A 115,343-nucleotide genomic window follows, 5' to 3' on the forward strand; every position below is an offset into this window, starting at 1 on the left:
CGACCTGCTCGACCTTGAGCACCTCGCCCCAAATCTGCGCCAGGGTGGTTTCCACCGGCCCCTGGGGCGCTTCGAAACCGTGGCTGATAAACGCCTCCAGCCCCGGCGCCGGCAGCGCCTTGCGGTCCAGCTTGCCGTTAGCGGTCAGCGGCCATTGGCTGAGCGCCACATAGGCCACCGGCAGCATGTATTCCGGCAGTTGGCTGTGCAGCCAGTTGCGCAGCCCTTCGTTGTCCAGGCTCTGGCCCGCGGCCTGGGGCCGGTAGTAAGCCACCAGGCGCTTGACCCCCGGGCCATCTTCGCGGGCCAGGACCACCGCGCTCTCGACCTCGGGGTGCAAGACCAGCCGTGCTTCGATCTCGGCCAGTTCGATGCGCATGCCGCGGATTTTCACCTGGTCGTCATTGCGCCCCAGGTACTCCAGGTTGCCGTCCGCCAGCCAGCGCACCAGGTCGCCACTGCGGTACATGCGTGCGTCGGGCTGGTGGCTGAAAGGGTCGTCGAGAAAGCGTTCGGCGCTCATCTTCAGGCGGTTCAGGTAGCCGCGAGCAACACCGGCGCCACCGATGTACAGCTCCCCAGTTACCCCCAGCGGCACCGGGCGCAATTGCTCATCCAGCACATAGACCCGGGCATTGGCGATCGGCGTGCCGATGTGCAGCACCTGCCCCACCTGCACCACACCCGAGGTCGCGACCACTGTGGCTTCGGTCGGACCGTAGTTGTTGACCACGGCAAAAGTCTGGGCCTGGCTGAACTGGCGCAGGCGGTCGCCGCCGATCAGCAGGGTTTTCAGGGTCGGGTGCTGCAACTGCTGGCTGAAGGCGTATTCGGCCACTGGGGTCGGCAAAAAGCTCACATCCAGCGGTTGCGCCTGCCACCAGGCCAGCAGTTGTTCGATGTTTTCATTGCTGATGTCCTTGGGCGGCAGGTGCAGGGTCGCCCCCGCGCACAAGGTCGGCCAGACCTCCCAGGCCATGGCATCAAAGCCGAAACCGGCGACGCTGGAGACCTGGCTGCCCGGTTGCTGGGCAAAGGCCCGGTTGTGCCAATGCACCAGGTTTTCCAGGGTCCGGTGCTCGACCATCACCCCCTTGGGCTGGCCGGTGGAACCCGAGGTGTAGATCACATAGGCCAGGTGCGCCGAGGTCAGGTTGGGCAGCGCCAGGTCAGTGGCCGGGTGCTCACGCCAGTGCGGCTGGTCGAGGTCGATGACCGGCACCGACAGCGCCGGCAATTGCCCCAGCAGCGCGGCCTGGGTCAGCAACGCCCGGGGCGTACTGTCTTCCAGCAGGTAGGCCCGACGTTCGGCCGGCAGCGCCGGGTCCACCGGCACATAGCCGGCACCGGCCTTGAGAATCCCCAGCAGGCCCACCAGCATCGCCGGCCCGCGTTGTACGCAGATCGCCACCCGATCATCCGGCTGCACCCCCAACTCCAGCAGGTGCTGCGCCAGTTGATTGGCCTGGGCATTGAGTTCGCCATAGCTCAGCGCCAACTCGCCCTGACGCAGCGCCACGGCCGCAGGCCGCTGTGCCACCTGTGCTTCGAACAAGCGGTGCACGGCCTGGCCCTGGGGGAATTCAACCTGGTGGGCATTGAAACCCTGCAACAGGGTTTGCCGCTCGGCCGCCGGCAAAATCGACAGCTCGCGCAAGGCCATGGTGGGGCTCTGCTCCAGGGCATCCACCAGGCTGTACAGGGCGCATTGCAGGTAGTCGGCAATGCGTTGCACGCCAATCGAGCGGTCGATCATCAGGGTCAGGGTAAAGCCCTCGCCCAGGTCATCGACGTTGAAGGTGAAGGGGTAGTTGGTGCGCTCATCGGCGCCCAGCACCTGCACGCCTTCGGCCAACTCGATGATTTCGGCCAGGTCGGCGGCGGCACTGTGGCGGTAGTTGAGGATCGCACTGAACAACGGCGTCGAGGCGTTGACCCCGCTGCACCGCTGGGCCAGCGCCAGGGATGCATGTTCATGGCCGAGCAACGCGCTCAGGCGTGTGTGGGTGGCGCGCACCCCGCTGCGCACGTCCAGCGAACCCAGGTCGACCCGCAACGGCAGGGTATTGATAAACATGCCCAGGGCCCGGTCGGCGCCCTCGCCGGCCTGCATGCGGCCGAGCAGCACGGTGCCGAAAACCACGGCGTCACGCCCGCAGACCTGGCCCAGCACCATGGCCCATGCCAGGTGCATCAGGCTCGCCGCGCTGACCCCGAGCTGCCGCGCCTGATTGCGCAGGCGCAGGCTCAGGGCGCTGTCCAGGGGCGCCCGCAATTGCTCGATGACCAGGCTGTCGCCCTGCACGTCCTGCACGCCGAAGGGCAAGGTCGGCGCGTCGATGTCGCCAAGCATGTCGCGGAAGAACGTCTCGTGCACCTGGTCGCTCTGGCCCATGCGCGCCTTGGCCAGGTAGTTGCGGAAAGGAATCGCGGCCGGCACTTGCCCGGCCAGGCCTTGCATGTGGGCGAGGATCTCTTCGCGCACCACGTCCAGGGCGCTGTGGTCGAGGATGGTGTGGTGCGACAGCAGCAGCGCTACCACCCGCTGTTGAGCTTCATCGACGGCAAACACCAGGCGCAGCAGAGGCGCCTGTTGCAGGTCGAGGCGGTAATGCCGGGTGTCATAGCGCGCCTGCAGTTGGCTCAGCACATCACCGTTGCGAGGGTCGCAAGGCACCTCTTCGCAAACCAGCGGCGCCTGGCGCCAGACCACCTGCAGCGGCGTGTCCAGGCTCTGCCAGACCAGGGAGGTGCGCAGAATGTCGTGGCGGTCGATGGTCCATTGCAGGGCCTGGGCAAAGGCCTCGAAGCGCGCTCGGCTATCAAAGGCGAAGCGGGTCTGCAGCACGTAGGGGTCGCCCTGCTGTGCCGACAGGTGGTGGTAGAGCATGCCTTCTTGCAGGGGCGCCAACGGGTAGATGTCCTGCACGTTGGCCGCGCCGCCCGGAATGCCGGCGACGATGCGATCGATGCCGGCCTGGTCCAGGCTGACCAGGGGCAGCATGTCGGGGGTGATGCGCAAGGCCGGGCTCGACCAGTCGCCGTCATGGCCCGCCACCAGTTCGAGCAGTTGCGCCTTGTGCTGGATCAGGTTGTCCCACAGCTCATCGTCCAGGGCCTGGTCATCGCCGAGGATGACCAGGTCGCCCTCCTCCATTTGAAGACGGATCGCCAGGGTGGAAAGAACTGCCATCAATTCGCTGAAGTGCATTGGGTAACCTGCTTGTGAATTCGAAAATCGGTTGTCGAGAAAATCCATGTTCAGCTGCAACCTTGTGCCCCCACGGCATTCACCGTGCCGGGGCACCCAGCGCTCAATGCTGGTGTGCGGACCGTGTGCGCCGTGGCCTGTAAAAGTGACAGGGACATAGGGCCCGACGGGGTTCCCCGCAGGCTGGAAAAACTAAACCATCGACGCCCGTGGGCATGACATGGGAAGCCGGGACAAGGCCCGGGCCGGCCAGGACGGCCGGGCCCGGGTACACACCGATCAGAGACGGCGCTTGCGGGTGAGCTGCGGGATGGTGGTCTGCGGCACGTCGATCTGCTGCACCGGGGCCAGGGCCTTGGCAGCGAGCGCCGCCAGGGTCGGCTGGCTGAACAGCAGCCGCGCATCGGCGTTGAGTCCCGCCTGGCGCATGCGCGCCACCAGGCTCACGGCCAGCAGCGAGTGGCCGCCCAGTTCGAAGAAGTGGTCATGGCGCCCCACCCGCTCGATCTTCAGCACCTCGGCCCAGATCTGCGACAGGGCGATTTCCACCTCGCCCTGGGGCGCCTCGTACCCCCGGCTGAGCACCGCGTCCTGGCCCGGCGCCGGCAGCGCCTGGCGATCCAGCTTGCCATTGGGGCTCAGGGGCCAGACCGGCAACTGAACGAACGCCGAGGGCACCATGTACTCCGGCAATTGCGCCAGCACATGGTCACGCAACGCCTCAATGGCCGGGACCGGCTCCCCCTGGCGCACGGTGAAGTAACTCACCAGGCGCCCGTCGCGCATCAGCACCACCACTTCCCGCAGCGCCGGGTGGCTGGCCAGCCGCGCCTCGATTTCCCCCAGCTCGACCCGCAGCCCGTGGAGCTTGACCTGGAAGTCGTTGCGCCCGAGGAACTCCAGGTTACCGTCAGCGCGGTAACGCACCAGGTCACCGGTGCGGTACAGGCGATCGCCCGCCACGAACGGGCTGTCGATAAAGCGCTCGGCCATCAGCCCGGGCAGCCCCAGGTAACCCCGGGCCACGCCGACCCCGCCAATGTGCAATTGGCCGCTGACGCCCATGGGCACCGGCGCGTCATGGGCATCCAGCACATACAGGCGGGTGTTGCTGATGGGCCTACCGATGGGCAACTGGATCGACGGCACCTCGGCCCCCGGTTCCAGGGTCCAGGCGCTGCTGTCCACCGTGGTTTCAGTGGGGCCATAGACGTTGTGCAAGCGGGCCTGGGGCAACTGCTGCTGGAAGCGCCGGGCCATGACCTCGGTCAGCTCGCCGCCGCCGGCAAACACGTCGGTCAGGCTGTGGCACTGGCGAACCTCTTCCAGCTCCAGGAACTGCTGGAGCATGGCCGGCACAAACTTGACCACGGTGATCTGCTGCTCGCGGATCAACTGCGCCAGGTAGGCCGGGTCGCGATGGCCGTCGGGGCGCGCCAGAACCATGCGCATGCCGATGCTCAGCGGCCAGAACAGCTCCCACACCGAGCCGTCGAAACTGAACGGGGCCTTCTGCAACAGGCTGCCGCTGGCGGCCGCCGGGCACAGCCCCGAACTCCAGTGCATCAGGTTGCCCAGGCCACGGTGTTCCACCATCACCCCCTTGGGCGTGCCGGTGGAGCCCGAGGTGTAGATCACATAGGCCAGGTTCGACACCCCGAGGCCCGGCACCTGGGGATCGCTCAGGGGCTGGTGCTGCCAGGTGCTGGCATCGAAGTCGATCAGCGGCACCCCAGCCTGCTGCATCAGCTCGCGGGTCGGGCCGTGCACCAGCACCGCCACCGGCGCGCTGTCCTGCACCATGTAGGCGAGGCGCTCCGGCGGGTAACTCGGGTCCAGAGGCACATAGGCACCGCCGGCCTTGAGGATGCCCAGCAGGCCGACCAGCAACTCCAGGCCGCGCTCGACGCAGATCGCCACCCGGGAATCGGGTTGCACACCCTGTTCGCGCAGGTGATGGGCCAGTTGGTTGGCCCGCGCATTGAGTTCGCCGTAGCTCAGTTGCTGCTCACCGGCCACCAGGGCCACGGCGTCCGGGGTGCGCCGCACCTGAGCCTCGATCAGGGCATGCAGGGTCTGGTCATGGGCGTAAATTTCAGCCGTGGCGTTGAGGTCGATCAGCAGGTGCTGACGCTCGGCCGGCGGCAAGATCGACAGCTGTGCCAGGGGCCTGTGCGGTGCCTGCTCCAACGCCTGGACCAGAGCGCCCAGGGCCGTTTGCAGGTAATCCAGCAGCCGCTGCGCGCCGACCTTGCCCGGGGCCCGGGCCGACAGGCGGAACCCGGATTGCAGGTCATCCACGGCAATGCTCAGCGGGTAGCTGACGATCTCTTCGCTGCTCACCAGCTCGATGCCCGGCAGTTGCACCTGGTCCTCGGGCGGCGCCGCGTGCCGGTAGTTGAGCAAGGTATTGAACAGCGGCGTCGGTGCAGCCACCGCGCTGCAACGTTGGGCCAGGGCCAGCGCGGCATGCTCGTGGGCCAGCAAATCGCTCAAACCGGCATGGGTATCGCGAATCGCCTGGGCGACACTGCAACCGGCCAGGCGCACCCGTAACGGCAAGGTATTGATAAACATGCCCAGGGCTCGATCGGCCCCCTCGCCGGCTTGCAGACGCCCCAGCAACACGGTGCCGAACACCACATCGTCGCGCCCCGCCAGGCTGCCCAACACCTGGGCCCAGGCCAGGTGATAAAGGCTGGCGGCACTCACCCCCAGCTGCCGTGCCTGCGCCCGCAGGCGCTGGCCGAGCCCGGCGTCGAGCAGGCCATGGGCCTGCTGCTGGTCGTCACGATCGACCTGGTACGCCTGCAAACCGAAGGCCAGGGTCGGCTCATCGACGTCACCGAGCATCTGCCTGAAAAACCCTTGGTGCTCGGTCTGCCGATGGGCCTGGCGGGCTTGCGCCACCACGTTGCGGTAGGCGACGGCCGGCGGCAATTGGGCTTGCTGGCCATTCAGGTGGGCCTGGATTTCGCCGATCAGCACCGCCGTGGACGTGGCGTCGTTGACCAGATGATGGAAGCGCAACATACCGACCCAGCGCTGCTGCAAGGGGTCTTCGGCCCAGGCCAGGGCCATCATCGGCGCCTGGCGGATATCCAGCGGGCGCAGGCCGGGGTCGAAGCGCGCGGCCAACTGGCCGAGGATGTCCCCTGACTGCGGCTCCAGTTGCACTTGCTCAAGCCCCAGTCGTGCCTGACGCCAGACCACTTGCATGGGTTGCTCCAACCCGTCCCAGGCCAGGCTGGTGCGCAGGATGTCATGGCGCTCGATCACCTGTTGCAAGGCCCGGGCAAAGGCGTCCAGGCGTTCACGACTGCTGAAGGCAAACATCGCGTGTTGCTGGTAGGGGTCGCCGCGTTCGGCACTAATGTGGTGATACAGCAGGCCCTCTTGCAAGGGCGCCAGGGGGTAGATGTCCTGGACATTGGCCGCGCCGCCGGGGATGCCGGCGACGATGCGGTCGATGGTCGGCTGGTCCAGGCTGGCCAGGGGCAGCAGTTGCGGGGTGATGTGGGTGCAGCCCGGGGCAATGCGGTTGGCCGGCACCTGGACTTCCTGGCTGTTGCCCACCGCCGCGGCCAGCGCCGCCAGGGTCGGCTGGCTGAACAGCACCCGCACATCGGCGCCGAACCCGAGCTGGCGCATTCGCTCGATCAAGCCCACCGCCAGCAGCGAATGGCCACCCAGCTCGAAGAAGTGATCCTGGCGCCCGACCTGCTCGACCTGCAGCAGCTCGGCCCAGATCTGCGCCAGGGCCACTTCGACCTCGCCCTGGGGCGCTTCATAGTCACGACGCAGCAGCGCCGAAGCGTTCGGCGCCGGCAGGGCCTTGCGGTCGAGCTTGCCATTGGCGGTCAGCGGCAACGCCGGCAACTGCACATAAGCGGCCGGCAGCATGTAGTCCGGCAACTGGCCTTGCAGGGCCTCGTGCAAGTGCTTGATGTCGATATGCGCAGCCGCGTCCTGGGGCGTGAAATAGGCCACCAGGCGCTTGTCCCCCGGGCTGTCTTCACGCAGCAGCAGTGCACTGTCCTTGACCCCGGCGCAGTGGGCCAGGCGGGTTTCGATTTCCCCCAGCTCGATGCGAAAGCCCCGCAGCTTGACTTGCTGATCGTTGCGTCCCTGGTACAGCAGCACGCCATCTTCGCGCCAGCAGGCCAGGTCGCCGGTGCGGTACATCAGGCCGGGCGACGGTTCGCCCGGCAGGCTGCCCATAAACGGATCGGCGATAAACTTTTCCGCGGTCAGTTGCGGCTGGTTGAGGTAACCCAGGGCCACCCCGGCGCCGCCGATGTACAACTCGCCGACCACCCCCACCGCGACCTGGCGCTGCCGGGCATCCAGCACGTAGGCGCGGCTGTTGCCGATGGGGCGGCCGATGGGAATGCTCCCCGGGCTGACAGAGTGGATTTCAAAGGTGGTGGAAAAGGTCGTGGCCTCGGTCGGGCCGTAGCCATTGAGCAAGTGCTGCGGTGCGCCCTGCTCCAGCACCCGGGCGATCACCGCCGGGTCCAGCACATCACCGCCCACGATCAGGTAACGCAAGCTCCGGAACGCCGCCAGCAGGCCATCGGCGTGCTGGTGGAACAGCCCGGCGGTCATCCACAACACGCTGACCCGCTGCTCCAGCAGCAGCGCGCCCAGGGCTGCACTGGACAGCACCACGTCCTGATCGACCACCACCACGCAGCCGCCATTGAGCAGCGGCGCCCAGACTTCCAGGGTGCTGGCGTCGAACGCCGGGTTGGAGGCGAAGGCCACCCGGTCATGGCGATTGAACTCGGCATAGCCGTTGTTCAACACCAGGCGGCTCACAGCCCGGTGAGGCACCAGCACGCCTTTCGGGCTGCCGGTGGAACCGGAGGTGAACATGATGTAGGCCACGCTTTCGGACGACTGCGCCAGGTCCGGGTTGTGCGCGGGCTGGTGGTCCAGCGCCAGGCGATCCAGCTCGATGCGCTGCGCCGGGCACGCCAGGGTTTCGCGGCTAAGGGTCAGCAGCACCCGGGCCTGACTGTCGCTGACCATAAACAGCTGACGCTCGGCCGGGGCATTGATGTCCAGGGGCACATAGACCGCTGCACATTTACTGATGGCCAGTTGGCTGACCAGCAGGGCCTCGGAGCGCGGCAGCAGGATCGCCACGTTGTCGCCCGGCTTGACCCCGAGTTGCATCAGGTGCCGGGCCAGTTGGTTGGCCCGGCGGTTGAGTGCGCCGTAGCTCAGGGACTGCGCGCCATGCACGGCCGCAGGTGCCTCCGGGGCCAGCAGCACCTGTTGCTCGAACAGGCTGTGCAGGGTCTGGGCCTGCGGATAGCGGCGCGTCGTGGCGTTCCACGCGTGTATCCGCGCCGCTTCGCGGGCGGTCATCAGGGAGAAATCGCCGATCGCCCGTTCGCCTTGCGCCAGCCCTTGCTCAAGCACATGGGTCAAGCGCTCGGCCAGGGCCTCGACCTCGTCCGGCTGGAAATAGGCCTGGTTGTAGACGTAGTGAATCCAGGCCTGATCGTTGTGACAGTTGCTGCGCAGGTGGATCACCAGCGGCATCGGCTCGTGGTTGTTCGGCACCTTGATGGTCTGGGCCTGCGCCTCGCCGTAACAGTAGTCGTGGTCGTCCTGCTCGTAGGACAGCGACAGGTCGAACAGCTGGCCACGGCCTTCGCGCCACAAGCCAAGCTCGCGATTCATCTCGCTCAGGGGAAACCGCTGATGACGGAAATCCTGCCGCACCGCGTCGCGTATCGCCGCCACCAGTTCGGCAAAACTCAGCTCGCGGGCAAACCCCAGGCGCACCGCACTGACTTGGGTGAACAGGCCCAGGGTCGATCTGAAGCGAGCGTTGGAGCGGTTGAGAATCGGCAAGCCGACCACCCACTCGTCGCGCTCGCTGGTGCGGGTGAAATACACGTACAACGCCGCCAGCCACACATGGAACGCCGACGCCCCCCAGGTGCTGCCGCACGCCTTCATCCGCTCGTGCAGCGCGGCGGGAAACGGCCGCACCAGGTTGGCACCCGGCGCGGCCTGGTTCGGGTAGCGATCGCGATGACGGGGCACCAGCAGCGGCTCGGGCAGGCTGCGGAATTTGTCCAGCCAGTAGGCACGGTCGCGGGCGTAGCGCGGCGAGCCGTGATAGCGGGCATCGTCGTGAATAAAATCGATGTAGGACGCGGCCTCAAGCTCCGGCGACTGGCCCTGCGCCAGGGCGCTGTAGATGCCGCCCAGGGAGTGCAGCATCTGGCCGAAGCCCCAGCCGTCGAGAATTAGGTGGTGGGCCTGGGTGCCCAGCCAGTAGTGCTCAGGCCCGAGCTTGACCAGGAAAAAGCGGAACAGGGGCTCGCCGTACAGGGCATAGACCCGGGCCATGTGCTGCTGCATCAGGCTCTGGGCCCGGACCGTCGGCTCGGCCTCCTGGGACAGGTCATACAGCGGCATCGGCACCGGCATCTCGCGGGCAAAGCGCTGCAACGGCAGGCCGTCGGGGCCGGCGTCGGCCAGCAACTCGGTGCGCAGGGCATCGTGCTTGTGCACCAGGGCTTCAATGGCCCGCTGCATCAACTCAGGGTCCACGGGGCCTTGCAGCTCGACGTAGCCACCAATGTTGTAGCGCGGCGAGTCGGCCCGGCTCAGTTGGTCGAGCCAGATATCGCTCTGGGCAGCGGTCAGGGGGAACACCTGTGCAGTCCTGGGATGGGGATTCATACACGGACGTCCGGGGCGGCGGCAGAAAAAAGCGTCATAAGATCCTTCTCATGTAATGCGCCTGCTAAGGGCGGTATCGCGGAATTTAAGCACCGGCCCCGGTGCCAGCATGACACCCGAAACCCGGACAACCCGCCGCGCTATCACGCCCCCGACTTGACAAGCCCGGGCCTGGAGCCGGGGTTTCACTGACGACTAAAACGGGATCTATCTGAAAGTTCCTGAAGGAAGACTTATAAGCCTGTAGGAAATCCACCATAGAACAGGCAGGCCGCTCGCCCAATCGGCACCAAGAGATAAAAATAAATCATTAATAATCAGTTAGTTAGATGATGTTTTTAGGCGCCAGCCAAGGGCGTCGGGGATAAGCGTCAAAATAATCCCGCTATTTTCATGGCAGTTTTGTCCCGGTGTTCCACGGCATACACCCGGTAAGTCCATGGGATTTAATGATATTTCCGACGATGGATCAGATTCATGGAGAACTGATCAACACCGGATCGCCTCTGCCCCCTGTTCGACGATCTGTCTACATCAAGGATGATGAATATGAGTTTGGCCTGCAGCATCAGCACCCTGGAAACCCCACATTTTTACTCTGAACTCGGCGAATTGATCGCCAGCACCGGCAACCAAGGTTTTGCCGCCAACATGCTGCACCTGGTGGGCAAACGCGTCCCCGTGAACCGGGTCGAACTCGGCGAGTGGACCCTCGATGAACACCAGGCCTGCCTGCTGGACATCACGCCCCTGGGCAGCGCCGCCCTGCAGGATGTCGCCCCCTGCAGCGCGCCCTGGCACCGCGAGGAACAGCCGCTGCTGAAGAAAATGATCGAGATGGACGACTCGCTGTTGATCCAGATGAACGCGCGCACCGCCGACCCAGCCAGCCAACCGGCCCGGGAGCCGTCCCACCAGTGCAGCCTGGTGTCGCGCAAATCCAATCGGCGCTGTGTCATCTCCTTTTACCGCCCTCACCATCAGCGGGTGTTTTCCCTGTTTGAACTGTCGTTTCTCAAGAGCCTCTCGCAAACCCTGTTGCCGCTGATCGAGCGGCATGCTCAGGCCAGCCGCCAATACACCACGAACAAACCCTGGGCCCCCAGTGTGCCGAGCGTGCCCGAGCAGGCCTTGTTGCATCGCGAGTTCGACGAGCGCCTGGCGCGCAGCGCGACGCTCCTTTCGGCGCGGGAAAAAGAAGTCTGCCTGGGGCTGCTGACCGGCGGCACCGTGCCGCAGATGGCGCAGCGGCTCAACGTCAAGACCAGTTCCGTGGAAACCTACCTCAAGCGCGCCGCGACCAAACTGGGAGTGAGTGGCCGCCATGGGCTGGCCAAGTGGATGGTCGGGGCATGACCGTGTTTTTTTCCAGTTCGCGTCAGGCTTCGCAGCGCCTGCGGCCAAGGCCCCTCATCAACAAATCGGCGCTGTGCCTGGCGATCCTGGCGTGGACCCTGGGCGGCTGCACGCTGATCCCGGACTACCAACAGCCCGAATCGCCAGCCCCGGCCCACTACCCCCAGGGGCCGGGTTACCAGGACACAACCCAGGCCACACCCGTGGCCACCACGGACTGGCAGCAACTGTTCCGCGACCCGACCTTGCAGCAGCTGATTCACAACGCCCTGGCCAACAACCGCGACCTGCGGGTGGCGGCCTTGAACGTCGAGGCGTTCCAGGCCCAGTACCGGATCCAGCGCGCCGACCTGTTCCCGGCGGTCAGCGCCAACGCCAGCGGCTCGCGCCAGCGCATGCCGCCCAGTGTCACCGGCACCGGCGAACGGGTGATCCAGTCGACCTATTCGGCGACCCTGGGCATCAGCGCCTATGAGCTGGATTTTTTCGGCCGTGTGCGCAGTCTTGGTGAACAGGCGAAGTTCGCCTACCTGGCCACCGAGGAAGCCCGGCGCAGTGCCCAGCTGAGCCTGGTGGCGAACGTGGCGAACGCCTACCTGACCTGGCGCGCCGATCAGGAGCTGCTGGTGCTGAGCCGCAAGACCCTGGACGCCAACCTGGAAAGCCTGCGCCTGACCACCCGTGGCAGCGGCGCCGGCAAACTGTCCAACCTGGATGTGCTGCAAGCCCGCACCAGTGTCGAAAGCGCCCGAGCCAGTCTGGCCCGTTATCAACGCCAGGTGGCCCAGGACCTCAACAGCCTGAGCCTGCTGGTGGGGGCCGACGTCTCGCCCACCCTGCCCGGCCAGCCCCTGGCCAGCGAGCTGATTGTCGCCCTGCCCGCCGGCCTGCCCTCCGACTTGTTGCAGCGGCGCCCGGACATTCAGCAAGCGGAATACAAACTGATGGCGGCCAACGCCAATATCGGCGCGGCCCGGGCAGCGTTCTTTCCCAGTGTCAGCCTGACGGCCAACGCCGGCTCTTCCAGCCTGGAACTGTCAGGGTTGTTCAGAGGGGGTTCCGGGGGCTGGACCTTCCAGCCGCAGATCAACCTGCCGATTTTCAACGCCGGCAGCCTGCGGGCCAGCCTGGATTACTCCCGGCTGCAAAAGGACATTCTGGTGGCCCAGTATGAAAAGTCGATCCAGAGCGCCTTCCAGGAAGTGGCCAACGGCCTGGCCGCGCGCCAGACCTACCAACAGCAGCTCAATGCCCAGCGCAACCTGGTGGACGCCAGCCAGGACTACTACAACATGGCGGAGCACCGCTACCGCATGGGCCTGGACAGCAACCTGGTGTTTCTCGATGCCCAGCGCTCGCTGTTCAGCGCGCAGCAGGACTTGATCAACGACCGGCTGGCGCAACTGATTGCCGAGGTCAACCTGTACACCGCCCTGGGCGGCGGCTGGCAGGCCGAAACAGGCCTGGCCACCTTGCCTGCGCCGGCCCGCGGCGGGTAGCGGCGGTCACAGCGACAGGCGCACCGCCAGCGCTGCCAGGGTCAGCAACAGCACGGGCAGCGTCAGCACAATGCCGACCTTGAAGTAATAACCCCAACCGATATGGATGCCCTTGCGGTCCAGCACGTGCAGCCAGAGCAAGGTGGCCAGGCTGCCGATCGGGGTGATTTTCGGCCCCAGGTCGCTGCCAATCACGTTGGCGTAGATCATCGCTTCCTTGATCACCCCCGTGGCTTGGCTGGCATCGATGGACAGCGCGCCAATCAATACGGTCGGCAGGTTGTTCATGATCGATGACAGCAGCGCCGTGAGCAGCCCGGTGCCCATGGCCGCGCCCCAGATGCCGTAGTGGGCGAACCCGTCCAGCCAACCGGCCAGGTGATCGGTGAGCCCGGCGTTGCGCAGGCCGTAGACCACCAGGTACATGCCCAGGGAGAAAATCACGATCTGCCAGGGCGCTTCCTTGAGCACCTTGCGCGTGGCGATATGCCGGCCACGGGCGGCAATCCCCCAGAGCAACGCAGCGCAAACCGCCGAAATGGCGCTGATGGGAATCCCCAGGGGCTCCAGGGCAAAGCAGCCCAGCAACAGAATACCGAGCACCCACCAACCGGCGATAAAGGTCGCCCGGTCGTGGATCGCGGTCTTCGGCTCGGCCAGTTGCGCCGGGTCGTAGGTCTCGGGAATGTCCCGTCGGAAAAACCACAGCAGCACGGCCAGGGTCGCCGCCACGCTCACCAGGTTGACCGGCACCATCACCGCGGCGTAGCGGTTGAAGCCGATCTTGAAGAAGTCGGCGGAGACGATGTTCACCAGGTTCGACACCACCAGAGGCAGGCTTGCGGTGTCGGCGATAAAGCCCGCGCCCATGACAAAGGCCAGGGTGGTGGCCTTGGAAAAGCGCAGGGCCAGCAACATCGAGATCACGATCGGGGTGAGAATCAGCGCCGCGCCATCGTTGGCGAACAGCGCCGACACCAGGGCGCCCAGCAGCACCATGAAAGCGAACAGCTTGCGCCCCCGGCCACGCCCCCAACGCGCCACGTGCAAAGCTGCCCAGGCAAAGAAGCCGGCCTCGTCCAACAGCAGGCTGATGATGATCAGGGCGACGAAGGTGCCGGTGGCGTTCCAGATGATCTGCCAGACCACCGGAATATCACTGAAGTGCACGACCCCGAAGAGCAAGGCCAATACCGCGCCGAACACGGCGCTCCAGCCTACGCCCAGGCCCTTGGGCTGCCAGATCACCAGGGTGATGGTCAGCAGGAAAATCAACGCAGCAGTCAGCATTGGCAACAGCCTTCAACAAGGAACGAAAAGGTCGGGGATCAGCAGCAGCGCACCGGGCGGTCCGCCATGCCCTGCAAGCGTTGCAGGTCAGCGGCCAGCCACGGACGGTTGGCGTCTAGGATGCCCTGCAACAGAGTGCCGACCCAGGGGGATAATTCCGGGTGCAGGCGATAATAAATCCACTGTCCCTGACGGCGATCGGCCAGCAACCCGCTGCTGCGCAGCAAGGCCAGGTGACGGGAGATTTTTGGCTGGCTCTGATTGAGGGCGGCGGTCAACTCGCAGACGCACAACTCGCCTTCACGGGCGATCAACAAGGCGATGCGACTGCGGGTCTCGTCGGCAAGGGCTTTGAACAGTTCGGCGGGGTTGAGCGAAGCGGACACGGGGACAGCCCTGGAGAAATGGAACGCCGAATATATGGAAAATCATATATTCAGTAAAGGGCTGTTTGATCGGCATCACCTCAAGCGCCGGCAGTCGGGCGCTCAAGGTGTGAGGCAAGGGCTCTAGACGTGACGCTCGACCCATTGCGCGTAGGCATTGATAAAGCTCTGCAGGAACGGCCGCGTGGCGTCGGACAAGGCGCCCGACTCGTCAAAGGCCGAGCCGGCGCCACCCAGGTAGGCCTCGGGCTGCTGCATGCACGGCACGTTGAGGAACACCAGGGACTGGCGCAGATGATGGTTGGCGCCAAAACCGCCGATGGCTCCCGGCGAAACGCTGATCACCGCCCCCGGCTTGCCGCTCCAGGCGCTCTGGCCATAAGGCCGCGAACCCACGTCGATGGCGTTCTTCAAAGGCGCAGGCACCGAGCGGTTGTATTCCGGGGTGACGAACAACACTGCGTCGGCTGCGCTCACTTGCTGGCGGAAAGTACTGTAGGCTGCCGGCGGTGTTACATCGATGTCTTCGTTGTAGAGCGGCAAGTCGCCAATCTCGACAATGCTCAACTTGAGGTTGGCCGGGGCCAGCTCGGCCAGGGCCAGCGCCACTTTGCGGTTGATCGAGGCTTTGCGCAGACTGCCCACCAGTACGGCGATCGTGTAGACCTTGCTCATGGTTGATTCCCGACTCTGTGCTTGAAGAAGTGACTAGTTATAGATGAGCCAGACCCGGTCTCGCCACCTCGCAGCGCTAAATAACCCAGGCAACACCCGCCTCCACCGGGGCGCAGACTATTTTTTTGAAGACGCAAAACTAACCCTGCCCCAGCAGGGTCTACAGCAGCGAAATTTGAGTGTTTATCTCCAGAGGTTCTAAGCAAATGGCAGCAGTACTCGTTGGACAATTCCATGCCCGGGACGCGGAAGGCCGTGTCTATTCCGTGCATGAGTTCCAGGAATCCACGCCTTCGCAAGACGGCCTGGCTGGCTCGGAGCCTGTCACCACCTATCGCCTGGCCATTGGCGACCGCGTCAAAAAACTCGATGACAACCAGTTTCTGCTGGTGCAATCGGACATCACCCTCACCCGTGAACCCGAGACCTTCGTTGCCTCATAACCCGGCCTTATGAGCAGAAGTCATATGCACGGACTTGGGTTAGGATTCAGCTCTTGAATCCCTCCCCCGCTGGACATGGACTTCACGCATGCGTTTACGCCATATCGAAGTGATTCAGGCGCTCCTGCAAACCGGCCACCTGGGCACCGCAGCCGAGTTGCTGCAGTTGCCGGTGGCCGAGGTCGAAGGTTTGCTGCGTGACGCCGAAAGCCAACTGGGCTTCATGCTCTTCGCCAGCGTGCGGGGACGCTTGCAGGCGACCCGCGAAGCGCGGGAGCTGCAAGCCGGCATCACCCAGGTCTACGACGCGTTCGAACCCCTGCTGCGCCTGGCCAACAGCCTCAAGCAGTACCAGGCGCCGCCACTGCGGGTGGTCGGCACCCCGCCCGTGGCCCAGCAATTGCTGCCCCAGGGCCTGGCGGCCTTGCGCCGACGTTTCCCCGATACCCCCTGCAACCTGGCCAGCCAAAGCACCCGGGAAATGGTCCGCAGCCTGCTACTGCGCGAATGCGACCTGGGCCTCGGCCTGCACGACCCCGATCACCCCGACATTGAGTGCCGGCCCCTGGCCCAGGGCAAGCTGCAACTGCTGGCGCCCCATGGCTGGCTGCAGCCGAAACAGAAATACATCGCCCTGCAGGACCTCGCCGGCCAGGCCATGATCGGCCTGGAAGGCCAGGACCCGCTGAGCGTGACCCTGGACAGCAAGCTGCAGAATGTTCGCCCCGCACCGCTGATCCAGACCCGGGTGCAGACCCACCAGATGATGCGCAGCATGGTCGAGGCCGGTGAAGGCCTGGCCATCGTCGACCCGTTTACCGCCCTGGGCGCCCGGGCCGGCGGGCTGGACGTGTGCCCGCTGTCGCCGCCGATCCTCGTCACCCTGTATGCCTTGAGCCTGCGCCACAGCGAGCCGACGCCAGCCATTGGCGCCCTGCTGGAACTGCTCACGGAACGGGCCGAAGCCCTGCTCGCTGGCTAGGCGGGCAACGCCCCAAGGCCTTCGTCGGCAAACAGTCGATACCAGAAAATCGCCACTTCGGCGGTCTGCGGATCGATGCCGCGATAGCGCAACTCATCCACACCGCCCACCACATACCCGCAACGCTCGTACAGGCGACAGGCCCCCAGGTTATTGTTCTGGGTTTCCAGCATGATCCCCGGCAAGCGCTTTTTACGGCTCCAGAACTGCGCCACATCGAGCAACGCCTTGGCCACGCCATGGCGCCGGGCCGGGGCATGCACCGCCAGTTCGTCGATATGGGCGTAGCCGTTCCAATTGGTGCTGACCACGATGTGGCCCACCGGCTGGTCGTCGAGAAAGGCCATGAAGATCTCGCTGTCGGCGGCGCCGCGGTAGCTGCCGAACTCCTCGGGGTCGATGCCGTAGCACTTGCGATAAGGCTGGATCGGCCGCAGCGGCCACTGCGCCACGGCCATGCCGCGCTGGGCCTCGGCGTAGGCACTGACCTCGAAGCTAAAGTCGCTGCACCAGACGTACTCGGCAAAGCTCGCCTCGGCCACCCGCACCGACAGGCCGGGGTATTTGGGGTTAACAGCAGGCTGCATAGCAGGAAACGTCCTCAAACCTTGGGCACTCACAGGTTGATGCAATCGACGGTGTAAACCCGCCCATCGCCTTGATCGTCATGTTGCAGCCCATGCACATCGGCCACAAAACCGGGGAAGCTACTGTCGAAGGCCCGTGCAAACGCCAGGTAATCGATGATCGAACGGGTGGACTCGGTAAAACGCTCGCCCGGCATGATCAGTGGGATGCCCGGCGGATAAGGCACCAGCATCACCGCGGCAATACGCCCTTGCAGGGCATCGATGGACACCGCTTCGACTTCGCCACGCACCAGGTGGTCATAGGCGTCGGCGGGTTTCATCGCCACCTCAGGCAGCACCGTGTACATGCGCTTCAGGTGCTTGGCCGTGGCGTTGCTGCGGTAACAGGCGTGCAGTTGGTCGCACAGGTCGCGCAAGCCCATGCCCTGGTAGCGCGTGGGGCTTTGCTGGGCGACGCTGGGCAAGCAGGCGCCGAGGCTGACGTTGGCGTCGTAGTTGCGCTTGAACTCCAGCAACTCGGTGAGCAAGGTGCTCCACTTGCCCTTGGTGATGCCCATGGAGAACAGCACCAGAAAGGAATACAGGCCGGTTTTTTCCACCACCAGCCCACGCTCCCACAGGAACTTGCTGACCACCGCCGCCGGAATCCCCCGCTCGCTCAAGGCGCCCCCCGCGGTCAGGCCGGGCATGACCAGGGTGACCTTGATCGGGTCCAGCAGCACATAGTCATCGGTGACCCCGGCAAAGCCGTGCCACTCCCCTTCCGGCTCCAACAACCAGTCGACGGTGTTGACCTGATCGATGCCGGCCACCTGCGGCGGCTGCCAGATGGAGAACCACCAGTCCTCGGCAGCAATGTGCTGGCGCAGATTGGCCAGGGCCCGGCGAAAACTCAGGGCTTCATCGAACATCTCTTGCAGCAGCGAGCGCCCCGCCGGCCCTTCCATCATGGCCGAGGCCACGTCCAGGGAGGCGATGATGCTGTACTGCGGCGAAGTGGAGATGTGCATCATGAAGGCTTCGTTGAAGCGATCCCGATCCAACTGCCGCGCGCCGCCGTCCTGCACATGGATCATCGACGCCTGGCTGAAGGCCGCCAGCAGTTTGTGGGTGGAATGGGTGGTGAACACCAACGGGCTGTCAGGCGAGCGCGAGGTGCCCATGCCATAACGCCCGGCGAAGAATTCGTGGAACGCCGCGTAGGCGTACCAGGCTTCATCGAAATGCAGCACCTCGACGCTGTTGCCCAGGCTCTGCTTGATCAGCTCGGCGTTGTAGCACAGGCCGTCGTACGTGGAGTTGGTGACCACCGCCAGCTTGACCTTGGGCGCCCGACCCCGCGTCAGGGGGCTGGCGTCGATCTTGGCCTGGATCGATTCGCGGCTGAATTCGCTGAGCGGGATCGGCCCGATGATCCCCAGTTCGTTGCGCTCCGGGCACAGGTACAGGGGGATGGCGCCGGTCATGATGATCGAGTGCAGCACCGACTTGTGGCAGTTGCGGTCCACCAGCACCAGGTCATCGCGGGCGACCATGGAGTGCCAGACGATCTTGTTGGCAGTGGAGGTGCCATTGATCACGAAGAAGGTATGGTCGGCGCCGAAATTGCGCGCCGCACGGGCCTCGGCTTCGGCCAGGGGGCCGGTGTGATCGAGCAGCGAACCCAGCTCCGGCACCGAGACCGACAAGTCCGAACGCAGGGTGTTTTCCCCGAAGAACTGATGGAACGCCTGCCCCACCGGGCTCTTGCGATAGGCCACGCCGCCGCCATGGCCGGGGGTGTGCCAGGAATAGTTGGAGTCGGCGGTGTGCTGCACCAGGGCCTTGAAGAAAGGCGGCAACAGGCCATCCAGGTAATTGCGTGCGGCGCGGGCCACTTGCCGGGCCAGAAAGGGCACGGTGTCTTCGAATAGGTAAAGAATGCCACGCAGCTGATTGAGCTCGCTCATGGCGTCGGCCGGGGCGTTTTCCAGGGTCACCTGCTCGCCCAGGGCAAAGATCGGCAGCGCCGGCGCACGCACCCGGGCCAGGCGGATCAGCCCCACCATGTTTTGCAGTAAATGGGTGTTTTCCCCAGCCCCTTCGGCGGCGATCAACATGCAGGCCAGGCCGTGATGGGTCGAGGCCACCAGCCGGCCTTCGGCGTAGTCCACGGCACAAAACACACTGAAGCTTTCCTGCTCCAGCTCGCGGGCAATACCACGAACCCGGTCGCCGGCCACGGTGTCGGCCTTGATGTCGCGGTGCACGATCAGGATCGGGAATTTCAGGTCTTTGTACATGGGGTCACGCATCCTGAGGCGGCAGGCCGCAGCCTGCCAATGAACTCAGGGTAGAAGCTCCCGGCGTGGTGTGTCACCCGCGCGGTAACAAAAGATCGCCCCTGGACACTTACTGCTGCTGGGCCTTGGCTTCAGCCATTTGGGTCCAGAGCGAAGGGCCACCGCTAGACTTGGCGATCAAGTCGAGGCGCACCTGGTGTTCGGTCAGCTCGGCCTCGGTGGCCCGGATGATGCGGGTGGGCTGGCGATCAGCCGGCAAGCGGCGGATTTCACTGCCACGCCCGCCGTCGGTACCGCCATTGCCATCGGAGGCGTTACCGGCCAGGGACAGGCTGGTCTGGCCACCGGTCATGGTCAGGAAGACGTCGGCGAGGATCTCCGAGTCGAGCAAGGCGCCGTGGAGTTCGCGGCCCGAGTTGTCGACGTCGTAGCGTTTGCACAAGGCGTCGAGGCTGTTGCGCTGGCCGGGGTGGCGTTCCCGGGCCATGACCAAGGTGTCGAGGATGGTGCAGTGCTGGGTGATATCCGCCAGGTCCTTGCGACCCATCAAGGCGAATTCGTTGTTGATGAACCCCACGTCGAACGGCGCGTTGTGGATGATCAGCTGTGCGCCCTTGATGAACTCGAAAAATTCATCGGCCACTTCAGCGAAACGCGGCTTGCCCACCAGGAACTCGTTGGTAATACCGTGGACGCCGATGGCGCCTTCGTCACTCTCACGGTCCGGCTGCAGGTACACATGGAAATGGCGCCCGGTGAGGCGCCGACCGATCAACTCGACGCAACCGATTTCAATGATCCGGTGGCCGTCGGTCACCGGCATGCCAGTGGTTTCGGTATCGAGTACAACAGATCTGTTGGCCATCAGGAATCGGTTCTCAGTGCTTCAAAAAGACGGGATTTTAACACGCTAAAGGCGCTGCGGGCGCTCGTCCGAAGAGCGGCGCCCGCACGGGTTCAGCTCTGCTTGTAACCGCGCACTTCGTCGACGCCACGGTTGGCCAGTTGGTCGGCACGCTCGTTGCCGTGGTGGCCGGTGTGGCCGCGAACCCACTTCCAGGTGACCTTGTGGCGGTTGACCTGGGCGTCGAGCTGCTGCCACAGGTCGGCGTTCTTCACCGGCTCCTTGGCGGCGGTTTTCCAACCACGCTTCTTCCAGTTGGCCATCCACTCGTTGATGCCCTTCATCACGTACTGGGAGTCGGTGACCAGCAGCACGTCGCACTCGCGCTTGAGCTCTTCGAGCCCGCGAATCGCCGCCAGCAGTTCCATGCGGTTGTTGGTGGTATTGGCTTCGCCGCCCCAGAGTTCCTTCTCCACGCCCTTGCACACCAGCAGTGCGCCCCAGCCGCCAGGGCCGGGATTGCCCTTGCAGGCGCCGTCGGTGAAGATTTCTACGCTATCGCTCATCCAAGCCTTCCATCAAAAATACGCGGCTCGCCGACCAGGATCGGCGATGCCTGGGCTGAGCACGCTCAGCCGCTGCTAAAAAATTAACCGTGGGGGGTCAAGACTCACTGTGACGCCGGTTGACCTTGGCCATCGGCAGCGGGACCAGCTTGCCCATAGGCTCGCGCCGGACCTGGCGCACCGGCCGCAGGCCGACCGCAATCTTGCGCGCCACCAATAGATAGAAGCCGCCGCCGGACAGTTGCCAGTTGCCGGCCACCCGTTCCCAGCCGGCCAGCCGTGCTTGCCAGGCGGACGACGCAAGCGGCGGACGATAGCACCCGAAGCGGCGTTTCTCCAGCGCGAAGCCCAGCAAGTTCAGCCAGTCGCTGAGCCGCGACGGCGAAATACAGCGCGCCTGGCGCAAGGCGTCATGGGCGAATACATGGCGCAAGCCCCAACTGCTCCAGGGGTTAATGCCGACGATCAGCAAATGGCCACCCGGGCGCACGCTGCTCGCCGCTTCCCGCAGCAGGCCGTGGGGCGACAGGCAGAAATCCAGGCCGTGTTGCAGCACCACCACATCGGCAGCGTGTTCGCTGAGGGGCCAGGCCTGCTCTTCGCAGACAATGTCCACCCCGGGCAACGGCGCGCCCAGGCGCACGTTGCGCTGCACCTGGGGCGCCACGGGCGGGGCATCCGCCGAGGGGCCGTAATGCACCAGGTAGCCACCAAAAAAAACGCCCCAGCTCTTCATCGAGCATGCGCCGTTCTTCGTCGAGCAAAAATTGCCCCAGGGGCCCGGACAACCAATCCCGGGCCGAGCTGATCAACGCCAGCCAGTCAGGATCGGCCTGAGCAAAGGCTTTATCGGTCATTGCGTTCTCCAACGGGCCAAGAAGCTCTAAGATGCGCCATAGTTTTCACCTTGGCGAATCCGACGATGATACAGATCAGTGCCCTGCCCGCGTTCACCGACAACTACATCTGGTTGTTACAAGATCCCACCCTCCAGCGTTGCGCGGTGGTCGATCCGGGTGACGCCGCACCGGTCCAGGCCTGGCTGCAACAGCACCCGGGCTGGGTCCTGAGCGACATCCTCATCACCCACCATCACCACGACCACGTGGGGGGCGTCGAAGCCCTGAAAAAAATCAGCGGGGCGCGGGTCCACGGCCCGGCCAACGAGCCGATCCCCGGGCGCGACGCGGCCCTGGGCGACCAGGACCGGGTCAACGTGCTCGGCCTGGAGTTCGAGGTCATCGCCGTGCCCGGCCACACCCTGGGGCACATCGCCTATTACCACAGCGACCTGCTGTTCTGCGGCGACACGCTGTTCGCCGCCGGTTGCGGCCGCTTGTTCGAGGGCACCCCGGAGCAAATGCACCATTCCCTTACCCGCCTGGCCGCCCTGCCCGACGACACTCGGGTCTATTGCACCCACGAGTACACCCTGAGCAACCTGCGCTTCGCCCAGGCCGTGGAACCCGACAACGCAGACATCGCGGCGCGCCTGCAAGAAGTAATCGAACGTCGGGAACAAGGGCAAATGACCCTGCCCTCGACCCTGGCCCTGGAGAAGCGCACCAACCCATTCCTGCGCACGGCCGAAACATCCGTTAAACAAAAAGCGGACGAACGGAATGGCCAGGATAACCCGTCGCAGACTGCGGTTTTTGCGGCCTTGCGCGCTTGGAAAGATAAGTTCTAAGCAGGCTATCTATTGGTACAAAAATTCTGAATGGTTGACCGCACCCGAGGTGCTTCCTAGAATCGCCCGACATTTTTGCCCGGAACTTACTTCCAGCCAATGTCGTCATCTATTCGTAATTCCATCAGTTCAGACGCATTGACGCGCTTGGCCCAGGCCATCGCCGTGGCTGTGTCGGCTACGCTCGCGGGGTGCCAAAGCACCGGCCCGGCCCCGCAGAGCGAAGCGACGCACACTCAGAATTTCAACGCCCGCATCAAGCAGAAACCGATCTGGTTGAGCACCCAGCAGCCAAGCCCGCAAATCCCCCAGGACGTCTGGGAACGCATGCGCCAGGGCTTCCAGTTGCAAGAAGGGTTGGGCGTCAACCCGCGTATTGAACAACAACGCCTGTGGTTCGCCAGCAACCCTTCCTTTCTGGAAAACGCTGGAGAACGCGGCAGCCTCTACATCCACTACATCGTCGAGCGTCTTGAAGAGCGCAACATGCCGCTGGAACTGGCCCTGTTGCCAGTGATTGAAAGCGCCTACAACCCGATGGCCTATTCCCGGGCCGACGCGGTGGGTCTCTGGCAATTCATTCCTTCCACCGGCCGCTACTTCAACCTGCGCCAGACCCGTTTCTACGATGGCCGACGCGACATCACCGCCTCGACCACCGCAGCCATGGACTACCTGACCCGCCTGCACGACATGTTCAACGGTGACTGGTTGCTGGCGCTGGCCGCCTACAACGCCGGCGAAGGCACGGTCAGCCGGGCCATCGAGCGCAACGAAAAGCTCGGCCTGCCCACCGACTACTGGAACCTGCCGCTGCCGGCGGAAACCCAGGCCTACGTGCCCAAGCTGCTGGCCCTGTCGCAAGTGGTACTGGCGCCGGAAGCCTACGGCGTCAACCTCAACCCGATTGCCAACGAGCCGTACTTCCAGGTGGTCGAGATCAACCAGCGCATGGACCTGTCCAAGGTCGCGGCGGTGGCCAACATCGACGAGGACGAGCTGTTCCAGCTCAACCCGGCGTTCAAGCAACGCACCACCATCGACGGCCCGCAGCACCTACTGGTGCCAACCTCCAAGGCGCAGTTGCTGACCACCAGCCTGTCGACCATGCGCCCCGAAGAACTCATCAGCCAGCGTCCGCTCAAGCCGGTGTTCGAAGGCGCGACCCGCACCGAGATCGCAGGCGCCAAGCGCACCTACCGGGTCAAGCGCGGCGACAACCTGGGCACCATTGCCAAGGCCAACAAGGTCGACGTCAAGGACCTGCAACGCTGGAACCAGTTGACCGGCAAGAACCTCAAGGTCGGCCAGACCCTGGTCATGCAGGACAAAAGCAAGCGCATTTCGGGCCGCAGCACCACGGTGGTCGCGGCCAACAACAAGAAGTCGACCCAGTACAAGGTCAAGCAAGGCGACTCGCTGTACATGGTTGCCAAGCGCTTCAACGTCGAAATGCAACACCTCAAGCGCTGGAACCCACGCGCCGGCCAGGCCCTGAAGCCGGGCCAGATGCTGACGGTCTACCTACCGCATTAAGCTGATCGCCGGCGAGCCCGCTCCTGTAGGAGCCGGCTCGCCGGCGATTGCGTTCTACCCCCGTTCCCCCGCATTCCACCCCCGCCCTGCCCCCCTCGCTGACACACCAGCACCCGGCGACCCGGGATGGCCTTTTTCCTGCCCAGACAAGCTGTTACTGTACGGCCCACAAAGCCCAAGCCGCCTGGACCGGATCCCTGACTTGATGCGTCCCCTGCTCCCGCTACTAATCAGTCTGGCCTTGAGCTTTCCCGCAAGCGCGACAATTACCGAAAGTCATGGTTATGCGCAGTTCGGCACGCTCAAGTACCCAGCCAAATTCACCCACTACGACTGGGTCAACCCCGCAGCGCCGAAAGGCGGCACCTTGCGGGTCATGGCATTTGGCACCTTCGATACCCTCAACCCCTACACCTTCAAGGGCACCAGCCCGGTCACCACGGCCAATTTCCTGCAGTACGGGGTCAATGAGCTGAATGAGCCGCTGATGGTGGGCACCGGTATCTACGCCCCCTCCGGCGACGAGCCCACGTCCAGCTACGGCCTGATCGCGCGCTCCGTGGAATACAGCGAGGACCGCAGCTGGGTGGTGTTCAATCTGCGCCCCGAAGCACGCTTCCACGACGGCACGCCGATCACCGCCTATGACGTGGCGTTTTCCTATCGCCTGCTGCTCAAGGAAGGCCACCCGCAATACCGCACCAACCTGCAGGAAGTGGCACGGGTCGACATCCTCGGCCCGCAGCGCATCCGCTTTGTGTTCAAGCGCAGCGGCAATCCGCTGCTGATCCTGCGCCTGGGCGAATTGCCGGTGCTGCCTCAGCATTACTGGAAGGGTCGCGACTTCAAGGCCACCACTTTCGAGCCGCCCCTGGGCAGCGGGCCCTACCGCATCACCCAGGTGCAGCCGGGGCGCCAACTGGTGTTCGAGCGGGTCAAGGACTACTGGGGCCAGGACCTGGCGGTGAACCGCGGCTTCAATAATTTCGACAAGGTCGAGGTGGAGTTCTACCGCGACAGCGATGTGGCCTTCGAAGCCTTCAAGGCCGGCGAGTTCGACATCTACATCGAGCACCAGGCGAAGAACTGGGCCAACGGCTACCACTTCCCGGCGGTCAATCGCGGCGACGTGATCAAGGCCGAGGTGGCGCACCAGATTCCCACCCAGACCCAGGGCCTGTTCATGAACACCCGGCGCAGCACCTTTGCCGACGCCAAGGTTCGTGAAGCCCTGGGGCTGATGTTCGATTTCGAGTGGACCAACCGCACCCTGTTCAGCGGCGCCTACAAACGCGCCACCAGCTACTACCCCAACAGCGAGTTCGCCGCCAGCGGCCTGCCCCTGGGCCACGAATGGCTGCTGCTGTCGCCCTACCGCGAGCAACTGCCGGCCAAGCTCTTCACCCAGCCCTTCACGCTGCCCCAGACCGACGGCCGCGGTATCCCCCGGGAAACCTTGCGTCGCGCCCTGGGCCTGCTTGGCGAGGCCGGCTGGACCCTCAACGGCCAGCGCCTGGTGAACAGCGCCGGGCAGCCGTTGCGCTTCGAGGTGCTGCTGGTCAACCCCAACCTGGAACGCATCCTCCAGCCCTACATCGAGAACCTGGCCAGCATCGGCATCGACGCGCGCCTGCGCACCGTGGACCGGGCCCAGTACAAGCAGCGCCTGGACCAGTTCGATTTCGACATGATCCTCATGACGATGAACCAGACCCTGAGCCCGGGCCTGGAGCAGTGGCAGTACTTCCACTCCAGCCAGGTCGGAGTCAAGGGCAGCAAGAACTACGCAGGCATCAACAACCCTATCGTCGATCACCTGCTGGAACAGTTGCTGGCCGCCCAGAGCCGCGACGAACAACTGGCCGCCGGCCGGGCCCTGGACCGGGTCCTGCTGTGGCAGCACTACATGATCCCCAACTGGTACATCAACTATCACCGCCTGGCGTACCGTAACCGGTTCGCCTTCGTCACCACGCCGCCCTATAACCTGGGCCTCAATGCCTGGTGGCTGAAAGCTTCGGAGAAAGCCCAATGATGCCTTTGCGTAACCTGCTCCTGCGCACCAGCGGCCTGTTGCTGATGGGGGTCGCCTGCATCGCCCAGGCCGCCCCGCAACACGCCCTGACCCTGTACAGCGAGCCGCCGAAGTACCCGGCCAATTTCAAGCACTTCGACTTCGTCAACCCCGACGCGCCCAAGGGCGGCACCTTCCGCGAGGCCGGCTTCGGCGGCTTCGACAGCCTCAACCCGTTCATCAACAAGGGCGTGCCGGCGGACAACATCAGCCTGATCTACGACACCCTGATGCGCCAGAGCCTGGACGAGCCCTTCACCGAGTACGGCCTGGTGGCCGGGCAGATCGAGAAGGCCCCGGACAACAGCTGGGTGCGCTTCTACCTGCGCCCGCAAGCACGCTTCCATGACGGCCAGCCCATCCGCGCCGAAGACGTGGTGTTCAGTTTCAATACCCTGACCCAGTCCGGCGCGCCGCTGTACCGCACCTACTACGCCGACGTCGCCGAAGTGATTGCCGAAGACCCGCTGCGGGTGCTGTTCAAGTTCAAGCACAGCAACAACCGCGAGCTGCCGCTGATTCTCGGCCAATTGCCGGTGCTGCCCAAGCACTGGTGGGCCACCCGGGACTTCAACAAAGGCAACCTGGAGATCCCCCTGGGCAGTGGCCCGTACCAGGTTTCGGAGGTCAAGGCTGGGCGTTCGATCCGCTACCAGCGGGTCAAGGACTACTGGGCCAAGGACCTGCCGATCAACCGCGGCTTCTACAACTTCGACGTCATGGCCACCGACTACTACCGCGACAACACCGTGGCCCTGGAGGCCCTCAAGGCCGGGCAGTTCGACTTCTGGCTGGAGATGAGCGCGAAGAACTGGGCCACCGCCTACAACACCCCGGCCGTGGCCCAGGGCCGCCTGATCAAGGAGCAGATCGTCAACGGCAACCCCACCGGCATGCAGGGCTTTGTCTTCAACACCCGGCGCCCGGTATTCCAGGACGTGCGCGTGCGTGAGGCCCTGAGCCTGCTGCTGGACTTCGAGTGGAGCAACAAGCAGCTGTTCAACGGCGCCTACACCCGCACCCGCAGCTACTTCGAAAACTCGGAAATGGCCGCCACCGGCCTGCCCGGCCCTGACGAACTGAAAATCCTTGCGCCGCTGCGCGACAAGCTGCCGGCCCAGGTCTTCAGCGAGGCCTATGCGCCGTCGGTGTCCGATGGCAGCGGCATGATCCGCAACCAGCAGCGCCAGGCCTACCAACTGCTGCAGGAGGCCGGCTGGCGCATCGTCGACGACAAGATGGTCGACGCCCAGGGCAAGCCGGTGGTGATCGAATTCCTCCTGGCCCAGACCGAATTCGAGCGGGTGTTGCTGCCGTTCAAACGCAACCTCAGCGACCTGGGGATCGACCTGGTGATCCGCCGGGTCGATGTCTCGCAATACATCACCCGCCTGCGTTCGCGGGACTTCGACATGGTGGTGGGCAGCTTCCCCCAGTCCAATTCGCCGGGCAACGAACAGCGTGAATACTGGAAGACCTCCAGCGCCGACAACCCCGGCAGCCGCAACTTCATCGGCCTCAAGGACCCGACCATCGACGCCCTGGTGGAAGACCTGATCAACGCCGACTCGCGCAGCAGTCTGGTGGCCCATGCCCGAGCCCTGGACCGGGTGCTGCAATGGGGCTACTACGTGATCCCCAACTGGCACATCAAGACCTGGCGCGTGGCCTACTGGAACCACATCGGCCACCCGAGCGTCTCGCCCAAGTACGACGTCGGCACCGCCACCTGGTGGATCAAGCCCGATGCCAAGCCGGCGGTCGAACCGAGCCCTCAGGAGCCGGCCGCTGCAGCCGGCGCGGAGCAATAAGATGCTGGCCTATATCGTTCGCCGATTGCTGCTGATCATCCCCACCCTGCTGGGCATCCTGCTGATCAACTTCGTGATTATCCAGGCCGCGCCGGGCGGGCCGGTGGAGCAGATGATCGCCAAGCTCGAAGGGTTCGAAGGCGCCACCAGCCGGATTGCCGGCGGCGGTGCCGAAGTCTCGGTGGCCGGTTCCAGCTACCGCGGCGCCCAGGGCCTGGACCCGGCCCTGGTCAAGGAAATCGAGAAGATGTACGGCTTCGACAAGTCGGCGCCGGAACGCCTGTGGATCATGATCAAGAACTACGCCAGCCTGGACTTCGGCGACAGTTTCTTCCGTGACGCCAAGGTGGTGGACCTGATCAAGGAGAAGATGCCGGTGTCCATCTCCCTCGGGCTGTGGAGCACCCTGATCATGTACCTGGTGTCGATCCCTTTGGGGATCGCCAAAGCCACCCGCCACGGCAGCCACTTCGACGTCTGGACCAGCTCGGCGATCATCGTCGGCTACGCCATCCCGGCGTTCCTGTTCGCCATCCTGCTGATCGTGGTGTTCGCCGGCGGCAGTTACTTCGACTGGTTCCCCCTGCGCGGCTTGACCTCCAACAACTTCGACCAGTTGAGCTGGGGCGGCAAGATCCTCGATTACTTCTGGCACCTGGCACTGCCGGTGACCGCCCTGGTGATCGGCAACTTCGCCACCATGACCCTGCTGACCAAGAACAGCTTCCTCGACGAAATCAACAAACAATACGTGGTCACCGCCAAAGCCAAGGGCCTGACCCAACGCAAGGTGCTGTACGGCCACGTGTTCCGCAACGCCATGCTGCTGGTGATCGCCGGCTTCCCCTCGGCCTTTATCGGCATCTTCTTCACCGGCTCGCTGCTGGTGGAAGTGATCTTCTCCCTCGACGGCCTGGGCCTGATGAGTTTTGAAGCGGCGATCAACCGCGATTACCCGGTGGTGTTCGGCACCCTGTTCATCTTCACCCTGCTGGGGCTGGTGGTGAAACTGATCGGCGACCTCACCTACACCCTGGTCGATCCGCGCATCGACTTCGACAGCCGGGAGCATTGAGATGAAATTGTCCCCCCTCAATCGTCGGCGCTTCGAGCGCTTCAAGGCCAACAAACGCGGCTGGTGGTCACTCTGGCTGTTCCTGGTGCTGTTCGGCCTGAGCCTGGGTGCCGAGCTGATCGCCAACGACAAACCCTTGGTGGTGCACTACGACGACGACTGGTATTTCCCGGCCCTCAAGCGCTACCCGGAAACCACCTTTGGCGGTGAATTCCCCCTGGAAGCCAACTACAAGAGCCCCTACATCCGCGAGCTGCTGGCGGCCAAGGACGCCTGGGTCTTGTGGGCACCGATCCCCTTCAGTTACCAGAGCATCAACTACGACCTGCGCGTACCGGCCCCGGCACCGCCCTCGGCGGACAACCTGCTGGGCACCGATGACCAGGGCCGCGACGTGCTGGCCCGGGTGATCTACGGCTTCCGCATTTCCGTGCTGTTCGCCCTGACCCTGACCATCCTCAGCTCGATCATCGGCGTCATCGCCGGGGCCTTGCAGGGTTTCTATGGCGGCTGGGTGGACCTGGCCGGGCAGCGTTTCCTGGAGATCTGGTCCGGGTTGCCGGTGCTCTACCTGCTGATCATCCTCGCCAGTTTCGTCCAGCCCAACTTCTGGTGGTTGCTGGGGATCATGCTGCTGTTTTCCTGGATGAGCCTGGTGGATGTGGTGCGCGCCGAGTTCCTGCGCGGGCGCAACCTGGAATACGTGCGGGCCGCCAGGGCTCTGGGCATGCAGAACGGCGCAATCATGTTCCGCCACATACTGCCCAACGCCATGGTCTCGACCATGACCTTCATGCCGTTCATCCTCACCGGCGCCATCGGTACCCTGACCGCCCTGGACTTCCTCGGTTTCGGCCTGCCCCCGGGCGCGCCGTCCCTGGGCGAGTTGGTGGCCCAGGGTAAATCCAACCTGCAAGCACCCTGGCTGGGCATCAGCGCCTTTGCCGTGCTGGCGATCATGTTGAGCTTACTGGTGTTTATCGGCGAGTCCGCCCGCGATGCCTTCGACCCGAGGAAATGAGATGAATCAGGACAATCTGATCGAAGTCCGCGACCTTGCTGTCGAGTTTGTCGTCGGCGAACAACAGCAGCGCGTGGTCGAAGGCATCAGCTTCGACATCAAGCGGGGCGAAACCCTGGCCCTGGTGGGCGAAAGCGGCTCGGGCAAATCGGTCACCGCCCACTCGATCCTGCGCCTGCTGCCCTACCCGCTGGCCCGGCACCCGTCCGGCACCATCAACTATTCCGGCCAGGACCTGCTGACCCTGAAAGAGAAAACCCTGCGCCATATCCGCGGCAACCGGATCGCCATGATTTTCCAGGAGCCCATGACCTCGCTGAACCCGCTGCACAGCATCGAAAAGCAGATCAACGAAGTGCTCGGCCTGCACAAAGGGCTGACCGGCAAGGTCGCCACCCAACGCACCCTGGAACTGCTGGAGCTGGTGGGCATCCCCGAGCCGCACAAACGCCTCAAGGCCCTGCCCCACGAACTCTCCGGCGGCCAGCGGCAACGGGTGATGATCGCCATGGCCCTGGCCAACGAACCGGAGCTGCTGATCGCCGACGAGCCGACCACCGCCCTGGACGTCACCGTGCAGTTGAAGATCCTAGAGCTGCTCAAGGAACTGCAGGCGCGTCTGGGCATGGCCTTGCTGTTGATCAGCCACGACCTGAACCTGGTGCGGCGCATCGCCCATCGTGTGTGTGTGATGCAGCGCGGGAGAATTGTCGAGGAGGCGTCGTGCGAGCAGCTGTTCAGCGCCCCCCAGCACCCCTACACCTGTGAACTGCTGAGCGCCGAGCCCAGCGGTGGCCCCGCCAGCAACCCGGTGGGCCCGCCGATGCTGGAAGTCGAGGACCTGAAAGTCTGGTTCCCGATCAAGAAAGGCCTGTTGCGCAGCACCGTCGACCACGTCAAGGCGGTGGACGGCATCCACTTCAGCCTGCCCCAGGGCCAGACCCTGGGCATCGTCGGCGAAAGCGGCTCGGGCAAGTCCACCCTGGGCCTGGCGATCCTGCGCCTGATTGGCAGCCAGGGCTCGATCCGCTTCGAAGGCCAGCAGCTCGACGCCTTGTCCCAGCAACAGGTACGGCCGCTGCGCCGGGAAATGCAGGTGGTGTTCCAGGACCCGTTCGGCAGCCTCAGCCCGCGCATGAGCGTGAGCCAGATCGTTGGCGAGGGTTTACGCATCCATAAGATCGGCAGCGAGGCCGAACAGGAGCTGGCGATCATCGAGGCCCTGAAGGAAGTCGGCCTGGACCCGGAAACCCGTCACCGCTACCCCCACGAGTTTTCCGGCGGCCAACGCCAGCGCATCGCCATTGCCCGGGCCCTGGTGCTCAAGCCCCGGCTGATCCTGCTGGACGAGCCGACGTCAGCGCTGGACCGCACCGTGCAACGCCAAGTGGTGGAACTGCTGCGCAAGCTGCAAAGCAAGTACAACCTGACGTACCTGTTTATCAGCCACGACCTGGCGGTGGTCAAAGCCCTGAGCCACCAGTTGATGGTGGTCAAGCAAGGCCGGGTGGTGGAGCAAGGCGACGCGCAGCAGATCTTTGCCACCCCGCAACACGCCTATACCCAGCAACTGCTGGAAGCCGCCTTTCTGGTGCCGGCCCGCGCCGAGTAAAACCGCCGACACGGGGGCTGGCCAACGCCGCCCCCCGCGCCGTCAGCGCCTGCGCTTGCCAGCGTGTTTGTGCAAATACATGGCCTTGTCGGCATCCGCCAGCAGTTCTTCGATACCCAGGTGGCGATCAGCCTCGAATTCGATCTGACCGACGCTGAAGCGGATGTCATAACCGCGCTGCAGGGTGGCATTGCGCTCGTCGAGGATCTCTTGCAGGCGCGCCATGATCGCCGTGGTTTCCACGTGGTTGGAGCCGGTCAGCAAGGCCACGAACTCATCACCGCCCAGACGGCCGATCACGTCGCTTTCGCGGAAGGCGATGCGCAACACATCGGCAAAGGTTTTCAACGCTGCATCGCCCTCGGCGTGGCCGAAGGTGTCGTTGATGTGCTTGAACTCATTCAGGTCGAAAAACAGCAGGGTTGCGGGTCGGTCCAGGCGTCGGCAGGCCGCCAGGGCATGCCGCGCCAGGGCCTCGAAGCCGCGCCGATTGGAGAGCAGGGTCAGCTCGTCCATGCTCGCCATCTGCACCGCCGCCAGCTCTTGCTCGGCCATGCGCGCCAGGTCCCGCAACAGGTCCCGCTCTTCGTCGTCCAGGTCCCGCGGCCTGACGTCGATCAGGCACAGGGTGCCGAGCTTGGCGCCGTGGCCCACGGTCAACGGGTAGCCGGCGTAAAAACGAATGCCCGGCTCGCCGATCACCAAGGGGTTGTCATGGAAACGCAAGTCCAGGGTGGCGTCGTGGATCAACAGGATCTGGTCCCCCAGAATCGCGTGCCCGCAAAACGACAGGTCCCGGGAGGTTTCACTGGCACACAGGCCAAAGCACGATTTGAACCACTGCCGATCACTGTCCACCAGGCTGACCAGGGCAATCGGCACGTTGAACAAACGCTTGGCCAGGCGTGCCACACGGTCGAAACGTTCCTCGGCCGGGGTGTCCAGTACGTTCAAGCCCTGCAAGGTCTTGATGCGTTCGGCTTCGTTGGCGGGTTTGCTGGGCGCTAGCATCACACTCTCCATAAGTAGCGGTGGGCAATAGCGTAGTTCAGCCTGGACCTGCGCGGCACCGATCCCCTCAGCGGCCTGCGACCGAGACGCTCAAGCCCCAGGACAAGACGACGGAAGGCCCCTGTTACAGCCCCCTGCCACGCTGCCTTTTTATTGGCCAAACGCGTAGATTGAGCGCGCCCTGTTCCTTCTCCACGCACAAGGATGCCTCCGTGGCCAGCCCCGCCGATTCCCGTCCCGAAAAAAGCCTGTCGCGCCTGATGCTGGAGCTGTTGTGGCAATTGGCGGTGCTGCTGGTGCCGATCTTCCTGGTCACCGTGCTCCCGCCCCTGCTGGCGCTGGCGACGTTGCTGGTATGCGCCGCACTGATGACCCTGGCAGCGCGGCTGGGCTGGCCCCGGGGTGCCCGCGGCCTGGCGCGAGTGATGAGCGGCGCGGCCTTCGGCTTCGGTTTCAGCCTGGGCCGGGCCCTGCCGGCGTACTGGGACATCGCCGGCGCGGCCATCGGCATGTTCGCCGCATTGGCCTGCGTCGCCAGCCTGGAGCGTCGCCTGGGCCTGAGCCCCGCCAAACACTCCCAGGCCGGCGCCAGCGGCGGGCCCAGCGCCTGGGGCGGCGACGAACCCCAGCACACCCCCGAAGGCCAGCCGATCCGCGTGTTCAACCACGGTGAAATCGCCATGGGCGGCCCCACCTATTGCGATTACCTGTTTCCCGATGGCGTGTTGCTGCAAGGGGTCGGTTCCTCGGCGCGCTTCTCCAACGATGGCCGCTACTTCGCTGCGACGCTGCCGTCGCGCCAGCAATGGGGCCTGCTGATTCTCGACCGCCCGCAGCGGCGCCTGTACCACTGCGACTACAGCGAGTTCTGGGAACTGGACAGCTTCGCTGACGACACTCTGGACGGCCGCCACAGCCCGCTGGTGGACAACAGCCCGCGCCAGCACGGCCTTGAGCAACTGTTGCAAGGGGCCAAGGCCGTGGACCTGGTGCCGGTCGCCGACCTGTGGCTGGAGCCCGGCGCCTGGCACGAGCGCCTGACCGGGGCGCCACTTGAAGAGACATCCCCCGATGGCGCCCAGCGCCTGCATGGCCAGATGGCCCTGCCCGCCAGCCTCGCCTCGTTGCCCCAACCCCTGGAACCGCTGCGCGCGCCGCCCTATCGACTGAGCCTGAATGGCCAGGCCTCGGGCCTGCTGATCGGCGCCGAGGACAGCCGCGTATGGAGCGCCGACGGCCGTGCCCTGGCGTGTCTTGCCCGCCAGGAAAGCGACCCGGAAACCAGCGGTTATTGGCTGTGGCAACAGGATCGGGGCTGGCGCCGGCTGCCCGAACCTTGGGTGGCCAGCCCTGCGGAGCCGTCCTTCTACTGGCGTCAACTGCTGAGCCTAGACGAGCAGCACCTGCGCATCGACGCCTACCTGGACTGCGCCCAGCCGGACCACGGCACCTACGGCTACCGCTTGCACAGCATCCACAGCGACACCGACACCCAAGTCGGCCACGACCCGCAAGGCCGCATGCTGATCGCCGACCTGCCCCTGGCTCGCACCCAGCTGGTCATGCCCCTGGACAGCCTGGGCCAGCGCGGCGCCAGCGACCTGGAGTCCGCGCCGCTGTTGGACGGCCAGCGCGCCCGCCTGAGCTGGCTGGCGGACAACCGCGATGGCCTGGGTGCCTATCGCTGCTGCATCGGCGACTGGCAACTGCCGGGGCGCTGGCAGTTGGATCACCGGGTCTCGGACTGCGGCCGCTACCTGGCGCTGTTGCCTTTTGTCGAGGCCCCAGCCGTCTGCGGTCAGGTCCAGGTGGCCGATCTGCAGCAGCGCCGTCTGCTGGCCGGGCCGCCGATGCTGCCCGCGCGCCTGCTGGACTTTCGCGACGGCCGCCTGAGCCTGGCCGCCATCACCGGGCGCCTCGACAACCCGCGCCACAGCCAGCCGCTGCAACGAGCCAATCAACCGGCTCCGCCCGCCGAGGAAGCGGCCGCCTTCTGCCAGGACCGCGATGATTCACGGCTGCTTTATGAAGTACTCCGGGTGCAGGTCGGCGATCACTCATTGCGCCTGCTGCCCCGCTGGCGCCTAGTGGACCGGCCCCAGTCGGCCACCGCCGATGGCGACTTTATCCAGCCGGCGGCCAACGGTGAGGACGCCGCCTGGCTGTTCGGCAGCGAAACCGATTACGCCGACAGTTGGCTGCGCCCCGGCAGCCCGCGCCTGGGCGGGCATCTGCTGACCGCGTCCGGCTGTGCCCTGAGCGACCTGGCGCCGTCGATGATCTGGTCCCCCGCCGCCCGCTACCTGGCGCTGACCCGCTATTGCAGCGAGCGTGATGATCGGCAGGAGGATCGCTATGGCTGGCAAGTGCTGCTCTTGGATGTGCGTGACCACTGCCTGCGCACCTGGCCCCAGCGCCTGCACCATCGGCCGCAGTTCGAAGCCTTCAGCGGCGACAGCCTGCGCCTTCGCCTGTTCACCCGCGACTGGCAAGCCGACGATGACGACGACCGCGGCCGCCTGCTGAAGCTGAACCTCAGCGAGCTGTTGAGCCTGCCGGGCACACCGCTGATTGAGCAACAGGGGTTGTGGCTGGACAGGGCCGAGCTGACCCACCTCAGCGCCTGGCAAGCCGTGCAACGCCCGCAAAGCCTGTACTTTGGCGCCCCCTCGGAAGAGGGCTAACAGGCGTTCACGGCTGTTTGACGTAGGTGCCAGCGATATCGCGGCCCTCATGGTTGCCCGACACCAGCAGCGCCCCCCTGAGGAACTGCACCCGGTAACCGCGCCGGGCCTGAGGGTCCCAGGCGATGGCCAGGTTGCTGGCGGTCAAGGGCACACGCTGCTGCATCACCAAGGGGGCGGCCCCGGGCTGCTCCAGGCGCAATTGCAGATCGGCGCTGCCCAGGTCGTGGGGGTTGGGGCCGGGAATGATCTTCACGGTCAACTCGGCGCGGCGCTGGGTCGCGTCGTCGCGCATCAGGTAGCGACCGCTGCGCTGGTTGTCGGCCACCGAGCCGAGCTTGTCCGGCGCGACCTCGACGCTGACGCGCCGCAGGCTGCCGTTGAAGCGTTTGCCGCCGTGGGTCCAGACCGCGCCGCGGTTGCCCTGGGGATCGTCTTCGGTGTGCACATACCAGGTACCGCTGACCTCGCCGTTTGCGCCGGACTCCACCAGGGTCACGCTGCCGGTCTCATAGTCGCCCCCCACCACGCGGATCGGCTTGCCGCTGCCGCCACGGGGGTAACGCACTTCACCCACCAACACTTCGCCCTGGCGCTGCCACCAGAGTTCCACCGGGAGCTTGCCGTTGAGGGTGCCGCTGAACACCTCGGGCGCCTCGCTGTAGGGCCCCTCAAGGTGCGAATGTTCCTGCCACTGGCCGTTGACCAGGGTGCGGACGCTGACGTTGAAGTAATCCCGAGGCATGAAGGCCTCTTGCTCGGGAGGGTTGTAAAGTTCTTCCGTGCGCTCTTCGACCATCACCGGCAGGTTGTTGTGCACCTCCCAACTGGCGTCCTGGTGCCAGCAGCAGCCGCTTTTGGTCCAGGTGTGCAAGCGTCGGCGCTGCCCATCGGTCTCGAACATGCCCAGTTGCCCGTCGCGGGTCAGGTCGGAAAATGCCTGGCTCAATTGCAGGCGCCGGGTGGCAGGGTCGAACAGATAGACATCGTAGGACGGCCCGCCGTAGCCGCCTTCGCTGCCATTGCGCAGGGCCAGGTCTTGCTCGCCGTCAAAGTTGAAATCGTCGAAGAACAGCACGCTCTGGTCGCCGTACATCGGCGCCTGGCCCGTGGACAGGCTGCCGTCGGTCTTGAGGGTGGCATAGGCCTCGGGCGAAACCAGGGTTTGCAGCAGTTCGCCGCTGGCCTTGTCACGCAGGCTGACGGTGGCCGGCGCCGGGTCATAACTGGTGGCCGGTGCCTGGGCAAATCGCAGCTCGATGGCGTATTTCTGCGCCGGGTCCGTGAGGCGGTACACCAGTGGCTCGGCAACGGCCGAGGTGGCCAAGAGCAGGCTGGCAAACACCAGCGCAGGGCGGATCAACATAAGACACGGCATCCTTGCAAAACCATCAGGGGCGCGCAGTTTAGCGGCAAGCCGGGGTCACCGACACGGCTCCGTAAAAGCAAACCAATATCATTTGCAGGGCCAGTGGGCTTTTTGCTTTAATCGCGATCAATTCCCATTTGCACCCTAGGCGCCCGGCGCCGGATGGACACTGTGTTTTCGACGCCACCTCCCGCTTCCGCCCTGGTCCAGAGCCTGTATCACGCCCATCACCGCTGGCTCTACGAGCTGCTGCGGCGGCGCCTGAACAACGCCTGCGATGCCGCCGACCTGGCCCATGACATCTTTGTCCGGGTGCTCAAGCGGCCGCCTGCCCTGAGCGGCGACGTACACCAGCGTTCGTACCTGGCGACCATCGCCCGCGGCCTGTGCGTCGACCATTGGCGCCGGCGGCAGCTGGAACAGGCCTGGCTCCAGGCCCTGGCCGCGCGCCCCGCCCCCCTGCAACCCTCGCCGGAACACCAGGCGATCATCGTCGAGACCCTGTACGAGGTGGACGCCATGCTGGCGCGCCTGCCGTCCAAGGTGCGCGAAGCCTTTCTCCTGGCCCAGCTCCATGACCTGCCCTACAAGGTCATTGGCGAACGGCTTGGCGTCGGCGAACGCATGGTCAAGAAGTACCTGGCCCAGGCGCTGATGCATTGCGCGATCCTCGAGGCCGAGCTCGACGGCCTGTTGCTGGAATGACCCCGATGAATGACGCCCAGCCCGGCAAACTCAGCCATGCCAGCCTGGAACAGGCCGCCCAGTGGTACGTGCAGTTGCACGACCAGCAGGTCACCGAGCAACAGCGCCAGCACTGGCGCAACTGGGTCGAACAGAGCCCGGAGCACCGCCTGGCCTGGGGCTATGTGGAGCGGATCAGCCAGCGTTTTGCGCCCCTGCATGACGGCGCCGGGCAACAGGCCGCGAGCCAGGCCCTGCGCAGCGCCGGTCGCAGTGCCCCGGGGCGCCGCCAGGTGCTGGGCAGCCTGTTGCTGCTGGGGGCCGGCAGCCTACTGGGTTGGGGCACCTGGCGCGGCACCCCGCTGCCCCAGGCCCTGAGCCGCTGGCGCGCGGACTACGCCACCGGCACCGGGGAAACCCACGAAGCCCGGCTCAGTGATGGCAGCCGCGTCTGGCTCAATGCCCTGAGTGCCCTGGACGTACGCTACAGCCCCGTGGAGCGCCTGTTGCTGCTGCACCTGGGGGAAGTGCTGATCGACACCGCCAAGGACCCGCAACGGCCGTTTCTGCTGCAGACCGAGCACGGCCGGTTGCGGGCCCTGGGCACCCGCTTCAGCGTGCGCCAGGAACCCCAGCACAGCCTGCTCAATGTCTACCAGGGCGCAGTGGAAGTGCGCTGCGCCGACGGTGGCCAGGTGCAGGTGGTCAACGCCGGCCAGCAACTGGCCTTCGACCGCTCCAGCCTGATGCCGCTGCAACCCGCCAGTGCCGCCCGCGAGGCTTGGAGCCGTGGGCTGCTGCTGGCCGACAACCTGCCCCTGGGGCAGTTGCTCGACGAACTCGGGCGCTACCGCCCCGGGCACCTGGGCTGCGACCCGGCCATCGCCAACCTGCCGGTGATGGGCACCTTCCCCCTGAAAGATTCCGACCAGGCTTTGGCATTGCTGCAAGCGGCGCTGCCGGTGCGGGTCAAACGCCTGACGGATTGGTGGGTCAGCCTCGAACCCCGGGCTTGAACGGCCAGCCCTGCATCCGCGGGTTGAACCGCTGTGTTGAGCCGCCGTGACAGGCCCCTGAAAAAATTTTCCAGGGGCAGTTCCCTTTTCGTTTTCTGGTTCGGTTAACCCGGTAACAGCACTCACATTGCCGATCGATCCGATCCCAAGGGACTTCCATGCCGTCACCCCGCTTCTCTCGCCTGCGCTTGCCTTTGCGTCCTCTGGCCCTGGCCATTCCCGCCGCCCTGCTGTGCCTTGGCGCGCCGTCGGTGAACGCCACCGAAGCCCCAAGCCAGCAAGGCAGCCAGCCGCTGCGCCACTACGAGATCGCCCCCGGCAGCCTGATCGCCGCCCTCAACAGCTTCTCTGAGCAGGCCGGAATCTTCCTCGCCGGGCACAACGACCTGGCGGCCGACAAGCGCAGCCCGGGGCTGAGCGGTGACTACAGCGTCGAACAGGCCTTGCAGCGCCTGCTCCAGGGTTCCGGCCTGCAAGCCCAGCCCCTGAGCAGCGGCGGCTACGTGCTGCAAAGCGCACCGAGCAGCAACGGCCCCCTGGAACTGGGCGCCACCAGCATCTCGGCCCAGACCCTGGGCGCCACCACCGAAGGCACCCAGTCCTACACCACCGGCGCCACCTCGTCGGCCACCGGCCTGGCGCTGTCGCTGCGGGAAACCCCGCAATCGGTGACCGTGATCACCCGCCAGCAGATGGACGACCAGGGCTCCACCAGCATCGCCGACACCCTGCGCCGGGCCCCCGGCATCAGCGTGCAGAACTACGACAGCGAGCGCTGGGAGTTCTCGGCCCGCGGCCTGCCGATCACCAACTTCCAGTACGACGGGGTCAACTCGACCTACGACGGGGTCTACGACTACGGCACCACCAGCACCGACATGGCGACCTTCGACCGGGTGGAAATCATCAAGGGCGCCAGCGGCCTGATGACCGGCGCCGGCGACCCGTCGGCCACGGTCAACCTGATCCGCAAACGCCCGACCAAGGATTTCAAGGCCTCGGTCACCGGCACCGTCGGCTCCTGGGACAGCTACCGCAGCGAAGGCGACATCTCCGGCCCGCTGACCGACAGCGGCAACGTGCGCGGGCGCTTTGTCGGGGTCTATCAGGAGCGCAAATCCAACCTGGAGCACTACCAGAACACCAAGGACATCGCCTACGGCATCCTGGAGATGGACCTGACCCCGGACACCCTGCTGACCTTCGGCATGGACCAGCAGAACACCCGCTCCCGGGGCGCCAGCTGGACCGGTTTCCCGATGTACAACAGCGACGGCTCGCGCACCCACTTCTCGCGTTCCTTCAACCCGGCCACCGACTGGAGCCGCCGCGACTTCCAGACCCAGACCCTGTTCGCCTCGCTGGAACAGAAACTGGCCAATGACTGGAAGCTCAAGGTCAGCTACGACCGCAAGCACCGCGAGCACGACACACTGCTCGGCTCGGCCAGCGGCGGCGCCCCGGACGCGGCCACCGGCAACGGCATGTTCATGTACATGGGCAAGTTCGTCGGCGACCAGACCCAGGACAATATCGACCTCAACCTCAGCGGCCCCTTCACCCTGCTGGGCCGCGAACATGAGCTGATGGCCGGCTTCACGGCGATGCACGCGCGCCAGGATGATCCGGTCTACGGCTCGGTGTACCCAATGCTGGGCAGCAGCATCTACGACTGGAACGGCCACTTCGCCAAGCCGGACATTCCCCAGTCCGGCACCGACGCGATTGTCGAGCGCCAGACCGGCGCCTACCTGGCCACCCGCCTGAAGCCCACCGACGACCTGGCCGTGATCCTCGGCACCCGGGTCAGCAACTTCAAGGCGTCGGACCACACCGATTTCTTCGACCCAGCCAAGGCCGACATCCGCACCGACTACCACCAGACCGGGGTGGTCACGCCCTACGCCGGGGTGATCTACGACCTCAATGACACCTACTCGGTGTACACCAGCTACACCAACATCTATCAGCCGCAAATGAGCAAGGACGCCCAACGCAAGCTGCTCGACCCCACTGAAGGCGACGCCTACGAGGCCGGCATCAAGGCCGAATACCTGGGTGGCCGGGTCAATGCCAGCTTCGCCGTGTTCCGCATCGAGCAGGACAACCTGGCGCAGAAAATCAGCGGTGAGGATGCCGACGCCATCTACCGGGCGATCCAGGGTGCCACCACCAAGGGCTTTGAATTCGAAGTGGCCGGCGAACTGCTGGAAGGCTGGAACCTCAGTGCCGGCTACACCTATAACCACACCCGCGACGCCAACAACGACTACGTCTACGGTTCGGTGCTGCAAACCACCGCGCCCCAGCAAGTGGCCCGGCTGTTCAGCACCTACCGCCTGCGCGGCGACCTGGACAAGCTGACGGTGGGCGGCGGGGTCAACTGGCAAAGCGAGTTCTACGGCAACGTGTTCCAGCCCAACCCCGATGACACGGTCAACTTCGGCCAGTACACGCGCATCACCCAGGACAGCTACTTCCTGGTGGATGCCATGGCCCGCTACCAGTTCAACCAGCACCTGAGCTCGACCCTCAACGTGAAAAACCTCTTCGACAAGCAGTACTACACCGGCATGGGCAACTTCGGCACCGGCTTCTACGGCGAGCCCCGCAGCCTGCAACTCACCACCAAGTGGGACTTCTAGGCCACGTAAGCCGGCTCCTACAGAAGCAAGGTGATCCGTGACGGGTTGTAGGAGCTGGCTTGCCAGCGATGGCATCGGTAAGCCTTGCGCTTGACTCAAAGCCCCCATCGCCGGCAAGCCGGCTCCTACAGGAGCAAGGTGATCCGTGGCGGGTCGTAGGAGCTGGCTTGCCAGCGATGGCATCGGTAAGCCTTGCGCTCGACTCAAAGACGCCATCGCCGGCAAGCCGGCTCCTACAGATGCGGGGGGATCCGGGATGGGTTGTAGGAGCTGGCTTGCCAGCGATGGCATCGGTAAGCATTGCGCTTGATTCGAAGGCCCCATCGCCGGCAAGCCGGCTCCTACAAAAGCGGGTGATCCGGGATGGGTTGTAGGAGCTGGCTTGCCAGCGATGGCGTCGGTAAGCCTTGCGCTTGACTCGAAGGCCCCATCGCCGGCAAGCCGGCTCCTACAGATGCAGGGTAATCCGGGATGGGTTGTAGGCGCTGGCTTGCCAGCGATGGCGTCAGTAAGCCTTGCGCTTGACTCAAAGACGCCATCGCCGGCAAGCCGGCTCCTACAGGGCCCATTCGCAATGTGCCCTGAAAACATTCGATCCGCTGGCCCGGCGCGTTTTACACTGCCTGCCCTCCGTCCGTTTCAGGAAGCCCCGCGATGACGTCGTCCGGCGCCCAGCACTCCGATCAGGCCCCGCGTTTCTGGCGTGATGCCGCCCTGCCTTTTATCGAGGCGCGGTCCATCGCTGACGGGCGCCTGGCCTGCTATTCACGGCACTCCCACGAGCAGTTCTCCATCGGCGTCATCACCGCCGGGCAAAGCACTTATGTACACGAGCAGGCGCAGTACCGGGTGGCGGCGGGCACGGTGGTGCTGATGAACCCCGGCGTGGTCCACGCCTGCAACCCCATCGACGACCAGCCATGGTCCTATCGCATGCTGTATGTGGATACGCCCTGGCTGACTGCGCTCCAGCATGAACTGGGGTTCAGCCCGGACCAGGACTACCGCCCCTTCGCCCAGCCCTACAGTGACGACCCAGCTTTGTTCGCCGGGCTCAACCAACTGTATGAGGTGCTGGTGGATGAACAGGCCGACACCCTGCACAAACACAGCACCGCACTGAGTTTTTTCAGCGACCTGCAGCAGCGCCTGAACCCGGCCGCGACCGCGCCACGGCACAGTAACGCCAAGCTGCAACAGGCGGCACGCTTCATCCGCGAGCACTGCACCCAGGCCCTGAGCCTGGACACCATCTGCCACGCCTGCGGCCTGTCGCCGTCGTACCTGATCCGCACCTTCAAGCAGCAATACGGCATGACGCCCCACGCCTTTCTGGTGGACCAGCGGGTGCAGTTCGCCCGTGCCCGGCTGCGCCAGGGCCAGGCGATTGCCGAGGTGGCCCTGGAAGCCGGTTTTGCCGACCAAGCGCATTTTCAGCGGGCGTTCAAACAGCACCTGGCCGCGACCCCGGGGCAATACCGGGGCTGAGCCGGCGTCTCAGGCCAGCAGCAGGTACAGGGCACAGGCCACCAGCAGCAAGGCCATGCAGCGATTGAACAGGCGCACCCCGGTAGGATGGCTGAGGTACTGGCGCAAAAAGGTCCCGGCGTAGGCCCAGCAGCCGATCGACAGGTAGCAGATCACCAGATACACCAGCACGAACTGCCACACCAGCCGCGGCTCGCCATCCGCGGCAAAGGCCCCCATGCCCGCCACGCAAGCCAGCCAGGCCTTGGGGTTGAGCCATTGCATCAATGCGCCGTACCAGGCCGAAGGCGCCCGGGCCTGATCGCCCGAGCCCAGGCGACCGTCATCGACGGCCAGTTTCCAGGCCATGTACAACACAAAGGCCACGCCAAACAGCTGGATGCCCCGGGTCAGGAACGGCCAGCGCAACAGCAGTTCATGCAGACCCAGGCCAATCAACAGCAGCAACAGGACAAAGCCCAGGGTGGCGCCACTTACATGCCGCAGGCTCGCACGAAAACCGAAGCGTGCCCCGGAACCCAGGGCCACGATGTTCACCGGCCCCGGGGTAATGGATGCGGCCAGGGCAAAGGCCGCCATGGAAAACACTACGCTCATCATTCACGCTCACAGAATCAAGGAAAGACCGGGCCGACCTTAGGCGCGGCGCCCCTCGGCGTATTGAAGAAAACTGCCCAACCCACTCTGTGTCGGAGTTCGTCATGCCCACCTTCGAGCTGCACGCCGCCCAACGCGACGACTGGTCCTGCCTGGACAACCTGCTGCAGTTCTACCTCCATGACCTGAGCCAGTGGCTGCCCCTGCCCTTGGGCCCCCAAGGGCTGTTTGCCATGCAGTCGATGGAGCCGTATTGGCGAGCGGCCGGCACCCTACCCTGGCTGATCCGCGTCGACGGGCAACTGGTCGGTTTCGTCACCCAGGATCAGCAACTGCGTGTGGCCGGCGCGCAGTACAACCTCGGTTACCTGTTTATCTGCCGGGGCTGGCGACGCCAGGGCCTTGGCCGCGCCGTGGTCAAGCAGTTACTGGAACGCTACAGCGGCCCATGGCAGGTGCTGCACCTGGAGGCCAATCGCCCGGCCCGACCATTCTGGAGCCAGGTGCTTGAACAACTGAGCGGCCAGCCCTGCCCTGGCCAGCCCTGTGAGGCCGACGGCTACCCGGCCACCCTGTACCTGTGCCCGGGCCTCCCGAGCTCGTCGACAACCTGAGTGAAAAAATATTTTCAACCGACTGCATCCAAACCCTGTGCCCCGCGGGTAGTACTGTCAGCAGCCCAATGGCTGCGCAGTCGATCCCCCTTTTCTGGAGCACTGTCCATGAACCGCACATCCCTGCTCAGCCTGACCCTCTCCCTCGCCGCCACCGGCTGGCTAAGCGCCGCCCAGGCCCAAGCCGACCTGCCCGACAGCATCAAGGTGCCGGACGGGCACAAGATCGCCCTGGAAACCGTCGGCGTCGGCGAGATCACCTACGAATGCCGCGACAAAGCCAACGCCCCCGGCCAGACCGAATGGACCTTCGTCGGTCCCAAGGCGGTGCTCAACGACCGCAGCGGCAAGGCCGTCGGCGACTACTTCGGCCCGCCAGCCACCTGGCAAGCCAAGGACGGTTCGAAGATCACCGGCACCCAAGTGGCCGTGGCCCCCTCCAGCGCCGGCAACCTGCCGTACCAGTTGGTCAAGGCCAACCCCGCCGAAGGCAAGGGCGCCATGAGCGGCGTGACCTATGTGCAGCGCGTGGCCCTCAAGGGTGGCGTGGCCCCGAGCACGCCGTGCACCGCCGCCGAGAAAGGCAAAAGCCAGCAGGTCAAGTACCAGGCCGACTACCTGTTCTGGGCCGCTAAATAAACCGCAACAAAAGGCCGGACAAGCCGTGGAAAAACTGATCTACGCTGCTGTGCAGATGCCCCGGCCATCCGGCCGGGGTTACTGCTCTTCCTGGACGGCCCCCACCCTTGTCCCTGCCTGAAGCCCTATTCGATTACCCGGCCTGCCTGGCGGCCTGCGCCCGTGGCGAGCGCCCCGCCCTGGAGGCCCTGTACCGCCAGGAAGGCCCGCGCCTGCTGGGGGTGGCCAAACGCCTGGTGGGCGACGGCGCCCTGGCCGAAGACATCGTCCACGACGCCTTTATCCGCATCTGGAACGGCGCCGGCAGCTTCGACCCGACCCGGGGCGACGCCCGGGGCTGGATTTTCAGCGTGACCCGGCACCTGGCCCTGAACCTGATCCGCCGTAACGGCCGGGAAGTTCACGTCGGTGAGGAAAGCGCCCTGCAAGCCCTAGCCGAGGCGCAGGAACCGGACGTCTATGGCGCGCCATCCGCCATGGCCGATGAGCAGCGTATCCACCGCTGCCTGGAGCAACTGCAACCCGAGCGGCGCCAGTGCATCCTCCACGCCTACGTGGACGGTTACTCCCACGGGGAGATTTCACAGAAGACCGGCACGCCCCTGGGCACGGTCAAAGCCTGGATCAAACGCAGCCTGGCGGCATTGCGGGAGTGCATGGGATGAACAACGGTGCAGCAGATGACGACCACGATGCACTCCAGGCCCTGGCTGGCGAGTACGTATTGGGCAGCCTGCCGGCGGAGCAGCGCGATCAGGTCGAGCAACGCCTGCCCTATGAGCCGGCCCTGCGCGCCGCGGTGGATGCCTGGGAGCAACGCCTGCATCCGCTGACGGCCCTGGTGCCGCCCCAGCAGCCTTCGCCGCAACTCTGGCGTCGCATCGAACGCAGCCTGCAGCAGGATCGGCGCCACGCCCAGGCCGCCACGCCCTGGTGGAACCTGCTGGCCCTGTGGCGCGGTCTGGCGGCTGCCGGCCTGGCGGCGAGCCTGGTGCTCGGTAGCCTGTTGCTGACCCGTGCGCCCCCTGCCCCCAACTACCTGGTGGTGCTGGTGGCGCCCCAGGACAAGGCCCCGGGCTGGGTGGTGCAGGCCAGCGACCCACGCGAACTGCAATTGATCCCCCTGGGGGTGATCGAGGTGCCGAGCGACAAGGCCTTGGAGTTCTGGACCAAGGCCGATGACTGGCAGGGGCCGGTGTCCCTCGGGCTGGTCAAGCCCGGCCAACCGCTGCGGGTGCCGCTGGATCGGCTGCCACCGCTGCAAGCCAATCAACTGTTCGAGCTGACCCTGGAAAACCCCAACGGCTCGCCGATCGGCAAACCCACCGGGCCGGTGCAATTCATTGGGCGCGCGGTCAAGGTGCTGTAGCACCCGGCACCGCAGGTGCGGCGAGCGACTTGGCAGCGCGCATTGGCATGCGTATATTCGAATATTCATATATACGAGCCGCCACCGATGAACATTCTGTTTATGTGCACCGCCAACAGCTGTCGCAGCGTGTTGTCCGAAGCCCTGTTCAATCACCTCGCCCCCACCGGCCTGCACGCCGTGAGCGCCGGCAGCTTCCCCAGCGGCCAACTCAATGCCCAGGCCCTGGCGACGTTGAGCCGGGCCGGCGTGTCCATCGAGGGGCTGTACAGCAAAGGTTCGGACGCCTTCGCCGATGCACCGCCCGATGTCGTTATCAGTGTCTGCGACAAGGCCGCCGGCGAACCCTGTCCGGTGTACTTCGGGGCGGCCATAAAAAGCCATTGGGGCCTGGCCGACCCCGCCGATGTGCAGGGCAGCGAAGCCCAGGTCGAGGCGGCGTTCGCCCACACCGAAGGCATCATCCGCCGACGCCTGGCCGCCTTCTTCGCCCTTGACCTGCCGCGCCTGTCCAGCGCCGAACTCAAGGCGCAACTGGACCGGATCGGAGCCCTGGGATGAATCACCATCAGGATGTTGACCCGCACCTGCCCAACCTCGACCCGCAGTTGCTCACGCCACCCCAGCCCCATCAACTGGAAGGCCTGGCCAGCCTCAGCCATCCGCCGCGCATCCTGCTGCTCTATGGCTCGACCCGGGAACGCTCATTCAGCCGCCTGTTGACCGAGGAGGCGGCGCGCATCCTGCGCTACCTGGGCGCCGACACCCGAATCTTCGACCCCAGCGGCCTGCCCCTGCCCAACGACGCCCCCGTGGAACACCCCAAGGTCCAGGCCCTGCGTGACGCGGTGCTGTGGTCCGAGGGCCAGGTCTGGTGCTCGCCGGAACGCCATGGCGGCCTGTCGGCGGTGTTCAAGGCACAGATCGACTGGATCCCCCTGGCCTTGGGCGCTGTCCGGCCGACCCAGGGCAAGACCCTGGCGCTGATGCAAGTCTGTGGCGGCTCGCAGTCATTCAACACGGTCAATCAGATGCGGATCCTGGGGCGCTGGATGCGCATGTTCACCCTGCCCAACCAGTCCTCGGTGCCCAAGGCCTTCGCCGAATTCGACGAGGCCGGGCGCATGGCCCCTTCGGCCTATTACGATCGGGTGGTGGACGTCATGGAGGAACTGATGAAGTTCACCCTGTTGCTGCGCGGCCGCGCGGACTGCCTGGTGGACCGCTATTCCGAGCGCAAGGAAAGCGCCGACGCCCTCTCACGCCGGGTCAACCAACGCGCCCTCTGAAACGTGCAACGTGCCGACACATATCTTCCGGCCCAAGGCTGAAAAATATCACGCGTGAGATATTTACCACCTGAAGAATCAGGCGTAGATTTCTCACACGTGATACGTGACCAACGGAGTCACCCTGATGAAAAGCCCCGACAACCCGTCCGATGCTGCGCAAGCGCCCTCCGAGAATTCCCAGGGATCGCGCTCGAAAGCCACCGGCAAGAAACCGTCGAGCTTCTACATGAAGCAGATGCGTGCGGGCCTGAGTGGCGCCGGTTATGTGAAACATGAAACTTGGGTACTCCCGGAAAACCGCAGCGTACTCAAGCACCTTGAAAAGAAACTGCGCCAACCCCTGATGGCAGGCGCACCGGTATTGGAGAACTACATGATCGCAGGTGAAAACTGGACCATCGACCGCCTCTTCAGCGCCCTGCAGGCCCTGGACGAAGTGGCCTCGAACGAAATCACCCTGAGCCTGATCCAGGGTTCCGAGCAGAGCATCAAGCTGGACATGAACGATTTCGGCGGCCTGCCGATCTACGTCGCGGTGGTGGGTGAACAGATCATCGTCGACACCGTGCTGGTGGACCTGGAGTCGATCAACGACGTGCCCCGTTTCAACGACGCCGTGTTGCGCAGCCGCGAAATGTTCCCGTTGTCGTCCATCGGCATCGAGTCCATGCCCAACGGCCAGACCGTCTACAACATGTTCGGCGCCCTGAGTTCGGGCTCGAACCTGACCAACGTGGTCACCGAAATCAAAACCCTGGTGGACAACGTGCAGCGTGCCACCGAAGCCTTCGAAAGCTTCTTCAACTGATTGCCGAGCCCCTGGAGTAACGCCACATGACTCAATCCATCTGGAACAAACTGTTTACCGCCCTGCGCGGCGGCGCCAACGAAGTCGGCGAATCCATTGTCGACCAGCAGGCCCTGCGCATCCTCGACCAGGAAATCCGCGACGCCGACGGCGCCCTGGCCAACGCCAAGCGCGAGCTGGTGACCATCATGGCCAAGCACAAGCTCAGTTCGGAGCGCGTGGCCGAGTACAACACCAAGATTGCCGACCTGGAAACCAAGGCCGTGGCCGCCCTGCAGGCCAACCGTGAAGACCTGGCCCTGGAAGTGGCCGAAGCCATCTCCGGCCTGACCACCAGCCTCGACGCCGAGCAGAAGCAAGCCGCCGAGTTCGGTGCCTACGCCGAGAAAATGCGCAAGGACATCAGCAAGGCCGAAGCGCGGATCAAAAGCCTGCGCCAGCAAGTGGACATGGCCAAGGCCCGGGAAAGCGTGCAGAAGGCCCAGGTCAGCGCGTCCATCGCCAGCGGCGGCGCCAACGGCAAGCTGGAAACCGCCGTCGGCACCCTTAACCGCCTGCAAGCCAAGCAGGATCAGCGCGCCGCCGAACTGGAGGCCCATGAAGAGCTGTCCGAAGCGGCCAACGGCAATGATCTGGATCGCCGCCTGCGCGAAGCCAACATCATTCCCGACCAGGGCAGCGCCAACGCCATTCTCGAGCGCTTGAAGAACAAGCAGTAAGGATGGCCGCGGCACCCGGCAAGCCAGGGCCTGGTACCTGCGCTTGCCGCGTGCCGTTTTTTTTAGCTCAAGGAACCCCCATGAACGGTTTCAAGACCCTGGCCGGCCTGGCCCTGTTGATGCTTGCGGTGCAGGTGTTGAACAGCGCCAGCGGCTACAGCCTGAACCACTTCGGCCTGATCCCGCGCACCCTCCAGGGCTTGCCGGGGATCGTGCTGGCGCCCTGGCTCCACGGTTCCTTCGCGCACCTGGCGTCCAACCTGGTGCCGTTCCTGATCCTCGGCGGCCTGGTCATGGCCGAAGGTCGCCAGCGTTTCGTCAGCGTCAGCCTGGTCGTGATCCTGCTGGGCGGTGCCCTGGTCTGGCTGTTCGGTTTTCGCGGCGTGCATGTCGGCGCCAGCGGCTGGGTCTTCGGTTTGTGGGGCTACATTCTGTCCCGGGCCTGGTTCGAACGCAGTTGGCGCAGCCTGCTGGCCGCTGCGGTCACGCTGTTTTTGTACTCGGGCCTGGTGTTCGGCTTCCTGCCACGGGCCGGGGTGTCCTTCGAGGGGCACCTGGCCGGAGCCTTCGCCGGCTTTATCGCTGCAAAAATCCTTCTATCCCGAGCCCGGCCGATGTCTAATGCCGCCCGATAACGGCCACGCGCCGCACCGGATATCGCCTCCACCCGCCTCAAGGACTTCAACCAATGGGATGGTTTAAACAGTTGCTGGGCTTTGAAGCCCCGAAAACCCAGGCCGTCGCCCCCAGCGCCGGCCCCCTTGGCCTGCGCCAGGGCCTGGGCCTGAGCTTCGACCCGACCCTCAAGCTGCTGCTCGACGACCAGAGCGCCGTGGTGATCCCCGACAGCCAGCAGATCTGGGCCGAAGGCCGGGTCGAGCTGGGCCAGTCCAACTGGCTTTCGCGCTACTACCTGAACGACCAGGACTACTGGTTGCAGGTGCACACCAGCGGCGCGGCCGATGGCCAGGTCGAATCGGTGATCCTGTTCAACTACCTGAGCTACGTGACCATCAGCAGCGAAGCCGAGCTGCGTCGCCTGGCCGGCCCCGACAGCCTGATCGGCTTGCCGAGCTACAACCATGACGCCGTGGAATACACCCGCGAATGGGGCACCGAAGCCGGGCAGACCGAGCTGGTGGCCTTTATGGAACAGGTGCGCAACCCGGACGAGGCGTATACGGTCGAACATCGGGCCATGCTCTATGCCCGGGACACCGGCCTCACCGACCGTCGTGAATTCCTGCTGTTCTCCGTCGAAGAAGACGCCGAAGGCAGCATCAGCCTCAGCACTTCCCTGGGTATATCCCTGTACGGCACCGACTTGCAGCTCATCTGACGTGTACCCGATCTGATTGGCACCTCCTCTAAAAAGGACCCGCACCATGCTTGAAGCACTCTCCATTTCCCTGAACAAGTTCGCCGTGCTCGGCTTTCTCAGCTACATCCTCGGCGCTGCGGTGATTTTCGCCCTGTTCCAGTTCGTCTACACGCGCATGACCCCGCACAAGGAATTCGAGCTGATCCGTGCCGGCAACGTGTCGGCCGCCATTGCCCTGGGCGGCGCCATCATTGGCTTTGCGATTCCTGCCAGCAACGTGATCGCCTACTCCATCAGCCTGCTGGACTTCGTGGTCTGGGCAGTGATCGCCGCCGTGGTGCAACTGCTCGCGTTCCTGATGACCAGCCTGGTGCTCAAGGGCGTCTCGGAACGCATCCGCCAGGGCGAACTCGCCGCCGGCATCTACGTCGCCGCCGTGGCCATCAGCGTCGGCCTGCTCAACGCCGCCTGCATGACCCCCGCACAAAACTGATCGACTGGACGGAACCCTCGATGAAACGAAGTCAATACGTTCAGCTGTCCCTGGCCGCCTCGGTGGCCCTGGCCATCTCCGGTTGCGGTGGTGAGCCGGACGGCATTTCGGTGCAACAGAAATTCAACTTCCAGTCGGTGCAGGAATGCGTCGACGGCAAGATCGCGGTGGACATCTGTTCCGACGCCTACATCAGGGCCATGGCCGAGCACCGCAGCCAGGCGCCGGTGTATGACAACCAGGCCGACTGCGACGCCGACTTTGTCGCGGACTGGTGCCAGCAGGATTCCAGCGGCAAGTTCATCCCGAAAATGGGCGGCTTTGAAATTGCCGCCAGCGGCACTTTCACCCAGGCCGAAGTCGACGCCGCCCGCGCCGCAGGCGTCGCCGATGGCAGCCAGGCTTCGGGTTCGGGCAGCTCGGTCAACGGCCTGCTCACCGGCCTGCTGATCGGCAACATGCTCAGCGGCGGCAACCGCAACTATTACTCCGAGCCGGTCTATCGCTACCGCGACAACCGCGGCGGTTACAGCAACTCGACCCTGAACCAGCGCATCGACAACGGCACCACGTTCAGCAAGTCGCGCCAGGTGCAAAGCGGCAACAGCTTCAAGAACACCCGGCCGATTTCCGTGTCCTCGGCCACCTCCCGCGGCGGCTTCGGCAGCCAGTCCAGTGCCCGCAGTGGCTGGGGCGGCGGGTCGAGCAAGGGCTTCGGGCGTTCGAGCAGTTAAGGAGCCACGGCCATGAAGAAGATCGCCTGCAAGGAACGCCCGGACTGGCGCCAGACCGCGGAGAAACTCGGCTTCCTGTTCCACACCATCGACGGTGAAGCCTATTGGGATGAAAGCGCCTACTACCAGTTCAGCCTCAAGCAGATCGAGAACGACCTGGAAGACCCCACCACCGAGATCCACGAGATGTCCATGGACCTGGTGGACAAGGTGGTGCACAGCGAGGAATTGCTCGAGCGCCTGAGCATTCCGCCAGCGTTCTACGACCTGATCCGCACCTCATGGCTGGAGGGGCACCCGCACCTGTACGGGCGCCTGGACTTCTCCTACAGCGGCCAAGGCCCGGCCAAGCTGCTCGAACTGAACTACGACACCCCCACCAGCCTCTACGAAACCGCCGCGTTCCAATGGGGCTGGCTGGAGCAGAACATCGAGCGCGGCCTGCTGCCCCGCCACGCCGACCAGTTCAACAGCATCGATACCCGCCTGCACCAGGCCTTTGCCCATCTGGGGATCAAGCGGCCGTTCTACTTCGCCTCGATGAAAGCGTCGGTGGAAGACAAGGCCACCACCGATTACCTGCGCCTGATCGCGGAAAAGGCCGGCATCGAATCGCGGCACATCGACGTCGAAGACATCGGCCTCAACGCCGAGGGGCGCTTCGTCGACCTGCAGGAGCGTTGGATCCCCCACCTGTTCAAGCTGCACGCCTGGGAGTTCATCTTCCACGAGCCGTTCGGCGCAGCCATCGCCCAGTGCGACACGCAGTTTTTCGAACCGCCGTGGAAGGCCATCCTTTCCAACAAAGGCATCCTGCCGCTGCTCTGGGAGTTCCATAAGGGCCACCCCAACCTGCTGGAAACCCACCTCGATGCCCATCCGTCCCGGGCCGTGCCCAAAGGCTGGGTGCGCAAACCGTTCTTCTCCCGCGAGGGCGCCAACATCGAGTTGCGCACCGAGGACGACCTGCTGGTCAAGGAAGACGGTCCCTACACCGATGCGCCCTACATCCTCCAGGCCCTGGCGCCACTGCCGCGCTTTGACGACAGCTACACCCTGATTGGCTCCTGGGTCATCGGCGACCAGGCCGCCGGCATCGGCGTGCGCGAGGACGACAGCCTGATCACCAAGGACTCCAGCCGCTTCCTGCCGCACCTGATCCTCGACTGAAGGCGTCACGCGCTCTGCGCACTGCATTCCTCAGAGGAATGCAGTGCAGTCGAAAGATGAATTTTATTTATTATTTCCCTGGCGCTACCGTCATCGGACCTTAACCCGAGGACTCGCCATGTCAGCCAGCACCCCCTCCAGCGCAGAAAAGTTCGACGCCGCCCGAGCCGACGAATACGCCCAGCAAAGCCGCATCGCCCTGGCCGGCTACGAAGCCTGCCATGAATTGGCCGCCTGCCTGCTGGCCGCGAGCCTGGGCACAGGGCGTGAGGCACGCGTCCTGGTGGTGGGCGTGGGCGGAACCGCCCAGGAAATTCTCTGCGCAGCGGCGCTGGAACCGCGGTGGCAATTCACCGCCGTCGACCCTTCGGCGGCCATGCTCGAACCCGCCGTGGCGCAATTGCGCAAGCATCAGCTGCTGGACCGCACCGAGGTGCACCTGGGCACCCTCGACAGCCTGCCCCCCGGCGAGCCCTATGACGCCGCCACCTTGATCGGGGTGCTGCATCACTTGCCCGGCGATGACGCCAAGCAGCAGATCCTGCAGGCCATCAGCCAGCGCCTGAAACCCGGCGCGCCGCTGATCCTCGCCGGCAATCACCAGGCCTACGCCAGTCAGCCATTGCTGCTGGCCGCCTGGGGCCAGCGTTGGCGGCAACAGGGCGCCAGTGCCGATCAGGTGCAGGCCAAACTCGGCAAAATCCTCCAGGGTGCCGACCCGCCAGCCTCCGAAGCTGCGGTCCAGGCCTTGCTGCAGGACGCCGGGTTCGATGCCCCGCTGCGGTTTTTTTCCAGCCTGTTCTGGGGCGCCTGGATCGCCCACAAAGCCGCCGCCCACCACGCCAGCTAAGCCCGGGGTGCGTCCGTCGCCTCGCTGGCAATAGGCCTTGATTCGCCCGGCGCATCGCCGCCATGCTGCGGCTGTTTTTTTTCGCGCCGAGGCCCCGACCGTCATGAGCTCCGCCATTCCTACTGCCGAACCCGACAGCGATGTCTACAAGACCCTGCTGGAGTCCACACAGGCGATTCCCTGGCGCATCGACTGGAAGACCATGACCTTCAGCTACATCGGCCCACAGATCGAACGCCTGCTGGGCTGGCCCCAGGACAGCTGGCTCGGGGTCAATGACTGGGTGGAGCGCATGCACCCGGACGATCGCGACTATGTGGTGGAGTTCTGCGTGTCCCAGTCCCGGGCCGGCATCGACCACGAAGCCGACTACCGGGCCCTGACCCGGGACGGCGACTACGTGTGGATTCGCGATGTGGTGCACGTGGAGCGCAAGGACGGCGAGGTGCAGGCGCTGATCGGCTTCATGTTCGATATCAGCGAACGCAAGAAGACCGAGGAACATCTGCTGCGCCTGCAGAAACAGCTGGAGGAGTATTCCTTCCAGGACGGTCTGACCGGCATCGCCAACCGACGCATGTTCGACACCGTGCTGGCGCGCGAATGGACCAGCGCCCAACGCACCGGCCTGCCGCTGAGCCTGATCATGCTGGATATCGATTATTTCAAGCAGTACAACGACCGCTACGGCCATATCCAGGGCGACGACTGCCTGCGCCGCGTGGCCCAGACGCTGGCACAGGCGGCCAATCGGCCCCGGGACTTTATCGCCCGCATCGGCGGTGAAGAGTTTGTCTGGCTGCTGCCGGAAACCGATGGCGAGGCCGCGCGCCAGGTGGCGGACAAATGCCTGCACCTGATTCGCCAACAACAAATCACCCATGAAGCCTCAAGCGTCTCCAACCTGCTGACCCTGAGCCTCGGCGTAGGCACCACGGAGGCCACCGCCGACGGCTCGGCCCTGGGCTTTGTCGAGCAGGTTGATCGGCTGCTGTACCAGGCCAAACACAATGGGCGCATGGGCGCGGCATTCTCGGTATTTCGCGATTGACAAAATCGCCGCCGACTTTTAAAACTGTGCGCCTGATTTCCGAGTGTGCCGGCCTTTATGACCTTCGTTCGCGACCTTGACCTTTGCGCCATTGGCTTGATTGCCAAGGCCCGGGTTCGCGTGGCTTGCACCTCTAAATCGAAGAAACAGTCGCTCATGTGATCGGGGCGCTGTGTCCCGTCAGATGAGCTGACAGGACCACCAGCGCGACGGACACCCTTCCCCCCTGCTGACCTCCCTCTTCTCTTCTGGCGGCGACCCAAACGGTCAACCTTCAGGAGAATACGCATGTCATCGTTTCAAGGTATCTGGGTCCCTATCGTCACGCCGTTCAGTGCGGGCGCCATCGACTTTCCCGCGCTCCGGCGCCTGACCGCGCACCTGCTGGACAGCGGCGTGGCCGGGTTGGTGGTCTGCGGCACCACCGGCGAGGCCGCCGCCCTGAGCAAGGCCGAACAATTGGCAGTGCTCGACGCCGTGCTGGAGCTGGCGCCACCCCGGCAAGTGGTGATGGGCCTGGCCGGCAACCACCTGGACGACCTGCTGGCCATGCAGCGCGCCATCCTCGAACGCCCGGTGGCCGGGCTGTTGGTGCCGGCACCCTATTACATCCGGCCCTCCCAGGCCGCCCTGGAAACCTTCTTCACGACCGTGGCCGACGCCTCCAGCGTGCCGCTGATTCTCTATGACATTCCGTATCGCACCGGCACCACGTTCCACATCAGCACCCTGCTGAACATCGTGCGTCACCCACGGATCGTGGCAATCAAGGACTGCGGGGGCAATCTGGACAACACCCTGGCGCTGCTGGCCAGTGGCGACGTGGACGTGCTGTGCGGTGAAGACCAACAGGTGTTCAACGCCTTGTGCCTGGGGGCCACTGGCGCGATTGCCGCCTCGGCCCAGGTCAGCCCGGCGCTGTTCGTGCGTTTGCAGCACCAGGTCGAGGCCCAGCAACTGAGTGCGGCGCGGGCCACCTTCTTCGAACTGCTGCCGCTGATTCGGCACCTGTTCAGCGAACCCAACCCGGCGGTGGTGAAAAGTGCCCTGGCACTCCAGGGCCTGATCGGCGATGAATTGCGCGCACCGATGCAAGGCTGCCTGCCAACCACCGTGGAACGCCTGCAGGCACTGCTGGACCTCACTCCGGACAGGCACACCCCCTCACCTATGCCCTGCCCGGCCAGCGCCAGTCTTTAGGCGCTACCTTGTCGATGATGGCGCCCCAGCCAACGACGCCATCGCCGACACGCCTCACCCAGGCTCAAGGCAACCGTCAACGCACTGGCGGCAAGCGAATCGGACCGCTGCGGCACTGGTTTTTCACACCACGGCCGCACGGGCCAAACTCCAGGTCGCGGGTCAGGCACACACGCACCTCGGAAAGCTCAGGCCCGCGACACACCACGGCCAGGCCATTCTCGGCCAGTTGCGGGTTGCTTTGACGGAACAACCGCACCACTTCACGGGCCTCCAGGTAACGCACCTGGTCGGACGGCTGCAACGCCTCGGGGATCTGCACCACCGCCAAGGCTTTGTCGGTGACCTCCAGGTAATCCAGGGGCGTCAGGCCGCTGCAAGTGCCGTGCTTTTTCCATTCGTGCTGCAACAAACGAGCGGTGGGGAACAACGTCAAACCTTTGGCTCGCGCCTCTCGGCTCAACCCGGTTAAGGGCGGGCAGGACTGGGGCCAGCCACCGGCGGCGTATTGCGGCCACAGGCCATGCAGGACAAACCCATACCCCTTGCCCAGGCACTGGGGGTTTTGCGGCTGGCTCAAACAGAAGGTCGGCGACCACGACAGGCTCAGCAGGTAATAGTCAAAGACCCCCGCCACCGCCTCAGTCTGCGACCGCGCCTGGCTCGGGGCTGCCAGGTTGAATGCCAAGGCGACGAACAGCGCCATTCTCCACAGTGTCTTCATCAAGGCTCTCTATAATGGGAAGTCATCACGCCAAGTAACCAGCACTTGGCCATTGTCAGCGTCCTGCCACAGCACTGCGCCATGCTTTGGATTGAGCCACACCCGCCGTTCGGCACAAATGCGTATAAAAAAGTGTCGCGATTGACACAGAGTGCCTCAAAGAAGATGCCTTCTGCGCGCCTATCAGGGCATCGCCTAAACAACGCCAAAACGCCGCCGATATCAGAGGATGGGTCGAAAACTGCATTTTCCGGCGTCGATCGCTCCCGATAGATTGGATCCAAATCAACTTCCGACGAACGATTCACGGCACAATACGACCGCCAGCGCCACCGACCAAGCGCTTTAGATCAATGCTTTCAAGGCTATATAGGCAAAGCCAAAGGTTTTGGGAATTCTAGGCGCCAAAATAACGTCAAAAAAAGAACACCACTGAAAGAAAATCAAATAGACAACAGAATAATGACGGTATTACATTGCCATCAATGGAACCAGCAATACCAAAAGACAAGGACGCGTGCGTTCGGGCAAACATTTGTCCCTTCTTTTTGACGAAACCTGCTCAAGACCCCAAGGGATAATCACATGCATCGTTCGGACGATATTACGAACCTGTTTAGCCGGTTCGGGGCCAGCGCGGACAGTTATAGAGAAATCGAGCACACCTACGACTACATCGAAGAGCCTCCGGTCGCGGTCAAGCCGCCCGAGCCGCTGGTGGTCGCGGTAGCCCAAGCCAGCACCCCGCAGCCGGTCGCCACCCCAGTCGAGCCGGCACCGGCGCACCTGACCCTGGTAGTTTCCGAGCCCATTGCAGCCCCGGTGGCAGCCGCGTCAAGCACGGCCCTGGGCAGCCTGTTGGCGGAAGTCATGCACAAGCGTGAAACCAGCCAGTCGTCCCCCACTTCCCATCTACGTCCGATACTCAAGGCCAAGGTCATCGCCGTGGTCTCGAGCAAAGGCGGCGTGGGCAAGACCACCCTGTCCGGTGCCCTGGCCAGTGCCCTGAAGCGCAGCGGCGGCCAGACCCTGGCGGTCGACCTCGACCCACAAAATGCCCTGTGCCTGCACCTGGGCGTCAGCGCTGACCAGCCAGGGCTGATCCAGGCCAACGACAACGCCAGCACCTGGCGCGCCATCGCCCACAGCGGTTTTGCCCGCAGCCAGTGCCTGCCCTATGGCGTGGCCACTGAACAGCAGCGGCGCAGCCTGGAACAGAACATGGAAGCCGACCCTTACTGGCTGGGTCGCCATCTGAGTGCCATGGGCCTGGGCGAACACGACACCGTGATCATCGACACCCCGCCCGGCGCCACGCCGTACCTGAGCCAAGCCCTGGAAATCGCCGACCAGGTGCTGATCGTGGCCTTGCCCGACGCCGCGTCCTACACCAGCCTCAACCAGATGGACCGGCTGCTGGCACCCTACCTGCAAAAAGACACTCCACCGCAGTGCCATTACGTGATCAACCAATTGGACGATGGCCGCGCGTTCAGCGTCGACATGTCCGAAGTGTTGAAGAAAAGAGCCGGCAACCAATTGCTGGGGGTGGTCCACCAGGATCATTTCATCAGCGAGGCACTGGCCTACGAACGCAACCCGCTGGCGCACACCCCAAGTACCCGAGGCTGCCAAGAGATCCTCGATATCGCAGGATCGCTTAGCGAACTGCTCATGCTGCAAGACACGGAAGAGTCCATTCCATCATGACCGGTGACCCCAACCTCACGCCCCACATCCAGGGGCGTACCGAAGTGCGTGTGAACGCCTGGCTGGCCCGCATCAACCAGTGGCCCAAGCCGGTGCGCCAGGCGCTGATCATTGTCAGCTCGGTGATTGCCGGGCTGCTGCTGATCAGCACCATCAGCGCACCGCTGGACCTGTACAGCCAGTGCTTCTTCGCCCTGCTGTGCTTCGGCTCGGCCCTGCTGATCAAGCGCCTGCCGGGGCGCCTGCCGATTCTCGCGCTGATCGTGCTGTCGCTGATCGCGTCGCTGCGCTACATGTACTGGCGCCTGACCTCGACCCTGGGTTTCGACACCTGGCTCGACGCCTTCTTCGGCTATGGCCTGGTGCTGGCGGAGTTCTACGCCCTGGTGGTGCTGGTCTTCGGCTATGTGCAGACGGCCTGGCCCCTGCACCGCCGCCCGGCGTTGCTGGAAGGCGAGCCGAACACCTGGCCCACGGTGGACGTGTTCATCCCCACCTATAACGAAGCCCTGAGCATCGTCAAACTGAGCATCTTCGCCGCCCAGGCAATGGACTGGCCCAAGGACAAGCTACGGGTCCATGTGCTCGACGACGGTCGCCGTGACGAGTTCCGCGACTTCTGCCAGCGCATCGGCGTCAACTACATCACCCGCGACAACAACCACCATGCCAAGGCGGGTAACCTCAACGCCGCACTCAAGGTCACCGACGGCGAATACATCGCCATGTTCGACGCCGACCACGTGCCCACCCGCTCCTTCCTGCAGATCGGCATGGGCTGGTTCCTCAAGGATCCGAAGCTGGCGATGCTGCAAACGCCGCACTACTTCTTCTCCCCGGACCCATTCGAGAAAAACCTCAACACCTTCCGCGCCGTGCCCAACGAGGGCGAGCTGTTCTACGGCCTGGTGCAGGACGGCAACGACCTGTGGAACGCCACCTTCTTCTGTGGGTCCTGCGCCATCCTGCGCCGCACCACCCTGGAAGAGATCGGCGGCGTGGCCGTGGAGACCGTGACCGAAGACGCCCACACCGCGCTCAAGCTCAACCGCGCCGGCTACAACACCGCTTACCTGGCCATCCCCCAGGCGGCCGGCCTGGCCACTGAAAGCCTGTCGCGGCACATCGCCCAGCGGATTCGCTGGGCCCGGGGCATGGCGCAGATCTTCCGCACCGACAACCCGCTGACCGGCAAGGGCCTGATCCTCGGCCAGCGCATCTGCTACGCCAACGCCATGCTGCACTTCTTCTATGGCTTGCCGCGCCTGGTGTTCCTCACCGCGCCCCTGGCGTACCTGATTTTCGGTGCTGAAATCTTCCACGCCTCGGCGCTGATGATCACCGCCTATGTGCTGCCGCACTTGTTCCACGCCAGCATGACCAACTCGAAGATCCAGGGGCGCTTCCGCCACTCGTTCTGGAACGAGGTGTACGAGACGGTGCTGGCCTGGTACATCATGCCGCCGGTGCTGATGGCCCTGATCAACCCCAAGTTCGGCGGCTTCAACGTCACCGACAAGGGCGGCATCATCGACCGCGAGTTCTTCGACTGGAAGCTCGCCCGCCCCTATATCGTGATCCTGGCCCTGAACCTCACTGGCCTGTGCTTCGGTATCCACCAGTTGATCTGGGGCGACCCGAGCACCGCCACCACGGTGCTGATCAACCTGGCCTGGACGGTGTACAACCTGATCATCACCAGCGCCGCGGTCGCGGTGGCCTCGGAAACCCGCCAAGTGCGCGCCGAGCCACGGGTTCGCGCCGCATTGCCGGTCAAGGTGACCCGTGCCGACGGCAGCGAAGTGCTCGGCGAAACCCAGGACTTCTCGCAAAGCGGGCTGGGCCTGAAGCTGCCGGACGGGGTGAGCATCGCCCGCGGCGAGCGGATTCGGGTGTCGCTGTTCCGCAACGCCAAGACCAGTGATTTCAACACCACCGTGGTGTTCAGCAACGGGCCTTTTATCGGGGCCCAGTTCGACCCGCTGACCCTGCGCGAACAAAGCGAACTGGTGCGCCTGACCTTCTCGCGGGCCGACACCTGGGCCGCCAGTTGGGGCAACGGCAAGCTCGATACGCCGCTCTCCGCCCTGCGTGAAGTCAGCGCCATCGGCCTGGTGGGCATCATGGGCCTGTTCAAGGCCGCGCTGATCCACAAACGCCAGCGCAGCGCCGCCAAAACCTCCTCGCAACCGCTCGAACCTCTTATGGACAAGTCATGATGCCGATCTCATTCGCCAGCACCGAACCGCGCAACAACCGCCGGCCTTTCCTGCTCGTGGCTTCGTCCGTCCTGTGCCTGGGCAGCCTGACGCCCATGGCCTGGGCCGAAACCGCCGTCACGCCTGTCGCGGCCACAGTCGCCCCGGCCATAGCCCCGGCGGAACAGCCGCCAGTGACCGTGGGCAGCAATGAATACAGCCTGACCCTCAAGCAGTTGGGCCGGCGCGACACCATGAACCTGCAAGGCACCGAAGCCTCGGACAGCGTCAGCTTCGGCATCCGCGCCGACCAGGTGGTGACCGGTGCCCAGCTGTTGCTCAACTACAGCTATTCGCCGGCCCTGCTGGCCGAGCTGTCGCAGATCAACGTCATGGTCAACGACGAAGTGGCCGCCAGCCTGGCCCTGCCCAAGGACGGTGCCGGCACGCCCCAGCAGCAACTGGTGCAGATCCCGCCGCAGTTGATCACCGAGTTCAACCGCCTGCGCCTGCAGTTCATCGGCCACTACAACATGGGTTGCGAAGACCCGCAGCACAGCAGCCTGTGGGCCAAGATCAACAACAGCAGTGAATTGAAGATCCAGGTGGCCCAGCTGCAACTCAAGGACGACCTGTCGATCCTGCCGCTGCCGTTCTTCGATCGCCGCGACTCGCGCCAGGTCGACCTGCCGGTGGTCTTCGCCAGCACCCCGAGCCAGGCCAACCTGGAAGCCGCCGGCGCCCTGTCGTCGTGGATCGGCGCCCTCGCCGCCTACCGTGGCGCCACCTTCCCCACCAGCCTCGGCCAGTTGCCGAAGGAAGGTAACGGCATCGTTCTGGTCAACGCCAAGGAAGCCGTGCAACTGGACGGCATCCAAGTGCCGGCAGCCAAGGGCCCGACCCTGACCCTGGTGAGCAACCCCCGGGACGCCCACGGCAAATTGCTGATCGTCAGCGGCCGTGATGACGCCGAAATCAAAATCGCGGCCCAGGCCGTGGCCGTGGGCGGCAAGGCCCTGGACGGCTCCAGCGTGGTCATCGACAAGCTCGACCCGATCAGCCCGCGCCAGCCGTACGACGCGCCCAACTGGCTGCCGACCAATCGCCCGGTGAAAATCGGCGAATTGATCGAGGCCGGCAAGCTCAATGTCTCGGGCTACAACCCGGGCAACATCACGGTGCCGCTGAACCTGCCGCCAGACCTGTTCAACTGGCGTGAATCCGGGGTGCCGCTGACCCTCAAGTACCGCTACACCCCGCAACAGGTCTCGACCAACTCGTCGCTGCTGATCAGCTTCAACGACACCTTCGTCAAGTCCATGCCCCTGCCCTCGGTGACCAACCTCAAGGGCGGCGACAACCTGCTGGAGATGCTCAAGAAGGACGCCAGCCTGCCACGCGAGGCCACCGCGCTGATTCCCCTGGGCACGGCCACGCCGCAGTCCCAGCTGCATTTCCGCTTTATGTTCGACTACGTCAAACAGGGCGAATGCCAGGACATCATCATCGACAACATGCGCGGCATGATCGACCCGGAATCGAGCCTGGACCTCAGCGCCTACAACCACTACATCGCCCTGCCCAACCTCGGCGTGTTCAACGACAGCGGCTTCCCGTTCACCCGCATGGCCGACCTGTCGCAGAGCGCCGTGGTCCTGCCGGACGGCAGCGGCCCGGCGGAATGGAGCGCCTACCTGACCGTGCTCGGCCGCTTCGGCCAGGCCAGCGGCTACCCGGCCGCCGCGGTCAAAGTGGTCAGCGCCAAAGACGTGCAGAGCGTGGCCGACCGCGACCTGCTGGTGCTGTCCTCGGGCGACAACCAGCCGCTGTTGAAGGAGTGGGCCGATCGCCTGCCGGCCGTCAACAACGGCGACAACCATCGCTTCTCGCTGTCTGACCTGACCCTGCGTGTGCGCAACTGGCTGAGCACCGATCCAAGTGCCAACCAACGCAAACCTCAGCTGCAAGTGACCTACACCGGTGCCAACAGCAGCACCTACCTGACCGGCTTCGAGTCGCCGCTCAAGTCCGGGCGCAGCGTGGTGGTGATTGCCGCCGGCAAACCCGAGGCCTTGGCCGACGCGACGACAGCGCTGATTGGCGGTGACCAATTCAAGGACACTATCCAGGGCAGCCTGGCCGTCATCAAGGACCAGCAGATCACCTCCCTGGTCGCTGAAGACCAGTACTACGTCGGTGACCTGGGCCTGTTCAAGCGGGTGCAATGGCTGCTCTCGCAGAACCCGCAGTGGATGCTGCTGGTGACTGTGCTGGGCCTGGCCATGGTCAGCTGCCTGATTTACCTGGGCCTGCGCAGCCGCGCTAAAAAAACGTCTTTCTTGATGGAACACAGAATCATGACCCCACGTCTCTCGCGTTTTCGGCAGTTGCCCTGGCGTAAAGCCGCGCCGGTGCTTACCGCGCTGGCGTTGCTGCTGCCCGGCGCTGCCCAGGCAGCTTCCTGCAGCGCCCAGACCTGGCCGCTGTGGCAAGACTATGTACAACGCTTCGTGCAGGACGACGGACGCATGCTCGGCTCCAGCATGAACCCCGACCAGAGCAGCTCCGAAGGCCAGTCCTACGGCATGTTCTTCGCCCTGGTGGCCAACGACCCGCAGACCTTCGAGCGCCTTTGGCGCTGGACCAAGTCCAACATGGCCGGGGCCAACATCGCCCAGAACCTGCCGGGCTGGCTGTGGGGCGCCAACGCCGAGGGCGCCTGGGGCATCCTCGACAAGAACTCCGCCAGTGACGCCGACCTGTGGTTCGCCTACGCCCTGCTGGAAGCCGACCGCCTGTGGAAGAAGCCCGAGTACCGGGCCGACGCGCACCTGATCCTGAGCAACGTCGAAAAGACCCTGGTCAAGAACATCCCGGGCCTGGGCAAGATGCTGCTGCCAGGGCCGGTGGGTTACGAGCACCCGGACCAGCTGTGGCGCTTCAACGCCAGCTACATGCCGATCCCGCTGATGCGCCGCTTCACCCGGGAAAGCCCCGACAGCCCATGGAAAGAAGTGGCCAACAGTACCGCGAAGATGATCGCCGACAAGGGCATGAACCCCTACGGTTTCGTCCCGGACTGGATCGGCTATCGCGGCACGGGCGCCAACAAGGGCCGCTTCGGCGCCGACCCGTTCACCAGCGACCTGGGCAGCTACGACGCGATTCGTACCTACCTCTGGGCCGGCATGACCCCCGCCGCCGACCCGCTGACCAAGGGCCTGCTTGAAGGCCTGGACGGCATGGCCAAGGCCACCGTGGCGGCAGGCGTGCCACCCGAGAAGGTGCACGTGCTGACCCGCGCCATCGACGGCAACGGCTTCTACGGTTTTTCCGCGGCCGTGGTACCGCTGCTGCGTGCCAAGGGGCTGACCCAGGCCGCCGATCAGCAACAGGCCATCGTCAATCAGTCGATCGCCAATTACCTCGACAAGAGCAACCCGGCCTACAGCCTGCATCAGTACTACCATGTGATGCTCAGTCTGTTCTCCCTTGGCTGGAGCGAAAACCGCTACCAGTTCAACACCGATGGAACGGTTAAATTGTCGTGGGAGGCCACATGCGCAAGCAAACCCTAGCCCTGGCTGTCTGGGCGGCGATCGCCGCCAATGGCAGCTTCGCCGCCGAAGCCGGCGACCCCCAGGCCCTGCTGATCCAGCAAGGTTACTACTGGCAGGCCAAGGAGCATCCGGACCGCGCCGCTGAGGCCTGGAGCAAGCTGCTGAACATGGCCCCCGAGCAACCCGATGCCCTCTACGGCCTCGGGCTGATCAAGGTCCAGCAGAAGAACATCGCCGAGGCCCAGGCTTACCTGAGCCGCCTGCAGGCCCTCAAGCCGCTGCCGTTGCAGGCCCTGCAATTGCAGCAAGACATCGCCCTCAGCTCGCCGGAAAAACAGGCGCTGCTGGAGCAGGCGCGAGAATTGAGCGACGCCGACGAGCGCGACAAGGCCGTGGCCGTGTACAAGCAACTGCTCGACGGCCATCCGCCCCAAGGGCTGATTGCCCGCGAGTACTACAACACCCTGGGCTTCGCCACCGGTGGCTGGCCCGAAGCCCGGGTCGGCCTCGAACGCCTGGCCAAGCAACGCCCGGACGATTCGATCCTGGCGCTGTTCCTGGCTCTGCACCTGGCGCGGAACCCGGACAGCCGGCCCGAAGGCATCCAGGCCCTGGCCAAGCTCTCGCACAACCCGGACATCGGCGGCAACGCCGACGAAACCTGGCGCTTCGCCCTGCAATGGCTGGGCCCGCCCTCCCGTGACCAGGTGTCGTTGTTCCAGCAATACCTGCAGGCGCACCCGGATGACACCGAGATCCGCGCGCTGATGGACAAAGGCATCGCCCAGGGCCGTAACGGCCCGGGCTGGCAACGCGACCCTCATGTGGCCCGTGGCCTCAAGGCCCTGGACGCCGGTGACCTGGTCACCGCCGAGCAGGAACTGCAGGCGCGCCTCACCGATCAGCCCCGGGACTTCGATGCCCTGGGCGGCATGGGCGTGCTGCGTCAACAGCAGAACCGCCTGCCGGAAGCCGAGAACTACCTGGTGCAAGCCACCCAGCTGCCCGGTGGCGGGCAATGGCGCACGGCCCTGGAAGACGTGCGTTACTGGATCCTCCTGGGCGCTGCCGACACCGCCCAACGGGCCGGCCGCTACAGCGAAGCCCGGGACTCGGTGGACAAGGCCATCGCCAAGAACCCGCAGAACCCTGCCGGCCCCACGGCCTTGGCCGGGCTGCAGGCGCGCATGGGTCAACTGGACGCCGCCGAAGCCGGCTACCGCAAGGTCCTGGCAAAAACCCCGGACTACGCCGATGCCCTCAGCGGGCTGATCAACGTGCTGTCCCAGGCCAACAAGTCGGATGAGGCCCTGCGCCTGATCGACTCCCTGCCGGCCGCCGAACAGGCACGCCTGGCACCCAGCGTGCACATCCGCGCCCTGCGTGCCACCCAGGTGGCGAAGATCGCCGAGCGCCGTGGCGACCTGCCCGCCGCGCAGAAGGCCTATAAAGAGGCCCTGGCCGACGACCCGAAAAACCCCTGGACGCGCTTCGGCCTGGCCCGGGTCTACCTGCGCTCCGGTCAGGCCCAGACCGCTCGTGACTTGATCGACGAACAGCTCAAGCAGCAACCCGACTCGTCGGACGCGCTGTACGCCAGCACCCTGCTGTCGGCAGAGCTGGGGGAATGGACCAAGGCCCAACGCGCCCTGGCGAAAATCCCGCCGGCCCAGCGCAGCCCCGACATGAATGAAATGGACCTGGACATCCGCCTCCACGTGCAGACCGAACAGGCCGTGGAAATGGCCCGTCGCGGCCAGCGCCAGGAAGCCTGGGCCCTGCTGGAAAACGCCTCGCCGTTGACCCGCAACAAGCCCGAGCGTGTCGCAGTGCTGGCCTCGGCCTACGCCGAAGCCGGCAACCCGCAGCAGGCCGTGAACCTGATGCGCGACCTGCTGGACCAGGAAACCGCCCCCGACGCCAACCTCAAGCTGCTGTATGCCGGGGTGCTGCTCAAGGCCGACCAGGACACCGAAGCCAGCGACATCCTGCGGGACTTGCAAGGCCAGGCCATGGACGACAGCGCCACCAAGCGCTACGCCGACCTGGTGTACCTGTACCGGGTCAAGCAGGCCGACCAGTTGCGGGAAAAGAACGACCTGGTGGCCGCCTACGACATGCTCTCCCCGGCCTTGGCCCAGCGCCCCAACGACGCCCAGGGCGTGACCTCTCTGGCGCGCATGTACGCCGCCAGCGGCAACCTGGAAAAGGCCCAGCAACTCTACGCGCCCTTGCTCAAGGGCGACCCGAGCAATGCCCGCCTGTACCTGGGCCTGGCAGACATCGGCATTCAAGGCCGGGACTACGGCCTGGCAGAAAAATCGGTGAAAAAGGCCCTGGCCCTGGAGCCCGGCGAACCCCAGACCCTGACCCACTCTGCGCGCATCTACCGCAGCATGGGCAAGACCGGCGAAGCCAGCAAACTGCTGCGCAAGGCCCTGGAGATCGAGAGCAGCCAGCAAGTGGCAAGCAACCCGGCGCCCGCCGCCAATGCCGCGCCCAAGCCGTTCAACCCCTTCGTCGGCCTGCCGGGCCAACGCAAGCAAGCCACGGCCCTGACCACCGCCAGCCTGATCCCGCCACCGGTATCGACTTCGCCCAGCGAGCGCAGCCGTGGCAAGACCCGCGCCAGCGACGAGCAGGTGCCGCTGCTGGCCTCCAACTACCCGGCCGGCAGCAAAGGCATGGCCCTGGGCGAAGACATCTACGCCCCGGAAAGCCGCACCTCGAGCTACCAGAGCCCGGCGCAGAAAGTCCTCAACGAAATCGCCGCCGACCGCAGCGGTTACGTGAATCAGGGCTTTACCGTGCGTAACAACAACAGCGAAAAAGGCCTGGGCAAGCTGACGGATATCGAAACCCCGTTCGAGCTTGGTCTGCCCCTGGGTGAAGACAGCGCCAGCATGGCCCTGCGCATTACACCCGTGTGGTTGTCGTCGGGCAGCATCAGCGCTGACACCAGCAACCGCTTCGGCACCAGTGCCCTCAATAGCGACGGCACCCTTCGGCCGAGCAATCAGCGCACCTTCAGTGATCGCCAGACCGACACCGGCGTCGGCTTTGCCGTGGCCTACAAGGACAAGGAACAGGGCCTGGAAGCCGATGCCGGGGTCAGCCCGGTGGGCTTCACCTACAGCACGCCCATCGGCGGGGTCAAACTCAACCGGCCGTTCGAGGGCGACACCGACTACCGCTGGGGCATCAATGTCTCGCGGCGCTCGGTCACCGACAGCCTGACCTCCTTCGCCGGCTCCCGCGATCCACGCACAGGCGTCAAATGGGGCGGCGTCACCGCCAACGGTGCGCGTGGCGAGCTGAGCTACGACGACCAGGAAATGGGCGTCTACGGCTATGCCTCGGCGCACAAACTGCTGGGCAACAACGTTGAGTCCAACAACCGTGCGGAGCTGGGCAGCGGTATCTACTGGTACCTGCGCAACGCCGAAGACAGCACCCTGACCCTCGGTGTCAGCGGCTCGGCCCTGAGCTACTCGGAGAACCAGGGCTACTACACCTACGGCCACGGTGGCTACTTCAGCCCGCAGAAGTTTTTCGCCATCGGCGTGCCCATCAGTTGGGCGCAACGTACCGATCGGTTCAGCTACCGCCTGAAGAGCTCGGTGGGCGTGCAGTACATCGGCCAAGACAGCGTCGAAGCCTTCCCGGACGACAACGTGCTGCAGGACCGGGCCGGCAACGCAAGCCTGGGCGAATACAAAGGCTCGAGCAAAACCGGCATCGGCTACAGTTTCAACGCCGCCGGCGAGTTCAAGGTTCGACCCAACTTTTTCCTCGGCGCCAGCCTGGGTGTGGATAATGCCAGCGACTACACCCAGTACGCCGGCGGTCTGTACCTGCGCTACACCTTCGAGGACATGACCGGCCCGATGAACCTCCCGGTCAGCCCCTTCGGCTCCCCCTATTCGAATTGATTTAACGAGGAATGATTCATGGCTTCTTCTGTATTGGCAGGTCTGACCCTACTTGTGATTGGCGAGAGCCACATGAGCTTCCCTGACTCACTGATGAACCCGCTGTACGACGAACTGACCCAGCAAGGTGCCCAGGTCCATGCCATCGGCGCCTGTGGCGCCAACGCGGCGGACTGGGTCACCCCCAAGCTCAAGCTCGACTGTGGCGCCACCCGTGAACCGGGCGAGAAGATCAAGATCCAGAGCCGCGGCACCATGGACACCCAGCCGATCAAAGACGTGATCGCCAAGGACAAACCCGACCTGGTGGTACTGATCATCGGCGACACCCTGGCGTCCTATAAAACCACGCCGTTCCCGAAAGTCTGGGCCTACCAGAGCGTCACCGCCCTGACCAAGCAGATCGCCGACACCGGCACCAAGTGCGTGTGGGTCGGCCCGGCATGGGGCAAGGCCAACGGCAGCAACACCAATGAAAACCAGTACGGCAAGAACCAGGTGCGCACCCAATTGGTCGCCAGCACCCTGGCCAACATGGTCGCGCCGTGCACCTACGTGGACTCCACCAAGTTCTCCAAACCGGGCCAATGGATCACCTCCGACGGCCAGCACTTCACCATCGCCGGCTACAAATCCTGGGCCGGTGCCATCGGCAGCGCCTTGGGCCAACTCCCGGCAGACGCCGTGAAAGGGGCGAAGAAGTGAGCCGCGCCCTGCTGCTGACCGGCGGCCTGGCCGCCCTGGCGCTGAGCGGCGCCGCCCTGGGGGCGCAGATTGCCCTCTACCCCACCGGCCCGTCCCAGGACTCGGCCTACCTGCGCTTCGTCAACGTCTCGGCCAGCCCCCTGGAGCTGGCCCCGGAAGGTTCCAAGGCGACCTTGAAGCTGGAGGCCGGTAAAGCGGCCACCGACTTTATCCCGGTGCCCGGCGGCCAACCGGTCAAAGGCAGCCTGAGCCGCGACGGCAAGAGCGTGCCCCTGAACGTGCAAGTCGCCGCCGGCGACTTCGCCACGGTGTTCGCCTTGAGCGACGACGCCCAGGGCATCCGCCAACTGGTGGTCAACGAGCCGTTCGACATACCCAACCAGCTCAAGGCCTCCCTGGCGCTGTTCAACGCCGACCCGAGCTGCAAGGAGGCCAAGGTCAACCTGGCCGGACGTGATGCCGACCTGTTCCAGAAAGCCCCGGAGGGCAACCCCAAGCGCCAGGAATTCAACCCGCGCCCGGCCCTGGCCGTGCAGCTGGTCTGTGGCGGCGCCAACGTCGGCGCGCCCTTGGAACTCGGCGCCCTGGAAGCCAACAAGCGCTACAGCTTGCTGCTGGTGCCCGGAGCGAGCGGTCCACACCTCCTGAGCGTCGCCGACGCCGTCGCCAACTGATCGGAATACTTCGCCCCCATGGTCTTCGCCTCCCTGGAGTTCCTGACGCTGTTCCTGCCGGCCTTCCTGCTGATCTATGCAGTGGCACGGCCGGCCTGGCGCAACGTCATTCTGCTGATCGGCAGCTGGTTGTTCTACGGCTGGCTGAGCCCGTTGTTCCTGTTCCTGCACATGGTCCTGACCTTGCTGGCCTGGGTCGGCGGGTTGCTGGTGGATCGCTCCCGGGAGGACGGCAAAGGTCGCATGCGCCTGCTGGTGGCGCTGATCGTGATCAATACCGCGGTGTTGTGCTGGTACAAGTACGCCAACATTCTCGCCGGGACCTGGAGCGACCTGATCACCTACTACGGCGCCATGCCCCTGGAATGGCAGCGGGTGGCGTTGCCAGCGGGGCTGTCGTTCATTGTCCTGCAGGCGATTTCCTACCTGGTGGACGTGCATCGCCACGTGGTGCCGGTGGAGCGCAGCTTCATCAACTACGCCACGTACATTTCGATGTTCGGCCACTCCATTGCCGGCCCGATCATTCGTTATGACTGGGTGCGGCGCGAGCTCAACCAACGCTATTTCAACTGGCAGAACTTCGCCCTCGGTGCCCGCCGCTTCATGATCGGCATGTGCATGAAGGTGCTGGTGGCCGACACCCTGTCGCCCCTGGTGGATGTGGCCTTCCACCTGGAAAACCCGTCCTTCGTCGATGCCTGGATCGGTTGCCTGGCCTACTCCCTGCAACTGTTCTTCGACTTCGCCGGCTACAGCGCCATGGCCATCGGCCTGGGCCTGATGCTGGGCTTCCACTTCCCGGAAAACTTCAACCGGCCGTACCTGGCCTACAGCATCCAGGACTTCTGGCGGCGCTGGCACCTGTCGTTGTCCAGTTGGCTGCGGGACTACCTGTACATCGCCCTGGGCGGCAACCGCAAAGGCACCTGGAAGACCTACCGCAACCTGTTCCTGACCATGGCCATCGCCGGCCTGTGGCACGGTGGCGACAGCTGGAACTACTTGCTCTGGGGTTCGGCCCACGGCATCGCCCTGTGCGTCGACCGCGCCTGGTCGCGCTCCAGCCTGCCGAGCATTCCGCTGTGGGCCAGCCACACCGCGACCCTGCTGTTCGTGTGCCTGGCCTGGACCCTGTTCCGCTCGCCGGACTTCGCCACGGCCCTGAGCATGTACGGCGGCCAGTTCGGCCAGCACGGCTTCGCCCTGGGCGACGCCCTGGCGGTGACCCTGCGCCCGGTACACGGCCTGGCCGCGTTGCTGGGGGTGGTGTGCATCCTCGCCCCGCTGCTGCAAACCCGTTGTGAAAGACGCTTCGCCGACAACCCGCTGTTCGCGCTGTCAGCGGCCCTTTGGCCTGTGGCTGGTTTCCTCCTGTCGTTCGCTCTGATCGCCAGCCGTGAAGCCGTGCCCTTTCTGTACTTTCAGTTCTGATGACCAAGCCAACGCAATCTCCGTCTACCGCGCCCACGCCGCCCTCCGACCTGGCGCTGCGCGTCAGTCCGCTGGCCGGCGTGATCTTCGCCCTGTTCCTCGCTGGCGGGCTGCTGTCGTGCCTGTGGCTGATGATCAAGGGACCGATCGAATTCGTGCCCAAGGTGGTGACCCAGGACATGCTGCTGCACGGCGACGTGACCCATCGCTTTGCCAAGGAGCTGTCCGACGCGCCGCTGCCCAAGCAGGTCGCCGACCTGGAACGGGGCGGCAGCTGGCTGGTCTTCGAAGACCTCGGCCCACGGGTACGCCAGGGCTGCCCAGGCTGGCTGTTCCTCACCGATGAGCTGCGCCTGAACCGGCATGCCGAGAACAACGCCCAAGCCAAGGCCCAGGCGGTGATCGAGCTGCAACAAGGCTTGGCCAAGCGCGGCATTCAACTGCTGGTGGCGGTGGTGCCGGACAAGAGCCGGATCGCCGCGTCCGAACTCTGCGCACTGTCCCGACCGGCACAACTGGCACCACGCACCGAGCAGTGGCTGAGCCTGCTGCGCGGCGCCGGCGTACCGAGTGTGGACCTGGCGCCGGCCCTGCAACCCCTGGCAGCACAGGCCTACCTGCGCACCGACACCCACTGGAGCGAAGCCGGGGCCAAGGCCGGTGCCCAACGCATCGCCCAGGCGGTGGCCGAGTTGAAGTTCAGCCCGACGCCGCAGCAGGCCTTCGACCTGACCCAGCATGCCAGCGCCCGCCGTCCCGGGGACCTGGTGCGCCTGGCGGGGATCGACTGGCTGCCCCTGGGCTTGCAACCTGCCGGGGAAGACGTCGCTGCTTCCGAGGTCAAGGCCCGCGCCGTGGAAACCAGTGGTGATGCAGAGAGCCTCGACGACCTGTTCGGCGACAGCAACCTGCCGAACACCGCGGTGATCGGCACCTCGTTCTCGCGCAATTCGAACTTCCTCGGCTTCCTCGAACTGGCCCTCGGCGCCCCCATGGGCAACTTCGCCAAGGACGGCGGCGAGTTCTCCGGGGCCGCCAAAGCCTACTTCGACAGCCCGGCATTCAAGCAGACGCCACCCAAGCTGATTGTCTGGGAAATCCCCGAGCGGGACCTGCAAACGCCTTACGGCAACGACGTACACCTGCCTTGAAACACGCCGGCGGACGGGTCCCCGACCCGCCCGCCCCGGCTAGTCATTGAGCTGCACAATGCCCTTGCGCACGGCAAACATCACCAGCCCGGCGATGTCGTGAATACGTAGGCGGTGCATCATCTGCGAACGGTGGGCCTCCACCGTCTTCACACTCAAACCCAGCCCCAGGGCGATGTTGCGCGTGCTTTCGCCTCGGGCGATCAAACGCAGGATTTCCAGTTGGCGCGCCGTGAGCACCTTGCTCGGCGCCTTGAGGCTGGGTTCATGGTGGTGCTTGATGGCGTGGTTGATCACCAGCGGCACCACCGCCGATGACAGGTACTGGCCTTGCTGGCTGAGGGCTTGCAGGGCCAGTTCCAGCTCCACCACGCTGGCGCTCCTGAGCAGGTAGCCCTGGGCACCGGCTTGCAGGCATTGCATGACAAAGGTGCTGTCGGTGTACATCGACAGCATCAGCACCCGACTGTTGGGCGAACTCAGGGACAAGGTCTTGAGCGTCTCGATGCAGGCCAGGCGCTCCAGGGCCAGGTCCAGCAGGACGATTTCCGGCAGCAGGCGCGAAGCCTGTTCGATAGCACTCAGGCCGTCGCTGGCTTCAGCGATCACTTGGTATTCCGGCTTTTTCTCCAGCAATGCCCTGATACCGGCACGGACCAGTGGGTAATCATTGGCAAGCAAAATTCGACACAGCATAGGCTTCAGCCCAGTCATAGAAATACGGGCACAACGCCAAGGCGTTGCAGTGTTTTATTGCGGGCGTCGTCGCCTGGATGGGGGCTACCCTGCCAAAATCCGTGCTTGGCAATGGGCCAGCCGGGCAAGCCCGGAGTGGAACTAAACAAGCCGGGCCCGGCGTCGCGAGAGCGACACCGGCCCGTGGGGCGTTGGCACAAGACCGATGAGCCGCCGCGCTGCGACGTCCATCGGGCAGGCAAGCGACGTTCAGCCGTGACGAGGGCCGCAGGCGAACTGCTGGATCAATCGGGCCACTTTGGCCAAAGGCTCGACCTGCTGCGCCGCGCCCAGGCGGATGGCTTCCCGGGGCATGCCGAAGACCACGCAACTGGCCTCGTCCTGGGCGACGGTCTGGGCACCGCTTTCACGCATCGCCAACAAGCCGCGGGCACCGTCGTCCCCCATGCCGGTCATGATGATGCCCAGGGTATTGGTCGCACCTTGCCGGGCGACCGAACGAAACAGCACATCCACCGAGGGCTTGTGCCGGTTGACCGGCGGCCCGTCAATCACCTCGACCTGATAATGTGCGCCACTGCGCTTTAACTGCATGTGCAGGCCCCCTGGTGCCAGCAGGGCCAGGCCGCTGTGCACGCGATCCAGATGCCTGGCTTCACGCACTTCGATCTGGCACAGGCTGTTGAGCCGGCGGGCAAAATCGGCGGTAAATTTCTCCGGCATGTGTTGAACGATCACAATGCCCGGGCAGTCACGGGGCAGTTGCCGCAAAACGAATTCCAGTGCCTGGGTGCCGCCGGTGGAACAGCCCAGGGCCACCACCCGCTCCGTGGTTTGCAGCAGGCTCGGCGCCGGCGCGACGTTGCTTTCCTGAGCCGCCAACGGTGTCGCCTGCAACGCCCGGGGCCGCGAGCGGGCGCCCTCCTCCACCTTGCGAATCAGGTCGGCGGCCATCTGCTCCAGGCTCTGCTTGAGCCCCAGCTTGGCCTTGGTGAACACCCCCACCGCCCCCGCCGCCAGGGCCTCCACGGCCACATTGTTGCCCTGCTCGGTGAGGGTCGAGCAGATGATGGTCGGGGTGGGTCGCTCGCTCATGATCTGGCGCAGGAAGGTCAGGCCGTCCATGCGTGGCATCTCGACGTCGAGGATCAACACGTCCGGCCAGTCGCGGCGCATTTTGTCGATGGCGTACAACGGGTCGGCGGCCATGCCGATCACCCGGATCCGCGGATGGTTCTCCAGGCAAGTGCTGAGGACCTGCCGCACCAGCGCCGAATCGTCGACGATAAAGACCTTGATCTCGCTCACGCGTCCCCCTCGGCCGGCAGCGTCACCCGATTGCGCAGGCAGGCCACCCGGCCGCTGCGGCCGTCGACCTGCAAGCGTCGGTAGTGCTGGCCGTTGAGGTCGCAGTAATCCACCGGCCAATTGCGCAGGCTGAACTGCTCCCGGGCAAAGGCGCTGTTGTTGGGGCCGATGGTGCGCGCCGTCTGTTGCAGGCGCAGCAGGCTGGCGCCACCGAACAGGCCCTTGCGGTATTCGCTGGGGCGCGTGCCGTGGCGCAGCATGTCGGCGTGGATGCGCTTGAACACGCCCTCGCCGTAGCGGGTGTCGAGGCCATTGCGGGCCTGGGGATCGTTGGGCAGCAGGTAATGGGACAACGCCAGCAAGCGCCAGCGCGGGTGCCACAGCACCACCGCCACGCAACTGCCCAGCAGGGTCGAGACCGTGCCTTCATGGCGGCCAAAAAAATACTCACCAGGGTGCAGGAACAGGGGCGATTTCATAAGAGTTGGTACACAGAAGGGCTGAGCAGACGCAGAGGCAGATCGAAGCCGTGGACGCTCTCGGCGTGGCCGATAAACAACAGCCCCCCGGGCACCAACTGGCGAATCAGGCGCTGGACGATGCGCTGCTTCTCGTCCTGGTTGAAATAGATCAACACGTTACGCAGGAAGATCACGTCGAAAGGCCCGAGTCCCTCCGGCAACGGCTGCACCAGGTTGACCTCGCGCAGGCTGACCCGCTCGCGCAACGCCGGCTGCACGCGAAAGCGCCCGCTCATGTCACCGATGCCCTTGAGGCAGAAACGCGGCAACCAGCCTTCGGGAAAGTACTTGGCCTGGCTCAGGTCGTAGATCCCGCTGCGGGCCCGTTCGAGCATGCTCAAGCTGAGGTCGCTGGCGACGATCGACCAGTCCTGGGTCAGGGCGCTGTCCTTGGCCACCATGGCCAGGCTGTAAGGCTCTTCGCCGGAGGAACAGGCCGCGCTCCAGATCCGCACCGGGCCTTTGCGGCGGGCCAGCCACTGGGCCAGGAAGGTGAAATGCACCGGCTCGCGAAAGAAGTAGGTTTCATTGGTGGTCAACAGATCCACCACCAGCCGGCGCTCGTCGAGGCAGGCCGGCTGGTCGAGCATCTGCAGGTACTGGCTGTAACTGTGCAGGCCGTGATGACGCAGGCGCTTCATCAGCCGCCCGGCCACCAGTGGCCGTTTATTGGCCGCCAGGGCAATCCCTGACGCCTCCAGCATCAGGCCTTGCAGGCGTCGGAACTCATGGTCGCCCAGTTCCGGCAACGTGAAGGCCGCGGGCATCTCAGCGGCCATTCATCACAGCAAGGCTGAGCTGCTGGATATCGTCCAGGGACAGTACCTGGGCAATCGCCAGGATGATGGTGAAGGCCTGCTCGCTGCGGGCCATGCCGGCAATGAAGTCGGTACGGATGCCCACCCCGAACGGCGGGGGCGGCACCACTTGCTGGGGGTCGATGTCCAGCACCGCGTCCACCGCATCCACCACCAGGCCGATGGGCTGCACGCTGTCGCCCAGGGCCAGTTCGATGATCACGATGCAGGTGCGCTTGTCCGGGCGGGTCAGTTCAAAACCGAAACGCGCCGCCAGGTCGAGCACCGGCACCACATTGCCCCGCAGGTTGATCACCCCGTGGATAAAGGTCGGCATCATCGGCACCGCCGTGACTTCGGCGTACTCGATGATTTCCCGCACCAGTTCGATGGGCAGCGCGTAGGCCGCCTGGCGCACCCGGAACGACAGGTGCTGGATGCGCGTGGTGTCCAGTTCGGGCAACACCACCAGGGCTTGAGATTGGGTCATGTTCGCCTCCCTCAATTGAAGCTGACGAATTGGCCTTCATCCGCCGTCGCGCGGCCTTTGTTCCAGGCCGGTGTCGAGTTGGCGAACACCTCCGTGGGGCGCGACGGGGAACGCGGGGCGCTGTCCTGTTCGAAGCGGAAGAAGCCGATCAGCTCCTGCAGTTGCCCGGCCTGGGCGTTCATTTCCTCGGCAGTGGCGGCCAACTCTTCGGAGGCCGCAGCGTTCTGCTGGGTGATCTGGTTCATCTGGCCCATGGCGATGTTGATCTGCCCGGCCGCACCGCTCTGCTCTTGGGATGCGGCAGTGATTTCCTGCACCAGGTCCGAGGTTTTCTGGATGTTAGGCACGATATCGCCCAACAGGCGCCCGGCCTGTTCCGCCAGGTTCACGCTGCTGGACGCCACCTGGCCGATCTCCTGAGCCGCCACCTGGCTACGCTCGGCCAGCTTGCGCACTTCGGCAGCCACCACCGCGAAACCCTTGCCATGGTCGCCGGCACGGGCCGCTTCGATGGCGGCGTTGAGGGCCAGCAAATTGGTCTGGTAAGCGATGTCGTCGATGATGCTGATCTTGTCGGCAATCTGCTTCATCGCCAGCACGGTGTCGCTCACCGCGCCGCCGCCCTGGACCGCGTCGTTGGCAGCCTTACCGGCGATGCCGTCGGTGATCTTGGCGCTTTCGGTGTTCTGGGTGATGGAGGCGGACATCTGCTCCACCGAGGCACTGGTCTGCTCGACGCTGGCCGCCTGTTCGTTGGCGGCCTGGCTCAGGGACTGGGAAGTCGAACTGACCTGCTCCGACGCCGAGGACAGGGAGTCGGCAGCACTGCGTACATCGCCGAGGATGCTGCGCAGGCGCTGGGTCATGTTCTGCATGGCGCTCAGCAACTGCCCGGTTTCATCGCGGCTGCTGGCCACCAAATCCTGGCTCAGGTCGCCGGCGGCCATGCGGTTGGCAGCGGCCACGGCGCCGTTCAGCGGCCGGGTGATACTGCGGGTCACGAGGATGCCGATCAGCATGCCCATCAAGCTGGCCACCAGCACCAGGGTGATCATCTGCACCCGGGAATTGGCCGCGATTTCACTGATTTGCTGATTGGCTTCGCTGGCCCGCTCCTGCTTGCGGTTGGTGACGTCGCCCAGCAGGCGGTCCACCTGATCGCTGCTGGCAATCGCCTTGGGCAACAGGTTGGTGATGTCGCTGGTTTCCTGCAGATCGCCGGACTGCTGGTGCAGGCTGAGGATCTGCTGCACCAGGCCGGTGTATTCCTTGAGCGGCGCGTCCAGCAGGTCGATCTGGGCCAGGCCCTCCTTGGTCAGGAAACTGGCCCGAGCCTTGGTGATCAACTGGCGGGTGCGCTCCAGGGCATCATTGGCCTGCAGGGCGGACTGTTCACGAGCGGTCACGCTGGTGGACAGCAGGCTCTGGCGCATGGCGCGACCGGCGACGATCAATTGGATATTGGCTTCCTGCATCTGGCTCAAGCCGGTGACATCGATGTCGTACATCCGGTCCGACAGCTGATCGACCTGGTCCAGGTTGCGAATGCCGATCAGGCCGATGATTGCGGTCAGGGCCACCACCAGCAGAAACCCCGCGGTCAGCCGGATGCCTATTTTCATATTGCGAATGAACTGCATGATGTATCTCCTGAAAGGCTAGGCAAGGGATTCGGCGAGGCCGTTGCGGGTCGGTTGGTCGAGCAGGGCTTGCAGATGGCGAAACAGGCTGGGGATGTCGAGGATCAGCGCCACCTGGCCAGAGCCGAGGATGGTCGAGCCGCTGATGCCCCGCAGGTGCTGGAACATCTGGCCCAGGGGCTTGATCACGGTCTGCAACTCCCCCTGCAAGTGGTCGACGATCAGCCCGGCCTGTTGCCGGCCCTGGCTGACCACCACGATATTGCGTCGCCGCGCCGGCTGGCCCTGGAGGCCGAAGTGCCGGTCCAGGGCGATGCACGGCAAGGGCTGGCCCCGCAGGTTGAGGTAGCCGTAACCCTGTTCCAGAGGTTCGGCACCGGCTTCCATGCACTCAGTGACCATGTCCAGGGGGATGACGAAATGGTCTTGGCCCACCCCCACCAGAAAGCCGTCGATGATTGCCAGGGTCAGGGGCAGGCGAATGCGGAAGGTGCAGCCCTGCCCCGGGCTGGAGTCGATCTCGATGACCCCGCGCAACTGGTCGATGGCGCTGCGCACCACGTCCATGCCGACACCCCGCCCGGAGAGGTTGGAGACTTGCTCGGCGGTGGAAAACCCAGGCTCGAAAATCAGCAGGTGAATGGCCTGGTCACTGAGCACCGCGTCGGCCTCGACCATGCCTTTGGCCATGGCTTTTTCGAGGATCCGCGCGGTGTTCAAACCGCGCCCGTCGTCGCTGATTTCCAGCACGATCATGCCGGAGTCGTGGTAGGCGTTGAGGTTCAGGTTGCCGGCGGCGGGCTTGCCCAGGGCCAGGCGTTCGCTGGCCGGTTCGATGCCGTGGTCGATGGCGTTGCGCACCAAGTGGGTCAGCGGATCGGCGATCTTGTCGATCACCGATTTGTCGAGTTCGGTCTCGCCGCCACGGATGCTCAACTGGATGTTCTTGTTCAGCTCCTGGCTGACGTCGCGCACCACCCGGTGGAAGCGGTTGAAGGTCTCGCCGACTTCCACCATGCGCAGCTTCAAGGCGCTTTCGCGGATCTGCTCCACGTGCTGGTGCACTGCCAGGGTGCTTTCGATGCAGGCGGGGTCGCCGTTGCGCCGCGCCTGCATCTGCGCCCCGGCGGTGCTGATCACCAGTTCCCCCACCAGGTTGATCAGCTCGTCGAGCTTGTGCGCCGCCACCTTGACCAGTGCGGTGTCCTGGGGTCGCCGTTCGCGGCTGGTAGACGGGCTCGGGGCCGGGCTTGCCAGGGAAGACACCGCTTGGGACAAGGCCGACGCCAGGGGGTTGGGTGCGGCTGCGTCGGTTGCCGGAATGGGTTGAGCAGGCTGCCACTGCGCCTCGGGCTCGGGCTCAAGGCAGACGATGCTCAGTTGGCAGAAGTCGTCGATAAACTGGAACACCTCGGCGATCTCGGCTTCGTCGGCGGCGCTGCGCAGGGTCAGTTCCAGGCCCAGGTAGCAGGCTTCGGGATCGAGGCTGTCGAGGGGCGGCAAGCCCTGGCTCAGGGTCTGCAGGTTGACGATATCCCCCAGGCGTTTGAGGTAACGGACAAAGGCCGCAGGGTCGAAGCCGTTGCGCAACAGGTCTTCGGCGAAGGCAATGGAGATCTGCCAGAGGCGTGCGGGTTCAATGGTCGTTTCGGCCGCCTGCCCAGGCGCCGCTGTATCACTGGGCAACGGAGTGTCAACCGTCTGCCCCTGGGCTTCCATCAAGGCGGCCAGCAGTACGCCTTGCGGCCCCTCATCGACTTCCAGCAAGCCGCTGTCAGGGTCCACCCGCTCGATCATCGCGCTGAGCTCGTCCATGCAGCTGAGCATCAGCGAGGTCAGGGCCGGGGTCAGCGGGCGCTGGCCGTCGCGCACCGACATCAGCAGGCTTTCCAGGTGATGGGTCAGGTTGACCAGGGGCGTCAGGGAGAAGATCCCCGCCGAGCCCTTGAGGGTGTGCACGGCGCGAAACAGGCCATTGATCGCTGGCTGGTCGTCGGGCGCGCGCTCCAGGCACAGCAGACTGTCTTCGGCTTCTTTGAGCAGGTCACGGCCTTCGCTGAGAAACCCCTGGAGCAACTGATTCCACTGATCGCCACTGAGCATCGCTCAATCCTCGGTTGGTACTTCGGGGTACAAGGATTCCAGGCGCAGCAGCTCGATCAGCTCGGCCACGTTGGCCGCGCAAGCGACCACCCGCACCGGGCTGCCGCTCTGCCCCAGGGCGCGCTGCAAGGCCAGCAGCAACTGGGCACCGGCGCTGTCGAATTCCTCCACCGCGCTCAGGTCCAGTTGCCACGCCGGGGCGTCGAACGGCAGCCACTGCAGCAGCTCGGCCCGGGCCTCGGCCACCTGGTAAATGGTCAAGTCGCCCGTCACCTGCAACCGCGCCGGGCCATCGAACGCCGAAGGCGTGAGGGTGAACACGGGCCTAGCCCAGCAGCTTTTCGACCGCCGCCAGCAACTGCTGGGGCTGGAACGGCTTGACGATCCAGGCCCGGGCACCGGCGGCCTGGCCTTCGGCCTTTTTCGATTGTTCGCTTTCAGTGGTGAGCATGACGATCGGCGTGAAGCGGTATTCGTTGCGCGCCTTGACCGCTTTCACCAGGCCGATGCCATCGAGGTTGGGCATGTTGACGTCGCTGATGATCAGGTTGACCTTGCGCCCGTCGAGCTTGGCCAGGGCATCGCGGCCGTCGCAGGCCTCGATCACTTGGTGACCGGCGCCGGTCAGGGTCATTTTCACGAGTTGGCGCATCGACATTGAGTCGTCGACGATCAGAATGGTCTTGGCCATGTGTCACTCCCTGGAACTGAAGGTTGAATCCGGGCCTCAGAAAAACGTCACTTCGCTGGCCGCCGCACTGGGGGCCTGGCCGTGGCGTTCTTCATCGGTGGTAAAGCGTTGGCGCAGACGCTCGAGCCAGGCCTTGGGGTCCTGCAGGCTCGGGGCCTGTTCGGCCATGGCATCGAGCAACTGCTGCAGGTCCACCTGAACGTGGTCGAGCATCTGGTCGGTACGGTCCTGGAACTGCAGGCTGACCATCACCGCCTGAATGTCTTGCTGGGTGTCGCGGGCGTCGCGCTGCAAGGCGCCGGACGCGGCGGACAATTGATTGAGGTTGTCCCCCAGGCGGGCCATGACTTCGGTCACCGACTGGTTGAGGAAGTCCAGGTTGTTCTGCTCGCTGCTGCCCAGTTCCGCCGCGGCGGCGATGGTGCTCTGGATCGCGTGGTTGATCTCATTGACCTTGGCGTCCATGCCCTGCCCAGTTTCCGCCGAGAGGCTGGAGAGCTTGCGCACCTCGTCGGCGACCACGGAAAAACCGCGGCCGTATTCTCCGGCGCGGGCGGCCTCGATGGCGGCGTTGAGGGCCAGCAGGTTGGTCTGGCTGGCGATGTCCTGGACCCGCTTGGCCATCTGCTGCAACTGGCTGGTGTAACTGTCGAGGTGGCTGATGGTGCCCAGCAGCTCTTGCTGGCGCTGGCTGCTGGTCTGGAAGGATTGACTGACGTCATGCAGGCGCTGGTTGGCATCACGCAGGCTCTCGCCGACGCCGTTGCTGCCCAGGATGCCTTCGGAGTTGCTGAGGGTGCCGTCCAGACGGGTGGTGATGCGCTGGAAACTCTCGAACAGCGCGCCGATGTTGCCTTGCAGCAACTCCCGGGTACGGCCCAGGCTGTCGCTCCAGTTCGGTGCCACAGCCTGCAACAGGTTCTGCAACGCCGGGTCCTGCTCGGCACGGGCGGCGGCCGGGGAACTGAGGGCGGGCTCGGAGCGCTGGGCTTGGCGTGGGCGCAGGCCAATCAGCAAGGTGGCGACCAGAAGTAACGCGACTATCATCAGAGTGTCTGAGCCCAGCAACAGCCCCGCCACACAGAGCGCAAGTCCCGACCAAACTCCTAGATAGATCCCCATTGCCTGCATCCGCTGCCTTACTCGAAGGGCGCGATACTACCGATGGCATTTTGCGATCAATATAAGGAAAACCCTTAATCCGACCGCCCAGTCAGACTCAAAACACACAGTCCATTAGCACGACAAAGCTAACCAATGAGTCAATTTAATCCGCCGGTCACCCGACAAAATGGTGGCTTTAAAAGAATCGATCTGACTGGAAAAAACCGGATTTTTTAAGGATTTTCCTTAAGGTTCCAAATTATTTCAGGGTACTTCCGGGATGCCCAACCTGGGCCCTCGCCACTTCACAGGTTTGCGCGCCCGCCGCCAAAGGACCACTCCTGGGCCTCGGTGGTATTGATCACGATCATCACGTCCTCCGGATCTAGGTTCAGGGCCTGCTGCAGACGTTGCACCAACTGCTGGTAAAAACGCTGGCGAGTGGCATGGCTGCGTGGCCGGCCGGCGGTGATGGCGATCAGCACAAAGTCATCGCTCCTCGGCCCGCCCAGGTAGTGCCGGTGGTAGATCAACTCCCCGGGCGCGTGCTGGTGAATCACCTGGAAGCAATCATCGAGCGGCACTTCAAAGGCCTCCACCAGGGCCTCATGGACGCCCCGGGACAGGCGTGCAAGGTAATCATCGGACTGGCCGCGGTGCAGGGAAATACGGGCAAAAGGCATGGCAAGGCTCCGGCATCGGTTAAGGGCCTGGCAAAACTAACAAGCGCATACAATCCCGAATATCAGATAATCCTCCGCCATTAATCCCGAATAAGTGGACGATCCCCATGCGCCGCCCGACCTTTGACCTCGACGTCTTGCGCACCTTTGTCACCGGTGTCGAATGCAACAGTTTTGCCAAGGCCGCCGGGCGCCTGGGGCGCTCCACCTCGGCGGTCAGTGCGCAGTTGAAAAAGCTGGAGGAACACGTGGGCCATCCGTTGCTGGTCAAGGCCGGACGCGGCCTGGTGCTGACCGCCCTGGGCGAGGCCCTGTTGAGCCACGCCCGGCGATTGCTGGCGCTGAATGACGAGGTCTTCGCCAGCCTGCAACAGACCCGGCAACAGGGCACAGTGCGCCTGGGCCTGCAGGAGGACTTTGCCGAGCACCTGCTGAGCGACATTCTGCGGCGCTTCACGCGGATCCACCCGTTGGTCAACCTAGAGGTGCGGATTGCCCGCAATGGCGAACTGCTGAGCCTGATCGAGGGCAACCGCCTGGACCTGGCCCTGGCCTGGGACAGCGGTGTGAGCACCGCCTATTCAACAGCCATCGGCCGCACCGCCCTGCACTGGATCGGCAGCCGCGAGCAGCCCGGCGCGCCGACTGGCCAGCCACTGCCGCTGGTGCTGTTCGAAGCGCCCTGCGTGCTGCGCACCTTGGCCTTGCACGCCTTGGACCAGGCGCAGCAACCGTGGCGTATCGCCCTGACCAGCCCCAGTGTCGGCGGGTTATGGGCCGCCGTGGCTGCGGGCCTGGGCGTGACCTTGCGCAGCCGCATCGGCCTGCCCGCGCACCTGCAGGTTCTTGAACACCTGCCGCCCTTGCCCAGCCTGGGTTACGTGCTGCACCGAGGGCTGGAGCAACCGCCGGCCGTGGTCGAGTTGCTCGCCGAGTTGATCACCGACAGCCTGGAACGCCAGCCCTGAACGACGCGTCCTCGGCCCCTTGCGACGCGCTGGCGAATGCACCAATCCCTGCTAGCGTTTCAGCACCGCGAGCGCCCTGCTCAAGGGCTGCCATCGCCGCCCTCTACCACCGCCGAAGAGACCTGATGAGCACCGTCAAAGAACGCCTCAAACAGGGCAAGGATGCCCGCAAGCATTGCCCCCGCAGCACTCAGGCCGAGGTCGGCCAGACCCGGCGCGATCCCTTGCCCTTGATCGAAGCCTCCAGCCAGGGGCGGGTCCGGGCCCTGGTGGAACTGCGCTACGGGCGCATGTTGGTGTCGCCCTTCACCTTCTACCGCGGCAATGCCCTGCTCCAGGCCCACGACCTGGCCGGCACCCCGAACATGGGCCTGGTCTCGACCATTTGCGGCGATTGCCACCTGATGAACTTCGGTGGCTTTGCCACCCCGGAACGCAACCTGCTGTTCAGCGTCAATGACTTCGACGAGGTCCACCCCGGCCCTTGGGAGTGGGACCTGAAACGCCTGGTGGCGAGCTTCCTGGTGGCCACCCGCGACCTGCGCCACGGCGCCAGCGTCGAAGAAGAGGTGTGCCGCCAGTTGGTGGGCGCCTATCAGCGCAGCATGGCCCACTGCGCCGAACAGAGCGCCCTGGACATCTGGTACGACGCCCTGACCTATGAAGACCTGCTGGAGCAGGCGCAAAACAACAGCAACATCGTTGAACACGTGCAGCGCGCCATGGACAAGGCGGCACGTCGCACCCACGCCGAACTGCTGCCCAAAATCAGCGAACGCGATGCCCGGGGCGACTTGCTGATTCGCGACGACCTGCCGGAAATCTTCCACCTGCACACCACCACCAGCCTGCTCGACGCCGATGACGACTGGATGCGCCTGGAAGACTGGCGGCCGCTGTACGACACCTTGATGGGCGACTACCGCAACACCCTGCAGGCCGATCGCCGGGCCCTGCTGGCGCGCTTCGAGCCCCGGGACCTGGCGTTCAAGGTGGTGGGCGTGGGCAGCGTCGGCACCCGCTGCCTGGTGGCGCTGCTGACCGACAGCCAGGAACGCCCGCTGTTCCTGCAGTTCAAGGAAGCCCGGCGTTCGGTGCTCGCCGACTACGTGCGCGGCAAGTCACGCCTGCGTCACAACGGCCAGCGCGTGGTGGAGGGCCAGCGCCTGATGCAAGCCGCCAGCGACCTGTTCCTCGGCTGGACCACCGGCCCCAGCGGCCGGCACTTCTATGTGCGCCAACTGCGCGACATGAAAGTCTCGGCGGAGCTGGAAACCTTCGACGCCGACACCTTTGCCGCCTACGCCCGGGTTTGCGGCCGAGCCTTGGCCCGCGCCCATGCCAAGGCCTCGGGGAATGCGGCGCAGATCAGTGGCTACATCGGCAAAAGCCAGACCCTGGCCGACGCGCTATGGAAGTACGCCCAAGCCTGTGCCCAGCAAAATGAGCAGGATTTCGAACGCTTCCAATACGCCTGTCGCAAGGGGCGCCTGAAGGCGCGATCAGAGGCTGACTTCGCCGCCGATCACCTGCCCTGAGGGGTTCAACTTCGCGTAACCGAGTGGCCCTAAGGCGCTGGCGGCACCTCGGCCAGGCTGCGATAGACCGGTAGCCCCAGGCGCAGGGCCATGGCCACCAACGCATCGGCCTGGGCACACGGTCCGTCGCTGCGCAGCAGGCCATCGCAGCGTTGCAGCAGGCGCTGAGCATTGGCCTGGAATGCCGCGTCCGGTAACGACGGCGCACTCAGTGCCACATGCCCGGCCGCGAACAGCCCGGCCGTCCACGACGCCAGCGTCGACACTTCAGGGCCCAGCAACAGCAGCAGACGGCTGCGCGGCAGCAGGTTCAGCGCCAGGTATTGCAGGAGCATGATGGTCTTGCCGTCGACAATCTCCCCGGCCTCGACCATGGCCAGGGCCTGTTCGAACCCCAGCTCCAGCACTTCGATGTCCTCGCCCTCTTCTTCCAGGCCGCCGCCGCTGCCGATGCGATCGCCGGGCCGGTATTGGCCGATAAAGAAGTGGATGCGCTCGGTGACCGAGCCCGGGCTCATGAACGCGGCATAGATCTGCCGAACCTCACCCACCCGGTAGCCGGTCTCTTCCTCGGCTTCCTGGCGAATGCGCTGCTCGGGGCCGGCGTTGTCCAGCAGGCCGGCGGCGGCCTCGATCAGGTAGCCGCTGTGGTCGTTGACGAAGGCTGGCATGCGGAATTGCCGGGTCAGCAACACCGTACGCTGCTCCAGGTTGTAGAGCAGGATGGTGGCGCCGTTGCCGCGGTCGTAGACCTCGCGCTGCTGGGCCTGCCAGCGGCCATCGCGACGGCGCAGGTCGAAGCTGTATTTCTTCAGGATGTACCAGTTGGTCGAGAGGGTTTCTTCAGCAGTGATGCGGACCGGGCTGGCACTCATGGGCGCTCCTCATTCAGGGCCGTGGCGGGTGGAAAGTCCTTGAGCCGTTCCAGCAATTGCGCAGTGAAGGCGGGGTTGAAAACGAAGGCGCCTTCCCGCTCCTGCAACTGGCCGGCATCGACCCGGGCCTGGAACCAGTCGGTGATAAAACCGGGGGCATAACCGCCGGTGCCAAAACCTTTACCGAAGGCGATCAAGGCGCTGTAGGCGGCCAGATAATCCTCGCCTCGGGTGGCGCCGTGGCGGTTCTGGTAGAGCCAGAACTGCAGGTCGTAGAGCAGGTGCGACAGCGGGTCGGCGTGCAGGGCGAAGTAGCGTTTGTCTTCGAGGATCTGCTGCGAGATCACGCGGATGCGCGCGCCAAGGTCGGGGACCGGGGCAAAGTGCTCCAGCAACTCGGCCAGGGGTTCGGAGAACGGCGCGTCGGCAATCATCGCCTGGTCATCGAGGAAGTCCTGCTCGGAGGTGTCGTAGACCTCGGGGGACACCAGGCTGCGGACAAAGCTGGCAAAGTCCTGGGCCAGGAAGGTCACCCGATAGTCGCCTTCCTGGTCGACGTGAACCACCTGCGGCTCGCCCTCCGGGCCACAGGCGCGGTAGTCGAGGGCGATCATGTCGTGGCCCGCCGATGGGCAACTGCAGATGTACACGCCGAGGTCCGGGTAGCCCCACTCTTCGATCATGAAGCGGCTGCCGAGCTCGCCGCCCAGGGAGTAGGTGCGGCGCCGTCCGATACTGAGGAAACAGTCGATCGCGCAATGGTCCTCGGACCAACTGGTGCCATCGTCCACCGGGCAGCAACTGAGGGTCGGCCGGCCGCCATTGTGGCGCTGCATAAACGCCACGTAGGACGGCGGCAGGCGGTAGCCCAGGTCGGCCTCGATCTCGGCGATCAGGGCAGCGCTGGCCGGCTCATCGTGAATGTCGTCACCAGGTTCCGAGTCCCAGAACGCTGCCAGGTCGATATCGTGGGGAAAGTCGCGCATGCCAAGCATCCATTGCCGTTGAAAATCAGGCGCACAGCCTAACCCAGCGACGCCCTAGAACCACCACCGCAGAAGGAAAAAAACACCCATGCTCAGGAGCATGCTGAGCAAGGTATTGCGCGTGTAAATCACCAGGGCGATGGCCACCAGCGAGCTGAGCAAATAAGGGTTGCCCGGGCTCAGGTTGAGCTGGTGGTCCGGCATGAACACGATCGGCCCGCAGATCGCAGTCAACATGCCCGGCACGGCAAACCCCAGGAACTGCCGGGCATTGCTGCTCAGGCGCAGCGGTAAACGTGGCTCGAGGAACACGTAGCGGTTGAGAAACACCAGCAACCCCATGCCAATAATCACGGCCCAAACCATCATGTGCGCCCCCGATACAGCTTGTTGCAGATAAAGCCCGCGGTCATGCCCGCCAGCCCCGACAGCACCAGGGCCGAACCCCATTGCCAGTAACTGAACAGCACCGAACAAAACAACGACACCGCCACACAGACCACCGTGGGCACGTTGCGCACCAGGGGCGTGATCAAGGCGATAAAGGTGGCGGCGATGGAAAAGTCCAACCCCAGGTGTTCCAGGCCGGGAATGCTGCTGCCCAGCAGAATGCCGGCCAGGGTGAAGAGGTTCCAGGCGACGTAGAAGGTCAGGCCCACGCCCAGGGCGTACCAGCGGTCGAACTGCTGCCGGTCATGGGTGCTGACCAGGGCGAACAGTTCGTCGGTCAACAGAAAGCCCAGACCCACGCGCCACCGCCCCGGCAGCGGTGAAATCACCGAGCGCATGCTCATGCCGTAGAGCAGGTGCTGGGAGGTCAGGAGCAAGGTGGTCAGCAGGATCGAAAAAATCCCCGCACCGCCCTTGAGCATACCGATGGCCACCAGTTGCGCGGCGCCGGCAAAGACAATGCTCGACAGCCCCTGGCCTTGCAGCGGCGTGAGATTGGCCTCGATGGCCATGGAACCGGCCAGCAGCCCCCAGGGCGCAGTGGCCAGGGACAGCGGCATGATTGCAATGGCGCCCCGCAAGAACGCGGCACGCGGTAAGAGAACGCTGGACATAACACCCTGCACACAGAGAACGGACCGAGACTGTGCCACCCACCGCCGCGCCTGGCTTGAACAATCTTGCGCACTTTCAAACCCACCGCCAGCAAAGGCTTGTGTGGGCGCGGGCGCGGACCTGAGCCCTGCGTAAATCTTGCCGGCCTCATCGCCGGCGAGCCGGCTCCTACAAGGAGGGGATAGACCGGGTAATGTAGGAGCTGGCTTGCCAGCGATGGCGGACCTGAGCCCTGCGTCAATCTTGCGGGCCTCATCGCCGGCAAGCCGGCTCCTACAAGGGGGGGATCGACCGGGCAATGTAGGAGCTGGCTTGCCAGCGATGGCGGACCTGAGCCCTGCGCAAATCTTGCGGGCCTCATCGCCGGCAAGCCGGCTCCTACAAGGGGGGGGTAGACCGGGCTATGTAGGAGCTGGCTTGCCAGCGATGGCGCACCTGAGGCCTGCGCAAATCTTGCCGGCCTCATCGCCGGCAAGCCGGCTCCTACAAGGGTGTGGATCGACCGGGCTATGTAGGAGCTGGCTTGCCAGCGATGGCGGGCCTGAGGCCTGCGTCAATCTTGCAGGCCTCATCGTCGGCGAGCCGGCTCCTAAGGAGTAGCCGGGTATAACGACAACGCCCCTCACGAAGGAGGGGCGTTGGGGGTGACGCTGTGCGGGCTTAGAGCTGGATCAGGTTGCTGATCTTCACGTCCGGCTCGACATCGGCTTCATAGTCCACGCCAGCGATTTCAAAACCGAACAGGCGCAGGAATTCCTGCTTGTAACCGGCAAAGTCGGTCATCTCGTAAAGGTTTTCGCTGGTGACCTGGTCCCACAAGGCTTTCACCCGGTCCTGCACTTCCGGTTGCAGTTCCTTGTAGTCGGCGCGCAGGCGGCCTTCTTCGTCGATGATCGGCTTCGGGTTGTACAGGCTGTCTTTGTACAGGCCGTAGACCTGCTCGATGCAACCTTCGTGGCTGCCCTGCTCTTTCATCACTTTGAACAGCAGCGACAGGTACAGCGGCATGATCGGGATCGCCGAGCTGGCCTGGGTGACCACGGCCTTGAGCACCGAAACGCGCGCATCGCCGTGCAGGTCGGACAGCTGCTCGCGCATGCCGATGACCTTGTGGTCCAGGTCCTTCTTGGCTTCGCCAATGGAACCGTTCCAGTAGATGTCGTGGGTCAGCTTCTCGCCCAGGTAGGTGAAGGCGGTGGTTTTCGCGCCTTCAGCCAGAACGCCTGCTTCGTGCAGGGCGTCGATCCACATCTGCCAGTCTTCACCGCCCATGACCGCGACGGTGCCGTCGATCTCTTCCTGGGTGGCCGGCTGCAGGGTGGTTTCCTTGACGATTTCCTTGTCGGTGTCGACACGCGCAGGGTCACGGACTTGCCCAGGGGCTTGAGGGTCGAGCTCAGCACTTCACCGGTTTTCGGGTGGGTGCGACGCGGCGCCGCCAGGCTGTAGACCACCAGGTCGATCTTGCCCAGGTCGCGCTTGATGGTGGCGATGGTCTCGGCCTTGACCGCATCGGAGAAGGCGTCGCCGTTGATGCTCTTGGCGTACAGGCCTTTCTCTTCGGCGAACTTGTGGAAGGCTGCGCTGTTGTACCAGCCGGCGGTGCCGAGCTTGCCTTCAGAGCTGCCGCGTTCGAAGAACACGCCCAGGGTGTTGGCGCCGCAGCCGAAGGCCGCGGTGATGCGCGCAGCCAGGCCGTAGCCGGTGGAGGCACCGAGCACCAGCACGTTCTTCGGGCCGGCGTCGATGGCGCCTTGCTGGGTGACGTATTCGATCTGTTGCTTGACGTTGGCTTCGCAGCCAACCGGGTGGGTCGTCACACAGATAAAGCCGCGAACGCGGGGTTTGATGACCATACACAATCTCCCAATTTCAATATGCCAGGCGCCTGTTCAGGCGCCAGCAGCGTCACTTGTTCAAGTCATAGACGCTCGGAATGCCCGCGCGTCACGCAATTGGCCAACCGCCCATGGACCGGGGGTGGCGCGCTTCTCGCCGGGGCCGAACACCGGCATCAGAATAAGCGGCGGCTATTACAGCATTACCCGCGCTCGCGGCATACCTTTGTCGACGGCGAACACCCGCTCCCCGGGGTCAAGGCATCACCTCCAGGGGCAGCGCAGCCTGGGCGGCGCGTTCCTCGTACCAGCGCTGCAAGGTCGCGGGCATACGCCCTTTCCAGGCCGGTACGTTGCTGTAATAGCGGGCCCGGGACTGGCCCTGGGCGTCAAACACCAGCAACACCAGCCAGAACTGCTCCTTCGGGCCCGTCATGAGAATCGCCGCATTGCTGCTGGCCAGGCCCCGCAGCCACATCTCCTGCACCTTGGCCCCGGGCATCTCTGCGGCCGGCTCGGGGCTGGTGATGGAGCCGGCGTTCTGCACCAGAACCGAGTAATCGTCCTTGAGCAACTGGCGCAGCGCCCAATCCTGCTGCGGCGTGTCCAGCAGGCCCAGGTCCAGCAGGTTGTAATTCACCTTCAACGGCGTCTTCGAGGCCACGTAGCGGCCGGCATAGTAGACCCCCATGCCGGCGCCGCAATCGCCGCCGGCCTGTTCCACTTGCAGCACCCCGTTAAGGGGCACGAACTTCAGCTGGCAATCGGCCTCGGCAAAACTCGCCGTGCCGCCTTGCAGCCGGGCCTGGCCCTGCAGGTCGCCGGAGTTGCCGCCGCTGGCAGCGCTCAGATCGAAGTCCAACAGCCCTGCCCCACGCTGCCGGGTTTGCAACTCGGCACCGTCGGACTCGCTGGCGGGCACCCGCTGCCAGGTCGCGGTCCAGTTGAAGGGCGCAGCCACATAGCCCAGTTCGGTGATGCGCATCAGGTAGCGCCGGCGCAGGCAGCCCACGTCGGCCGCGCACTGGTCGCGGGTCTTGAGCCACTGGCGCTGATCGAGCTTAAGGGCCTTGGGGTCGCCGACCTGGGCCAGGGCCACACGCCAGCGCTCACCCAATTCACCGTCGAGCATGGCGGTGTAGGGGTCGTTGCAAATGGCTTTTTCACTGGGGCTGGCGGCCTTGGTGCAATCGAAACTGCTGGCCTGGGCGGCACTGGCGGCGAACAACAGAACGCCCGCCAGGACGGCGGACGGAGAAATAACGGGCATGGGGGCAATTCCATTGCAAATGGGCGGCGCCAGTATGCCGGGCCAGCGCCGATTTTTCAGCCCTGCCCGCCAGCGTCACTTGGACAACAGGCAGGCCCGAGCCGCAGCGCCCCGGACAGACGACAGCTGTCGTCCATCGGGGCCTTGCCCATCACCGGGAAATCAGGGCTTGGCGGCCTGTTCCAGGTAGTCGGTGAGGAAGTGCTGGGGCGGCGTTTGCTCGGACAGGCTGGCGTCATAGCCAACGCGCAGCTCACGGGTTTCACCCGGCAGGTAGAGTTCGCCGTAGTTGCCGTTGACGATCAGCACCACGTAGGGCTTACCGTTGACCTGGGTCGAATAGCGGGTGTCGCGGCTGGTTTTTTCCACGTGCATTTTCTGGATCTTGCGCTGCCAGTCGTGGTCGATGCCGTCGACCATCACCAGCGCTTCATTGGCGGCGCGCTCACCGAACCTCAGGGTCGAGACTTTGATACCCTGCTCGCCGCTGAAGGCCACCATCTTATCGGCCACTGGCGGGCGGTCGTTGTCGGTCGCCGCCAGCGCCGAAGCGCTCAGGCACAGACCCAAAAGCAGCGCCAACCCGTTCCTTTTCATCAACATGCTGATCATCCTGTTTTGCCATGGAAAAGCCCCGAAATCCCCGAGGCCTCCTTGCAGATTGCAAAGTGGCATTTTGGTTCCATCGCTCGACTTATTTTTTACCCCGAACCGCCGACACAGGGGTGCCACAAGGAACCCGCCCTATGCCGCAAAACCCGACGCGCCGGGCACCGTAAAACAAAGGACTGTCCCCCCATGCGACACGCATTTTTCCACCTCGCCACCTGCGCGCTCACTCGGAGGCCCCACCGATGAGTACGCACTGCGGCAGCCGACCCAGCGCCCACCACCTTGACGTGAGCTGCCCGCATTGCCGGGGCCTGGCGCGCTTTGACGCCGCGACGATCAGGGCCATCCCCCTCAAGCAGGACGTTGCCTTCTTCCAGCAGCATCCAAGCCTTGAGTACACATTGCTGACCAACCAATCAGGGCAACATTGGCACGGGGCGCGCTACTTTCCCGGCCTGCACGGCGACCCACGCCGTTCGCTGCACAACCTGCCAGAGGGCTATCAGGGTGAGGACTGGGTCAAGACCTACCTCCCCGACGCCCACGTGAACGGGTGCCTCGGGTCGGTGACGTGCGAGCATTGCGGGTTGCGTACCCGCCACCTGTTGCAATGGCCAGTGGAAGCGTACTTTTCCCTGACCTACAAAGGCCAGTTGCTGTGGGCCTACAACCGCGAGGCGGCAAACGACCTGCTGGACTACCTGCTCTCGGACCGCCGACGACCGGATCATTACCGCTGGGCCAGGTTTCTGAGGCACGTGCCGACCCTGTTCAAAACCCGCAAGGCACGCCCGGCCGTGGCCCGCCAACTGAAGCGTTTGCTGAGCTGAACCCATGCATGTTTCAAGCTGAACAACCCCTTGAGGAGCACCCCGAACATGGACGCCAAGACCCTGGTCGCCCACTGCAAGCTGGATAAGGATCGCTACCTGGAACACCTCGACCAATGCCAGGTCGGCGAGCGGTTACGGGCCATGAACCTGTCGCCCGAGCAACGGCACGAGGTGCTTGCCCTGCTCGACGGCGCCCTGACCGACCAGCTCTACGGCCTGCTCCTGGGCCTGGACGGTGCCGCCTGCATCGGCGATGAGCAACATGACTTTCGCCTGCTCAATGAAGACGGCGACGCCATCAGCGGCAGCGGTGAACTGGAAGCCGAAGCCTATGCGCAGTTGATCGAAAACCCACGCTGAGTCAGGCCCCAGCGTTATTCAGCGCCGCGTCCAGGCTGTGCCCCGCCAGCTCTCGACCGTCAAGCCAGAGACTGCGGTCCGCCAGGCGGACAACCAGAGTCAGCGCCGGGCGATCGCCGGGGTAACGGCGCAGGCAGAGTTGCAGTTCGGTGGGCGATTCGACGGCGCGGATCAAGTCCCATAACCCATCGCTCAGGTCCAGCAGCACGCGGCCGGTTTCCAGGTCGGTGACCTTGGGTGCGTGGACCCAGTGACTCATGCGCATTTCCCGGGGGGTCAGGCGGATTTCCAGGCGGCCATCGTGGTAGGTGTTCACATCGGTCATGGGACATTCCTTGGCGCGGGTCGAGGGCGCGGATCATAACCTGCTGTGACGATTTTCCTCAGGCCCTAGCGGTACAAGAACTCGTCCCCAACGGCCGGATTCGCTACTATGTCTTCCCTCTTTCCTGCCTGTACAGCCAAGCCAATCTGGAGCCCGAATGCCCACTCCCAAGGACATCGCCACCGACAGCGGCGCCCCGATGATTCCTGAGCAGCGCCGCGAGCAGATCCTGCGCCAGTTGCGCAAGCACCAGGTGTTGAGCGTGCATCAGTTGATGGAGATGTTCGACTGTTCGCACATGACCGTGCGCCGGGATATCGCCCTGCTGGAGCAAGAGGGCCGAGCCTATTCGGTGACCGGTGGGGTGCGCATTGCCAGCCAGTTGCACAGCGAGCCCAGCCACCAGTCCAAGGCGGTGGTGGAGCTGCCGCAGAAGCAGGCCATGGCCAAGCTGGCCGCCGGCCTGTTGCACCCGGACATGACGGTGTACCTGGACGCCGGCACCAGCACCCTGGAGATCGTGCCCTACATCAAGGCGTTGTCGGGCATGACCGTGGTGACCAACGATTTCGGTGTGGTCCAGGCGCTGATGGAAGCGCCCCAGGTGACGGTGATCCACACCGGCGGGCAGCTGGATCATTCCAACCATTCCTGCGTCGGCGGGCTGGCCGTGGCGACCTTGCGCCAGGTGGTGACGGACATCGCCTTTATGTCCACCAGCTCCTGGGACCTGCTGCGCGGTATCACCACGCCGTCGGCGTTGAAGGTCGAAGTCAAGCAGGTGGCGATGCAGTCGGCGTCCCAGGTGGTGCTGGTGGCCAGCAGCTCCAAATACGGCACCTTCAGCATGTACAAAATCGCCGGCCTGGAGCAGTTCGACATCATCATCAGCGACGCCGCCCTGGCCCCAGCGGCGGCGGACGGAATTCGCAAACAAGGCGTGGAATTGCTGCTCCCCCTGTAGGAGCCGGCTTGCCGGCGATGGAGCCCGTGAATTTTGTATCGTTCTTGCGGGCGTGATCGCTGGCGAGCCAGCTCCTACCTGGGCTTGGCTGGACGGGACGCGGAGCGTCTGCGGCGACATTCCCACGGACCGTGGGAACGAGCAGGCGGCCTTAGTGACCGTTCCCACGCTCTGCGCCACCCTGCCCCCCTTGTAGGAACCGGCTTGCCGGCGATGGGGCCCGTGAATCCGCTACCGATTCAAGGGCGTGATCGCTGGCGAGCCAGCGCCTACAACGAGGGGTGCTCAGTGGCTTTTTTCGGTTTGCTGCATGAACTGGCCCAGTTCCTTGACGTAGAACTTCGCCATGCTGGTGGTGCCGTGGCCACGGGTGTCGGGGCTGGCGGGGATCAGTAACAGGCGGGCATTTTTCAGTTGGCCCAGCGAGGCTTGCAGGGTGCCGGTTTCCGGCGGGTTACGCTCGTCGTCCGCCGAGTTGATGGCCAACACCGGGGCCTGGATCTTGCCCAGCCCCGGCGCGGCGTTGTAGTCCGCCGAAGATTGCCACTGGTAGATAAAGTCGTTGGCATCGGCGGTCTGTGGCGCGTTAAGGCGCTCGTCCACCAGTTTGTCGGCCTGGGCCCGGGTCGGCGCTGCCGCCTGATAGGCCAGAGTCCCGCCGCTGGTGCCGACGCTGAACAGCGCATTGGCCAGGCGCAGGGACGGCGGCTGAGCCGTGTAGTTGCCGTTGTTGTAGGCCGGGTCCTGCTTGATCGACTCCACCAGCAAGCGCCGCATCATCCAGTTGCGCGACGACATCTCGGTGGGCTGGGACGCCATGGGCACCAGGGCGTCCATCATCTGCGGCCAGGTCTGGCCCCACATCCAGGTCTGCATGCCGCCCATGGAATTGCCGATGATCAGCCGCAGGTGCTTGACCCCCAGCCCCTCAGTGACCAGCCGATACTGGGCCTGGACCATGTCCGTGTAGTTGTACGCCGGGAAGCGGCTGCGCAAGCCATCGGACGGCTTGCTCGACTGGCCGACGCCAATGCCGTCGGTGGAAATGATGTAGTACTTGCTGGCATCCAGGGGCTGGCCCGGGCCAAATAACTCACCGCCGAAATCCTTGCTCAGCACATCGCTGCCTGGCCGATAGGTGCCGTGCAGGTAGAGGATGGCCGGGTTCTTCGGGTTGCCCAGGGTGACGTAGTGCAGTTTCAGGTTGGCGAGCTTTTCACCGTTGTGAAAGGTGAACTCGGGAGCGACCCAGTCGCCCTCGGTGGCGGCCGGCAGCGGTGCGGCGCTGACGGCCGAACCGGTAAAAAGCAGGGAGCACAGTAGCCCGATAGCGGGCCTGGAAGCGAAACGCTGCATGGGATGAGTCCTGTTGTTGTTTTTATAAGAACCCCCCGCGCAGGCCTGCGCAGGGGGTATTGCGATCAACCTTGCCTGGATCAGCGGGTTTTCCAGTCCCGCAGCCATTGCAGGCCGGCCGAGGTGTTGCCCCGTGGCCGGTACTCACAGCCCACCCAACCGTCGTAACCCAGCTGGTCCATCAGTTCGAACAGGTAGGGGTAGTTGAGCTCCCCCAGGTCCGGTTCATGACGGTCCGGCACGCCGGCGATCTGGATATGGCCGATGCCGGCGAAATCCCGACGCAGCTTGACCGCCAGGTCGCCTTCGACGATCTGGCAGTGGTAGCAGTCGAACTGCACCTTGAGGTTGCTGGCACCGACTTCCTGGCAGATGGCCTGGGCCTGGTCCTGACGGTTGAGGAAGAAGCCCGGCATGTCGCGGGGGTTGATCGGTTCCAGCAACACGGTGATCCCCGACTTGGCCGCCTGGGCCGTGGCGTGGGCCAGGTTTTCCAGGTACACGGCGTGATGCCGGGCGCGGTCGTTTTCCGAGGGCAGCAAGCCGGCCATCACGTGGATCCGCGAGTTGCCCAATACGGCGGCGTACTCCAGGGCACGCTCGAAACCGGCGCGGAACTCAGCCTCACGCCCCGGCAAGCTGACAATGCCCCGCTCCCCCGCCGCCCAGTCACCCGGCGGCGCATTGAACAGGGCCTGTTCCAGGCCGTTGTCCGTCAGGCGCTGCTTGAGCTCCTGGGCGCTGTAGTCGTACGGAAACAGATACTCCACCGCTTCGAAACCGTCCGCCGCTGCGGCGGCGAAACGCTCCAGAAACTCGTGTTCCGGGTAGAGCATGCTGAGGTTGGCAGCAAAACGAGGCATGTGAACTCCTGAGGCAAAGGGTCAGACAAAAGGCCAGATCAACAGGGTTATAAAGAAGCCCAAGGTACCGAGCAAGGTGGTGATCACGGTCCAGGTGCGCAGGCCGTCCGCCACGTTGAGTCCGGCCAGCTTGGTGAAGATCCAGTAGCCGGCGTCGTTGATGTGGGACATGGCCAACCCGCCACCGCCCATGGCCAGGCACAGCAGGGCCATGTGGTTGGGGGTCAGGTTCAGGGTGGCGATCAGCGGCGCGATGATGCCGGCGGTGGTTACCAGGGCCACGGTGGTGGAGCCTTGTACCGCACGCAGCAACATGGTCAGCAGGAAGCCCAAGGCCAGTACCGGCAGGCCGGTGGTGCGCAGCATGTCGGAGACCACGGCACCGATCCCGGTGTCGACCAGCACTTTGCCGAACACACCGCCGGCACCGGCGATCAGGATCACCATGGCCACGCCCGGCAAGGCCGAACCGATCACATCGGACACCTGGCTACGGCTCCAGCCGCGGCGCGAACCCAGCAGCCAGGCGCAGAGCAAGGTGTCGATCAGCAACGCCACCAGGGGCGCGCCGAGCACGGTCATGACCCCACGCAGGGTGGACTCAGGCGGCAACAGCGAAGTGGCCAGGGTGCCGAGGAGAATCAGCATGATCGGCAGCAGAATCAGGCTGACGATCAGGCCGAAACCCGGTGGCGGCGCCGGTGGCAGCTTGGACACGATGGCGCTGGTGGACTCTTCCAGGCCCATGTGCGAAACCGCCGCGGTGGCCTGTACCGACGCCTGGTTGGAACCGTTGTTCCAGGCTTCCAGGTCCTGGTTGGTGACGTGCGGGCCATAGACTTCAGCGCGGATGTCGTCGGTCATCGGGTAGAAGCGACGGGTCATGCGCCCGGCCACACGGTAGCCGACGTAGCACAGGAACGCGGTCAACGGCAGGCCGAACATCAGCACCCGACCCAGGTCGGCGCCCAGTTGGCTGGCAGCGGCCACGGCACCCGGGTGCGGCGGCAGGAACGCGTGCACGGTGAGCAACGCGGCGCACATCGGCAAGGCGAACACCAGCAGCGGCTTGCGCGCACTGCGGGCTACGCCATAGGCCAGCGGCATCAGGATGATCACACCCACTTCGAAGAACACCGGCACGCCGATGATGAAGCCGGCAATGGTCAGCGCCAGAGGCGTGCGGCGGTTGCCGAAGCGTTCGATCAGGGTCTTGGCCAGCGCCTCGGCGCCACCGGACAGCTCGATGATTCGCCCGATCATCGCGCCCAGGGCAATGATGATCGCGATGTGCCCCAGGGTCTTGCCCATGCCGCCTTCAATGGTGGCCACCAGGTCGGCGGGTTTCACCCCGGCCACCAGCGCCACCACAATGCTGACCAGCATCAGCGCCACAAAGGGTTGGAATTTGTACTTGAGCACCAGGAACAACAACAGGGCGATGCCTGCGCCGGCGGTGAGCATAAGCAGAAGTGGGCTCATTGCGTCAGCCCCCCACAACGGGTCGGTGAAGCCGTGTTGCCGGTGGATCCGAAACTACCGCAGTCGATGTCTTTCATGCTGGGATGTCCTGTTGTTATTGTTTTTTACGGGCAAGCCGGGCCCTGGGGAAACAGCCAAAACGCCGCCTCCCGGGCCAAGCCTGCGTAAACTTTTTTTACCAGTGGGCGCCGAAGGTTTCGCGCAACTCGTCCAGGGCCGCCTGGTCCAGGGGCGCCGGTTTGGGGTTGCTCATCAGCCACAGGCGCGCGGTTTCTTCCAACTCCTCCAGGGCGTAGCTGGCCTTGGATACCGAGCTTTCCCAGACCACCGGGCCCAGGCGTTCGAGCATCACGCCGCGCACGCTGTTGGCCAGGCGAGCGACCTGCTCGGCGACCTTGGGCGAACCCGGGCGCTGGTAGCCGATCAGCGGGATGTGCCCGACCTTCATCACCTGGTACGGGGTCAGCGGCGGCAGGATGTCATCGGCCTGCCACACGCCGGCCAGGGTCAGCGCCACCAGGTGGGTGGAGTGGGTGTGCACCACGCCGCCGACACCCGGGTTGCGGTCGTAGACCTGGCGATGCAGGGCCAGGGTCTTGGACGGCTTGTCCCCGGATACCCACTCCCCCGCCAGGTTGACCTTGGCGATGGCCGCCGGATCAAGACGACCGAGGCAGACATCGGTGGGAGTAATCAGCCAGCCATCGTCGAGGCGCGCGCTGATGTTGCCGGCGCTGCCCACGGTGTAGCCGCGCTGGTAGAGGCTGCGACCGACGTCGCAGATCTCTTCGCGCAGTTCGCTTTCGCGGCTCATTGAGCGCCTCCGGCCAGTTGCTTGAGGGCTTTGTCGAAGAAGTCGCGGCCACCGAAGTTGCCGGATTTCAGGGCCAGGGCCAGGGGTTCGTCGCTGTTGCTGACGGTGGCCGGCACGCCCGGGTCGATCTGCGCGCCGATCTGCAGCAGGCTGACGCCCAGGGCCTTGACCACAGCGCCGGAGGTTTCGCCACCGGCAATCACAAAGCGCCGCACGCCGCTCTGGCGCAAGCCCTGGGCAATCTCGCCCAAGGCGTTTTCCACCAGGGCCCCGGCGCGTTCGACGCCCAGTTGCTGTTGCACGGCCTTGACTTCATCCGGCGTGCTGGTGGCGTAGATCAAGACGGTTTCACCACTGTCCCGGGCAAAGGCCAGGGCCTGTTGCACCACCGGCTCACCGGCGGCCAGGGCCAGCGGGTTAATGCGCAAGGCCGGGCGATCGGCTTCCAGCCAGGCCGCAACCTGGCCAATGGTGGCCACCGAGGCGCTGCCCGCCAATACCACTTCACCGCCGAACACCGCCGGCAGGGTCGAGGCATCGAAGTCGCGCAGTTTGCCGGCGCGCCGGAAGTTCTCCGGCAGGCCCAGGGCCAGGCCGGAACCGCCCGTCAGCAGCGGCAAGCCGGCGCAGGCGGCGCCCAGGGTATAGAGGTCGGCGTCGGACAAGGCGTCGGCAACCGCCATGCCAATGCCCTGGCCGCGCAGTTCGGCGATCTTCGCCTGCACCGCTTCGGCACCTTGGGCAATGCTGTCGTAGCGCAGCAGGCCGACTTTCAGCTGGGTCTGGGCTTGCAGCACCCGCACCAGGTTGGCGTCGGTCATCGGCGTCAGCGGGTGATGCTGCATGCCGGATTCGCTGAGCAACTGGTCCTGGACAAACAGGTGGCCACGGAAAATGGTCCGGCCGTTTTCCGGGAAGGCCGGGCACGCCAGGGTGAAGTCGCTGCCCAGGGCCTTGAGCAAGGCCTCGCTGACCTGGCCGATGTTGCCGGCCGCGGTGGAGTCGAAGGTCGAGCAGTACTTGAAGAAGATCTGCTCGCAGCCTTGTTCACGCAGCCACGCCAGGGCCGCGAGGGATTCCGCCACCGCGTCCTGGACCGGCGTGGTGCGGGATTTCAAGGCGATGACGATGGCATCGGCATCAAGCCCGGCAGCGGTTTCGCGGCTCGGAATACCGATGCTTTGCACCGTGCGCATGCCGCCGCGCACCAGCATGTTGGCCAGGTCGGTGGCACCGGTGAAGTCGTCGGCGATGCAGCCCAGCAACGGGCGTGCGGTGGATGTGCTCATGGGGCGTTCCTCAAACAGACTCAGGCTTGGCGGTCGGCAATTCGATGCCTGGGAAAATCTTGATCACTGCCGAGTCGTCCTCGCGGCCAAAACCGGCGCTGGAGGCCTGCATGAACATCTGGTGGGCGGTGGCCGACAGCGGCAACGGGAATTTGCTGGCGCGGGCGGTATCGAGCACCAGGCCCAGGTCCTTGACGAAGATGTCCACGGCGGACAGCGGCGTGTAGTCGGCCTTGAGGATGTGCGGCACGCGGTTTTCGAACATCCAGGAATTGCCGGCGCTGTGGGTGATGACTTCATACAGGGCATCGGCATCCACGCCTTCACGCAGGCCCAGGGCCATGGCTTCGGCGGACGCGGCGATGTGCACCCCGGCCAGCAATTGGTTGATGATTTTCACCTTGGAGCCCAGGCCATGGGCGTCGCCCAGGCGATACACCTTGCCCGCCATGCCGCCGAGGATCGCCTCGGCCTTGGCGTAAGCGTCGGCCGGGCCGGAAGTCATCATGGTCATCTCGCCCGCGGCGGCCTTGGCGGCGCCACCGGAGATCGGCGCGTCGAGGTACAGCAGGCCCAGATCGCTCAGACGCTGGCCCAACTCCACGGCGTAGGTCGGGGCCACGGTGGCGCAACCGATCAGCAGGCTGCCAGGACGCAGGGCGGCGACCGCACCGTTCTCACCGAACAACACGCTTTCAGTCTGATCGGCGTTGACCACCACGGTGATGATCACATCGCATTCAGCGGCCATGGCGGCCGGCGAAGCGCAGGCCACGCCACCTTCAGCGGCGAACTGCTCGGTGACCGCAGCGCGGACGTCACAGGCATGCACATTGAAGCCACTGCGCAACAGCGAGCGGGCAATGCCCAGGCCCATCGCGCCCAGACCGACAACACCGACATTCTTGTTATTCATGGGGGACTCCAGTGGAAAGCTGCGACCGGTTCTGCCCAGCCAGGCGCAGGCGGCGGGCCGCATTGAGGGAATAGACGTTGTTCGGCGCCGAAACGCTGGCCGGCACAGGGCTCGCGACAGCATTCAAGGCGGAAGATTCGAGGTGCAGCAGGGCTTGATCGAGGACTGCCAGGGGCACGCCGAAGGCGGCGGCCAGCAGGCATTCAGCGTAGCCGGCAGGCAAGGACGCACCGCAAAGAGCAGCCGGCGCAGGCGGAGTAACGGGGTCACTCGGCAGAGGTAAAAGGGCCTTGTCGAACATGGTAGCCATCCTGTTTATGTTGTTATCAGGGTGCTTTACAGGTTGTGGCAGATCATCCACCAATGAACGGATTATGTGAAGTTATTTTTCAATCTAACATTTTTTAACATCGGCTCGTGATCCGTCACACCCGGCACCTGAGCCTTTCAATAGCCAAAGCAGCGGGTAATGGCTGTTTGATATTGCCAACTGATTTAACCCGCCCCTTGAATCCCCCCCAACCTCGGCTAGCGTTCAGCACTCCCCCGCTTTCCATGCAGTGGGAGGCGATCGACACAAGACAAACAAGGAGTGTTTGCACCATGGCCAAACTCACGCAATTTTCCACCCCCGCCGACATCCAGGACTTCAGTGACAGCCCCGCCCAGCAAGAGCGGATGAACGCCGCCTGGAGCGGCAACATCAATCGCTGGGTCAACGCGGCACTGGTGGGCGACGTCTGGGACCTGATCAACTACGGCCCGCGCCCGGCCTTCTACAACCCTCTGGACACCGACACCCCGAGCACTTCGGTGAATGCCCCCATCACCTGGAACGCCTTCCCCGGGCGCATCCCCGCGCTGTTCCCCAACCAGTCGGCGAACTGGCTGCAATGGGCCGACCAGGGCGTGCCGGCCAACGTCACCACCAACCTCTGCACCCAGCAGAGCATCCCCGCGGCGCCCTACTCGCCCACCGGCCCCCGGGGCTGGCAGGACGAATACTGTGAATGGAGCGTGACCCGCAACGCCGCCGGGCAGATCACCAGCGTGATGTTCACCTGTGAGAACCCAGAGTACTGGATGACCCTGTGGCAAGTGGACCCGGGCAAAGTGCTGCAGCGCTACCAGCAACTGATCAACCCGGCAGTGCAACTGGCTGACCTGAGCCTCAAGGACGCCCAGGGCCAAACGGTGGTCGACCCGGTGACCGGTGCGCCGTGCTACAACCCGCTGAACAAGTGGAACAGCGGCACCCAGACCCTGCCCGGCAGCGGCGGCGCCATGCACCTGACCAGCTCGCCCAACACCCTGGGCGCCGAGTACGACCTGGCGGCCGCCGCGACCATGCCCCGGGAGCTGAACAACGAACCGGTGACCTCGGCCTCGCAACTGGTGTGCTACGCCCGTTACGGGCGCATCGGCCGCCACAGCGACCCGACCATCGGCCAGAACGTCAACCAGTACGTCAACTACACCTCTGGGCTGACCGAGGTCCGGGCGACCCTGACCAACCCGCCGGGTCTGTACATCCAGACCCCGGACTTCAGCGGCTACACCACCCCCGACGGCAGCCCGGCGGCGGCTTGCTGGACCATCAACCGAGGCCACCTGGCGCAAACCTCGGACGACATCGACCGCATCCTCCACGCAACCTTCAGTGTGCCTGCGGGCAAAAACTTTACCGTCAGCGACATCAGCATCAACGGTGCAAAAATCCAGTACGCCTCGCAGATCGCCGGCACCATCACCATGGGCTTGATGGCCACGGTGTTTGGCAACAGCGGCGTGACCCAGCAACCGGTGGCCGGCACCCTGGACAGCGACAACCCCAGCCCGTCGGTATCGGCACTGCAACCGCTGTCGGTGTTTAACGCCTACCGGGCCCAGGAACTGGCCAGCAACGAGCAGGCGCTGTCGATTCCGATCCTGGCCCTGGCCATCCGCCCCGGGCAGCAAGTGGACAACATCGCCTTGCTGCTCAACACCAGCCAGACCCCGAACGGCGCCAGCTTCAGCGTGGTCGAAGGCGGCGTCAGCATCAGCATCACCGGCACCCAGGACCTGCCGGGGCTGGACATGAGCCTGTACCTGGTGAGCATCAGCGCCGACGCCAACGCCGCCCCGGGGGATCGCACGGTTCTCGCCAGCGTGCCTGGCATGGCCAGCACCCAACAGGCGGCGATCGGCCTGCTGACCGTCGGCGGCCCGACCCTAGTCACCTCCCAGACCGGCCCGAGCAAGCCGAACTTCCGTCGCGGTCGCGGCTGAGCCCTGCCCACCTGCAATGCCCGCCTCACTGACCGTGGCGGGCAGCCTGGTGCTGCCCGTCACGGCCTGTTCCAGGCGTTCGCTGATCCATGTATTCAAGGAGGAATCATCATGCGCCGTCGTCCCACGGTGTTACTCGGCCTGGCCCTGCTACTCGGTTTACCGGCCACCCAGGCCATGGGCGCGCCGCTGTGCGGCAGCCCGTTCGTCCCCTCGCCGACCCTGCAGCCGACACTCGCCAACCCCAATTTCAGCGCCAGCGACAGCGCGGTGGACTGCTTCATGTGGCAAACCATGGTCTACCTCAACTGGCCGGCCACCCCAGGCCAACGGGGCGTACCGAATGCCGCCGCCAGCCTGGGCAGCCCGGGCCCCAGCGTCTGGCAGACCTACAAGGATTACAACGAGCTGTACCTGCCCAATGGCCAGCAACCGCCAGCCTGGAACGACAACTTCCTGTCGGTGCAGCGCTTGCAGACCCGAGGCGTGGCACGGGCGTTGCCGTCGATCCGCCTGCTTAACAGCACCAGCAAGGTCTTTCGCGCCGCCAATGCCAACGAATCCCCGGCGCTACGGGAAATCGAGCAGGTCGGCGGCGGCGTGCTCTACGACCAGGCCGGCAGCCCGGTGTACTACGAAATGCTGGTGAATGAGGTCAACTTCGACTTCATCTACAACAACCAGCTGTACAACCCCGCCCAGCAGAACCTCTATGCCAAGCAAAAAGGCATCGTGCTGCCGAACAACTCCATCGAGATCAAGGCCGCCTGGAAGGTGCTGAGCGCCCCGGATAACCCCCAGCGCTTTCTCACCGCCCAAGCGTTGCTACCGGGCAGCAGCACGCCGGTGACCGTGGGCCTGGTCGGGCTGCATGTGTTCCAGATGCCTTCCAGCGCGTTCAACCAGGGGTTCTGGGCGACCTTCCAGCAGCTCGACAACGCCCCCACGGTGGCCGGCGCCACCCCAGGGGCGCACTACTCGTTCAACAACCCGCAGTGCGCGCCGGCCCAGTGCCAGCCCAATGACAAAACCAGCAATCCGACCCAGGTGGTGCAGAACTTCCCGCCGACGCCAGAGGCGCAGAACATCAACCAATACATGCAGAACCTGATCGCCCAGCAGGCCCCGGGCTCCGCCTTGCAGTACTACCAGTTGGTGGACGTGCAATGGCCGACTTCGCCACAAGCCATCGGTCAGCCCGGGGCCACGGCACCGGCGCCCAGTGGCACGCCGAACCACGACACCCTGATCAACCCGGTGCTGGAAACCTTCCTCCAGACCAATCACACGAGCTGCCTGGGTTGCCATGTGTACGCCAGCGTGGCGGCGGACGGCAGCAAGCCGGCCACCGACTACCAGGCCAGCTTCAGCTTCCTGCTGGGCCACGCCAAAAGCCCGGCCCTGGGCAGCAACCTGAAAAGCCTGGCGCAACAGATCGAGGACGCGTCCCTGAGCCTGCAACACTGACCGGCCACTGACGTGGATCAGTGCGCGGCCTCGGGCAGGCGCAGAAGCTCGGGGCTGCGGCGCCATCCGACTGAGGGTAGCGCCCTTCATCGCGACGCCATTGACGCTCCCCCCCAGGCAGAGCCCAATGGCCGGTCTGGCAATGCTTGGACAAGGATGATTCAACATGGCAACGATCAAGGTTCTATCCGGTGATTTTCTTCAGGGTGACGGCGAATACCGCCGAGGCACCTTCAAGTTGAAAACCGCCTTCAACGCCTCGCCCGGGGTGGAGATCAAGGCCTCGGCCTTCAAAACCCTGGAAATCGCCACCGAGGATTCCGTCACCAGCAACGACGCCCTCAGCTTCGGCATCGCCGGGGCCATGCTCCTGGGGCCGGTGGGGGCCCTGGCCGGCTACCTGATAGCCGGCACCGAGACCGAGGTGACCTTTATCGGCACCTTCAAGGATGGCCGGCAATTGCTGGCGGCCACGGACAAACGCACCTATCGGGACATTTCCCGGCACGTCGGCGGCTGAACCCGGCCCGACGCAACAGCGCCCCATGACACGGCCTGTGTCATGGGGCGCTTTTTTGAGCCTGGGTTTTGTTAACGGGACCGACGCGGCCTCAGTAACCCGAACCCGACGCCTGGGCGCCGCTGATGATGGCGATGCCCGAGCTGGAACCCAAACGCGTGGCCCCGGCTTCGATCATGGCGATGGCCGTGGGGTAGTCGCGCACACCGCCGGAGGCCTTGACCCCGACCCCGGTGCCCACGGTGCGACGCATCAGGGCCACGTCTTCCAGGGTCGCGCCACCCTGGCTGAAACCGGTGGAGGTCTTGACGAAGGCCACCCCCAATTCACGGCAGATTTCGCAGGCGCTGACCTTTTCAGCGTCGCTCAGCAGGCAGTTTTCCAGGATCACCTTCAACGGCACCGCACCGCAGGCGCGCTGGACCTGGGCGATGTCGTCGCTGACCTCGGCCAGCAAACCTTCCTTGAGCCAGCCGATGTTCAACACCATGTCGATTTCCCGGGCGCCGGCGGCAATCGCCTGCTCGGCCTCGAACGCCTTGGCCGCGCTCAACCCGGCCCCCAGGGGGAAGCCCACCACCGCGCACACCACCACGTCCTGCCCTTGCAGGCACTGGGCGGCCAGGGGCACCTGGGCCGAGTTCACGCACACCGAGTAAAAACCATGCTCGCGGGCTTCGTCGCACAGGGTCGTAATCTGCGCCCGCGAAGCCTGGGGGGCCAACAGGGTATGATCGATGTATTTGGCCAAGGCGGCGGGTTCAAGACGCGTCTTCAGGTCGGTCATCAGGTCAGCTCCAGCTTGTCTATGGGGATGCGCCTGCGCCAACATTCACTGGTCACCTGCACAAATACGTTACAATAATCACAAATAATGTTACTTAAATAACACCAACATTCAACCCCCGGAATGCCTGTGGACAGTAAAAAAGCCGAACGTCTCAAGCTCATCCTCCAAGCCCTGCAGGACCAGAACGCCATTCACCTGCGGGAAATGGCCGCCCTGCTGGACGTCTCCGAAATGACCCTGCGTCGCGACCTGAGCATCTACAGCGATCAACTGCGGCTGCTGGGCGGCTACATCACCCGGGCCTTCGACGGCAACGACGGCAGCGACTACCGGGTGGCCGAACAGGACACCCGCCACGTCGAGGAAAAACGCCGCATCGGCAAACTCGCCGCGCGCTTTATCCAGCCCGGCGACACGGTGTTTTTCGACTGCGGCACCACCACCCCGTTCGTCGTCGACTTCATCCCGGACGAACTGGAGTTCACCGCCGTGTGCAACTCCCTCAACGTACTGCTCAAGCTGCAACAAAAGCCCAACTGCTCCATCGTCCTCTGCGGCGGCACCTTCCACCGCAAAAACCAGGTGTTCGAGAACAGCGCCGAAACCGGCATCCTCGATGGCGTGCGCCTGACCTGGGCCCTGGTGTCGGCCGCCGGGGTCAGCCAGGAATTCGGCGTCACCTGCTTCAACTTCCACGAAGTGGAGGTCAAGCAGAAGGTCCTGCGCCAGGCCCAGCACCGCATGCTGCTGGCCGACCACAGCAAGTTCGACAGTGTGCGCACCGCCCACTTCGGCCGCTTGGAAGACTTCCAGTACGTGGTCAGCGACAAGAAAATCCCCAAGGCCTACCGCGAAGCCATTGCCGCCCAGGGCGCCGAACTGGTGCTCTGAGCGGCCCCGCCCTCAACGCACCAGGGTTTGTTCCAACGCCTGGCGCTCGGCCGGGCTCAAATAGCCGGTGGTCACGCTGAAGTCTGCCGTGGCCCCGGCCGCCAGTGAGCGCACATGGCCCTTGGCGGACTCCGCCAAGTAGCCCTCAGGCTCGCAGGTGGCGGGCAAGACAAAGGCCGCCACCTGCTGGTCGGGGTTGTGCAGGATCCAGCGCGCCGCGTGGTCGAACTGATCGGGCCGATAGCCGGTGTAAAACCCCGCACCATCGGGGTGGTTGAGCAGAAAATGCGCCCGCCCGCCGGCATCGGCCTGCACCCCGCCGAAGAAGCAGACGATTTCCGGGTCGTACAGCTGCGGCTGATCCAGGCACTGCAACTGCGCCGGGTCCTGGCTCAACTGCTCCATGTAGGCACTCCAGGCCGGGGTCGGCTTGACGTGGGCCGGCACGCTGCTGCGCAGGCGAATCCGCTCGGCGCCCAGGGGCTCCACCAGCCGCGCGCCTTCCACATAGGCGTAGTTCATATGGGCCATGTACATCAGGTCCATGGGCTTGCTCGCCAGGTTGCGCACCTGCAAGGCGATCTCGAACAGGGCCGAAGCGTCGCGCAGGGTCACGCTGGGGCTGGCCAGGTAGCGGTCGCCAAAACCCTGGGCGTATTCATAGCTCCCGCCCAGGCGCAGGTAGGCCCCCGAGGCGTCTTCGCCAATCTCCAGCCAGGCGCTGTCCATGGGCGCACACGGCAGTTCGCCGTGCAGCGCATGGTCGTCCGCCGGGCTCGGGCAGCCGTTGCGCAACAGCCCGCTGTGGAACATGAAGCAGCCGTAGGTGCCGATCACCGTCGGGCTGGGCCGGGGCTGGTTGAACAGGTGGCTCATGGTCAGGTCGCAGCCGTCGAACACCGCCGACCAGATCATCTGCCCCTGGTACGGCAGGACCACCAGCCGGCCCCGGCTGTTTTCCAGGCTCAGGGCGCGGACGCCGGACGGGTATGTCCAGGCCCGCACGGTGAACGCAGCGGACTCCAGGAGCAACTTTTCCTGCTCGCCAAACAGCGCGCCATACAAAGGGATACGGGTACTCATGAGGCCACCGCCGCGCCGGCCGGTGCCGGTTCGACCCGGGCCTGGCGCAGGCAGCGCAAGGCGTAGGCGACGATCACGATAAAGCACAGCAGCGGCACGCTGTAGGCCAGTTGCATGTTGCCGCCGGTGGCGTCGGAGAGCAGGCCCTGGAAGATCGGAATCACCCCGCCCCCCACGATGCTCATCACCAGCAGCGAACCGCCGACGCCGGTGTCTTCACCCAGGCCGTCGATGGTCAGGCCGTAAATGGTCGGCCAGCACGGGCCGAGGAAAATACTCACCCCCACCGCCGCGTACACCGCGCTGATGTTCGGCACCAGGATGGTGTAGGCCAGCAACACGATGCACAGCACGCCGTAGATGGCCAAGACCTTGGCCGGGTGCAGCTTGCGCATCAGCAGGTTGGCAATCAGCTTGCCGACGAAATAGGCGGCGAAGGTGGTCAGCAAGAACCACGAGGCGCTGCGCTCGTTCATCCCGCCCATCTGCATGGCCAGGCGAATGGTGAAGCTCCACACCCCAACCTGGGCGCCGACATAGAGAAACTGCGCCAGCACGCCAAAGGTGAAGCGCGGGTTGCGCCACAGGCGACCCAGGCTCTGGCCGAGGCTGGCGGTCTTCTGGCTGCGCGGGGCATTGCCCTTGCACGCCGGGAAGCGGGTGATGGCGATGAGAATAAACATCAGCACCAGCACCGCGATCATCCACTTATAGGGCAGCAAGGTGGACTGGATCATCTGCAACTGGGCGATGGCCGCGTCCGAGGCGCTCATTTGCGTGAGCTGCTCGTGGGTGGCGTCGGTTTCCTTGAACATCACAAAGCTGCCCACGTACACCCCGGCCATGGCGCCGAACGGGTGGAAGGTCTGGGAGATGTTAAGGCGCCGGGTCCCGGTTTCCCGCGGGCCCATCAGGGTCGAATAGGTGTTGCAGGCGGTCTCCAGGAACGACAGGCCCGCGGCAATCACGAACAGCGCCAGGAGGAACATGCCGTACTTGGCGCTGGACGCCGCCGGGAAGAACAGCAGGCAACCGAACATGTACAGCAACAGGCCGATCAGGATGGTGCTCTTGTAGCTGAAGCGGCGCACCACCAACGCGGCGGGAATGGCCACGAAGAAGTACCCCAGGTAGAACGCCGACTGCACGAAGGCCGTCTGGAAATCGCTGAGCAGGAAGGCCTTCTTGAAATGGGCAATCAGCACATCATTCATGCTCGCCGCTGCCGCCCACAGGGCGAAAATGCTGCACAGCAAAATGAACGCGAACCAGGGGGTGCGGTTGAGGTAGAAGCCGTCAGGCGTCTGTTGCAGCGGAGGCTTAGTCATTATTGTTCTCCGTGAATAGGTACTTTTTTTGGGGATATCGCTTTTATCGTGTCGCTTGCAGCGTGCAGCCAGTGCCCTATCAAGCCCCTTGCTGCCGCTGAAATTCTGCAAACTCCTGCACATCCGCATACGAACTCTGGGTCCCCAGCCCCGTCACCGAGCAGGCTGAATAGGCCACGGCCCGGGTCATGGCGGCGCGGATGTCGCGGTCGCGGCTCCAGTCGTTGATAAAGCAACCGATAAACGCGTCGCCGGCGCCGGTGGTGTCCCGCGCGTCGACCCGCAGGCCGGGCACCTGGAACTCGCCCTCCTCACCCACGTACAGCGCGCCTTGCTGGCCCAGGGTGACGATCACGTGGCGCAAGCCCCGGGCCACCAGGGAGCGCGCCGCCAGCAGCGCCGACTCCGGCCCGTCCACGGCCTGGCCGCTGATCAGTGCCAGTTCGGATTCGTTAGGGATCAAAAAGTCCAGTTGCGCCAGGTGAGTCGGGCTCAGGTCAGGCACCGCCGGCGCCGGGTTGAGCAGCACCGGAATGCCGTGGCGACGGCCGAACTCGATGGCGTAATAGACCGTCTCCAGGTTGATTTCCAACTGCAGGACAATCAGCCCGCACTGGCGCAGGTCGGCCTCGGCGGCATCAATGTCCGCCGGCAGCAGGTGGGCGTTGGCGCCCTTGACGATGAGGATGCTGTTGTGGGAATCGCGCTTAACGAAGATCGGCGCCACGCCGCTGGACACCCCAGGCACCTTCTGCACATAGCGGGTGTCGATGCCAAAGCGCTGGAAGTTGGCCAGGGTGGTGTCGGCAAAGGCGTCGTCGCCCACCTTGCTCAGCATCAGCACCTGGCCGCCGAGCTTGGCGGCCGCCACGGCCTGGTTGGCGCCCTTGCCGCCACAGCCCATGGCAAAACTCGGGGCTTCCAGGGTTTCGCCCTGGGCGGGCATGCGTTCGATGTAGGTGATCAGGTCCACCATGTTGCTGCCGATGACTGCGATCCTGCCCATTTCTTTCCACCTTGTACGGCTTGGCCGGGCGGCTGCCGGCGTTGTTGTTTTGTTATTTAAATAACATTTCATGTGAATATTCAATCTTTTTTATTCGGCGCCTTGAGGCAGTAAGACCGACGGTTGATGGGCCTTGGCTGCCTCCCCGTCGCTGCGGCCCAACAGCCAAGGAACGCCGACGCGGGCCCAGGGTCCTTTATCCATGGGCGCGGCGTTGCACCGCCCTGCCCCCGGACAGCCGCCAGGCGCTCCGCCTTTTTCCCTGCGCCGCACATTGCACTGGAGTTCCCATGAAGATTCTGATGGTCCTGACGTCCCACGATGAGCTGGGCAACACCGGGCAAAAGACCGGTTTCTGGCTGGAAGAGTTCGCCGCGCCTTATTACGTGTTCAAGGACGCCGGCGCACAAATCACCCTGGCCTCGCCCAAGGGCGGCCAACCGCCGATCGACCCGAAAAGCAGCGCCGCAGACGCCCAAACCGCGGCCACCGACCGCTTCTACAAAGACTCGGCGGCGCAGCAGGCCCTGGCGGCCACCCTGCCCCTGGGCACGCTCAAGGCCGACGATTTCGATGGGCTGTTCTACCCAGGGGGCCATGGCCCGCTGTGGGACCTGGCCGAAGACGCCCACTCCATCGCCCTGATCGAGCGCTTCAGTGCCTTGAACAAACCCGTGGGCGCGGTGTGCCACGCCCCGGGCGTGCTGCGCCACACCCTAGGGCCGGACGGCAAACCGCTGGTCAACGGCAAGGCCGTGACGGGTTTCAGCAACAGTGAGGAAGCGGCGGTGCAACTCACCGACGTGGTGCCGTTCCTGGTGGAGGACATGCTCAAGGCCAATGGCGGGCGCTACTCCAGCGGCGAAGACTGGGCCAGCCATGTCGAAGTGGACGGGTTGCTGGTCACCGGCCAGAACCCCGGCTCGTCGGAGGCCACTGCCGAGGCGTTGCTCAAACTGCTGTAGACACACAAACGCCGCCGACCGGTACTGACCGATCGGCGGCGTTTCTTGGTACGTGTGGCGAGCCCCGAGATCCAGGGGCTGACGTCACATCGGGCTACTGCGTGGCCCAGGCGTTGAAGCGTTCTTCCAGTTCCTCGCCGTGGTCCACCCAGAACTCGACGTCCATGGCCAGGGCGCCCTTGAGGTTCTGCGGAGCGGTGGGCACCCATTGGGCCAGCGTGGGGTCCAGCTGGGCGGCAGCCAGGGTGTTGGTGGGGCCATAGGGAATCTGCTGCACGTAGCGGACCTGGTTCTCGGGCTGGTTGGTGAAGGTGATCAGGCGCTTGGCCTGGTCCACGTGCTTGGAGCCCTTGATGATCGCCCAGTAATCCATGCCGTACAGGCTGCCGGGCCAGACCACCGCCAGGGGCGCGCCCGCCTGGGCGGCAGCGGCAATGCGCCCGCTGTAGGTGGAGGTCATCACCACATCCCCCGCACTCAGCCACTGCGCCGGCTGCGCACCGGCCTCCCACCATTGAACGTAAGGCTTGAGCGCCGTGAGCTTGGCAAAGGCTCGGTCCACCCCCGCAGGCGTGGCCAGCACTCGGTAAACGTCTTCGGGCTTGACCCCGTCCGCCAACAGGGCGAACTCCAGGTTGTACACCGCACGCTTGCGCAGGCCGCGCTTGCCGGGAATCTTGGCGACGTCCCAGAAGTCCGCCCAGGAGGTGGGGGCCTGGGCCAGCTTGTTGCGGTCGTAGGCAATCGCCACGCTCCACACCAGGGCCGCCGAACCGCACTCCTGGGCGGCATCGGCAATCAGTTGCTCGGCATGGCCCAGGGCCTTCCAGTCCAGGCGCTCGTACATGCCGCTTTCACAGCCGCGCGCCAGGTCCGGGCCTTCGATCTGCACCAGGTCCCAATCGACGTTGCCGGTGTCCACCATGACTTTGATCCGCGCCATCTCGCCGTTGTATTCGCTCTGGATCAGTTGGCTGCCGTCGGCTTGGCTGAAGGGCCGGAAGAACGCCACGTCCTGGGCTTTCTGCCCGGCGCCGCCGTAACCCACCACCACCATGTCCGGTGCCGCCCAGGCATTGCCCAAGGCCATGGCCAGGCCCAGCGCCAGGGGATAGACAGCATGCTTGCAGGAAATCGCTTTCATCTGTGGTTCCTCGTAGCGGTGCCACGACGCCCAGGCGTGCGCAGCCCTTTTTTATTGTTTTGAGGTTCGCCCCGGGAGCGGGCGCAGATCGAAACTACTGCAAGAGCCAGTAAAAAAACAAGTTGATTTTTTACTACAGGTAAATTTTCATAGCCTCATAATAACAACGCCGAAGCGTCGCCCCGTCGTCGTCGGCCCGCCTGGAGTCACCGCAATGACCAGCGCCTTTCCCCACCTGTTCGAACCCTTGCAGATCCGTGGCAAACGCCTGAAGAACCGCATCATGTCCAGCGGCCACGACACCTCGATGCCCACCGACAACCTGGTCAACGAACAACTGATCGCCTACCACCGCGCCCGGGCCAAAGGCGGCGTCGGCCTGATCGTGCTGCAGGTGGCCGGGGTCCACGACAGTGCGCGCTACACCAGCCACGTGCTGATGGCCACCGACGACCGCTGCATCGAGGGCTATCGGCAACTGGCCGAGGCCTGCCATGCCGAGGGCACGGTGGTGCTGTCGCAGATCTTCCACCCCGGGCGGGAAATCATGGAGTCCGCCGACGGCCTGCTGGCGGTGGCCTACGCCCCTTCGGCAGTGCCCAACGAACGCTTCCGGGTGATGCCCCGGGCCCTGGACCAGGACATGATCGACGAGATCATCCGGGGCTACGCCGACGCCGCCCGGCGCCTGCATCAGGCCGGCCTGGACGGCGTGGAACTGGTGGCCAGCCACGGCTACCTGCCGGCGCAATTCATCAACCCCCGGGTCAACCGCCGCACCGACGGCTACAACGGCGAACTGCAACAGCGCCTGCGCTTTATCCGGGAAATCCTCGACGCCATGCGCGCCAGCACCGATGCCGAGTTCATCATCGGCCTGCGCATCAGCGCCGATGAACGCGACCCCGAAGGCCTCACCGAAGACGAATCCCTGGCCGCCGTGCAACTGCTGCAAGGGCAACTGGACTACGTGCACATCGTCGCTGGCACCTCCGCCTCCCTCGGCGGCGCCGTGCACATCGTCCCCCCCATGGCGGTGGAAGCGGCTTATCTGGCCCGGGAAGCCGGCACCTTCAAGGCCGGGCTGTCGATCCCGCTGTTCGTCACCGGGCGCATCAACCAGCCCCAAGAAGCCGAAGCCATCATCGCCAAGGGCCAGGCCGACGTCTGTGGCATGACCCGCGCGCTGATCTGCGACCCCGAGATGCCCAACAAAAGCCACCGCGGCCACGCCGAAGACGTGCGCGCCTGCATCGCCTGCAACCAGGCGTGCATCGGCCACTTTCACAAGGGCCTGCCGATCTCCTGCATCCAGCACCCGGAAACCGGCCGCGAACTGATCTACGGCCAGCTCAAGGTCAGCGCCCAACGCAAACGCATCCTCGTCGTGGGCGGCGGCCCGGCCGGCATGAAAGCCGCCGCCGTCGCCGCACAACGGGGCCACCAGGTCACCCTGTACGAAGCCACCTCCCAACTCGGCGGCCAAGTGCTGCTGGCCCAACTGCTGCCACGGCGCAGCGAGTTCGGCGGCGCCAGCACCAACCTGCAACGGGAAATGCAACTGGCCGGCGTCGAGGTGGTGCGCAACACCCGAGTCGACCGCGCCCTGGTCGAGCGCGAACACCCCGACCTGGTGATCATCGCCACCGGCGCCCAACCCTACTGGCCGAACTTCGAACGCGGCGGCGAGCTGCAAGTGGTAGACGCCTGGCAAGTGCTGCGGGACGAAGTGCAACTGGGCCGCAGCGTGGTGGTGGTCGACTGGCGCTGCGACTGGATCGGCCCCGGCATCGCCGAGCGTCTGGTACGCGCCGGGCACCAAGTGCAACTGGCGGTCAACGGCACCCACTGCGGCGAAAGCCTGCCGCTCTACGTGCGCGACCAACTGGCCGGCGAACTGCACAAACTGGCCATCCCGATCATCCCCTACGCCCGCCTCTACGGCTGCGACGACAACACCGTCTACCTGCAACACACCGCCAGCGGCGAACCCATGCTGCTGGAAAACATCGACAGCCTGGTGCTGTGCCAGGGGCATCAATCGGTGGATGACTTGGGTGAACAGCTAAAGGGGCTGGTGGAGTTTCGCCGTATAGGAGACTGCCTGGCGCCGCGCACGGTGGAAGAGGCGGTTTATGAGGGGTTGAAGGTGGCGTGGGGGCTGTGAAGTTTGGGGCGCCCGTTGGATTGGTACGGATTACTGTGCTCGTCCGACGGCCCCAAGAAACGCCCGACCTCCAGGGCTGCTCTTGCCCGATCGTTCGACTTAGCGAGGGTGTCGACGCCCTGCAGATATTGCTGCAATTCATCGAGCGACTATCTGAACTCGATGAGTGTCACGGCCATGTCTAATCCCCTAGACAGAGCACTTGGATAAACACTTCAAATAGACGTGGAAAATGCCTGCTCTTCTCCCTTCAATTCACCTGAGCCCTAGCACATGCACATGCACATGCACTACTAACGTCCACTTTCGCACCTTATCTGCCGGTCAGCATTAGCTGAAGTTGGCCGAATGCAGCTATTCACAGATGGCGCCTATCTGCCAGAAGCGGGCCCAATCAAACTTGTCGTGGAGGAGCATGGAATCCCTAGTAAGCGGCCGATCTTATAGCGTGATTGAGGATTAGGACAGCATCAACAAAATGTGCGTAGCACCGATTCGTTCCAGAGAATCCTCCCCGACCAGCTGCGGGTGGTACTGCATATCGGCCGTCATATCATCCGGATGCAGGAAGCACATACTGCCAATAACGCTCGGTATTTGGTTCACCACGCCATACGTGGTGCCGAATGTCATATCAATAACCTCGTGGCTTGGCACCATGAGCCACGCATGCAGATACAGCGCCGGTAAAGGTACTCCTTTTTTCAACATCATCTTGAGCTCCCAGGCATTGCTATGAAAAACATTGCAGCCGTTGTATTCGACGTACCCTAAGGTGAAAGCAAGCGGCATCTCCAGAGCCTCTTCCGATTAGGCTTTCAGCATTAAAGTTACAGCGAAACACTGCTGCGAAACTTCTTCAGCGTGGTAATGGCATAGGTGTGCTGCCACCACTTGCTGGAAAACCTGGAGGTTGTGCTCACTGGCAAACCGCTCTTGGGTGCTAGTGAATCCCGAGGGCGCCAGTCCCCAGACTTTGCTGCGCTTCAAGGCTTGGTCAAATCGTTCTTCGTAATTGCGGGCTTGTTGGCCGAAAAACTGCCTGGTCCATGAAAGCAATGGAGATCCCTTGTACAGATGGAAAGCTGGAAAGCTGGAAAGCTGGAAAGCTGGAAAGCTGGAAAGCTGGAAAGCTGGAAAGCTGGAAAGCTGGAAAGCTTCTGGTCAGAGGGATAGGAAATCAAGGAATACGCGCGTTGTGCGCTTTTACCAAGCCACCAACTCTGCATGAGTTAGTTCTTAGTGGCTATCTAGCTGTCCGCCACCAAGAGCAGAGGCCGTCTACCATCGGCAGCTATCGACCAATACTGTTGAAAAAGTCAGCTTAGAATCCCACGGCGGAAAATTACACGTCTGAGATTTAAATCTGCGTTCCGGACAGAAAGTTCAGGACTCGGGCTTCACGTAGCTACGTGCAAAAGAGGTGTTTTCACCCATCAGTACTCGAGCCTTTTCTGCAAACCGACTTTTTCAACAGAATCGCCCCAAAGCTGCCGTTCCCGAGCAATAACAGCCGGCCAGAAGCAGGCGACGATGACTGGTAAATAACGAAGAAACGCTCAACACTCTGATTATTGCAATTAGTTATAAATATAGATATTTACCCAGCCCTATCGTAAGAGGATAGCGATGTCCTCTCACGGGGTTCGTTCACCCAGCCATTCAGGCATCATTTATGGCGCTGACTGCATAATCATTAAGTTAAGAGCTGGCCACATAAACTTTAGCAAATTAAGTAAATCTTTAGCCATCGTACTTCATGCGATGTATTACACCTCCAATCATTCTAAGCTGATATAGCTTGCAATGAGAATACTGAGAGGATACCAGT

The 115,343-nt window shown here is 64.5% G+C and carries 95 protein-coding genes and 4 pseudogenes; 52 read left to right on the top strand and 47 right to left on the bottom strand.

The annotated features are described in order from the left end of the window. Together M1B35_RS00915 and M1B35_RS00920 are read right to left on the bottom strand one after the other, a co-directional pair. The coding region (locus tag M1B35_RS00915) for a non-ribosomal peptide synthetase (protein ID WP_268260957.1) at positions 1–3,211 on the bottom strand (3,211 nt) is incomplete at its 3' end. A 279-nt stretch (positions 3,212–3,490) separates the two neighbouring features. Beyond that, a complete protein-coding gene (locus M1B35_RS00920) occupies positions 3,491–9,919 on the bottom strand; it encodes a non-ribosomal peptide synthetase (RefSeq protein WP_268260958.1) in 6,429 nt (2,142 codons plus the stop codon). Positions 9,920–10,468: 549 nt separating this feature from the next. Here M1B35_RS00920 and M1B35_RS00925 point away from each other — a divergent pair. Beyond that, on the top strand, positions 10,469–11,275 hold the full coding sequence (locus M1B35_RS00925) for a helix-turn-helix transcriptional regulator (protein ID WP_268260959.1): 807 nt from the start codon (positions 10,469–10,471) through the stop codon (positions 11,273–11,275). Positions 11,276–11,331: 56 nt separating this feature from the next. Continuing rightward, the gene (locus M1B35_RS00930; protein ID WP_268261084.1) at positions 11,332–12,774 is read left to right on the top strand and encodes an efflux transporter outer membrane subunit; all 1,443 of its coding nucleotides are present in this window, start codon (positions 11,332–11,334) and stop codon (positions 12,772–12,774) included. A 6-nt stretch (positions 12,775–12,780) separates the two neighbouring features. On the opposite strand, the gene M1B35_RS00935 is transcribed toward M1B35_RS00930, so the two are convergent. From M1B35_RS00935 to M1B35_RS00945, 3 genes are all read right to left on the bottom strand, one after another. Further along, the gene (locus M1B35_RS00935; protein WP_268260960.1) at positions 12,781–14,064 is read right to left on the bottom strand and encodes an arsenic transporter; all 1,284 of its coding nucleotides are present in this window, start codon (positions 14,062–14,064) and stop codon (positions 12,781–12,783) included. Between the two features lie 38 nt (positions 14,065–14,102). Beyond that, entirely contained in the window at positions 14,103–14,450 is a 348-nt protein-coding gene (locus M1B35_RS00940; RefSeq protein ID WP_268260961.1) for a metalloregulator ArsR/SmtB family transcription factor, read from the bottom strand. Between the two features lie 123 nt (positions 14,451–14,573). After that, on the bottom strand, positions 14,574–15,125 hold the full coding sequence (locus M1B35_RS00945) for an NADPH-dependent FMN reductase (RefSeq protein ID WP_123332405.1): 552 nt from the start codon (positions 15,123–15,125) through the stop codon (positions 14,574–14,576). A gap of 206 nt (positions 15,126–15,331) precedes the next feature. On the opposite strand from M1B35_RS00945, the gene M1B35_RS00950 reads away from it, so the two are divergent. After that, positions 15,332–15,568, top strand: a complete 237-nt coding sequence (locus M1B35_RS00950; RefSeq protein WP_268260962.1) for a hypothetical protein — start codon at positions 15,332–15,334, stop codon at positions 15,566–15,568. Positions 15,569–15,656: 88 nt separating this feature from the next. Continuing rightward, positions 15,657–16,550: a LysR family transcriptional regulator gene (locus M1B35_RS00955; RefSeq protein WP_123332401.1), complete on the top strand. Its 894-nt coding sequence runs from the start codon at positions 15,657–15,659 to the stop codon at positions 16,548–16,550. Here M1B35_RS00955 and M1B35_RS00960 read toward each other — a convergent pair. From M1B35_RS00960 to M1B35_RS00980, 5 genes and pseudogenes are all read right to left on the bottom strand, one after another. Beyond that, the gene (locus M1B35_RS00960) at positions 16,547–17,137 is read right to left on the bottom strand and encodes a GNAT family N-acetyltransferase (RefSeq protein ID WP_123332399.1); all 591 of its coding nucleotides are present in this window, start codon (positions 17,135–17,137) and stop codon (positions 16,547–16,549) included. The genes M1B35_RS00955 and M1B35_RS00960 overlap by 4 nt on opposite strands. A gap of 29 nt (positions 17,138–17,166) precedes the next feature. Further along, positions 17,167–19,422: an arginine/lysine/ornithine decarboxylase gene (locus M1B35_RS00965; RefSeq protein ID WP_268260963.1), complete on the bottom strand. Its 2,256-nt coding sequence runs from the start codon at positions 19,420–19,422 to the stop codon at positions 17,167–17,169. A gap of 109 nt (positions 19,423–19,531) precedes the next feature. Further along, positions 19,532–20,287, bottom strand: a complete 756-nt coding sequence (gene dnaQ / locus M1B35_RS00970) for a DNA polymerase III subunit epsilon (RefSeq protein ID WP_123332394.1) — start codon at positions 20,285–20,287, stop codon at positions 19,532–19,534. 92 nt (positions 20,288–20,379) lie between these two features. Further along, complete coding sequence (rnhA, locus tag M1B35_RS00975) at positions 20,380–20,832, bottom strand: ribonuclease HI (RefSeq protein ID WP_123332392.1); 453 nt, start codon at positions 20,830–20,832, stop codon at positions 20,380–20,382. Between the two features lie 97 nt (positions 20,833–20,929). Then, positions 20,930–21,689 (bottom strand): annotated as a pseudogene (locus tag M1B35_RS00980) (methyltransferase domain-containing protein). A 65-nt stretch (positions 21,690–21,754) separates the two neighbouring features. Here M1B35_RS00980 and gloB point away from each other — a divergent pair. From gloB to M1B35_RS01015, 7 genes are all read left to right on the top strand, one after another. Further along, a complete protein-coding gene (gloB, locus tag M1B35_RS00985) occupies positions 21,755–22,522 on the top strand; it encodes a hydroxyacylglutathione hydrolase (protein ID WP_123332388.1) in 768 nt (255 codons plus the stop codon). 99 nt (positions 22,523–22,621) lie between these two features. Continuing rightward, on the top strand, positions 22,622–24,058 hold the full coding sequence (locus M1B35_RS00990) for a transglycosylase SLT domain-containing protein (protein ID WP_123332386.1): 1,437 nt from the start codon (positions 22,622–22,624) through the stop codon (positions 24,056–24,058). 205 nt (positions 24,059–24,263) lie between these two features. Beyond that, entirely contained in the window at positions 24,264–26,093 is a 1,830-nt protein-coding gene (locus tag M1B35_RS00995; RefSeq protein ID WP_268260964.1) for an extracellular solute-binding protein, read from the top strand. Next, positions 26,090–27,943 carry an extracellular solute-binding protein gene (locus M1B35_RS01000; protein WP_123332382.1) on the top strand — a complete coding sequence of 618 codons (1,854 nt, stop codon included), beginning with the start codon at positions 26,090–26,092 and terminating at the stop codon, positions 27,941–27,943. The genes M1B35_RS00995 and M1B35_RS01000 overlap by 4 nt, the downstream gene beginning before the upstream one ends. 1 nt (position 27,944) lies before the next feature. Beyond that, positions 27,945–29,018, top strand: a complete 1,074-nt coding sequence (locus M1B35_RS01005) for a microcin C ABC transporter permease YejB (protein WP_123332380.1) — start codon at positions 27,945–27,947, stop codon at positions 29,016–29,018. Position 29,019: 1 nt separating this feature from the next. Continuing rightward, positions 29,020–30,039, top strand: coding sequence for an ABC transporter permease (locus M1B35_RS01010; RefSeq protein WP_268260965.1), 1,020 nt, complete (start codon positions 29,020–29,022; stop codon positions 30,037–30,039). Between the two features lies 1 nt (position 30,040). Beyond that, positions 30,041–31,651 carry an ABC transporter ATP-binding protein gene (locus M1B35_RS01015; protein ID WP_268260966.1) on the top strand — a complete coding sequence of 537 codons (1,611 nt, stop codon included), beginning with the start codon at positions 30,041–30,043 and terminating at the stop codon, positions 31,649–31,651. A 42-nt stretch (positions 31,652–31,693) separates the two neighbouring features. Here the strand turns inward: M1B35_RS01015 and M1B35_RS01020 are convergent, their stop codons facing one another. Next, a complete protein-coding gene (locus M1B35_RS01020; protein WP_123332374.1) occupies positions 31,694–32,662 on the bottom strand; it encodes a sensor domain-containing diguanylate cyclase in 969 nt (322 codons plus the stop codon). A 260-nt stretch (positions 32,663–32,922) separates the two neighbouring features. Here M1B35_RS01020 and M1B35_RS01025 point away from each other — a divergent pair, with 260 nt between their 5' ends. Next, on the top strand, positions 32,923–35,346 hold the full coding sequence (locus tag M1B35_RS01025) for a hypothetical protein (protein WP_268261085.1): 2,424 nt from the start codon (positions 32,923–32,925) through the stop codon (positions 35,344–35,346). 7 nt (positions 35,347–35,353) lie between these two features. Here M1B35_RS01025 and M1B35_RS01030 read toward each other — a convergent pair whose 3' ends face one another. Next, positions 35,354–36,712, bottom strand: a complete 1,359-nt coding sequence (locus M1B35_RS01030; protein WP_268260967.1) for an XAC2610-related protein — start codon at positions 36,710–36,712, stop codon at positions 35,354–35,356. 165 nt (positions 36,713–36,877) lie between these two features. Here M1B35_RS01030 and M1B35_RS01035 point away from each other — a divergent pair, with 165 nt between their 5' ends. The 4 genes from M1B35_RS01035 to M1B35_RS01050 all read left to right on the top strand — a co-directional run bounded on the left by M1B35_RS01035 (position 36,878) and on the right by M1B35_RS01050 (position 42,548). Beyond that, positions 36,878–37,420, top strand: coding sequence for a sigma-70 family RNA polymerase sigma factor (locus M1B35_RS01035; RefSeq protein WP_268260968.1), 543 nt, complete (start codon positions 36,878–36,880; stop codon positions 37,418–37,420). A gap of 5 nt (positions 37,421–37,425) precedes the next feature. Next, positions 37,426–38,415, top strand: coding sequence for a FecR domain-containing protein (locus tag M1B35_RS01040; protein WP_268260969.1), 990 nt, complete (start codon positions 37,426–37,428; stop codon positions 38,413–38,415). Between the two features lie 158 nt (positions 38,416–38,573). After that, complete coding sequence (locus M1B35_RS01045) at positions 38,574–41,060, top strand: TonB-dependent siderophore receptor (protein ID WP_268260970.1); 2,487 nt, start codon at positions 38,574–38,576, stop codon at positions 41,058–41,060. A gap of 654 nt (positions 41,061–41,714) precedes the next feature. Then, positions 41,715–42,548 (top strand): AraC family transcriptional regulator, encoded by an 834-nt coding sequence (locus M1B35_RS01050; RefSeq protein ID WP_268260971.1) that lies wholly within the window; start codon positions 41,715–41,717, stop codon positions 42,546–42,548. Between the two features lie 9 nt (positions 42,549–42,557). On the opposite strand, the gene M1B35_RS01055 is transcribed toward M1B35_RS01050, so the two are convergent. Further along, positions 42,558–43,145, bottom strand: coding sequence for a LysE family translocator (locus M1B35_RS01055; RefSeq protein WP_268260972.1), 588 nt, complete (start codon positions 43,143–43,145; stop codon positions 42,558–42,560). A 104-nt stretch (positions 43,146–43,249) separates the two neighbouring features. On the opposite strand from M1B35_RS01055, the gene M1B35_RS01060 reads away from it, so the two are divergent. From M1B35_RS01060 to dapA, 16 genes are all read left to right on the top strand, one after another. Next, entirely contained in the window at positions 43,250–43,759 is a 510-nt protein-coding gene (locus M1B35_RS01060; RefSeq protein ID WP_268260973.1) for a GNAT family N-acetyltransferase, read from the top strand. 108 nt (positions 43,760–43,867) lie between these two features. Further along, positions 43,868–44,398: a DUF3455 domain-containing protein gene (locus M1B35_RS01065; protein WP_268260974.1), complete on the top strand. Its 531-nt coding sequence runs from the start codon at positions 43,868–43,870 to the stop codon at positions 44,396–44,398. A gap of 113 nt (positions 44,399–44,511) precedes the next feature. Beyond that, a complete protein-coding gene (locus M1B35_RS01070; RefSeq protein WP_425273377.1) occupies positions 44,512–45,063 on the top strand; it encodes a sigma-70 family RNA polymerase sigma factor in 552 nt (183 codons plus the stop codon). Beyond that, a complete protein-coding gene (locus M1B35_RS01075) occupies positions 45,060–45,767 on the top strand; it encodes an anti-sigma factor (RefSeq protein ID WP_268260975.1) in 708 nt (235 codons plus the stop codon). The genes M1B35_RS01070 and M1B35_RS01075 overlap by 4 nt, the downstream gene beginning before the upstream one ends. An 87-nt stretch (positions 45,768–45,854) precedes the next feature. After that, positions 45,855–46,328 (top strand): arsenate reductase ArsC, encoded by a 474-nt coding sequence (locus M1B35_RS01080; protein ID WP_123332354.1) that lies wholly within the window; start codon positions 45,855–45,857, stop codon positions 46,326–46,328. Next, positions 46,325–47,056, top strand: a complete 732-nt coding sequence (gene arsH / locus M1B35_RS01085) for an arsenical resistance protein ArsH (RefSeq protein WP_268260976.1) — start codon at positions 46,325–46,327, stop codon at positions 47,054–47,056. Before M1B35_RS01080 ends, arsH begins: the two co-directional genes overlap by 4 nt. Before the next feature lie 127 nt (positions 47,057–47,183). Further along, the gene (locus M1B35_RS01090; protein ID WP_185039219.1) at positions 47,184–47,867 is read left to right on the top strand and encodes a YjfI family protein; all 684 of its coding nucleotides are present in this window, start codon (positions 47,184–47,186) and stop codon (positions 47,865–47,867) included. A gap of 26 nt (positions 47,868–47,893) precedes the next feature. Next, the gene (locus M1B35_RS01095) at positions 47,894–48,586 is read left to right on the top strand and encodes a PspA/IM30 family protein (RefSeq protein ID WP_123332350.1); all 693 of its coding nucleotides are present in this window, start codon (positions 47,894–47,896) and stop codon (positions 48,584–48,586) included. 80 nt (positions 48,587–48,666) lie between these two features. Continuing rightward, complete coding sequence (locus tag M1B35_RS01100; RefSeq protein ID WP_268260977.1) at positions 48,667–49,221, top strand: rhomboid family intramembrane serine protease; 555 nt, start codon at positions 48,667–48,669, stop codon at positions 49,219–49,221. A gap of 53 nt (positions 49,222–49,274) precedes the next feature. Next, positions 49,275–49,925, top strand: a complete 651-nt coding sequence (locus M1B35_RS01105) for a DUF2491 family protein (protein WP_268260978.1) — start codon at positions 49,275–49,277, stop codon at positions 49,923–49,925. Positions 49,926–49,971: 46 nt separating this feature from the next. Further along, on the top strand, positions 49,972–50,400 hold the full coding sequence (locus tag M1B35_RS01110; RefSeq protein WP_123332344.1) for a DUF350 domain-containing protein: 429 nt from the start codon (positions 49,972–49,974) through the stop codon (positions 50,398–50,400). Positions 50,401–50,420: 20 nt separating this feature from the next. Then, positions 50,421–51,134 carry a DUF1190 domain-containing protein gene (locus M1B35_RS01115; protein ID WP_123332342.1) on the top strand — a complete coding sequence of 238 codons (714 nt, stop codon included), beginning with the start codon at positions 50,421–50,423 and terminating at the stop codon, positions 51,132–51,134. A gap of 12 nt (positions 51,135–51,146) precedes the next feature. Beyond that, positions 51,147–52,304, top strand: a complete 1,158-nt coding sequence (locus M1B35_RS01120; protein WP_268260979.1) for a glutathionylspermidine synthase family protein — start codon at positions 51,147–51,149, stop codon at positions 52,302–52,304. Positions 52,305–52,422: 118 nt separating this feature from the next. Further along, the gene (locus M1B35_RS01125) at positions 52,423–53,154 is read left to right on the top strand and encodes a class I SAM-dependent methyltransferase (protein ID WP_268260980.1); all 732 of its coding nucleotides are present in this window, start codon (positions 52,423–52,425) and stop codon (positions 53,152–53,154) included. Between the two features lie 103 nt (positions 53,155–53,257). Beyond that, positions 53,258–54,205, top strand: a complete 948-nt coding sequence (locus M1B35_RS01130; RefSeq protein WP_268260981.1) for a sensor domain-containing diguanylate cyclase — start codon at positions 53,258–53,260, stop codon at positions 54,203–54,205. 288 nt (positions 54,206–54,493) lie between these two features. Beyond that, a complete protein-coding gene (dapA, locus tag M1B35_RS01135; protein WP_268260982.1) occupies positions 54,494–55,405 on the top strand; it encodes a 4-hydroxy-tetrahydrodipicolinate synthase in 912 nt (303 codons plus the stop codon). Between the two features lie 76 nt (positions 55,406–55,481). Here dapA and M1B35_RS01140 read toward each other — a convergent pair whose 3' ends face one another. Next, positions 55,482–56,129 (bottom strand): ribonuclease T2 family protein, encoded by a 648-nt coding sequence (locus M1B35_RS01140; protein ID WP_123332335.1) that lies wholly within the window; start codon positions 56,127–56,129, stop codon positions 55,482–55,484. Positions 56,130–56,714: 585 nt separating this feature from the next. On the opposite strand from M1B35_RS01140, the gene bcsQ reads away from it, so the two are divergent. From bcsQ to M1B35_RS01185, 9 genes and pseudogenes are all read left to right on the top strand, one after another. Then, positions 56,715–57,839, top strand: a complete 1,125-nt coding sequence (bcsQ, locus tag M1B35_RS01145; RefSeq protein ID WP_123332333.1) for a cellulose biosynthesis protein BcsQ — start codon at positions 56,715–56,717, stop codon at positions 57,837–57,839. Continuing rightward, positions 57,836–60,058 (top strand): UDP-forming cellulose synthase catalytic subunit, encoded by a 2,223-nt coding sequence (gene bcsA, locus M1B35_RS01150; protein WP_268260983.1) that lies wholly within the window; start codon positions 57,836–57,838, stop codon positions 60,056–60,058. Before bcsQ ends, bcsA begins: the two co-directional genes overlap by 4 nt. Before the next feature lie 95 nt (positions 60,059–60,153). Next, positions 60,154–62,367: pseudogene (gene bcsB, locus M1B35_RS01155) on the top strand (cellulose biosynthesis cyclic di-GMP-binding regulatory protein BcsB); the annotation flags it as partial. 27 nt (positions 62,368–62,394) lie between these two features. Next, complete coding sequence (bcsZ, locus tag M1B35_RS01160; RefSeq protein WP_123332328.1) at positions 62,395–63,615, top strand: cellulose synthase complex periplasmic endoglucanase BcsZ; 1,221 nt, start codon at positions 62,395–62,397, stop codon at positions 63,613–63,615. Beyond that, positions 63,597–67,529, top strand: a complete 3,933-nt coding sequence (locus tag M1B35_RS01165) for a cellulose biosynthesis protein BcsC (RefSeq protein ID WP_268260984.1) — start codon at positions 63,597–63,599, stop codon at positions 67,527–67,529. Before bcsZ ends, M1B35_RS01165 begins: the two co-directional genes overlap by 19 nt. Positions 67,530–67,547: 18 nt before the next feature. Next, complete coding sequence (locus M1B35_RS01170; protein WP_123332324.1) at positions 67,548–68,234, top strand: SGNH/GDSL hydrolase family protein; 687 nt, start codon at positions 67,548–67,550, stop codon at positions 68,232–68,234. Beyond that, positions 68,231–68,908: a cell division protein FtsQ gene (locus tag M1B35_RS01175; RefSeq protein WP_123332322.1), complete on the top strand. Its 678-nt coding sequence runs from the start codon at positions 68,231–68,233 to the stop codon at positions 68,906–68,908. The genes M1B35_RS01170 and M1B35_RS01175 overlap by 4 nt, the downstream gene beginning before the upstream one ends. A gap of 18 nt (positions 68,909–68,926) precedes the next feature. Continuing rightward, on the top strand, positions 68,927–70,342 hold the full coding sequence (locus M1B35_RS01180; RefSeq protein WP_268260985.1) for an MBOAT family O-acyltransferase: 1,416 nt from the start codon (positions 68,927–68,929) through the stop codon (positions 70,340–70,342). After that, positions 70,342–71,493 carry an alginate O-acetyltransferase AlgX-related protein gene (locus tag M1B35_RS01185; protein ID WP_268260986.1) on the top strand — a complete coding sequence of 384 codons (1,152 nt, stop codon included), beginning with the start codon at positions 70,342–70,344 and terminating at the stop codon, positions 71,491–71,493. Before M1B35_RS01180 ends, M1B35_RS01185 begins: the two co-directional genes overlap by 1 nt. Positions 71,494–71,532: 39 nt before the next feature. Here M1B35_RS01185 and M1B35_RS01190 read toward each other — a convergent pair whose 3' ends face one another. From M1B35_RS01190 to M1B35_RS01240, 12 genes and pseudogenes are all read right to left on the bottom strand, one after another. Beyond that, a complete protein-coding gene (locus M1B35_RS01190; RefSeq protein WP_123332316.1) occupies positions 71,533–72,189 on the bottom strand; it encodes a response regulator in 657 nt (218 codons plus the stop codon). A gap of 249 nt (positions 72,190–72,438) precedes the next feature. Further along, positions 72,439–73,497, bottom strand: coding sequence for a protein-glutamate methylesterase/protein-glutamine glutaminase (locus M1B35_RS01195; protein ID WP_123332314.1), 1,059 nt, complete (start codon positions 73,495–73,497; stop codon positions 72,439–72,441). Beyond that, positions 73,494–73,976 (bottom strand): chemotaxis protein CheD, encoded by a 483-nt coding sequence (locus M1B35_RS01200; RefSeq protein ID WP_123332312.1) that lies wholly within the window; start codon positions 73,974–73,976, stop codon positions 73,494–73,496. Before M1B35_RS01200 ends, M1B35_RS01195 begins: the two co-directional genes overlap by 4 nt. Next, positions 73,973–74,785, bottom strand: coding sequence for a CheR family methyltransferase (locus tag M1B35_RS01205; RefSeq protein ID WP_268260987.1), 813 nt, complete (start codon positions 74,783–74,785; stop codon positions 73,973–73,975). Before M1B35_RS01205 ends, M1B35_RS01200 begins: the two co-directional genes overlap by 4 nt. Position 74,786: 1 nt before the next feature. Further along, positions 74,787–75,305 carry a chemotaxis protein CheW gene (locus tag M1B35_RS01210; protein WP_123332310.1) on the bottom strand — a complete coding sequence of 173 codons (519 nt, stop codon included), beginning with the start codon at positions 75,303–75,305 and terminating at the stop codon, positions 74,787–74,789. Between the two features lie 11 nt (positions 75,306–75,316). Continuing rightward, entirely contained in the window at positions 75,317–76,180 is an 864-nt protein-coding gene (locus M1B35_RS32075) for a methyl-accepting chemotaxis protein (RefSeq protein ID WP_425273378.1), read from the bottom strand. Beyond that, a pseudogene (locus M1B35_RS32080) lies at positions 76,166–76,945 on the bottom strand (MCP four helix bundle domain-containing protein); the annotation flags it as partial. The pseudogene M1B35_RS32080 and the gene M1B35_RS32075, both read right to left, overlap by 15 nt. A gap of 18 nt (positions 76,946–76,963) precedes the next feature. Then, complete coding sequence (locus tag M1B35_RS01220; RefSeq protein ID WP_268260988.1) at positions 76,964–79,048, bottom strand: chemotaxis protein CheA; 2,085 nt, start codon at positions 79,046–79,048, stop codon at positions 76,964–76,966. 3 nt (positions 79,049–79,051) lie between these two features. After that, the gene (locus M1B35_RS01225) at positions 79,052–79,369 is read right to left on the bottom strand and encodes an STAS domain-containing protein (protein ID WP_123332304.1); all 318 of its coding nucleotides are present in this window, start codon (positions 79,367–79,369) and stop codon (positions 79,052–79,054) included. Positions 79,370–79,373: 4 nt separating this feature from the next. Next, positions 79,374–79,739 (bottom strand): response regulator, encoded by a 366-nt coding sequence (locus M1B35_RS01230; protein WP_123332302.1) that lies wholly within the window; start codon positions 79,737–79,739, stop codon positions 79,374–79,376. A gap of 36 nt (positions 79,740–79,775) precedes the next feature. Continuing rightward, a complete protein-coding gene (locus tag M1B35_RS01235; protein ID WP_425273376.1) occupies positions 79,776–80,870 on the bottom strand; it encodes a methyl-accepting chemotaxis protein in 1,095 nt (364 codons plus the stop codon). Positions 80,871–81,148: 278 nt separating this feature from the next. Continuing rightward, a complete protein-coding gene (locus tag M1B35_RS01240; protein ID WP_268260990.1) occupies positions 81,149–81,526 on the bottom strand; it encodes a tautomerase family protein in 378 nt (125 codons plus the stop codon). A gap of 107 nt (positions 81,527–81,633) precedes the next feature. Between M1B35_RS01240 and M1B35_RS01245 the strand changes: the two genes are divergently transcribed. Together M1B35_RS01245 and M1B35_RS01250 are read left to right on the top strand one after the other, a co-directional pair. Further along, on the top strand, positions 81,634–82,494 hold the full coding sequence (locus M1B35_RS01245; protein WP_268260991.1) for a LysR substrate-binding domain-containing protein: 861 nt from the start codon (positions 81,634–81,636) through the stop codon (positions 82,492–82,494). Positions 82,495–82,619: 125 nt separating this feature from the next. Next, the gene (locus M1B35_RS01250) at positions 82,620–84,032 is read left to right on the top strand and encodes a DUF2252 domain-containing protein (protein WP_268260992.1); all 1,413 of its coding nucleotides are present in this window, start codon (positions 82,620–82,622) and stop codon (positions 84,030–84,032) included. 29 nt (positions 84,033–84,061) lie between these two features. Here M1B35_RS01250 and M1B35_RS01255 read toward each other — a convergent pair whose 3' ends face one another. The 7 genes and pseudogenes from M1B35_RS01255 to M1B35_RS01285 all read right to left on the bottom strand — a co-directional run bounded on the left by M1B35_RS01255 (position 84,062) and on the right by M1B35_RS01285 (position 90,669). Further along, positions 84,062–84,907: an NUDIX domain-containing protein gene (locus M1B35_RS01255; RefSeq protein WP_268260993.1), complete on the bottom strand. Its 846-nt coding sequence runs from the start codon at positions 84,905–84,907 to the stop codon at positions 84,062–84,064. After that, positions 84,904–85,893: an SMI1/KNR4 family protein gene (locus tag M1B35_RS01260; RefSeq protein ID WP_268260994.1), complete on the bottom strand. Its 990-nt coding sequence runs from the start codon at positions 85,891–85,893 to the stop codon at positions 84,904–84,906. The genes M1B35_RS01255 and M1B35_RS01260 overlap by 4 nt, the downstream gene beginning before the upstream one ends. A gap of 54 nt (positions 85,894–85,947) precedes the next feature. After that, positions 85,948–86,262, bottom strand: a complete 315-nt coding sequence (locus M1B35_RS01265) for an AzlD domain-containing protein (protein WP_123332288.1) — start codon at positions 86,260–86,262, stop codon at positions 85,948–85,950. Continuing rightward, positions 86,259–86,957, bottom strand: coding sequence for an AzlC family ABC transporter permease (locus M1B35_RS01270; protein WP_123332286.1), 699 nt, complete (start codon positions 86,955–86,957; stop codon positions 86,259–86,261). Before M1B35_RS01270 ends, M1B35_RS01265 begins: the two co-directional genes overlap by 4 nt. A 661-nt stretch (positions 86,958–87,618) precedes the next feature. Continuing rightward, a pseudogene (gene fabV / locus M1B35_RS01275) lies at positions 87,619–88,814 on the bottom strand (enoyl-ACP reductase FabV). 238 nt (positions 88,815–89,052) lie between these two features. Further along, the gene (locus M1B35_RS01280) at positions 89,053–90,066 is read right to left on the bottom strand and encodes a lysozyme inhibitor LprI family protein (RefSeq protein ID WP_268260995.1); all 1,014 of its coding nucleotides are present in this window, start codon (positions 90,064–90,066) and stop codon (positions 89,053–89,055) included. A 162-nt stretch (positions 90,067–90,228) separates the two neighbouring features. Then, entirely contained in the window at positions 90,229–90,669 is a 441-nt protein-coding gene (locus tag M1B35_RS01285) for a hypothetical protein (RefSeq protein WP_123334398.1), read from the bottom strand. Between the two features lie 251 nt (positions 90,670–90,920). Here M1B35_RS01285 and M1B35_RS01290 point away from each other — a divergent pair, with 251 nt between their 5' ends. Both M1B35_RS01290 and M1B35_RS01295 read left to right on the top strand, forming a co-directional pair. Beyond that, positions 90,921–91,508 (top strand): hypothetical protein, encoded by a 588-nt coding sequence (locus M1B35_RS01290; RefSeq protein ID WP_268260996.1) that lies wholly within the window; start codon positions 90,921–90,923, stop codon positions 91,506–91,508. A gap of 48 nt (positions 91,509–91,556) precedes the next feature. Next, positions 91,557–91,871 (top strand): hypothetical protein, encoded by a 315-nt coding sequence (locus tag M1B35_RS01295; protein ID WP_268260997.1) that lies wholly within the window; start codon positions 91,557–91,559, stop codon positions 91,869–91,871. A gap of 1 nt (position 91,872) precedes the next feature. Here the strand turns inward: M1B35_RS01295 and M1B35_RS01300 are convergent, their stop codons facing one another. Next, positions 91,873–92,196: a hypothetical protein gene (locus M1B35_RS01300; protein WP_268260998.1), complete on the bottom strand. Its 324-nt coding sequence runs from the start codon at positions 92,194–92,196 to the stop codon at positions 91,873–91,875. A gap of 157 nt (positions 92,197–92,353) precedes the next feature. On the opposite strand from M1B35_RS01300, the gene M1B35_RS01305 reads away from it, so the two are divergent. Next, entirely contained in the window at positions 92,354–93,160 is an 807-nt protein-coding gene (locus M1B35_RS01305; protein ID WP_123332270.1) for a DeoR/GlpR family DNA-binding transcription regulator, read from the top strand. Between the two features lie 285 nt (positions 93,161–93,445). On the opposite strand, the gene M1B35_RS01310 is transcribed toward M1B35_RS01305, so the two are convergent. From M1B35_RS01310 to M1B35_RS01340, 7 genes are all read right to left on the bottom strand, one after another. Beyond that, the gene (locus tag M1B35_RS01310) at positions 93,446–94,516 is read right to left on the bottom strand and encodes an alpha/beta fold hydrolase (protein WP_123332268.1); all 1,071 of its coding nucleotides are present in this window, start codon (positions 94,514–94,516) and stop codon (positions 93,446–93,448) included. An 80-nt stretch (positions 94,517–94,596) separates the two neighbouring features. Beyond that, positions 94,597–95,379 (bottom strand): 2-oxo-tetronate isomerase, encoded by a 783-nt coding sequence (gene otnI, locus M1B35_RS01315; protein WP_268260999.1) that lies wholly within the window; start codon positions 95,377–95,379, stop codon positions 94,597–94,599. A 21-nt stretch (positions 95,380–95,400) separates the two neighbouring features. Continuing rightward, positions 95,401–96,861: a GntT/GntP/DsdX family permease gene (locus M1B35_RS01320; RefSeq protein ID WP_268261000.1), complete on the bottom strand. Its 1,461-nt coding sequence runs from the start codon at positions 96,859–96,861 to the stop codon at positions 95,401–95,403. 175 nt (positions 96,862–97,036) lie between these two features. Continuing rightward, positions 97,037–97,675 carry a 3-oxo-tetronate 4-phosphate decarboxylase gene (gene otnC, locus M1B35_RS01325; RefSeq protein WP_123332262.1) on the bottom strand — a complete coding sequence of 213 codons (639 nt, stop codon included), beginning with the start codon at positions 97,673–97,675 and terminating at the stop codon, positions 97,037–97,039. After that, positions 97,672–98,964, bottom strand: a complete 1,293-nt coding sequence (otnK, locus tag M1B35_RS01330; RefSeq protein WP_268261001.1) for a 3-oxo-tetronate kinase — start codon at positions 98,962–98,964, stop codon at positions 97,672–97,674. The genes otnC and otnK overlap by 4 nt, the downstream gene beginning before the upstream one ends. A 10-nt stretch (positions 98,965–98,974) precedes the next feature. Then, positions 98,975–99,880: an L-threonate dehydrogenase gene (gene ltnD, locus M1B35_RS01335; RefSeq protein WP_268261002.1), complete on the bottom strand. Its 906-nt coding sequence runs from the start codon at positions 99,878–99,880 to the stop codon at positions 98,975–98,977. After that, positions 99,873–100,181, bottom strand: a complete 309-nt coding sequence (locus M1B35_RS01340) for a hypothetical protein (protein WP_268261003.1) — start codon at positions 100,179–100,181, stop codon at positions 99,873–99,875. Before M1B35_RS01340 ends, ltnD begins: the two co-directional genes overlap by 8 nt. Positions 100,182–100,483: 302 nt before the next feature. On the opposite strand from M1B35_RS01340, the gene M1B35_RS01345 reads away from it, so the two are divergent. The 3 genes from M1B35_RS01345 (at position 100,484) to M1B35_RS01355 (ending at position 104,138) form a co-directional block, all read left to right on the top strand. Beyond that, on the top strand, positions 100,484–102,151 hold the full coding sequence (locus M1B35_RS01345; RefSeq protein WP_123332254.1) for a hypothetical protein: 1,668 nt from the start codon (positions 100,484–100,486) through the stop codon (positions 102,149–102,151). 111 nt (positions 102,152–102,262) lie between these two features. After that, the gene (locus M1B35_RS01350) at positions 102,263–103,618 is read left to right on the top strand and encodes a hypothetical protein (protein WP_123332252.1); all 1,356 of its coding nucleotides are present in this window, start codon (positions 102,263–102,265) and stop codon (positions 103,616–103,618) included. Between the two features lie 166 nt (positions 103,619–103,784). Further along, entirely contained in the window at positions 103,785–104,138 is a 354-nt protein-coding gene (locus M1B35_RS01355) for a hypothetical protein (RefSeq protein WP_268261004.1), read from the top strand. A gap of 91 nt (positions 104,139–104,229) precedes the next feature. Here the strand turns inward: M1B35_RS01355 and deoC are convergent, their stop codons facing one another. Continuing rightward, positions 104,230–104,925, bottom strand: a complete 696-nt coding sequence (deoC, locus tag M1B35_RS01360) for a deoxyribose-phosphate aldolase (RefSeq protein ID WP_268261005.1) — start codon at positions 104,923–104,925, stop codon at positions 104,230–104,232. A gap of 123 nt (positions 104,926–105,048) precedes the next feature. Between deoC and deoR the strand changes: the two genes are divergently transcribed. Beyond that, positions 105,049–105,819 (top strand): DNA-binding transcriptional repressor DeoR, encoded by a 771-nt coding sequence (deoR, locus tag M1B35_RS01365; RefSeq protein WP_268261006.1) that lies wholly within the window; start codon positions 105,049–105,051, stop codon positions 105,817–105,819. A gap of 12 nt (positions 105,820–105,831) precedes the next feature. Here deoR and M1B35_RS01370 read toward each other — a convergent pair whose 3' ends face one another. From M1B35_RS01370 to rbsK, 3 genes are all read right to left on the bottom strand, one after another. Further along, positions 105,832–106,902: an aldose 1-epimerase family protein gene (locus M1B35_RS01370; RefSeq protein ID WP_268261007.1), complete on the bottom strand. Its 1,071-nt coding sequence runs from the start codon at positions 106,900–106,902 to the stop codon at positions 105,832–105,834. Then, a complete protein-coding gene (gene fucP, locus M1B35_RS01375) occupies positions 106,899–108,230 on the bottom strand; it encodes an L-fucose:H+ symporter permease (RefSeq protein WP_123332242.1) in 1,332 nt (443 codons plus the stop codon). Before fucP ends, M1B35_RS01370 begins: the two co-directional genes overlap by 4 nt. Positions 108,231–108,309: 79 nt before the next feature. After that, a complete protein-coding gene (rbsK, locus tag M1B35_RS01380; protein ID WP_268261008.1) occupies positions 108,310–109,236 on the bottom strand; it encodes a ribokinase in 927 nt (308 codons plus the stop codon). 290 nt (positions 109,237–109,526) lie between these two features. Between rbsK and M1B35_RS01385 the strand changes: the two genes are divergently transcribed. Beyond that, positions 109,527–110,201, top strand: a complete 675-nt coding sequence (locus M1B35_RS01385) for a type 1 glutamine amidotransferase domain-containing protein (protein WP_268261009.1) — start codon at positions 109,527–109,529, stop codon at positions 110,199–110,201. Between the two features lie 94 nt (positions 110,202–110,295). Here M1B35_RS01385 and M1B35_RS01390 read toward each other — a convergent pair whose 3' ends face one another. Continuing rightward, the gene (locus M1B35_RS01390) at positions 110,296–111,345 is read right to left on the bottom strand and encodes an ABC transporter substrate-binding protein (protein WP_268261010.1); all 1,050 of its coding nucleotides are present in this window, start codon (positions 111,343–111,345) and stop codon (positions 110,296–110,298) included. A gap of 214 nt (positions 111,346–111,559) precedes the next feature. Here M1B35_RS01390 and M1B35_RS01395 point away from each other — a divergent pair, with 214 nt between their 5' ends. Beyond that, positions 111,560–113,512: an oxidoreductase gene (locus tag M1B35_RS01395; protein ID WP_268261011.1), complete on the top strand. Its 1,953-nt coding sequence runs from the start codon at positions 111,560–111,562 to the stop codon at positions 113,510–113,512. 459 nt (positions 113,513–113,971) lie between these two features. On the opposite strand, the gene M1B35_RS01400 is transcribed toward M1B35_RS01395, so the two are convergent. Continuing rightward, positions 113,972–114,304: a hypothetical protein gene (locus M1B35_RS01400; RefSeq protein ID WP_268261012.1), complete on the bottom strand. Its 333-nt coding sequence runs from the start codon at positions 114,302–114,304 to the stop codon at positions 113,972–113,974. Positions 114,305–115,343 lie beyond the last annotated feature (1,039 nt).

It is taken from the genome of Pseudomonas morbosilactucae (genome assembly GCF_023241665.1).
In the GTDB taxonomy this organism is placed as follows: domain Bacteria; phylum Pseudomonadota; class Gammaproteobacteria; order Pseudomonadales; family Pseudomonadaceae; genus Aquipseudomonas; species Aquipseudomonas morbosilactucae.

Coding starts and splice junctions, on each gene's coding strand:
- M1B35_RS01205 (WP_268260987.1), bottom strand. CDS start 74,785: ATGCCCGCGGCCTTCACGTTGCCGGAACTGGGCGACCATGAGTTCCGA.
- gloB (WP_123332388.1), top strand. CDS start 21,755: ATGATACAGATCAGTGCCCTGCCCGCGTTCACCGACAACTACATCTGG.
- M1B35_RS01190 (WP_123332316.1), bottom strand. CDS start 72,189: ATGCTGTGTCGAATTTTGCTTGCCAATGATTACCCACTGGTCCGTGCC.
- M1B35_RS00945 (WP_123332405.1), bottom strand. CDS start 15,125: ATGAGCAAGGTCTACACGATCGCCGTACTGGTGGGCAGTCTGCGCAAA.
- M1B35_RS01005 (WP_123332380.1), top strand. CDS start 27,945: ATGCTGGCCTATATCGTTCGCCGATTGCTGCTGATCATCCCCACCCTG.
- M1B35_RS01295 (WP_268260997.1), top strand. CDS start 91,557: ATGGACGCCAAGACCCTGGTCGCCCACTGCAAGCTGGATAAGGATCGC.
- M1B35_RS01385 (WP_268261009.1), top strand. CDS start 109,527: ATGAAGATTCTGATGGTCCTGACGTCCCACGATGAGCTGGGCAACACC.
- M1B35_RS01180 (WP_268260985.1), top strand. CDS start 68,927: ATGGTCTTCGCCTCCCTGGAGTTCCTGACGCTGTTCCTGCCGGCCTTC.
- M1B35_RS01345 (WP_123332254.1), top strand. CDS start 100,484: ATGGCCAAACTCACGCAATTTTCCACCCCCGCCGACATCCAGGACTTC.
- ltnD (WP_268261002.1), bottom strand. CDS start 99,880: ATGAATAACAAGAATGTCGGTGTTGTCGGTCTGGGCGCGATGGGCCTG.
- otnK (WP_268261001.1), bottom strand. CDS start 98,964: ATGAGCACATCCACCGCACGCCCGTTGCTGGGCTGCATCGCCGACGAC.
- M1B35_RS01265 (WP_123332288.1), bottom strand. CDS start 86,262: ATGATGGTTTGGGCCGTGATTATTGGCATGGGGTTGCTGGTGTTTCTC.
- otnC (WP_123332262.1), bottom strand. CDS start 97,675: ATGAGCCGCGAAAGCGAACTGCGCGAAGAGATCTGCGACGTCGGTCGC.
- M1B35_RS01280 (WP_268260995.1), bottom strand. CDS start 90,066: ATGCCCGTTATTTCTCCGTCCGCCGTCCTGGCGGGCGTTCTGTTGTTC.
- M1B35_RS01045 (WP_268260970.1), top strand. CDS start 38,574: ATGCCGTCACCCCGCTTCTCTCGCCTGCGCTTGCCTTTGCGTCCTCTG.
- M1B35_RS01080 (WP_123332354.1), top strand. CDS start 45,855: ATGAACATTCTGTTTATGTGCACCGCCAACAGCTGTCGCAGCGTGTTG.
- M1B35_RS01095 (WP_123332350.1), top strand. CDS start 47,894: ATGACTCAATCCATCTGGAACAAACTGTTTACCGCCCTGCGCGGCGGC.
- M1B35_RS01055 (WP_268260972.1), bottom strand. CDS start 43,145: ATGAGCGTAGTGTTTTCCATGGCGGCCTTTGCCCTGGCCGCATCCATT.
- M1B35_RS01300 (WP_268260998.1), bottom strand. CDS start 92,196: ATGACCGATGTGAACACCTACCACGATGGCCGCCTGGAAATCCGCCTG.
- M1B35_RS01015 (WP_268260966.1), top strand. CDS start 30,041: ATGAATCAGGACAATCTGATCGAAGTCCGCGACCTTGCTGTCGAGTTT.
- M1B35_RS01115 (WP_123332342.1), top strand. CDS start 50,421: ATGAAACGAAGTCAATACGTTCAGCTGTCCCTGGCCGCCTCGGTGGCC.
- arsH (WP_268260976.1), top strand. CDS start 46,325: ATGAATCACCATCAGGATGTTGACCCGCACCTGCCCAACCTCGACCCG.
- M1B35_RS01000 (WP_123332382.1), top strand. CDS start 26,090: ATGATGCCTTTGCGTAACCTGCTCCTGCGCACCAGCGGCCTGTTGCTG.
- M1B35_RS01170 (WP_123332324.1), top strand. CDS start 67,548: ATGGCTTCTTCTGTATTGGCAGGTCTGACCCTACTTGTGATTGGCGAG.
- M1B35_RS00965 (WP_268260963.1), bottom strand. CDS start 19,422: ATGTACAAAGACCTGAAATTCCCGATCCTGATCGTGCACCGCGACATC.
- M1B35_RS01235 (WP_425273376.1), bottom strand. CDS start 80,870: ATGCAGGCAATGGGGATCTATCTAGGAGTTTGGTCGGGACTTGCGCTC.
- M1B35_RS01320 (WP_268261000.1), bottom strand. CDS start 96,861: ATGAGCCCACTTCTGCTTATGCTCACCGCCGGCGCAGGCATCGCCCTG.
- M1B35_RS01285 (WP_123334398.1), bottom strand. CDS start 90,669: ATGTTGATGAAAAGGAACGGGTTGGCGCTGCTTTTGGGTCTGTGCCTG.
- M1B35_RS01165 (WP_268260984.1), top strand. CDS start 63,597: ATGCGCAAGCAAACCCTAGCCCTGGCTGTCTGGGCGGCGATCGCCGCC.
- M1B35_RS00995 (WP_268260964.1), top strand. CDS start 24,264: ATGCGTCCCCTGCTCCCGCTACTAATCAGTCTGGCCTTGAGCTTTCCC.
- M1B35_RS01400 (WP_268261012.1), bottom strand. CDS start 114,304: ATGCCGCTTGCTTTCACCTTAGGGTACGTCGAATACAACGGCTGCAAT.
- M1B35_RS01125 (WP_268260980.1), top strand. CDS start 52,423: ATGTCAGCCAGCACCCCCTCCAGCGCAGAAAAGTTCGACGCCGCCCGA.
- M1B35_RS32075 (WP_425273378.1), bottom strand. CDS start 76,180: ATGCAGAACATGACCCAGCGCCTGCGCAGCATCCTCGGCGATGTACGC.
- M1B35_RS01310 (WP_123332268.1), bottom strand. CDS start 94,516: ATGCAGCGTTTCGCTTCCAGGCCCGCTATCGGGCTACTGTGCTCCCTG.
- M1B35_RS01230 (WP_123332302.1), bottom strand. CDS start 79,739: ATGGCCAAGACCATTCTGATCGTCGACGACTCAATGTCGATGCGCCAA.
- bcsA (WP_268260983.1), top strand. CDS start 57,836: ATGACCGGTGACCCCAACCTCACGCCCCACATCCAGGGGCGTACCGAA.
- M1B35_RS01390 (WP_268261010.1), bottom strand. CDS start 111,345: ATGAAAGCGATTTCCTGCAAGCATGCTGTCTATCCCCTGGCGCTGGGC.
- M1B35_RS01020 (WP_123332374.1), bottom strand. CDS start 32,662: ATGCTAGCGCCCAGCAAACCCGCCAACGAAGCCGAACGCATCAAGACC.
- otnI (WP_268260999.1), bottom strand. CDS start 95,379: ATGCCTCGTTTTGCTGCCAACCTCAGCATGCTCTACCCGGAACACGAG.
- M1B35_RS01050 (WP_268260971.1), top strand. CDS start 41,715: ATGACGTCGTCCGGCGCCCAGCACTCCGATCAGGCCCCGCGTTTCTGG.
- M1B35_RS00950 (WP_268260962.1), top strand. CDS start 15,332: ATGGCAGCAGTACTCGTTGGACAATTCCATGCCCGGGACGCGGAAGGC.
- M1B35_RS01100 (WP_268260977.1), top strand. CDS start 48,667: ATGAACGGTTTCAAGACCCTGGCCGGCCTGGCCCTGTTGATGCTTGCG.
- M1B35_RS01350 (WP_123332252.1), top strand. CDS start 102,263: ATGCGCCGTCGTCCCACGGTGTTACTCGGCCTGGCCCTGCTACTCGGT.
- M1B35_RS01250 (WP_268260992.1), top strand. CDS start 82,620: ATGAGCACCGTCAAAGAACGCCTCAAACAGGGCAAGGATGCCCGCAAG.
- M1B35_RS01370 (WP_268261007.1), bottom strand. CDS start 106,902: ATGAGTACCCGTATCCCTTTGTATGGCGCGCTGTTTGGCGAGCAGGAA.
- M1B35_RS01305 (WP_123332270.1), top strand. CDS start 92,354: ATGCCCACTCCCAAGGACATCGCCACCGACAGCGGCGCCCCGATGATT.
- M1B35_RS01130 (WP_268260981.1), top strand. CDS start 53,258: ATGAGCTCCGCCATTCCTACTGCCGAACCCGACAGCGATGTCTACAAG.
- M1B35_RS01210 (WP_123332310.1), bottom strand. CDS start 75,305: ATGACCCAATCTCAAGCCCTGGTGGTGTTGCCCGAACTGGACACCACG.
- fucP (WP_123332242.1), bottom strand. CDS start 108,230: ATGACTAAGCCTCCGCTGCAACAGACGCCTGACGGCTTCTACCTCAAC.
- M1B35_RS01110 (WP_123332344.1), top strand. CDS start 49,972: ATGCTTGAAGCACTCTCCATTTCCCTGAACAAGTTCGCCGTGCTCGGC.
- M1B35_RS00955 (WP_123332401.1), top strand. CDS start 15,657: ATGCGTTTACGCCATATCGAAGTGATTCAGGCGCTCCTGCAAACCGGC.
- M1B35_RS00935 (WP_268260960.1), bottom strand. CDS start 14,064: ATGCTGACTGCTGCGTTGATTTTCCTGCTGACCATCACCCTGGTGATC.
- M1B35_RS00920 (WP_268260958.1), bottom strand. CDS start 9,919: ATGAATCCCCATCCCAGGACTGCACAGGTGTTCCCCCTGACCGCTGCC.
- M1B35_RS01010 (WP_268260965.1), top strand. CDS start 29,020: ATGAAATTGTCCCCCCTCAATCGTCGGCGCTTCGAGCGCTTCAAGGCC.
- M1B35_RS01120 (WP_268260979.1), top strand. CDS start 51,147: ATGAAGAAGATCGCCTGCAAGGAACGCCCGGACTGGCGCCAGACCGCG.
- M1B35_RS01255 (WP_268260993.1), bottom strand. CDS start 84,907: ATGAGTGCCAGCCCGGTCCGCATCACTGCTGAAGAAACCCTCTCGACC.
- rbsK (WP_268261008.1), bottom strand. CDS start 109,236: ATGGGCAGGATCGCAGTCATCGGCAGCAACATGGTGGACCTGATCACC.
- M1B35_RS01260 (WP_268260994.1), bottom strand. CDS start 85,893: ATGCGCGACTTTCCCCACGATATCGACCTGGCAGCGTTCTGGGACTCG.
- M1B35_RS01060 (WP_268260973.1), top strand. CDS start 43,250: ATGCCCACCTTCGAGCTGCACGCCGCCCAACGCGACGACTGGTCCTGC.
- bcsQ (WP_123332333.1), top strand. CDS start 56,715: ATGCATCGTTCGGACGATATTACGAACCTGTTTAGCCGGTTCGGGGCC.
- M1B35_RS01140 (WP_123332335.1), bottom strand. CDS start 56,129: ATGAAGACACTGTGGAGAATGGCGCTGTTCGTCGCCTTGGCATTCAAC.
- deoR (WP_268261006.1), top strand. CDS start 105,049: ATGCCTGTGGACAGTAAAAAAGCCGAACGTCTCAAGCTCATCCTCCAA.
- M1B35_RS01040 (WP_268260969.1), top strand. CDS start 37,426: ATGAATGACGCCCAGCCCGGCAAACTCAGCCATGCCAGCCTGGAACAG.
- M1B35_RS00990 (WP_123332386.1), top strand. CDS start 22,622: ATGTCGTCATCTATTCGTAATTCCATCAGTTCAGACGCATTGACGCGC.
- M1B35_RS01065 (WP_268260974.1), top strand. CDS start 43,868: ATGAACCGCACATCCCTGCTCAGCCTGACCCTCTCCCTCGCCGCCACC.
- M1B35_RS01090 (WP_185039219.1), top strand. CDS start 47,184: ATGAAAAGCCCCGACAACCCGTCCGATGCTGCGCAAGCGCCCTCCGAG.
- M1B35_RS01395 (WP_268261011.1), top strand. CDS start 111,560: ATGACCAGCGCCTTTCCCCACCTGTTCGAACCCTTGCAGATCCGTGGC.
- M1B35_RS01025 (WP_268261085.1), top strand. CDS start 32,923: ATGCTGGAGCTGTTGTGGCAATTGGCGGTGCTGCTGGTGCCGATCTTC.
- M1B35_RS01185 (WP_268260986.1), top strand. CDS start 70,342: ATGACCAAGCCAACGCAATCTCCGTCTACCGCGCCCACGCCGCCCTCC.
- M1B35_RS00925 (WP_268260959.1), top strand. CDS start 10,469: ATGAGTTTGGCCTGCAGCATCAGCACCCTGGAAACCCCACATTTTTAC.
- dnaQ (WP_123332394.1), bottom strand. CDS start 20,287: ATGGCCAACAGATCTGTTGTACTCGATACCGAAACCACTGGCATGCCG.
- rnhA (WP_123332392.1), bottom strand. CDS start 20,832: ATGAGCGATAGCGTAGAAATCTTCACCGACGGCGCCTGCAAGGGCAAT.
- M1B35_RS01245 (WP_268260991.1), top strand. CDS start 81,634: ATGCGCCGCCCGACCTTTGACCTCGACGTCTTGCGCACCTTTGTCACC.
- M1B35_RS01075 (WP_268260975.1), top strand. CDS start 45,060: ATGAACAACGGTGCAGCAGATGACGACCACGATGCACTCCAGGCCCTG.
- M1B35_RS01035 (WP_268260968.1), top strand. CDS start 36,878: ATGGACACTGTGTTTTCGACGCCACCTCCCGCTTCCGCCCTGGTCCAG.
- M1B35_RS01355 (WP_268261004.1), top strand. CDS start 103,785: ATGGCAACGATCAAGGTTCTATCCGGTGATTTTCTTCAGGGTGACGGC.
- M1B35_RS01340 (WP_268261003.1), bottom strand. CDS start 100,181: ATGTTCGACAAGGCCCTTTTACCTCTGCCGAGTGACCCCGTTACTCCG.
- M1B35_RS01105 (WP_268260978.1), top strand. CDS start 49,275: ATGGGATGGTTTAAACAGTTGCTGGGCTTTGAAGCCCCGAAAACCCAG.
- deoC (WP_268261005.1), bottom strand. CDS start 104,925: ATGACCGACCTGAAGACGCGTCTTGAACCCGCCGCCTTGGCCAAATAC.
- bcsZ (WP_123332328.1), top strand. CDS start 62,395: ATGACCCCACGTCTCTCGCGTTTTCGGCAGTTGCCCTGGCGTAAAGCC.
- M1B35_RS01240 (WP_268260990.1), bottom strand. CDS start 81,526: ATGCCTTTTGCCCGTATTTCCCTGCACCGCGGCCAGTCCGATGATTAC.
- M1B35_RS01200 (WP_123332312.1), bottom strand. CDS start 73,976: ATGAAATCGCCCCTGTTCCTGCACCCTGGTGAGTATTTTTTTGGCCGC.
- M1B35_RS01290 (WP_268260996.1), top strand. CDS start 90,921: ATGAGTACGCACTGCGGCAGCCGACCCAGCGCCCACCACCTTGACGTG.
- M1B35_RS00960 (WP_123332399.1), bottom strand. CDS start 17,137: ATGCAGCCTGCTGTTAACCCCAAATACCCCGGCCTGTCGGTGCGGGTG.
- M1B35_RS01030 (WP_268260967.1), bottom strand. CDS start 36,712: ATGTTGATCCGCCCTGCGCTGGTGTTTGCCAGCCTGCTCTTGGCCACC.
- dapA (WP_268260982.1), top strand. CDS start 54,494: ATGTCATCGTTTCAAGGTATCTGGGTCCCTATCGTCACGCCGTTCAGT.
- M1B35_RS01270 (WP_123332286.1), bottom strand. CDS start 86,957: ATGTCCAGCGTTCTCTTACCGCGTGCCGCGTTCTTGCGGGGCGCCATT.
- M1B35_RS01220 (WP_268260988.1), bottom strand. CDS start 79,048: ATGCTCAGTGGCGATCAGTGGAATCAGTTGCTCCAGGGGTTTCTCAGC.